Origin of the sequence: Microbacterium sp. NPDC089321 (genome assembly GCF_040684935.1) — a bacterium.
In the GTDB taxonomy this organism is placed as follows: domain Bacteria; phylum Actinomycetota; class Actinomycetes; order Actinomycetales; family Microbacteriaceae; genus Microbacterium.
In genome coordinates this window covers 1-112,136 of record NZ_JBFBGX010000001.1, presented here as the reverse complement: position 1 = coordinate 112,136, position 112,136 = coordinate 1, and the positions used below count along the sequence as shown (strand labels likewise).

Sequence of the window (112,136 nt, the reverse complement as noted above, 5' to 3'; positions counted from 1 at the left end):
CAAGATCGCCGACGCGTTCGCCGCGGTCGGCATCCTCGACATCACCCTTGACGCCGCGAACGCGCCGTCGCCCGACATGCAGGCGTTCCTGATGACGCAGCTGGGCCGGACGGACCAGACCGGGGAGCGGGTCGAAGCGGCTCGCCGGCGCCTCGACGAGATCGAGGACCAGGTGCGTCAGACGATCCGGATGAGCCGCGCATGAGCGCTGAGCTGCGACGGATTCTCTTCCTGTCCCACAGTCATGCCTTCCGCACGTTCCGCGTCGGCAGCCACCACTATGCCCGCGAGTTCGCTCGGCGCGGTGCGGAGGTCGTGCACCTCTCGACTCCCATCTCGCACGTGCACCGGCGGCTCGGCCGAGTCAGTCGCAGCGAAGCGTCGCGCGTGCCGCGCGGGCCGCACCGGGATCGCGATGGCGTCACGCACATCGTCCCGCGCACGACGATGCCGACCCCCTTCGGCAGGCTCACCGCGGGTCGCGAACTGCAGCACCACGGCATAGACACTCGCTTCGACGCCGTGCTGATCGATCAGCCCCTGCTCTGGGATGACTCCATCCGCGAGCTCACCGACCGGCTTGTGTACCGGCCCACCGATCTCTATCCGGCTGGTGTCAAAGCCCGCATGCAGAAGAGCATCATCGCTGCCGCCGACGGCGTGACCGCGACCTCGAGCGAAGTGCTGCGCGCGCTCGGACCTCTCCGTCAGCCGCACCTCGTGCTGGGCAACGGCGTCGACACCGCCCACTTCATCGCCTCGGCGGAACCAGAGCGTGCGGACGTATGCATCTACGTCGGAGCCCTCGACCGGCGCTTCGATTGGCAGCAGGTCTGCGCCTGGGCGCGGGCCCGCCCTCGTATGCGCTTCGTCGTCGTGGGCCCCTCACCTGCACCGCCCGTCATGCTGCCGGACAATGTCGAACTGTCGGGAGGCGTGCCGTACTCGACGCTGCCCACTCTCCTGCACAGCGCCCGAGTCGGGATGCTGCCACTGTCAGACGATCCGCTCAATGCAGGACGAAGCCCGATGAAGCTGTACGAATACCTCGCCGCCGGGCTCTCTGTGGTCGCTCGTGCGACGCCGGTGCTCGGCGCCGACGAGAGCGCAGGCCTGTTCACCTACTCCGACGAAAACAGTGCCCTCGCTGCGCTGGACGACGCGCTGTCACACGCGTCTCCCAACGTGGCAGGCGTCGAGCGAGCCCGGCAGCAGTCGTGGTCGGCGAAGACGGATCTCCTCGTCGACTTCGTGCTGAAGCTACCGCGACGCTGAATCCGCGCGGCGGCGCCTGCGCCGCACGAGTCTCCACCCGATCCACACCAGCACGACGATCGTCGCGATCACCCCGACGATCGCGAAGGCAGAGGTCGCGACATCCATCGTCATCACAGGCGTGCCGTCGGCGTTCGGCGACGGATCGTCGGCGTTCCTCTGATCGGGGGCGGGCATCGTGGTGGGGGACGCGGCGGGCGGCGTGGCCAGGTCGTGCGTGACCGCGTCCCAGGCGGTCACATTGCCGGCGTAGCCGCGGGCCGCGCCTTTGGCCGCGATGAAGTCCGCCACCGGATTGCTTCCGCGTTTCGGTGCCGGATAGCCGGGGATCGAGATGGCCGGCATCTGCACTCCCTTGCGGACGGTGTACGCGTTGTACACCGCGTGCACCGGCAGTTCGACCAGCGAGAGCGACGGGTCGAGGTCATCTGTGCCGCCGCAGAAGGATGCCGGCCACCCGCGCGTCTTGTGGTTCAGCGAGACCTGCACTGCATAGAGAACGCCGGTGGTGATGCGCGCCTGCTGCTCTGCATAGAGATCGTCGCCCTGGATCCATGCTGTCTCAGCAGTGTTGATGATCCCACCCAGACCCATCGCGGCGTGCCCGAAGTCGCGGCACGACTCCTGAACCTGCCCGTTCTGGAAGCGGACGCCCGGATCAGTGGGCGGATCGGTCTGGCAGTCTTTCGCCTTGCCGTCCAGCCACTGGCAGCGAAGCGCTGTCGGCGTCCGATAGAGGCCGGCATCACTGACCGGCGCCGTGGGCAGCTCTCCGTCCGTGGACAGGTAGACGTAGGCCTCGACCCGCTCGCGCCACATTTCCAGTGCGCGATCGTAGAGCTGGCGATCGTCGAGGAAGACGGCGATGCCGATCAGGCCCTCTGCGGCAGACAGCTTCCAGTTGCCGTTCGCGCGGCCGTAGTCGAAAGTCGTCAGAGTCGGAACGAACACCTTGCGGAGCATGGTGCCGAACGCCTTGGCGTCGAACTCGTGCTTCTTCGAGGTGGGCTTGTAGCTGTAGCGGATGAGCTCGGCCCCGCGCACCATCTGCCCGGCGGTCCATGCCGTCATCAACGGCCCGTTCGACCCTCGGCTTCCCTTGAAGCGCGCCGAGTAGGCGTTGAGGATGGCGACCGCGCGCTGCGCGTACCGCTCATCGCCGGTGTAGAAGTACGCGAGCGCCTGGGCGTACACCGCGCGCCCGTCTGCTTGCTGGTCCGCGCAGCCGACGCCGGGGTTCTCGTTGAATGAGCCGCAGACGCTGACGCACCCGCTGCGGTCTTGGGTGCCGCACTTCTTCGCCGTCGGATCAGATGCCGATGCGGAGCCGAAGCTCGTGAAGTCCGGTGCGTTGCGCTTCGCGTACGGCGACGAGGTGAGCTGCTTGAAGCTCTCAGCCCAGGGCGAGTCGCCCGCAGCGATACGCTTCTTCGTCGAAGCGAGGTTTTCGAGGCTGTTGAACACGCCAGGGTGGGTGAAGCCCGCAGACGAGACCACGGGCTGCAGTTCATCCAGCGTTGACGCCTGCTCAGCTCGTACCGCCGGGGCAACCGCGACGGAGATCATCAGCATCATGGCGAGCGTCAGCAGGGCGGCTGCGCGATGTACGCGGGTCAGGCCTGCCGCGTGCGACGCCGATCTGCTCAGCACGTTCGTCCCCTCACCAGTACCTACTCGCCACGATGTATCCACTCTGGCCGACGGCCGCTCTGCCACCAAACGGCGCTCAGCCCAGCCCGCGCTCCAGCACGTCCGAGACCACGCGGGCAGTCCGGTTCCAGTCGTGGGCGCTCGCGGGCGGTGACACGCGACGCGGCGAGGCCGCAGCGGCGGTCATAACGTCTGCCCATTCCTCGGCATCCGACCACGACTCGAGCGACCACCCGCGGTCGCCGACCACTTCGGCCACTGCCTCGCATCCGCGCCAGAAGATCACGGGCACCCCGCAGGCGACCGATTCGAGGGCGGGCAGGCCGAAGCCTTCTATCGTCGAAGGCATGACGGTGGCCGCGGCGCCTCGGTAGATGGCGGCGAGGCGTTCGTCGTCGATGCCGTGCAGCCACTCGACGCGCTTCTCGATGCCGAGCGCGGCGGCCTGCGCCGCCGCCTCAGCGATCTCGCGCTCGGGCACGACCGCTCGCAACCGCACGTCCGAGGTGAGTGCGAGCCCTCGAAGCACGACGTCGAGGTTCTTGTGCCCACGCATATTGCCGACGAACACGACATAGGGGTCAGCGGAAGCATCCGTCGCCCCCTCGGCCTGAAAAGCGTCCGAGCACCCGTTTCCGGCGTCGACGATCTCGACGGCGTCATCGCCGACCCACTCGCGGATCGCGCGTTCCGACGTCTGCGAGACCGTGAGAACGACCCCCGCCTTGCGAACCGCGTGACGGACGGGGCCGCGATAGTACGCCTCGAACTTCGCGCGCCCAGGCCAGGGCATCTGCAGGTGGATGAGATCGTGCACCGTGAGGATCTGTCTCGGTGCGCGCACCAGCGCGCCGTACCCGGGGGAGTACACCAGGGCATCGCCGCCCAGCTGCGGCAGCGAGCGAAAGGCGTCGAGCGGCGAATGCTGGTTGCCGTCGAGACCCAGCGGCCGCCAGTGCGGACGCAGTCGCGGAAGGACCTCGCTCGCGTACCGCCCGATGCCGTGCGCTCCGCGGTAGCGGTCATCGACGTAGAGCTCGGTCACCGCTCAACTCTCTCATGTCGCTCCACGCCCATCGGTTCGTTCGGATCCCTCGCAAAATGTGCCGCTTATTCTTGAGTCCATGTGTGGAATCGTCGGATACGTGGGCCCGCGGCCCAGCCAGGACATCCTTCTCGCGGGTCTCGCCCGTCTCGAGTACCGCGGCTACGACTCGGCGGGTATCGCCGTCATCGATGAGCAGGGCGACCTGGGCATGCGCAAGAAGGCCGGCAAGCTCGCCGTGCTGCGCGATTCGCTCACCGAGCATGCTCTCGGCGACGGCACCACTGGCATCGGGCACACGCGCTGGGCGACGCACGGCGGCCCGACCGACGTGAACGCGCACCCGCACCTCGCAGACGACGACAAGCTGGCCGTCATCCACAACGGCATCATCGAGAACTTCAGCGCCCTGCGCGACGAGCTCACCGCCGAGGGCGTCACCTTCCGCAGCGAGACCGACACCGAGGTCGCCGCAGCCCTGCTCGGCCGCGAGTACCGCCGGACGGGCGACCTGGCATCCGCCTTCCGCGCCGTCGTCAACCGCCTCGAGGGCGCCTTCACTCTTCTCGCCATGCACGAGGACCAGCCCGGCGTCGTCGTCGGCGCCCGTCGCAACTCGCCGCTGGTGATCGGCCTCGGCGAGGGCGAGAACTTCCTCGGCTCCGACGTCGCCGCCTTCGTCGAGCACACCCGCAAGGCGCTCGCCATCGGTCAGGACCAGATGGTCACGATCACCCCTGACGAGGTCGTCGTCACCGACTTCGACGGCAACCCCGTCGAGGCGCAGCCGTTCGACGTCTCGTGGGACGCCGCCGCCGCCGAGAAGGGCGGATGGCCGTCGTTCATGGCCAAGGAGGTCGCAGAGCAGCCCGAGGCCGTCGCGAACACGATCCGCGGCCGCGTGCAGGGCGACGAGGTCGTGATCCCCGAGCTCGACGGACTCGACGAGCTGTTCATCGGCATCGACCGCGTCATCATCACCGCCTGCGGCACCGCCTCGTACGCGGCGCTGGTCGGCAAGTACGCGATCGAGCAGTGGGCGCGCGTGCCGGTCGACGTCGAGCTCGCGCACGAGTTCCGCTACCGCGACCCGGTGATCGGCGACCGCACCCTGGTGATCTCGATCAGCCAGTCGGGCGAGACCATGGACACCCTGATGGCCGTGAAGTACGCCCGCGAGCGCGGGGCGCGCACGCTGTCGGTCTGCAACACGCAGGGCGCCACCATCCCTCGCGAATCGGATGCCGTCGTCTACACGCACGCCGGCCCCGAGGTCGCCGTCGCATCGACCAAGGCGTTCTCTGCGCAGATCACCGCGCTGCTGCTGCTCGGACTGCACATGGGCCGTGTGCGCGGCACCCTGGCATCCGGAGCCGCAGCCGACGTCGCCGAGCTGCAGGCCCTGCCCGAGAAGATCGCCCAGGTGCTGGCGAACGAGAAGGAGCACGTCTCGCAGCTGGCCGGCTGGATGGCCGACACCCGCTCGGTGCTGTTCCTCGGCCGCCACGTCGGTTACCCGATCGCTCTCGAGGGCGCGCTCAAGCTCAAGGAGATCTCGTACATCCACGCCGAGGGCTTCGCCGCAGGCGAGCTGAAGCACGGACCGATCGCCCTCATCGAGCCGGGTCAGCCCGTGTTCGTGCTCGTGCCGTCTCCGCGTCACTCGGCGCTCGTGCACTCGAAGGTCGTCTCGAACATCCAGGAGATCCGCGCCCGCGGTGCCAGGGTGATCGTCATCGCCGAAGAGGGGGATGCCGCCGTGCTGCCCTTCGCCGACGAGGTCATCCACATCCCGCTCGCCGGTGCCATGTTCGAGCCCGTGCTCGCCGTGGTGCCGCTGCAGATCTTCGCGATGGCCCTCGCCACCGCGAAGGGCCTCGACGTCGACCAGCCGCGCAACCTCGCGAAGTCCGTCACCGTCGAGTGAGCTGACCTTCCAGCCCTCACGTCTCAGGGGCCGGCACGCCGGATGTCAGACGGAATCACGCGTTCCGTCGAGCATCCGGGCGCCGGCCCCGTTTCGCGTGCCGGCAGCGGGTGGGGCCGGATGCCGCGGGCTAGGCTGAACGGGTGATCATCGGCACCGGCATCGACCTCGTCGACATCGCGCGGTTCGAGCGCTCGGTCGTGCGCACCCCAGGGCTGCTTCCGCGACTGTTCACCGACGCCGAGCAGCAGCTCAAGCTGCGATCGCTCGCCGCGCGGTACGCCGCGAAGGAGGCGCTGATCAAGGCGCTCGGCGGCAGCGACGGCGTGTACTGGACCGAGATCGAGATCGGCTCCGAGCCGTCGGGAAAGCCGCACTTCGTGCTCAGCGGCTCGACGGCGGCGGTCGTGGCTGAGCGCGGCATCACCGCGCTGCACCTGAGCATGTCTCATGACGCGGGCCTGGCCATCGCGTACGTCGTCGCCGAGGGGATACAGGCATGAGCCGGAGTGCTGCGTGCGCCTCCGCGGCGGAGGCCGGAAGCACGGACGAGAGAGGGACAGTATGAGCGTTGCGTTCCGCGAGGCGTCGATCGACCTCGGTGCCATCGCCCACAACGTGGCTCGCTTCCGCGCGCTCACCGGCGTGCAGGTCATCGGTGTCGTCAAGGCGAACGCCTACGGGCACGGTGCGCCCGAGGTGGCGACCGCCGCGCTCGCCGGAGGAGCGACCCGCCTCGGCACGGCGACCCTCGAGGAGTCGCTGGCGCTGCGCAAGGCGGGCATCACGGCTCCGCTGATGGCCTGGCTGCACCCGAACGACCGCCGCTTCGACGATGCCGTCGAGGCACGCATCGAGATCGGCGTCTCGTCATACGAGCAGCTGCTCTCGGCATCCGCGGTCGCCCAGCCGCCGGCATCCGTGCACCTCAAGGTCGACACCGGTCTCTCGCGCAACGGCATCGCGACCGACGACCTCGACCGCGTCTTCGCCGAGGCCGCCCGCCTCGAGCGCATCGGCCGCATCCGCGTGCTCAGCATCTTCAGTCACCTGTCGGGCGCCAGCGGCGACGACGACCGCGCCCAGCTGGCCCGATACCAGCAGATCGTCGCGCAGGCCGAGGCCCACGGCATCCACCCCGACTTCCGTCATCTCGCGGCGACCGCCGGCGCGATCGACATCCCCGAAGCGCGACTCGACGCCGTGCGCGTCGGCATCGGCATGTACGGGCTCTCGCCCTTCGCCGACCGCACCTCGGCCGAACTCGGCCTGCGCCCCGCGATGCGGCTGAGCGCCGCCGTCGCCGCCGTGCGGCGGGTACCCGCCGGCACCGGCGTCTCGTACGACTACGCCTACCGCTGCGAGAACGAGACGACGCTCGCGCTCGTGCCCCTCGGCTATGCAGACGGTGTTCCGCGCCAGGCATCCGACCGCGGCCCCGTCGTGATCAACGGGCGTCGCTACACCGTCTCAGGGCGCATCGCCATGGATCAGTTCGTCGTCGACGTCGGCGACGACGAGGTGCGCCCCGGTGACGAGGTGGTGCTGTTCGGCGACCCGGCGGATGCCCTGCCCAGCGCCACCGACTGGGCGGATGCGGCGGGCACGATCAACTACGAGATCGTCACGCGCATCGGCTCGCGCGTGCCGAGGAGGTCGCACTCGTGAGTGTCGATCCCGCCTTCCTCGGGCGTCTCGAGATCCGCACCGCGGATGCCATGGAGAACCTCGGCCTGCGCATCGGCGAGCAGCTGCAGCCGGGCGACCTGCTGATCCTCACCGGCCCGCTCGGCGCCGGCAAGACGACCTTCACGCGCGGCCTCGCCGAGGGGCTCGGGGTGCGCGGTCCCGTGCAGAGCCCGACCTTCGTCATCGCGCGCACGCATCCGTCGCTGATCGGGGGAGCACCGCTCGTGCACGTCGACGCGTATCGACTGGGTTCGGCGGCCGAGCTCGATGACCTCGACATCGACTTCGCGCGCTCGGTGGTGGTGATCGAGTGGGGCCGGCCGATGGCATCCGCCGTGGCCGACGCCTGGTGGGACATCGAGTTCGAGCGCCCGGTGGGCGGCGATGACGACCTCGACGACGAGGATCTGGATGCCGATGCGCCGCGCATCGTCACCATCGAGCGCGTAGAGAGCTGATCCGCCCGCCCTCGCGTGCGACGACGCGTCCTCAGGGGTTCGGGTCGTGACGGCGCGCGAGCGCCGCGACGATCGCGTCAGGACCGGATGCCGCGGCCGTGACGTTCTCGTCTTCGACGGCCCGCACGATCTCGGAGCGCTGGATGCGGGTCTCCCGGGGTGCCTTGATGCCGACGCGGATGCTGTCGCCCTTGACGTCGAGCAGAGTCACCTCGATCTCGTCGCCGATCAGCACGCTCTCGCCGATACGCCTCGTCAACACCAGCATCAGATCAGCCTATCGGCGTCGGGGGCACGGCGCCGCTGACGGCCGGCTGTGCCGTGTCTCGCACCACACCGACCGTCTCGATCGTGAAGGCGCCCGATGCCTCGGTGTACGACAGCACCGGGAGGCCGTCGGTCTGCGCCGACACCAGGCGCCGCACAGCGGCTCGCAGCGTCGGGGCGCACACGAGCACGGGTTCTCCGCCTGCGCCGGCCGCAGCGGCGGTCGCCGCGTGACGAACGGATTCGATCACCGCCTCCATGCGCTGCGGATCGAAGACGATCTGCGGGCCGTCGTCTCCCATGCGCAGGCTCTCGAGCATCGCCTGCTCGAGAAGGGGATTGATCATGATCACCCTCAGCACGCCGTCTTCGGCGAAACGCGCGGCGATCGCGGGGCCGAGCGCGCCACGCGCGGCCTCGATCAGCCCCTCCGGCTCGGTCGACGTCCTCGCACGCAGCGCCAGCGCCTCGTAGATGCGGCTGAGGTCGTTGATCGGTACGCGCTCGGCCAGCAGCCCCTGCAGCACGCGCTGCACCTCGGCGAGCGACAGCAGGGCCGGCGTCAGCTCTTCGACGGCCGCCGGAGACACCTGCTTCAGGGCGTCGGTCAGCTGCCGCACGTCCTCACGGCTGAGCAGCCGGGCGGCACCCGCATGGATCACGCTCGACAGGTGCGTGATGACGACGCTCGCCCGGTCGACCACCGTCGCCCCGGCGAACTCGGCGCTGTGCCGCATCTCGATCGGGATCCACTTGCCCTCGAGCCCGAAGACGGGGTCGTGCACGGCTGTTCCCGGCAGCGTGTCGAGCCCCGCCCCGAGGGCGAGCAGACGACCAGGGGGCACGATCCCGCGCCCCGCCTCGACGCCGGCGATGCGGATGACGTAGGTCGAGGGGGCCAGCTCGATGCTGTCCCGCGTGCGCACCGGCGGCACGACGAGGCCCAGATCCAGGGCGATGCGACGGCGCAGCGCCTTGACCCGCGCCAGCAGGTCGTCCGGCCCTCCGGTCACCAGGTCGACCACATCGGAGGCGAGCTGTATCTCGAGAGCGTGCACGCGCATCCGCTCCATCAGCTCCTCAGGACTGTCGGACGACACGGCCTCCACGGCCGGCTCGTCGGCTGCGGCGGCATCCGCCTGGGTCGCCTTGACGCGCTGGGCTGCGAGGATCAGCAGGGCGCCGACCACGAGGAACGGCAGCACCGGCATGCCGGGGATGAAGGCCATCACGATCGCCGCGCATCCGGCGATGTTGAGCGCGTTCACCGACTGCCCCAGCTGTGCGAACGCCGCGCTGCCCATCTCGGTCTCGGCGTTCGAGCGCGTCACGATCATGCCCGTCGAGACGGCCATCAGCAGCGCGGGGATCTGCGTGACCAGACCGTCGCCGATCGTGAGCAGGCTGTAGGTGCTGACCGCCTCGTCGATGGCCATGCCGTGCGAGACCATGCCGATCGCGATGCCGCCGACGATGTTGATGATGATGATCACGAGACCGGCGATCGCGTCGCCCTTGACGAACTTCGACGCGCCGTCCATCGCGCCGTAGAAGTCGGCCTCCGCAGCGACCTCGGCGCGGCGCTCGCGCGCCTGCGCGTCGGTGATCAGGCCGGCGTTGAGGTCGGCGTCGATGGCCATCTGCTTTCCGGGCATCGCGTCGAGCGTGAATCGCGCACCCACCTCGGCGACGCGCTCGGCGCCCTTGGTGACCACGACGAACTGGATGACGACGAGGATGAGGAACACCACGGCGCCGATGATGAGCGAGCCGCCGACGGCGATCGCGCCGAACGCCTCGATCACCTGCCCTGCATACGCCTCGCCGAGCACCAGACGCGTGGATGCGACGTTCAGTCCGAGCCGGAACAGCGTCGCCACGAGCAGCAGCGAGGGGAAGACCGAGAAGTCCAGCGGGCGCCGGATGAACATCGTCGTCAGCAGGATCACCAGCGCGAACAGGATGTTCAGGATGATCAGCAGATCCAGCAGCAGCGGTGGCACGGGCACGACCAGCAGCATGATGATGCCCACCACGGCGATGGGCACCGCGATCCTGTTCACCGTTCCCCGCATGCGTCACTCCTTCTCGTCATCAGGCAGACCTCGTCCTCACCCGGTCTTCACCGGCAGCGAGTGCACGCCGCGCGCAGAGCCGCGCTTGCGCAGCATGTCGACGAACACCAGCACCCTCGCCACCGCCGTGTACAGCTCTTCGGGGATCTCCTGCCCCAGCTCGCAGGCCGCATGGAGAGCGCGGGCGAGCGGCACGTCGCGCACCATCGGCACCCCCGTCTCGGCCGCCCGCTCGCGGATGCGCTCCGCCACGACGCCCTTGCCCTTGGCGACCACCTTGGGCGCCGATCGCCCGACCTCGTATCGCAGCGCCACGGCCACGTGCGTCGGGTTGACGAGCACCACGTCCGATCCGCCCACGGCGGCGATCATGCGGTTGCGGCTCATGGCCAGCTGACGGGACCGGCGTTGCTGGCGGATCAGCGGGTCGCCCTCCGAGCTCTTGTGCTCATCGGTCACCTCGCGCTTCGTCATGCGCGTGTGCTTGCGGTTGCGTCGCATCACGACGAACACGTCGATCGCGGCGAGCGCGAGGCCGACGGCCACCGCGACCTGGAGCAGAGCCGCGACGCCGCCGGCGGCGGTGCTGAGCAGGCGAGTGATCGAGTGCGCGCCGCTGACCGAGAGCACGGGGATGAGCGACGCGATCACTGCCCACAGCGCCACCGCGATGGCGGCGGTCTTGAGCAGGGCCTTGGCGCCCTCCCAGAGCGCCTGCATGCCGAAGAGGCGTTGCACGCCGGCCACGATGTTGAACTGCTCGTAGCGGCCCGACAGCTTGCGCATCCGCACCCCGCCCTGCACGACGGCGCCGATCAGGGTGACGACGGCGACGCTGGCGAGCAGCGTGCCGAGGGTGGGCAGCACCGACCCGAGGCCCAGGCCCAGCACACCCAGCGCCGCCTCGGCCGACGGCCTGTTCGCGATCGACGTCAGGGCGACGAGCTGCTCGGTTCCGGCGCTGGCACCCGCGGCCATGGCGGCGGGCATGGCGATCGCCGCGGCGGCTATGCCGAGCCACGCGGTGAGATCCTGGCTGCGCGAGAGCCGGCCCTTCTGACGGGCCTCGCGCAGATGCTTCTCGGTCGCCTTCTCGCTGCGCTCGCCGCTGTCGCTCACCTGCCCACCCCCTGCATCATGTGCAGCGCCTCGGAGACGAGGGCATTGACGATCCCCGGGAGCGCGACGAAGGTGAAGCCGGCGAGCACGAGCGTCAGGAGGATCTTGATCGGGAAGCCCATCGCGAACGCGTTCAGCGCGGGCGCCACGCGCGTGACGAGGCCCAGACCTGCATCCGCGAGGAAGAGCACGAGCAGCAGAGGACCGGCGATCTGCACCGCGCCCAGGAACATCTGCACCACGCCGTCGACGAGCAGCTCAGCGGGCGAAGCGAGGTCGAGCACGCCGTCGAGCGGCACCGCGTCGAAGCTGCGGGCCAGACCGCCGAGCACGATCTGGTAGCCGCCGGAGGCGAACAGCAGCGCGAAGGCGGTGACGTGGAAGAGACGGGTGAACTGGGCCCCGTTGACCAGCGAGTGCGGGTCGAACGCCTGCGCGAGCTGGAATCCGCCGAAGATGTCGATCAGTCCGCCCGCGGCCTGGACCGCCGAGAAGCAGACGAAGACGAGGAAGCCGAGCACGGCGCCGGTCAGCACCTGCAGGACGAGGGCGCCCAGGAACCCGGCGGTGTCGAGGGACTCGTATCCGGGCGCGACCACCGCCGACATGGCGAGTGCCAGTGCCATGGCGAGCATCGCCTTGACCCGCACGGGGAACGCGCCGTACGAGAACGGCGGCGCGATCATGATGAACGCGGTGATGCGCACGCCCGCGAGCATCGTCGCCTCCAGCCAGGCGAAGTCGATCGGGATCTGCACGTCAGCCGCCGCTCAGCAGCATCGGGATGCGGTCGAACATCGTCTCTGTGAACTGCACGATCTCGGAGATCATCCAGTTGCCTGCGATGAGCAGCGCGATGCCGACCGCGACGATCTTCGGCACGAACGACAGCGTGACCTCCTGCACCTGCGTGATCGACTGCAGCAGCGAGATCGCGAACCCGACGACGAGCGCGGTGATCAGCAGGGGAGCGGCGAGCTTGGCCGCGATGAGCAGGGCCTCGCTGCCGATGTCGAGCACGGCTTCAGGAGTCATCCGGCACCGCCATAGCTCTCGATCAGCGTGCGGATGATGAGTCCCCACCCGTCGACGAGGATGAACAGGAGGATCTTGAACGGCAGCGAGATCATCACCGGCGGGAGCATCATCATGCCCATCGACATCAGCGCGGCGGCGACGACCAGGTCGATGACGAGGAAGGGGATGAAGATGACGAAGCCGATGATGAACGCCGCGCGCAGCTCCGAGATCATGAACGCCGGGATCAGGGTGTAGAGCGGCACGCTCTGAGGGTCCTCGGGGTTCGGCATCCCCGCCACTCTCGTGAGCAGGGCGAGATCCTCTTCGCGGGTGTACCGCAGCATCCAGTCGCGCAGCGGGGGCTGGCCGAGCTCGACCGCCTGGGTGAACGTCAGCGACCCGTCGATGTACGGCTGGACGGCGACCGTGTTGATGTCGACGAGCACCGGCCACATGATGAACAGCGACAGGAACAGCGCGAGGCCGGCGAGCACCTGATTCGGCGGGATGGTCGGCAGGGAGAGCGCGTTGCGCGTCATGGCCAGCACGACGAAGATCTTCGTGAACGACGACATCATCAGCAGCAGCGCGGGTGCGATCGACAGCAGGGTGATGCCCAGCAGCGTGAGGATCGACGACGAGGGCGACCCGTCGGCGCCGTTGATGTCGATCGTGATGCCCTGCTCGTCGGATCCCGGCGCGGCGGGCGGGGTCGGAGAGACGGGATCTTCTGGTTCGTCGACGGTCGTGGACGACGCGACGGATGCCGGGGTCGCCGACGTCGCCTGCTCGACTCCGGCGTGCGCTGCGCCGCCGGTCCACAGCACGAACGCCGCGATCAGCGCCGCGCAGACCAGCATCAGCAGGGCGCCGCGCCGGACGCCTCCCACGGCAGCCCTCATCGCGCGCGTCGCAGGAACTCTGCGGTCTGCCGCCAGGTCTGCGGAGAGAGGATCGACCCGCTGAGCGGATCGGAAGAGCTCGGGCGGTGCGGGTCCCCTGCGGCGGGACGACGGTGGCGCCGGAGAGACGGCTGCGCGGATGCCCGCTCGGTCGCCAGCAGCTGATCGAACGAGTCGCCGCTTGCGCCCTGCTCAGCGCGCGCAGAGCTCTCGCCGAGGTGCACGACGGGGCGGGTGACATGGTCGGCGGCCGCGCGCTCGATCAGATTCACGCCGTGCTCGGTGACCCCCAGCACGTAGCGCGCGTCATCGGTCTCGACGATCACAAGCTGGGCCTTCCCGCCGAGGGCGCGACGCGCCACGACGGTGATCTCGACGCCCTCGCGTCGCTGCTGCATCTTCTTGCCGACCCGGCGCTGCAGGTACCAGAGCAGCCCGAGCACCGCCGCCAGTGACAGGGCGACGCGCAGCAGCAGGAGCAGCTCGTCCAGATCAGGCCTCGGCGTTCTCGAGGATGCGGGTGATGCGCACCGCGTAGTCCTGATCGACGACGACGATCTCGCCGTGTGCGATGACGCGGCCGTTGAGCAGCACATCCGCGGGAGCACCGGCGGAGCGATCGAGCTCCACGATGCGGCCCGGTTCGAGATCCAGCACGTCCCGCACGGCCATGCGGGTGCGACCCACCTCGACGGTGAGATCCATCTCGACGCCCGCGATGCGCTGCAGGCGGCGGGATGCCGCCGGCGCAGCCTGCGGTGCTCGAGTGAGGCGCACCGCGAGACGGCCGAGCACGCGACCCGCGTCATCCTGCAGGTCGAACACCCGGGCGGCGGGGTGAGCGAACACCGCAGAGGCATCTCCGAGGGACGCCGGGTCGAGCCGGCCGGCGCCGAGCACTCCGACCGCTGCTTCCAGGGGACCCTGCAGGCGCTCGGTGAGCGGCGCGTCTGCGAGACCGTCGATCAGGGCATCCGGCTCGAAGATCTGCACCGCGAGCTGCGCGCTGGCCTCGCCGACGTACGCGACGATCACCGCATCGCCGGTGTCGCCCGACGTGTGCGACGCGACGGCCGTCGCGGGCGCTGCCGTGGGCAGGCGCGCGGCGAGAGCGGCGGCGACGGCGGATTCGTAGGCGATGCTGCTGGTCACGAAGGCTCCTGAGCGGTGACGGACGTCGTCGCGGTGACGACGCAGGCGAGACGGGCGCCGCTGGCGCCCACGGCGGCCGTGGCCACGGGCTGATCTCCGACCATGAGGTCGAGGGGGCGGTCGGCGGCGTGCGGAAGCGTGAGGAGGTCGCCGACGGCGAGATCGAGTACCTCGTGCGGGCGCACCCTGCGAGGGGTGAGCCGCAGCGCGAGCTCGACCGGGGTCTGCTCGACCTGACGGTCGATGGCGCCGGGGGACATGGTCTCCGGCACACCGGTCGCGACGGCTGTCAAGGCGCGGAGGATCACCGAGGCCGGAAGCATCACGCTCGCGCCGAGCGCCCTGCCGCCCGAGCGGATCGAGAGCTGGGCGACGATCACCGGCTCATTCGCCGCGGCGACCTGGGTGAACTGCGAGCTGTGCTGGATGCCCGCGATCGTGATGCCGTCGGGCAGCAGTCCGTCGAGGGAGCGGGTGAGGTGCTCGATGGCATCCTTCATGACCGCGCCGACGAGCGCCTGCTCGATGTGGGTGAGAGGGCGCGCCTCGGCGGTGTCGACCGGCCGGCCGCCGACCATCTGCACGACCCAGGCGGTGGCCAGCGAAGCGGGGAACTGGATCACGGCTCGCGCATCCGTGCCGGGCATCGCGCACACGACGAGCGTCGTCGCCGGCGGAAGCGACCCGCCGTATTCGTCGTAGGTCTGCATCGCGACCGCCTCGACCGCCACATGCGAGCGTCCGTGCGTGCGGGCGGACAGCTGCGAGCCCCACTGCCGGGCGAACGTCTCGAACGCCATCTCGAGGACGCGGGCGTGCTCGCGCGAAAGGGTCGTCGAGCGCCCGAAGTCGTACAGCTCGACGCTGCGCTCCGCGCGCACGGCTGAGCGCGCGCTGTCCTCGATCACCACGCCCCCGACTATCGGGCGGTGATCTGAGCGCGTAAGCAGAACGAAGGATCAGCGGGAGGGCGCTGTCGCCTGCAGAGCCGGAAGCAGCTGTCGCACCTCCTCATCGGCATCCGAGAGCACGACGACGTCGACGCGCCTGTTCTTCGCGAGCGCCTCGGAGCTCGCGCCCTGCACCACGGGTCGCGCGTCACCGAAGCCGACAGACTGGATGACCGCGGGATCGATGCCGCCCGACTCGACGAGGTGACGCAGCACCTGGGTGGAGCGACCGGCTGACAGCTCCCAGTTCGTCTCGAAGGGGGCGACGGACTGCCTGCTGTCGGCATGCCCCTCGACGGAGATCTGATTCGGGATGGTGACGAGCACCGAGCCGAGGGCGTCGAGGATCTCGACGGCTGCGGGGGCGAGGACGGTGCTGTTCGTGGCGAAGAACGTCTCCGCGCTCACGAGGCTCACGGTCAGCCCGCGGGAGTCGATCGTGAAGGTGGCCGCGTCTGCCAGACCGCGCTGGGCGAGGGCATCGCGGATGCGGTCGCGCAGCGCCGACAGGTCGTCGAACTCCTTCTGCGCGGCCGACAGCTCCACGTCGGCGAAGCCCTCGCCCTTCTCGTCGAGCATGTCGGCCGGCACCACGACCCCCTGCGACGTGTCGACGTCGTCGGTCTTCTCCTGCCCGAATCCGGTGGCGAGGGACGCGCTCAGCGCTTCGAACTTCTCCTGGTCGACGGTCGACATGGCGAAGAGCACGATGAACATGCACATGAGCACGGTGATCATGTCGAGGTACGACGCCATCCACCGCTCGTCGGGGCCCGAGTGGCCTTCGGGCTCGACGCGCCGCCGCCGGCGGACGCTCACAAGCCGACCTCTGCGAACGGAGACACGCCCTCGCTCTCTTCGCGGCCCTTCTTCTCGGTCTTGCGCTTGTCGTTCCTGCCGCCCTTGCCGCTGCCGGAGTCGGAGACCAGCGCGCGGAGGCGTTCTTCGACATGAGCCGGAGCCGCGCCGGCCTGCACCGCCAGCATCCCCTCCATGAGCACGGTCATGCGCTCCAGCTCCAGCTCTCCGAGTCGCTGCAGGCGGCCGCCGATCGGCAGCCAGATGAAGTTGGCCGACAGCAGGCCCCACAGCGTGGCGACGAACGCGGCGGCGATCATGGGCCCGAGGGTGTCGGGCTCGTCGAGCTTCTCGAGCACGTGCGTGAGCGATACGACGGTGCCGATGATGCCGACGGTGGGGGCGAAGCCTCCGAGAGTCATGAAGAACCGCGAGGCGGTGCGGTTGCGGGCGGCCGCTGATGCGATCTCGTCTTCCAGCAGGATGCGAAGGTCTTCGGCGTCGGTGCCGTCGGCGATGCTCTGCAGCGCCTGGCGGAGGAACGGGTCCTTCTCGTCGGCGACCCCCTGCTCGAGAGAGAGCAGGCCCTCTGTGCGCGCCTTCTCGGCATGGCCGACCACCGTGCCGATGACGCCCTGTGCGGTGCGTCGCTCGCCGCGGAACGCGCGCGGCAGGGCCTTCAGCGCGTGCAGGAAGTCGCGCACCGTGCCGCTGGCGATGCCCACCGCGATGGTGCCGCCGAACACGAGAACCATCGGCGCCGGGAGCAGGAGGGCCGTGACCGAGGCGCCCTCCATGTTGATCATGGCGAGCAGCGAGCCGAAGGCGAGGAGCAGGCCGAGGATGAGTCCGATGTCCATCAGAGTCCCTCCGCCTGCCGCGCGGATGCGAGTCGGGATGCCTGCGCGAGGACGGATGCGCGGAACGCGGTGATCTGCGCGATCAGCTCGTCCATGGTCTCCCGCACGACGAAACGCGCACCGTCGACCATGACGATCGTGGTGTCAGGCGAGGCCTGCACCCGTTCGATCAGGTCGGGGTTGACCGCGAACCTGCTGAGGTTCAGGCGCGTGACGACGATCATGAGCTCCATCCTGGAAGATCGGCCCCGGCGCGGAGCCGGTGCGAAGACGGCCCATCCTGGTCCGTCGCCTGTCACTGTCGGCACTCGCCGGCATCGCGTTAGCGCAGTGCATCCTCCCGCACGCGCTCGCAGGCCCCGCGCTCCCGCCTCTTCCGGAGAAGGGCGGAGGCACGGGGCCTGCGATGACGGAGCGGACGCCGGTGCGCGGGTCAGCGCTTGAGGTTCGTGAGCTCCTGCAGCACCTCGTCGCTCGTGGTGATGATGCGAGCGTTCGCCTGGAATCCGCGCTGCGCCACGATGAGGTTCGTGAACTCCTGCGAGAGGTCGACGTTCGACATCTCGAGCGCGCCGCTGATGATCCCGCCGAGGCCGTCCTGGCCGGCCTGCCCGACCGTCACCTGGCCGGAGTTCGCGGTCGGGCGGAACTGCGACGAGCCCGCCTTCTCGAGTCCGCCCGGGTTCGTGAAGCCGGCGAGTGCGAGACGCGCGAGCACGCGCGTCTCGCCGTTGCTGAACGTGCCCATGAGGCTGCCGTCCTCGGTGAGGGCGTAGGAGGAGAGCGTGCCGGCTGGGCGTCCGTTCTGCTCGCTCAGCGCGACGGTGCTGACCTTGTCGAAGCCGGTGAGCTTCGACAGGTCGACGGTGACGCCGTTCGAGACCAGTTGCGTCGGGCCGCTGAGCTCGCCGTCTGCAAGAGTCAGCGACACGCTGCTGCCCCCGCTCGCGACGTCCCATCCGGTGCCGGTGCGGGTGAACGTCATCCGCAGCGTGGTCGAGGCGCCGCCGGCGTCGTAGACCTGGATGTCGCGGATGAGCTGCTCGCCCACGGCGGTCTCGGCCGGAAGGTTGCCGGTGGCGCCGGCGCGGGTGGTGGTGACCGCAGGCGCGACGGCGCCGACCGGCAGCGTGATGCTGCCCAGCGCCTGTCCGCCGGTGACCACGCCGTCCTGTGCGGTCCATCCCTGCACGAGCGCGCCGTCGGCACTGGTGAGGCGACCGGCCGCGTCGAACGAGAACCCTCCGTTGCGGGTGTAGAGCGTCTCGCCGCCCGAACGCAGCATGAAGAAGCCGTCGCCGGCGATCATCAGGTCGGTCGGCACGCCGGTCGGCTGCGGAGCGCCGGAGCTGAAGTTGGTGCGGATGCCGGCGAGCTGCACGCCGAGGCCGACCTGGGCCGGGTTCGACCCGCCGGCGTTCGCGCCGGGACCCATCGAGTTCTGCACGAGCTGGGACAGCGAGTCCTGGAACTGCGCGGCGGAGGACTTGAATCCGACCGTGTTGACGTTGGCGATGTTGTTTCCCGTGACGTCGAGCATGGTCTGGTGGGTGCGCAGGCCGGAGATGCCGGAGAAGAGCGAGCGGAGCATGATGTGCCTTTCAGGAGGAGAGCTGGGTCAGGCCCGAGATGGCGTCGAGCGGGACGTTCTTGTCGCCGATGGTGACGAGGGGAACAGGGCCGGCGAAGGACACCGAGGTGACGGTGCCGGACTGGGTGACGCCGTCGGCGTCGACGTACTGCGCCTCACGACCGATGAGCCCCGCCGCCGTCTGGCGCATGCTCAGCGCGAAGCTCTCGGACGTCATCGTCGTGAGCTGGGTGAGCTGCTCCATCGAGGCGAGCTGGGTGGTCTGCGCGATCATCTCGTTGGTGTTCATCGGCGAGCTCGGGTCCTGATTCGACAGCTGCGTGACGAGCAGCTTCAGGAACACCTCCGAGTCGAGCACCTTCTTCTGGGCTGCGGGTGGTGCAGTGCTGCCTGTGTGCAGGCCGCTGGTGGCTGTGATCGGTTCGACGGAGGGCATCGTGCTCCTTTCTGGTCAGGCGTACACGTCTATGCGTGATTGCGCGGATGAGTGCGCGGGAGTGGGCGGCTGGATGTCGGCGGCGGACGCCGGGTTCGCACCGGGTGCTGCGGCGGTCTCGCCTGGTCTGCGGCTCTGCTGGTCGCCGCGCGGCTGCGCCTCGCTGCGACCGGATGTCTCGAAGCGCCCCTGCGGATCGGATCGTCCCTGCGGATCGGGGGACGACCCGGACGCGGTGTCGCGCGAGGACACATCGACGGATGCTCCCGGTGCGGCGACGGAGAGGTCGCGGCGGAGATCGGCGAGGATGACACGCAGCGCCTCGCGTCCGGCATCCGAGGGGGAGTGCAGCTCGAGGCGGATGCTGCTGCCGGAGATGTGCGCGCGGACCGTGACGGGCCCGAGGTTCTCAGGCGCGACCGTGAGGGTGATGCTGTGCTGACCCTGCGGGTAGCGGGCGAGCGCGAGCACGGGTGACGCCACCTGCGGCAGCAGGGCAGGGCGCGTCGACGCCGTGGGCGCCGGCTCGGCGGCGCTCGCCGCCGCGGCGGGGGCAGCCGACGCGACGGGCTGCGACACGGCGACCAGGCTCTCGGCGGCGCGCGGGGCGTGCGGCGGCTCGTGGGTCGTGGGAGTGCTCGGCACGATCCGAGCACCGGTGCTCACGCCGGTACCGGGAGCGGCCTGCGCGTCCGGCGCCCTCTCCGCACCCGCGGCCGGCTGCGCACCGACCGGCGTCTGGCCGCTCGCGCTTCTCTGGGCATCGACGGGCGCAGCCGGTTGCGAAGCGGCGGTGCCGTCCGCGGCGCGGACTGCACCGGATGCGGCCCTGATCGGCTGATCGGCGACGGCCGCCTGAGCCGGGCGGGACGTCGCGCCCTCGGCTGCCGCCGCTGCCACCGCGGTGCCACCGGCGCTCGCCGGCGGGACAGCGGCTCGCTGGGGCTCCCCTGGTACCGACGCGTCCGCGGCCGCGTCCTGCGGAGCCTCGACGGCGCCGCTCGCACCGGGCAGCAGCCCGGCACGCCCGCGAGCGGCGAGGAGCCCCTGCTCCTCTGCGGACAGCCGAGCCTGCGTCAGCGGCTGAACGAGCCCGACGGCAGTGCCGTCCTCGGCGGTGGCGGAATCAGCGTGCGCCGGGTCGGCCGCAGCCACGGCACCATCTCGCACGCCGAGACGGGCGGGCGGCAGGTCCGTTCGCGCGCCGTCGAGCGCGTCCCCGACGGCGGACGGAGGCATGGCCGCGATCCCCGCGTCGGCCGTCGACGTGGCGGACTGCTCCCGGTCAGACGCGGGCTCCGGTCGCTCATGCGCATCCGGCGCGGCGTCACGGATCGCCGCGGCGAAGTCCTCGGCGGATCCGCCGACAGTGCCGGGGGATGCCGGGGTGCTGCGCGCAGGCGGTGACGCGGTGACGATCAGCGCGCTCATGCGCCGCCCTCCGCTCCGCGGCGCAGCGCGATCTCATCGAGCTCGTGCTGCTCGGCTCGGAGCGCGTCGGCCTGCGCGCGCGCCGCATGCGCGGCTGCGAGCCGGTCGAGTCCGCGCACCTCGCGACGCGCATCGCTGTGGGCCGACTGTGCGTCATCGACAGCCTGCCGCTGGGCCTGCGCCAGCGATTCGAGGTCTGCGAGCATGCTTCGACCGGCGACGCGCGCCGCGGCCATCGCCGCCAGAGAGCGCACGTCTACGGCATCCGAGTCCGTCGCGGCCAGCGCGGCGCGCAGGTGCCGCTCACGCGCGCGGGTCTGGTTCTCTTCGATGACGGCGCGCGACAGCTCCTGTGCGGCGGCGCGCTCCTGGATCGACCGCACGCGCAGCAGCCCGGCGAGCGAGAAGGAACGGGTCATGGCGCACCTCCCATGTCTGCGACGATTCGCTGCAGCCGCTCCCACGCCTCAGCCGGCGAGGAGACCTCGTCGAGCGGCTGAGTCAGGAAGTCGGAGATCGCGCGCTCATGCGCGATGGCGGCATCGACCCTGGCGTTGGCGCCGGGCTGGTATGCGCCGATGTCGATCAGATCGTTCGCCGAGCGACGCGCGGCGAGCACCGCGCGCAGGGTGCTCGTCATGGCTCGCTGCTCGGCGGAGGTGATCTTGCCCGCCACACGCGACACCGACGCCAGCACATCGATCGCGGGGTGGTGCCCCGAGAGCGCGAGAGAGCGGTCGAGCACCACGTGCCCGTCGAGGATCGAGCGCACGGCGTCGGCGATCGGCTCGTTGTGGTCGTCGCCGTCGACCAGCACGGTGTAGATGCCGGTCAGCGAGCCGCCGCTGTCGGTGCCCGCTCGCTCGAGCAGCCCGGCCAGGATCGAGAAGGTCGACGGCGGGTATCCGCGTGTGGCCGGCGGCTCCCCGGCGGACAGGCCGATCTCGCGCTGCGCCATCGCCACGCGGGTCAGGGAGTCCATCATGATGATCGCGTGGGCGCCGTCGTCGCGGAACCCTTCGGCGATGCGCGTCGCGGTGTACGCCGCCCGCAGCCGGGCCATGGCCGGCTGGTCCGATGTCGAGACGACGACGACCGACCGGGCGAGGCCCTCGGGTCCCAGGTCGTCCTCGAGGAACTCGCGCACCTCGCGGCCGCGCTCGCCCACGAGGGCGATCACCGTGGCATCCGCCTCCGTGCCGCGCGCGATCATCGACAGCAGAGACGACTTGCCGACGCCGGATCCCGCGAAGAGGCCGATGCGCTGACCGCGTCCGACCGCGATCAGCGTGTCGAGCGCGCGGACACCCAGCGGAAGCGGCGTCTCGATGCGGTCGCGTCCGAGGATCGACGGCGGCGCGTGATCGAGGTCGGCCATCCGCGCATCGAGCGGGCCCCTGCCGTCGATCGGACGCCCCATGCCGTCGAGCACGCGGCCGAGCAGGGCACGGCCGATGGGCACGCGAAGGCGACCGCCACGGCTGCGCACGGGCATCCCGAGAGTCAGCCCCGACACGGGGGCGAGGGGCATGCAGCTCAGCCCGTCGGGACCAGCGGCGACCACCTCGGCGTCGACGCCGTCGCCGAGCTCGACCAGATCGCCCACAGCGCCGTCGATGCCGCGCACGTCGACCCCGAGACCGCGCACCCGCGACACCCGGCCGACCCTCTCCGGGCGCGCGGCGTCGAGCACTGCTCCCCAGGCGCTCATGGCGACACCGCCTCGAGCGCGCGGCGCGCCCGCTCCAGCGCTGCGCCGATCCTGGCGTCGACGATGCCGTCCTGCAGCACGACCACGGCGTCGCCGGCGGTGAGCGCGTCGTCGACGGCGACGGAGACACCGGCGGGCACGGCGCCGTGGCCGCGAAGAACCCGCTCGTCGGCCGCGCTGAACCGCACCTCGACAGTGCGCTCGCCGTCACTCGCGGTCAGCGCCCGGCGCAGTGCGCTCAGCGCCGCGAACTCGCGGTCGATCAGCGCTTCGCCCACGATCGTCTGAGCGAGGTCGACGGCGCGCGCCGAGATCGTCTGCTCATCCGCGCGTGCGAGCTCGGCGACGCGGGCCGAGAGCGCAGCCGCTGCGGATTCGAGGGCGGCGAGAGCGGATGCGAGGGCGCGGGCGGCCTGCGCGTCCCGCTGCTCGCGCTCGGCGCGGGCCTGCGCGGCGGCGGTGGCGGCCTCGGCCGCCGCCGCACGGAAACCCTCGGCATGCCCTTCGGCGTACCCGAGCCGCCGCGCCCGCCGGCGCTCGCCGTCGGAGTCCGTGTCGCGCAAACGAGGGAAGACGGCAGGCGCGAAGGCGTCAGTAGACATACTCGTCCTCGTCGCTGCGCTGCACCGAGATCTCGCCCGCGGCCTCCATGCCCCGCAGCATGTGCACGATCTCCGCGCGGGCCTCCTCGACCTGCGAGATGCGGACAGGGCCGAGGCTGCGGCTCTCGAAGTCGAGGTTCTCGCGGTTGCGCTCGGAGACGTTGCGGCGGATCACCTCGGCGATGCCCTCGTTCGCGCCCTTGAGGGCGAGCGCGAGGGTGCGGATGTCGACGCCGCGCAGCACGCGCTGGGCATCTCGGTCGTCGAGACGCACGATGTCGGCGAACGTGAACATCCGCGACCGGATGTCGTCGGCGAGAGACCGGTCGCGGTTCTCGATGCTCTCGAGCAGCGCCTTCTCGATCGACGCGTCCGAGCGGTTGATGATCTCGACGAGCGGCTCGACTCCGCCCAGACGCTCGGGCGCGTCGCGGGTCGCGAGCAGACCGGTGCGCGCCTTCAGCGACTCGGCGACGATCGCGATCGCATCCTGCGTCGCGGTGCCCATCGTGGCGATCGCGTGCGCGACGTCGGTGCGGGCCGCCTCGGGCAGCGCGGCGAGCACCGCCGCCGCGCGATCGGTGGGCAGGTGCGCCAGCACCAGTGCGACGGTCTGCGGCAGCTCGCCGTCGAGCAGGCCGGCGACCTGTGCCGGGTCGGCCGCAGTGAGGAAGTCGAAGGCCGAGTTGCTCGAGCCGACCCGCCCGAGCAGGGCGGCGGCGCGCTCCGATCCGAACGACGCCTCGAGCAGGGTCGCGGCGATGTCCCTGCCGCCGCGACCAGGGGGCAGGTGGCCGGCGGCGATGCGCTGGAAGTCGCCGAGCGCCTGCGCGGTGGTGGTCGCATCCAGGCTGTGCAGGCCGATGATCTCGGCCGTGATCGCCTCGGCCTCCGCCTCGGAGAGGTGCTTCATGACCTCGATCGCGGCCGCCCGGTCGATGTTCATCAGCACGACGGCGGCCTTCTGACGTCCGCTCAGACTCTTCATACGCCCGCCCGGTCCGAGAGCATGGTGCGCAGCAGCTCGGCGGTGCGCTGAGGATCGCGGCGGCTGAGCGTCTCGATCTCACTGCGCCGGCGCTCGAGGCTCACCTGCGCCGGCTCGGCCTCGATCTCGAGCTCCGGGGGCACATCGCTCGGCAGCACGGCCGTGGGCTCGGGGGCCGTGAGGGGAAGCTGCACCGTGGGCTGCTGCTCGAGCGGCACGGCACCGGCGTACGCCGTCACAGACGCGGCGCGCTCTCCGAACATCAGATCGAACTCGTCGGGCTGCCGCGTCTTCCGGCGCGCGCGGATGATGAGGAAGACGACGACGGCCAGCAGAGGCGCCGCGATGGCGACGACCAGCAGTGCGGTGCCGAGCAGGGCCATGCGCTGCTCGTCCTCAGCCGCCTTCTTCGCGGCATCCAGCGCGGCCTGCGCGGCTTTCGCGTCCTGCTGGCTGAACGGCACCATCTCGACGCTCAGCTGGTCGCCGCGAGCGCGGTCGATCCCGGCTGCTGCGGCGACCAGGTCGCTGAGCTGACCGGCGCCGATCTTCTCTCCGACCTCCGCATCGACGGCGACCGAGATCGACTGCCGGGTGATCGAGCCCGCCGGCGTGCTCGTCGTCTGCGTGGCCTTGTTCACGTAGTTGTTGCGGGTCTCCTCGGTGACCTCGTAGCTGCCTTCGCCGTTCGAGGGCACGGCGATGTTGTCGGGACCGAGCACGCCTGCGCCGCCCTGGCCGCCGCTGCCGGTCTCGGTGCGCGTGTGCTCGGACGACGACGCACCGCCCTCGATCGGGGTGTACGTCTCCTCGAGCCGCTCGTTGACCGACCTGTCGATCTCGGCCGCGACGGTGACCGTCGCGTTGCCGGGACCGACCACCTTGTCCAGAAGCTCCTGCACGCTGGCGGCGACTCTGGCCTCGTAGTCACCTGCCTGGCGATCGACTCCGCCGGTCGCGCCGACGCCGACCGATGAGAGCGTGCGCCCGTTCTCGTCGACGACCGCGACGTTCTCCGGCTTCAGCCCGCTCACGGCAGCCGAGGTCAGGTGCACGATCGCCTCGATCTGGGTGGGCGACAGCGAGGTACGACCGGTCTCGATGAAGACCGACGCCGTCGGGTCGACGGTCTCGGAGACGAACACGCTCTCTTCGGGGATCGCGAGGCGCACGGATGCTGCCGAGATGCCCTTGAGCGACGAGATCGTGGCGGCCAGCTCGCCCTCGATCGCACGCTTGTATGCGACCGACTGCTGGAACTCCGAGGTGGTCACGCCGAGGTCGTCGAGCAGCGAGTACCCATCCGAGCTGTCGCTCGGCAGGCCCGACGCCGCTGCCGCGAGCCGCTGGTCGTAGACGTCGGATTCGGGTACCAGGACGGTCGCGCCGCCGTCGGTCAGCTCGTACGAGACGGATGCCGAGCGCAGCTGCTCGACGACGGCATTGGCGTCAGAGGCGCTCAGCCCGGTGAACAGCGGGGTCATCGTGGGCCGCGAGGCCCAGCTGAGCAGCGCGGCGATCCCCAGGGCGAGCACGGCCAGGCCGATGATCGCGATGGTGCGCTGCGCCATGGTGAAGCCGGCGACAGCGCGCCGGGCGCGCTGGAAGATGTTCGTGACGGCCGTGGGCATCAGGCCTGCATCCGCATGATCTCGTTGAACGCGTCGACGCCCTTGTTGCGCACGGCGGCGACGAGCTCGAGCGTCACGGCGGCGCGGGTCGAGGCGATCATCGCGGAGTGGATGTCGTCGAGGTCACCCGTGACGGCGGCGACCTTCAGCGCGTCGGACTGCGACTGCAGTCCGCGCAGCTCGTCGATCGCCCCGGTGATGCTCGTCGCGAACGCGGCGCCGCCACCCGCAGGCGCCGGCTCGGCGCGGAGCGAGGAGGGGAGCGCAGACGAGAGCGCGTCGATGCCGGAGACGGGATCCATCAGCTTCGTCCGATCTGCAGGGCGGCCTCATACGCGTTGCGGACGCGGTCGACGACGCCGGCGCTGGCCTGATAGCCGCGCTGCGCCATGATCAGCTGGCTCATCTGGTCGCCGAGGTCGATGTCGGGGTAGCGGACGTACCCGTCCGCATCGGCGAGCGGGTGATCGGGCTGGTGCACGAGGCGCCCCTCGGGGCTGCCCAGCTCGGTGCCGGCCACGTACACGCCGGGCGACGCGGCGCTGTTCTCGACGACGACGTACCGCTCCTGGAACGCCGGGGCGGCGGGCGTGACGGCGGTGTTGATGTTGGCGATGTTGTCGCTGAGCGCGTCGAGCCACTTGCGGTGCGCGGTCAGTCCGGTGCCGGCGATGCCGATCGCGTCGAACGTCATGAGGTCCTCATCGCCGCGCGCAGTGACGAGAACGACCCGTTGATCGCCTGCGTGGCGAACTGGTACCGGAGCATCGTGTCGATGCTCGAGAGCGTCTCGGTGTCGAGGTTGACGTTGTTTCCGTTGAGGCGGGTCGGCTCGAGCGACTCGCCGACCGTGGCGGATGCGCGACCGTGCCCGGCTTCGACCGCGTCAGCCAGAGCCTGTTCGAACTGCACGCGCTTGGCGTGATAGTCGGGGGTGTTGATGTTGGCGATGTTGTCGGCGATCGCGCGCTGGCGCAGAGACAGGCCGTCGAGAGCGCTCGAGAGCGCGGACATGGTCACAGAGTCGAACACGAACCGGCTTCCATCCGTCGGTGAGGTGAGGCCTATCCGTGGCCGATCCTTGCGAGCGCTCCCTGCTCGTCACCCTCTATCGGCTGCTTCCGGAGGTTCGTTAGGCGGTTCACCCCACGACGTCGAGATACGCGGAGGCTCCGGCGCCGGCATCCGGAACACGGCGCAGCGCGACGAGCTGATGCGCGATCGCGTCCTGCTGGCCGCGGATGTCGGCGATCCGCTCCTGCTGTCGCAGGAGCAGCGCCCTCGCACGGTCGGCCAGCTCCTCCGGCATCGACCCGGTCGGCGGGTGCCAGGGCTCGTCGAGCGGCTCGGCGTCGTCGAGCTCGCGTTCGAAGCGGTCGAGGAGGGCCGCCCACGCGGTCGCGCTCATGCCCGTGCGGCGCTCGTCGACTCTGCAGGGGTCATCGCCTCGGCCGCGCCGTGCCACGCCTCGCGCAGCGGGGCCACCAGCTCTGCGCAGACCCTCGTGCGCTCAGGGTCGCGGCCGATGTTGGCGCCGATGAGGGTCTGCGTGAGGAAGGTGTAGACCGCGCGCAGGCCTGCAGTGCCCTCCCACGAGTCGGTGAGCGACGAGTTCAGCTCGGCGACGATCGACTGCGCGTGCTGCAGCTGCGCGTTCGCCTCCGCCCAGTCCCCGGCGCGCTGCGCGGCCTCGCCGCGCTCGATGTCGAGCAGCAGGCGGTCGTACAGCATGGTCAGCAGTCGTTCGGGGCCCGCGGAGAGGATGGCCAGTTCCCGGTACCGCTGCTGCGCCTTGAGTGCGGCGTTCATGTCAGGATCCCTTCTGCGGCGGCGTCAGTGCCGCCAGCTGCGACGTCAGGTACGACGACTGCGACTGCATGCGCGACAGCTGCACCTCGAGCTGCGCATAGGTGCGTTCGAGCGACGCCTTGCGCTGGGCGAGGCGGACGTCCCATCGCTCGACCTGGTCGCCGAGCACGTCGACCTCGCTCTGCTGACCGGTGATGCGCGCGGTGAGCAGTCCGTCGTACTTGTCGGAGTAGGTGTCGGCGACGTCCTGCACGCGAGCGGCGAGTCCCGAGAAGACGGCCGCGACCTGCGCGGGGTCCGCGGCCACTGCCGCGGAGAAGCGCTCCTCGTCGAACGACAGCACTCCGTACCTGTCTATCGAGATGCCCATGGTCGAGGGGGAGATCCCGTCGACCGGATGCTGCACCGCATCCGCCAGCGAGCGCCGGAGCGAGCGCACCGTGCTGTCGCCGGTGAAGACGCCGAGCGTGGTGGCACCGCCGCCGGTGGGCACCGTCGCCGTGGACCCCTTGTCGATGCCGCTGAGGATCTTCGCGATCTGCGTGACGAAGGCCTCGTGAGCCTTCGCCTGCTCGGCGACGTCTGTGCTGACGGCGACGGTCACCGGCTGTGCCGACGCGGCGCTCACCGTCACGTCCACGCCGGGGAGGAGATTCGTGAAGGTGCCGTTCGCCGAGGTCACCACCTGCTCGGCGGCGGTGCCCGCCCACAGCCGCACCCGGGCATCCGTCCCGGTCGAGACCGTCGCCGCGTTCGGGTCCGCGAGGATGTCGGCGGCCGTGCCCGCCTCGACCGAGGCGATGTCGCCGCGGAGCACGGAGAACGAACCAGCCGCTCCCGCCTCCGCGGCGTTCAGCTGCAGTCGGTACAGGGGAGCGCCGTCCGCGTCCGATCCGGCCCGCACGGCCGCGGCCGTGACGCCGAACCCGGCACGGTTGATCGCCTGCGCCACATCCTGCATCGAGGTCGACGCGGCCGTGACCTCGACCCGTTCGCCCTTCGAGTTCTGAAGCGTGATGACCGGCGGGGTGTCCGGCCACGCGGCGTGAGGTGCGGAGACGATGGAGTGACGCTGGGCGACGCTGTCGACGACGATGTCGATGGAGCCGGCGGTGGCGTCCGCTCCGGCGGTGACGGTCACGGTGTTCGCTGAGGAGGTCGCGGTGAACTGCGCCATGGCGCCGGGCACGCTCGCACTCTTCGCCTTGAGGGCGAGATCCTGCAGCGAGGCGTTCAGCGACTGCAGGTTCGAGATCACGACGCCCTTGTCGGCGATCTTCGACTTCAGCAGGTTCTTCGGGATGGAGTGCACGTCCATCAGGGCCTTGATGAGCTCGGTCGTCTTCAGACCCGAGACGAGACCGTCGAGCGAGAGTGCCATGCCAGCCTTTCGGAGAGGGTGACTCCGGGTGAGCGTTCGGGTCGCTCACCCGGAGTCGATCGATCAGGATCAGCGCAGCAGCTGCAGCACGCCCTGGGTCGACTGGTTGGCCTGAGCCAGCATGGCCGTTCCTGCCTGCGACAGGATGTTCTTCGCCGTGAACTTGACCATCTCCGACGCCATGTCCGTCTCGCGGATGCGGCTCTCGGCTGCGCCGAGGTTCTCCGAGGCGACGTTGAGGCTGTTGATGGTCGACTCGAAGCGGTTCTGCTTCGCACCGAGGTCCGCACGAGCGGTCGACACGTTGGTGATGGCCGCGTCGATGAGCTCCACCCCGGCAGCGGCGGAAGCGGCGCTGCTGACGTCGACCGCGACGCTGCCCGCAGCGAGGTCCGCTCCGGTCGCCTCGAGGGTGGCGACACCGGAGACCGCGGTCGCGAGGTCGGCCAGGTTGACGGTGATGGTGTTCGAGAGGTCGGTGCCTGCGACGTTTCCGTTCGCGCCGACCTGGAACGACAGCGCAGCGCCGTCCATCAGGTTGATGCCGTTGAACTGCGTGTTGGCGCCGATCCGGTTGAGCTCGGAGGCGAGGCCGTTGATCTCTCCCTGGAGCGCGGTGCGGGAATCGGTGTTGTTCGAGTCGCTGCCCGCCTGCACCGCGAGGTCGCGCATGCGCTGCAGGATGGAGTGGACCTCGGTCAGGGCGCCTTCAGCGGTCTGGATGACCGAGATGCCGTCCTGAGCGTTGCGCGCGGCGACGTTCAGACCGCCGACCTGCGCGCGCAGGCCCTCGGAGATCGCGAGGCCGGCTGCGTCGTCGGCAGCACGGTTGATGCGGAATCCGCTCGAGAGCTTCTCGAGCGACTTCGACAGGTCGTTCTGCGTGTTCGACAGGTTGCGGTAGGCGTTGAGCGCCGACACGTTGGTGTTGATCTGCATACCCATGGTGTGTTCCTCCGTGATGGGATTCGTACGGAGCCCGTCCGTGGGCTCCACCCACACCTATCGGCGCACGCGCGCGGGTCGTAAGCCGTCAGGAGGTGACGGAGGCGGAGCCCGCGAGCGCCCGGGCGATACGCGACCCGCCGGTCTCGGCGATGCGGGCGAAGAAGCCCTCGCGCACCGATGCCGAGACGCGGGACGTCAGCGGGGCCTCCTCGCCGTCCCGGTAGAACCGCTCGAGCGCATCGCGGAGCAGGCGGATGGCCTCTGCCCGCTGCTGAGACACGGCCGAGTGCGACACCCCCAGCTCCTCGGCGATCTCCTTGACGGGGCGCTCGTCGATGTACACGGCGTGCACGATCATCCGCATCCGCTCGGGCAGCGCCCTGATCGCGTGATCGAGCACGGTGCGTCGCTCGGCGACCGCAGCCGCCTCATCGGGCAGGGGCGTGTACGAGGCGAGATCGGACTCGTGCACGTCGTCGAGCGTCGTGACGGAGCGGGTGGCGTCGGCGAGAGCCGCCAGCACCTCATCCTGGGAGACGCCCATCGCGGTCGCGATCTCTGCGGCGGTCGCCGGCCGGCCGAGGCCCGAAGAGAGGGTGTCCTGCACCGCGGTGGTCTCTTTGATGCGTCGGCGGATGCCCCGGGATGCCCAGTCCATCGACCGCATCTCGTCGGCGAAGGCGCCGAGGATGCGCCGACGCGCGTAGGCTCCGAACGGCACACCGAGCGACGGGTCGTACGCCTCCGCCGCCGTGACCAGGGCGAGGGCACCGGCGGATGCCAGCTCCTCGCGCGGCACGTGCGTCGCGCGCGCGTGCGTGTCTGAGGCGAGATAGCCCACCAATGGCAGGTTCTCCTCGATCAGGCGATTGCGCTCTTCACGCGTCGTCATGGCTGGTGGCCCCCTCGTAGAACACAGGAACGGACTGCTCCTGCATGGCGGGTCCCCTCCCATACCATGTCCTGAATGATAGTGGCATGGGGAGAACTACCCATGCCAGCGCGGATAACGATCTGCGCTCGCCGGTCGATAGATGCAGTCGACCGGTCGAACGACGCGTCACTCACTGGGGAAGAGAGTCAATGGGAGCCAACGAATTGTCCGCGCAGCTATGGCGAGAACGTGAGCTGCTCGAGCTGCTGCTGTTCAAGCTCGAGGAGCAGGAGCTTCTGCTCGCCGCCGGCCGCACACGCTGGATGCAGTTCGCCACGCGTGAGATCGAGCAGGTGCTCGACGGACTCCGCACGGCCGGGATCGCCCGTGTCGTCGAGGCCGAGACGGTCGCTGCCGAATGGGGTGCGCCCGAGGGCGCCAGCATCCGGCAGCTCATCGACAGCGCGCCGGAGGGGGCCTGGCGCGACGTCCTCACCGAGCACCTGAACGCGCTGACCAAGCTGACCGATGAGATCGGCCGCCTGCGCGACGCGAACTCGGAGCAGCTGCGCGCGGTCATGCGGGCCACGCAGGAGACGATCGCCGGTCTCGGTGACGACACCGGCGAGTACACCACCCACGGTGAGCGCGCGCGTGAGGACTCCGCGCGCATCATCGACACGGAGATGTGAGGAACATGTCGACATTCAGCGGGCTCGGCACCGCCGCCAGCGCCCTCGCCGCGGCTCGGCGGGGGATGGATGTGGTGGGGCAGAACATCGCCAACCAGGCGACCGACGGCTACACCCGTCAGCGGGTCACCACATCGGCGATCGCGGCGGTCGCCCAGTCGGGGCGTTTCAGCCTCGGAGCCCTTCCCGGGCACGGCGTCTCCGTCGACGGCGTCGCCCGCCTGGGCGACGTGCTCCTCGATGCGCGCGTGCGCGACACAGCAGGTGCCGCGGGCTTCTGGTCGGCGCGCGCGCTCGCCGCCACCACTGCCGAGACGGCTCTGGCGGAGCCGACCGAGCACGGTCTCTCAGCGCGTCTGTCGCAGTTCTGGAACGCGTGGCAGGACCTGGGGAACACGCCAGATCAGGGGGCGGCCGCGGCGACGGTGCTGCAGTCGGCGTCGGAGCTCGCCATCCGCATCGCCGGTGGATACCGCGCCGTGGCGACGCAGTGGACCGATGCGAGGCAGTCCGCCGAACGCACGGTCGCACAGCTCAACACCGCCGCGTCGCAGATCGCCCAGCTGAACACCGAGATCCGCGATGCGCTCGGCGCCGGCCGCTCGGCGAACGAGCTGATCGACCGGCGCGACGCTCTCGTGCAGACCACCGCGCGTCTCGCCGGCGCAAGAGGCACACTCGAGGCCGACGGCACCATGACCGTGCGCATCGACGGCAACGCGCTCGTCTCGGGCGGGGACGCCCGATCGCTGACCCTGTCGGGGCCGGCCGCCATCGAGCAGGGCGGAGCGCTGTCGGTGTCGTGGAGCGGCGCCGACGGCTTCGCGGTGTCGGTCGACGGCGGGGAGCTGGGCGGGCTGCTGAGCGTGCTCGCGCCGGCGGACGACGGCGGCACGCTGGCGGGCCTCGCCAGGTCGTACGACGAGGTGGCGAGAGCTCTCGCCTCCAGCGTCAACGAGCGGCACCGCGCGGGAGTGACGGCGACCGGTCAGGCCGGAGGCGACTTCTTCGCGCTGTCCGGGTCGGGCCCTGCCGCACTCGGGCTCTCCGTGGCGGTCGGGAGCGCATCGGACCTCGCCGTGGCCAAGCCGGGAGGCGGGCCGCTCGATTCGAGCAACGCGGATGCGATCTCCCAGATCGGGCGCAGCGCCGGCGGACCCGACTCCATCTGGGCGGATGTGGTCGCCGGCTTCGCCGTGGCCACCGCCGGCGACATCCAGCGGGCGACCCTGTCGGATGTCGCGTCGACGGCCGCGGTCGGCGCGCAGCGATCCGTGGCCGGAGTCGATGGAGACGAGGAGACGATCAGCCTGCTCACGTTCCAGACGGCGTACCAGGCGGCGGCCAGGGTTCTCACGGCCGTCGACGAGTCGCTCGACGTGCTCATCAACCGCACCGGCCTCGTGGGCCGCTAGGAGGAGGACGACCATGATCTCCCGGGTGACCGCGTCTTCCATGACGCACACGGCCATGCGCCAGCTGCAGGCCAATCTGTCGGAGCTGTCGCGACTGCAGGAGCAGGCGAACTCGCAGCGGGCGTTCCTCGCACCCTCCGACGACCCCCATGCCGCAGCGACCACGCTGCGCCTCCACTCCGAGCAGCGCCGCACCGAGCAGCACGCCCGCAACATCGACGACGGCATCGCATGGCTGGCGACCGCCGACTCGGCGATCACTGCGAGCACCGCCCTGCTCGCCCGCGTGAGGAACCTGACCGTGCAGGGAGCCAACGACGGAGCGATGGATGCGACGGCGAAAGAGGCTCTCGCGGTCGAGCTCGAAGGCATCCGCGATGAGCTGCTCGCGCAGGCGAACACCACCGTGCTGGGGCGCTCGGTCTTCGCAGGCACCTCCGACACAGCGGCTTTCGACCCGTCCGGCGCGTTCAGCGGACTCCCCGGAGCAGAGGTCGTCCGTCGTGTCTCCGACGAGGCATCCATCCGCGTCGACACCGACGGCGCCGCAGTCTTCGGCACAGGGGCGGGATCGGTGTTCTCCCTGATCACCGATATCGTGGCTGATCTGCGGGGTGGGCAGAATGTCGGTCCCCGCCTGACCGAGATCGATGAGCGCCGCGATGCGATGCTCAGCGTGCAGGGCTCTGTGGGCGCCAGGCAGTCGCAGCTGGAGCGAGCAAAGGAGGCGACAGTGCAGGACTCCGTGTCACTCGAGGCGCGACGAGCCGCCGTCGAGGACGTCGACTCCGTCGAGGTGCTCGTGAGGCTGCAGGCCCAGGAGCTCGTGTACCGCTCCGCGCTCGCCGTCACCGGCCGCGTTCTGCAGCCCACACTCCTGGAGTTCCTGCGATGACCGCGCTCCTCGACTTCGTCGACCCTCCGCTCGGACTCGCTCCGCACACGCGGTTCCGGCTCGACCCGATCGACGGGGCGGACGGGCTCTTCTCGCTCGGCGCGGTCGACGACGACGGTCTGCGGCTCTACCTCGTCGACCCGCAGACGGTCGTGTCGGGCTATGCGCCGACCCTCGCCGAGGAGCACGTCGACGCTCTCGGTCTGACGGCTGCAGACGATGCGCTGGTGCTCGTCGTGGCGAGCCACACCGGGGAGGGCGTGCACGTGAACCTGCTCGCCCCGATCGTCGCCAACAAGGTCACGGGAGCGACGGCCCAGGTGATCCTCGAGGGTCAGGACTACCCGCTGCGGGCACCGCTCGGCTGACCCGGCGGCGCGGACTAACCTGGAGGGGTGATCCTCGCCGTCGACACCTCTCTCGGAACGGCCGTCGCCGTCATCGACGCCGACGGGCGCACCGTCGCCGAGGCCGGCACTCCCGATCCGCTCGGCCACGCCGAGGTGATCGGAGACCTGCTGGCACAGGTCGCGGGTCATGAGATCACGCACGTCGTGGCCGGCATGGGCCCTGGCCCGTTCACAGGCCTGCGCATCGGCATCGCCGCCGCGCGGGCGTTCGCGCTCGGCCGCGGCATCCCGCTCATCCCGGTCCCCAGCCACTTCGCGATCGCCCTCGACCACGAGGCCGACGGTCCCTTCGCGGTGGTGACCGACGCACGTCGGCGAGAGATCGCGGTCAGCGTCTTCGACGGGACGGATGCCGACGGCATCCCGGATCTGACCCAGCCGACGCGCCTCGAGAAGCGAGGTGCCGAGATCGACGAGCCGGTGCACGAGGTGACCGAGCTGTCGGCCGCTGCACTCGCCCGCGTGGGGGCTCGCGCCGTCGCGAGCGGCCGCGTTCTGGCCGACGCCGAGCCGCTCTATCTGCGTTCGCCCGATGTGGTGCAGCCCGGTGCTCCGAAGCGGGTGGGCTCATGACCCTGCGCCCCGCGACCCTCGACGACCTGCCGGCGATCATGGACCTCGAGCAGCGCAGCTTCCCCACCGATGCGTGGAGCGAGCAGACGATGGGCACCGAGATCGCGAGCCTCCACAACGTCTACCTGGTCGATGTCGAGGGAGAGCGCGTCGTCGGCTACGGGGGAGTGCGGGCACTGCAGGGCTCGGCTGATTCCGACATCCAGACCATCGCTCTCGACGCCTCCCTTCGCGGGCAGGGACGAGGGCGGGCGCTGCTGCGCGCCCTGATCGCCACCGCACTCGAGCGCGGAGCGCGCGAGCTCTTCCTGGAGGTGCGGGACGACAACATCCCGGCTCAGACGCTCTATGCCTCGGAGGGCTTCGCCGAGATCGGCCGCAGGCCCGGCTACTACCAGCCCGACAACGTGGATGCGGTGATCATGCGCCTCGACCTGTGGTCGTGGGCGCGCAGTTCGGCCGATGCGGCAGAGGAGGCGAGCGCATGACCGGTCCCCTGGTGCTCGGAATCGAGACGAGCTGCGACGAGACCGGCATCGGGATCGTGCGCGGGCGGACGCTGCTGTCGAACACGATCGCGTCGAGCATGGACGAGCACGCACGCTACGGCGGGGTCGTGCCGGAAGTCGCCGCACGGGCCCACCTCGAGGCCCTGCAGCCGTCGATCGAACGCGCCCTCGCCGAGGCGCGGGTGACGCTCGACGAGCTCGATGCGATCGCCGTGACGAGCGGCCCCGGCCTCGCCGGCGCGCTGATGGTGGGCGTCGGTGCGGCGAAGGGCCTCGCCGTGAGTCTCGGCAAGCCGCTGTATGCGGTGAACCACCTCGTCGGGCACATCGCCGCCGACATCCTCACCTCCGACGACCGCGCCACGGCACCCCTCGAGTACCCGACCATCGCGCTGCTGGTCTCGGGCGGGCACACCTCGCTTCTGCACGTGCGCGACCTGACGACCGACGTCGAGCTGCTCGGCGAGACCGTCGACGATGCCGCAGGCGAGGCCTTCGACAAGGTCGCCAGGCTGCTGGGCCTGCCGTACCCGGGGGGACCGCAGATCGACAGGGCGGCGGCCGACGGCGACCCGAAGGCGATCCGCTTCCCGAGGGGGCTCTCGAAGGCGTCCGACATGGCGAAGCACCGCTACGACTTCTCGTTCTCGGGCCTGAAGACCGCGGTCGCGCGCTGGGTGGAGCGCGCCGAGGCGGCCGGTGAGGAGGTTCCGGTGGCCGACGTCGCCGCGAGCTTCCGTGAGGCCGTGATCGACGTGCTCGTCGCCAAGGCGCTCGCCGCCTGCGAAGACCGCGGCGTGCCTCGTCTGCTGCTCGGCGGCGGCGTGATCGCGAACAGGCGCCTGCGCGAGGTGGCCCTCGAGCGTGCGGCGGCGGCCGGTGTCGCCGTGCGCATTCCGCCGCTGTCGCTGTGCACCGACAACGGCGCCATGATCGCCGGCCTCGCAGCCGAGCTGATGGCCAGCGGACGCGGCGCCTCGACCCTCGCGTTCGGCGCCGATTCGACGCTGCCGGTGACCGAGATCCAGGTGAGCCCGGCATGAGCGACCCGCGCATCGAGCAGCCCACCCCCGAGGTCGAGAAGCCCGGTGGCGGGGCGGCGCTGCCCGGTGCGGCGAAGGGCTACGGCAAGCTGCCCACCGGTCCTGTGCCGGTCGGGCAGGTCGCCGCGCATCCGGATGCCGATGAGCAGCCGGCCATGGAATGGGCACCGAGCACGGGCGATCATCCCGTCGACGACGCACGGCTCGCGCCGTGGGCGCTCGTCGCGGCGATCGTCGCCCTGGCGACATCCATGTTCGTCGGGTGGGGCATCCCGGTCGCGATCATCGCCGTGATCGCGGCGATCATGTCTCTGCGACGGCCGATCGAGAACCGCGGCATCGCGGTGTGGGCGCTGGTGCTCGGATTGTGTGCCACGCTGTTCAGCGCAGGGTGGCTGCTCTGGGCCGCGATGCAGCTCGAGAGTCTGGGGTGACGCATGCTGGACGAGGCGAAGAGCTCACGACGACGTGAGCTGCAGCGCCGGGCGTATGCCGCCGGTGGGGCACTCACCGAGGCGGAGCACGCCGAACTGCGAGAGCTGGATGCCCTGACCGCGCACTCCGCGCCCGCTGTACCGCCTTCGGTGCCGGCTCCCGAGCGAGGGGAGGAGCGACCGGATCAGCATGGACCTCCCGACTCGGCAGCCCGGTCCGAACGCCCGTCGCCCCGCCCCGCAGGCTCAGAAGCCGACGAGACCCCGGCGCATGACGGGGTCCATCGCAAGCACGCGAGCGAGGCCGCCGACGCCGATGCGACGTCGGGACGGCGGCGGCCCGGCATCCCGATCCTCGTGCTGTCGACGCTGGTCGCGCTGCTGGTCGGATTCGGTGGCGGGTGGGTGCTGCTGAGCCGCTCCGACGCCCCCGCGATGAACGCCGCGCAGGCGAGCGCCCTGGCTGAGATCGAGAAGACCGGGCGGTTCGACCCCGGCTCGATCGTCTATCTCGGTGAGAAATACGATGCATCGGTGTGGCGCGCGACCAGTGAAGACGGCGCGAAGACCTGTCTGGCCATCAGCGTGGCCGATCAGAATCGGTTCGAATGCATGGTGCCGCCGGAGCCTGACGGCGAGGCGCCGTTCGCCCAGCCCATCGGCGTCTCGATCGATCACGCCGAGGGCGAGCACCACTGGTCGTACTGGGCCACCCTCATCGACGACGTCGCGGGCCGCGAGACGCTGCTCGTGCAGCGGCATGACATGTCTGCGGGCATGGACTGGACGTCGCAGTTCACCGACGAGGAGCGGGCGCAGATCGAGAAGATCGCGGAGCAGGGCGTCGACTCGCGGTACATCCAGATCGTCGGCTACGACGGAGAGGTGCCCGTGTTCATCTCCCAGGAGATGAAGACGTGCGTCTATGTCGTCGATCCCGAGGGCGGTGCCGTCATCGAGTCGTGCGAGCCCACCGACGAAGGCGTGTTCCTCCTCTCGCGGGGCAGCACGGTGTACGAGGTGCGCGAGACGCCGTCGCGGGGTCCGGTGCTCACCGTCGTGCGGAACGGCGGATGACGAGATGGCGGATGCGGGCAACGAGGCCAGACGTCGCGAGCTGCAGCGGCGCGCCTTCTCGCCGAACGGCGCACTGACCGATGCCGAGGCCGACGAGCTGCGTGAGCTGAGCACTCGGGTCGTGGCACCAACGCCCCGTCCGGTTCCCACGAGCGAGGAGACCGATTCCCCAGCTGCTCCGGACCCTCCGTCCGCCTCGGACGCCGTGCGGGCAGGCGCCGGCTCTGATCAGGAGCCCGCGGCTGAATCAGAGGCGGTGACGGGGCGTTCGCTGCCCGAGCAGCCAGACCGTGCGCGCCGCATGCCCAGCATCCCGATCCTCGTCCTCTCGGCCATCGTGGCCGTGCTGCTGGGAGTGGGCGTGGGCTGGCTCGCCTTCGGCCGAGGCGACGGCAGCCGCCCGATGACCGATGCGCAGCGCAGGACGCTGGTGCAGCTCGACGCGTCCGACGAGTTCGATCCGGGCTCTGTGGTGCTGACCGGTGCGAAGCACGGGGTCGAGGCCTGGTACGCGACCAAGACCGCCGACGACAGCGAATGCCTCGTGCTCATCGCAGCGCACGGGGCCGACGCCGCCAAAACATCGGAGGGCGCGGCGGATGTCGAGGGCCGGCAGACCGTCTGCCAGAAGACGGGTGAGCCCGACACGTACGGCCTGCAGGCGAACGTCGAGCTGACGATCGACGGAGAGCGGGCGATCGTCTGGGCGGTGCTGCTCGAGGACATCGACGGAGAGCGGGTGACGATCATCCAGCGCGAGGTGCTCGCCGATGACGGCACCTACGACTGGCGGGAGCAGTACTCGGGACGCGAGCTCGAGATCGCCGAGTTCCTCGACAGGTCCGGCTATGACGGAAGCGCACTCCAGCTCATCGGGTGGGACGACACCACGCCCGTGTGGATGACCTTCGACGGCACGCAGTTCTGCCTGCTGGTCGCCGAGCCGACCGCGCTGACAGCCGAGGGCTGCGCGGAGTTCGACCCATCGAGCGGCGGGCGCCTGGAGGTCGCGACCGATCGGGGCATCTATCAGCTGAACCTCACGCAGAACGTCGATCCGCGACTGACGATCATCCGCACTCCGGATTCGATCGTCTGCGACGTCGACTCGGGCTACTGCGGGGTCGACGACAAGACCGGCGAGACCGGCGGCTGATCAGACGCGATCGGCGAGGATCGCCACCCGGCCGGCCGGCGTGCGGGTGAGGATCAGCGTCGCCGCCGTCGATCCCTTGAGAGCGAGCTTCTTGCGGAACGCCGCCGGATCGATGTCCATGCCGCGCTTCTTGATCTCGAGACGGCCGATGTCGGCCCTGCGCAGCGCCTGATTGATCGACTTGACGTGCGCGGGCATGGTCTCGCGCACGCGGAACGACTGCACGAACGGCGATGTCAGAGCCGCATCGCCCGTGAGGTACGCGATCTGCTCGTCGACCATCCCGGCCTCGAGCGAGCGGGCGACCTCGCCGATGAGGCGCGCGCGGATGACGGCGCCGTCTGGTTCGTGCAGGAACGCGCCGAGCTCGCGCACCGGCTCGTCGTCGGCGTCCGCCGCGGCCGTGATCTCGTGCGTCTCGCCGCCCTGCGTCACGAGCGCCGAGCGCCGGATGCCGGGGCGGGCCAGCTCGCCGCTCCACAGCACCAGCTCGACCACGCTGCCGTCGGCGCTCACCCACTGCGCCTCGACGTCTTCGGGGATGAGGTCGCGGTCGAGCCCCGGCCCGAGCTTGATGCCGGTCGGATGCCGGCGCGCGACCTCGAAGCACCAGTCGAGCGACGGTGACCAGTCGGCAGGCGAGGTGCGGGTCGTCTCGCTGTGCCCCGCGGTGCGGCGGGCGGGGTCGAGCCAGACGGCGCCGTCGGTCGGCACGGAGGCCTCGGCGGTTCCGTGGTGCACGGTCGCGTCGGGGAAGGGGGCCAGGTTGTAGGCGGCGATCGCCGAGGTCACCTGATCGGCATCCACCGCGTCGACCGTCAGTCCGGCGCCGGCGAAGGCGAGGCTGTCGCCGCCGATGCCGCAGCCGAGGTCCGAGACGCGGGTGATGCCCGTGCGGCGCAGCCGCACGGCGTGCAGGGTGGCGACGTTCAGGCGCGTGGCCTGCTCGAGACCGGCACGGGTGAACAGCATCCGGTCGGCGAACTCGCCGAACTTCGCTCGCGCCTTCACCCGCAGACGCGCCTGTCCGACGACGGCCGAGACGAGGTCGGGGGAGTGGCCGGCTGCGCGCAGCCGCGACACCGAGCGCGCGACATCGGCGGACGACTCGACGGCGCCCACCTCGTCGAGCAGCGCGAGACCATCGCGCGTGAGCAGTGCGGTCAGCTCAGACATCTCCACAGGAAGAGCCTACGGTCCGCGATCGGGCTGGCACTCGCATTGCATGAGTGCCAACGCTCGGCATACACTGGAGTTAGCACCCTCACCACGAGAGTGCTAACAGTCTTCTGATCTCAAGCACGAAAGAAGAGGTACACCGTGTCGGTTTCCATCAAGCCGCTCGAGGACCGCATCGTCATCCAGCAGGTCGAGGCAGAGCAGACCACCGCAAGCGGTCTGGTCATCCCCGACACCGCGAAGGAGAAGCCCCAGGAGGGCCAGGTCGTGGCAGTGGGCCCCGGCCGCATCGACGACAACGGCAACCGCGTTCCGCTCGACGTCGCCGTGGGCGACCGCGTGCTCTACAGCAAGTACGGCGGCACCGAGGTGAAGTTCGGCGCTGACGAGTACCTGGTGCTCTCGGCTCGCGACGTGCTCGCCGTCGTCGTCCGCTGACGCAGGTCGACAACAGCTCCCAGAGGGCCCGGATGCCACGGCATCCGGGCCCTCTGCCGTACCCCCGCGACGCGTCTCGAGCGACGGCGTCGCCACTAGGCTGAATCGGTGAGCACGAGAAACGGCGGGATCGCCTACACGATCGGCGCCTACCTGATCTGGGGCGTGCTGCCGCTGTACTTCCTCGCGCTGGTCCCGACCGGGGCGTGGGAGGTCGTGGCCTGGCGCGTGCTGCTCTCGTTCGTGTTCTGCCTGCTGCTGGTCACGGTCATGCGCGGCTGGCCCGCCCTCATCGCGATCGTGCGTCAGCCCCGGCTGCTCGGCTGGACCGCCCTCGCCGGCGTGCTCATCTACGTCAACTGGCAGACCTTCCTCATCGGCACCCTGACCGGCCACGTGATCGAGACGAGCCTCGGGTACTTCATCAACCCGATCTTCACCGTTCTGCTCGGCGTCTTCGTGCTGCGCGAGCGCGTTCGGCGGATGCAGTGGGTGGCGATCGGCATCGCCATGCTGGCCGTGATCGTGATCATCGTGGCGTACGGGAAGTTCCCCTGGATCGCGCTCACCCTCACGGCGTCGTTCGGCATCTACGGTCTGGTCAAGAAGCAGATCGGGGCGGCGGTCGACGCCACCAGCGGCCTCACCCTCGAATCGTTCTGGCTCATCCCGATCGCGGTCGTGACGCTCATCATCGTCGGGCAGACCGACGGCATCACCTTCGGCCAGGTCTCGCCGCTGCACACCGTGCTCGTCGCCGGGGCCGGCATCGCCACCGCCGTGCCGCTGCTGCTGTTCGCCGCCGGCACCAGGCGGATCGACCTCAGCCTGGTCGGGCTGCTGCAGTTCATCACCCCGGTCATGCAGTTCATCGTGGGCTGGGCGCTTCTCGGAGAGCCCATGCCCTTCGAGCGCTGGATCGGCTTCATCCTCGTCTGGATCGCGATCGTCGTGTTCGTCGCCGACCTCATGCTGCACAGCAGGCGAGCGCACTCGGATTCGCCGATCACCGCACCCGTCGACCTGGTCTGACCGGCGCTTCTGCGCCCTGATCGGATCGTTAGGCGACCGAGATGGAAGCGATACCACGCGCGGCATATCACCCAATAGGGTGAGAGCACCCGAAGTGGAAATCCACGTTCAGTTACGCAAGGGAGCAACATGAACGCAATGAAGGGCTCGCGTCCCGCGAGGATCTTCGCGGCGGCTGCGATGGTCAGCGCCTCCGCACTCATCATCGCGGGCTGCAGCAGCACGCCCGCCGAGAAGCCCTCCGGTGACGGCGATGGCGGCAAGAAGCCCGCCGCCGACCTCACGCTCAAGCTGGGCTCGCTGCTGCCGCAGACCGGCGCACTCGCCTTCCTCGGCCCGCCCATGGAGTCGGGTGTCGGCCTCGCCGTCAAGGAGATCAACGAGGCAGACGCCGGCATCCAGATCGAGCTCACCGCAGAAGACGAGGGCGACACCGACACCAAGGCGTACGAGACCTCGATCACCAAGCTGCAGGGCGCGGGCGTCACCGCGATGATCGGTGCCGCGGCATCCGGTGTCTCGCGACTCATCCTCGACGGAAACGTCAACGCCGGTGTGCTGCAGATCTCGGCCTCGAACACCGGCCCCGACTTCACCGACTGGGACGACAAGGGCCTGTACTTCCGGACCGCTCCCAGCGACCTGCTGCAGGGCGAGGTCCTCGGCAACCTGATCGCCGAGGACAACCGCAAGACGCTCGGCATCATCTACCAGAACGACGCGTACGGCACGGGTCTCGACGCCGCCATCAAGGAGACGTTCGAGGCGGCCGGCGGCGAGGTCGTCGCCGAGGCGTCGTTCAACGTCGGCGACGCGCAGTTCGACGCCCAGGTCGAGACCATCAAGGCTGAGAACCCCGACGCCGTCGCGATCGTCTCGTTCGACCAGTTCAAGACCATCGGCCCGCTGCTGGTGAACGCCGGCATCTCGGCCGACAAGTTCTACATGGTCGACGGAAACCTGTCGGACTACGGTGACGAGATGCAGGTTCCGCTCGAGGGCGCGCAGGGCACCAAGGCCGGCCCGGTTCTCGAAGACGACTTCGTCGAGCGCCTGCAGGCGTACTGGACGGGCGAGGGCAACGCCGAGGTGAAGGACTTCACCTACGCCGGCGAGGCCTACGACGCCGCGATCCTCGTCGCACTCGCGTCGCTCGCCGCCGGCTCGACCGAGGGCGCCGACATCGCCTCGAAGATGCAGGAGGTCTCGGGCGGCTCGGGCGACGGTGAGAAGTGCACCTCGTTCAAGGAGTGCGCCAAGATCATCAACGACGGAGGCACCGCCGACTACGACGGCTACTCCGGCGAGGTGACCTTCGACGAGAACGGCGACCCGCAGGGCGCCACGATCGGCATCTACAAGTACAAGGCAGACAACACCATCGAGCGCACCAACTGACGTTCGGTCACAGAAGGCCCCGGATGCCGGCATCCGGGGCCTTCTGGCTGCCCGTGGCCGCGCATGGGTCGAACGGAGAACGGGGTGGATGCCGATCGGCATCCACCCCGTTCTGAATCAGTGCGTCAGGCGGCGTCCTGGCCCAGAGTGCCCAGGTACAGGCCGATGACCTTCGGGTCGTTCAGCAGGTCGCGGCCGGTGCCCTCGTAGGCGTCGCGGCCCTGGTCGAGCACGTAGCCGCGGTCGCAGATCTGCAGGCAGCGCCGGGCGTTCTGCTCGACCATGATCGTCGTCACGCCGGCCTGGTTGATGTCGGAGACGCGGATGAACGCGTCGTCCTGCCGCACCGGGGAGAGCCCGGCAGACGGCTCGTCGAGCAGCAGCACCGACGGGTCCATCATCAGGGCGCGCGACATCGCGACCATCTGGCGCTCACCGCCCGAGAGCGAACCCGCGCGCTGGTTCAGGCGCTTGCCGAGCTCGGCGAAGATGCTGCTGACGAACTCCAGCCTCTCGGCGTAGATCTTGGGGTTCTGATAGAGCCCCATCTGCAGGTTCTCGGCGATGGTCAGCGACGGGAAGACGTTGTTCGTCTGCGGAACGAAGGCCACACCGCGCTTGACGAGCTTGTCGGCCTTGAGCCCGACGATGCTCTCGCCGTTGACGGTGATGTCGCCCTCGCGCACGTTCACCATGCCGAAGATCGACTTCAGCAGCGTCGACTTGCCGGCGCCGTTCGGCCCGATGATGCCGATCAGCTCGCCCTTGCGGGCGACGAGGTTCGCGCCGTTGAGGATGTTCACGCCGGGCAGGTAGCCGGCGTGCACGTTGGTCAGCTCGACGACGACGTCGCGGGCGTCATCCGCGACGCCGCGCGCGGGGGAGGAGTTCTCGGCATCCATCACTTCTTCTCCTCTTCGGCTTCGGCCACGTCTTCGTCGGCCTCGAGCTCTGCCTCGGCCTCGGCCTCGATCTTCTCGCGGATGCGGGTGGCGGCGACCGCCCCGGCTGCATCGCCGGGCATCACGGGGATGCGGCCGGTCACGACTCCGAGATCGACGTCCTGGTGTGCGCCCAGATAGGCGTCGACGACAGCGGGGTCCTCCATGACGGTGTCGGGCGGGCCCTCGGCGACCACTCGGCCCTCGGCCATGACGATCACCCAGTCGGCGATGTGGCGCACCATGTGCATGTCGTGCTCGACGAAGAGCACGGTCATGCCCTGCTCCTTCAGATCGAGGATGTGGTCGAGCAGCGACTGCGTGAGGGCGGGGTTGACGCCTGCCATCGGCTCGTCGAGCATGACCAGCTGCGGATTGCTCATCAGCGCTCGTGCCATCTCGAGGAGCTTGCGCTGACCGCCCGACAGCGACGCGGCGAAGTCCTTCTCCTTCGCGTCGAGCTTGAACCTGCGCAGCAGCTCGCGGGCGCGCTCTTCGATCTCCGCCTCCTGTCGCCGCCAGAGGGCGGGGAACAGGCTGGCCCAGAAGCCCTCGCCCTTCTGCTTCGTGGCACCGAGCTTCATGTTCTCGAGCACCGTCAGCAGCGACAGCGACTTGGTGAGCTGGAAGGTGCGCACCTGGCCCATGCGGGCGACCTTGAACGACGGGATGCCCGACAGGTTCTTCCCGTCGAAGCTCCACGTGCCGCTGTTCGGCTTGTCGAAGCCGCACAGCAGGTTGAACAGGGTGGTCTTGCCGGCGCCGTTCGGCCCGATCAGCGCGGTGATCGCGCCTCTCGGCACCTCGACGTGCTCGACGTTGACCGCGGTCAGGCCGCCGAAGTGCCGCTCGACCGCATCGACCACGAGGATCGGGTCGACCTTCGCGACACCGGGGGCGGCGGGTCCCTTCGCGAGACCCGTCGTCTTCGGGCGCCTGATGCTGCCGGTCACCGGTGCGGGTTCCGCGCCGGGAACCTGCTCGGGGGTGTTCTCACTTGACAAAGGTCATCTCCCTCTTGTCTCCGAGGATGCCCTGCGGGCGGAAGATCACGAGCAGCATCAGCGCCACGCCCACGAAGATGAACACCAGGGTCGAGGCCTGGCTGTCGGACATGGGCAGGATGCCGTTGCGAGCCATGCTCGGCAGCAGGTTGGCGAGGAACGCGAACACGACCCAGAACAGGATCGCGCCGAGCGTGGGCCCGAAGACGGTCGCTGCGCCGCCGAGCAGCAGGATCGTCCACAGGAAGAAGGTCAGCGAGGTCGTGTAGCTGCCAGGCACGACGGCCGAGGGGAGCACGAAGACGATGCCGCCCGCGGCGCCGATCACGCCGCCGACGACGAGCGCCTGCATCTTGTAGGCGAAGACGTTCTTGCCGAGCGAGCGCACGGCGTCCTCGTCTTCGCGGATGCCCTTGAGCACGCGCCCCCATGGGCTGCGCATGAGCGCCCAGACGAGCAGCACGGCGACAGCCAGGAGGATCACGCCGAAGACGCGGTTCCACAGGTCGTTCGCCGTGTAGGTCCACGGGCCGAAGCCGTAGGTGCCGTCGGGGAACGGGTTGGCGTCACGGAATCCGCCGTTGTACTGCGCGAGACCGTCGGCCGAGTTGGTCCACTCGTCGAACAGCTGCGTCGTGAAGAGCAGACGCACGATCTCGCCCGCCGCGATCGTCGCGATGGCGAGGTAGTCGGCCCGCAGTCGCAGGGTCGGGATGCCGAGCAGCACGGCGAACAGGGCTCCGCCCAGCAGGCCGATGAGCATGCCCACCCACCACGGGAGCCCGAAGCTGAGCACCGAGATCGCGTAGCCGTAGCCTCCGATGGCCATGAACGCGGCCATGCCGAAGTTGAGCAGGCCGGCGTAGCCGAAGTGCACGGCGAGACCCGTCGCGGCCAGGGCGTACGCGATGGTGACCGGGCTGAACAGGTAGACGGCCGTGTTCGAGAAGATGCTTCCGAAGTCCATGGTCAGCCCAGCCTTTCCTTGCGTCCGAGCAGGCCCTGCGGCCTCACCAGCAGGATCACGATGAGCACGACCAGGGCGCTCGCGTACTTGAGGTCGGAGGGGATCCACAGCGTCGAGATCTCGACCGCGATGCCGACGATCAGCGAGCCGACCAGGGCGCCGAACGCGGTGCCGAGGCCGCCGAGGGTGATCGCGGCGAAGATCAGCAGCAGCATCTGCATGCCCATGTCCCACTTCACGCCGGGGCGGAAGTACGCCCACAGGATGCCCGAGATGGCCGCCAGCACACCCGACAGGATCCACACGTAGCGGATGACCCGGTCGACGTCGATGCCCGAAGCGGCGGCGAGCTGCGGGTTGTCGGAGATCGCCCTTGTGGCCTTTCCGATGCGGGTGCGGGTCAGGAACCACGCCACGGCCAGGATGACGACGATGCTGACGCCCATGGCGACCAGGTCGATGTACGACAGCGAGACCGGACCGAACTGGATGGGTGCGGGGCTCGCGCCGGGCAGCTGGCGCGTGCCGCCGCCGATCAGGTACTGGAACAGGTAGCGCAGTGCGAGCGAGAGCCCGATGCTGACGATCATCAGCTGCACCACGCCGAGGCCGCGGCGGCGCAGGGGGCGCCAGAGCGCGGCATCCATCGCCCAGCCGAAGAGACCGCCGGCGATGACGGCGGCGGTGATGCCCACCCAGAGGGGCGCCTGCCAGACCGTCGTCGTGACCAGGGCCACGAGGCCGCCCCACGTCACCATCTCCGCATGCGCGAAGTTCGACAGACGCGTGGTGCCGTAGATGAGCGCGGCGCCCATCGACGCGAGGGCGAGCAGCAGACCGAAGTTCAGACCGCCCACGAGGCGCGAGGCGAGCTGGTCGAGCAGCGAGACCGTGATGCGCTCTCCCTCGCCGAGGAAGAGGTTCACGATCTTCGTGCCGGTCAGGCCGAACTCCGCCTCGAACTCGCCGCTCGTGCCCGAGACCGGCTCGACGCCGTCCGGCAGGTTCTCCGCATCGACGATGACGCCGTCGGGGAGCGTGTCCTCGTCGACCGCGATCGTGTACTTGTCCTTCTCAGGCACGTACAGGCGCCATTTGCCCTCGGCGTCGGTCTTGGTCTCGCCCTCGAACCCGCCGCCCTTCACCGACAGCTCGACGCCCTCGATGGGCTCGTCGTCGTAGGTGATGTTGCCGGCGAAGTAGAAGTCGGTGACCTCCTGCCCGTCCGGTGTCGTCTCAGCGTGCGCGGCACCGGCCGGCACGCCGAAGACGAGGAAGGCGGCGAGCAGCGTCGCGAGCACCGCGACCACGCCGTTCCGGGGGCGCTGAAGCGCCATAGTTCTGAGTCCCACGCATCCTCCACATCGAGTGCATCCAGCGACTTCGGGTCGTCGCTCGGCTTGGACGTCGGACTGAGCGTATCCCGTCGCGGCGTGGGAGCGCACCCATCGTGGCCGGATCGGAATATCGGGAGTGTCACACCGGGCGGTTCTCGGCGTTCTCGGAATAACAGGCCGCGCGTGGCGCTTAGAATCTATACACCCGCGGGCCTTGCCCCGTCAGGCCGCAGACGTCCCCGCGCACTCGCCATTCGATCGCGCCTCCGGCGCAGAGGAGCAAGCTTCCATGCAGCAGCACGACCCGTTCGGTTTCGTCGGACTCACCTACGATGACGTGCTCCTGCTTCCCGGGCACACCGACGTCATCCCGAGCGAGGCCGACACCTCCTCGCGGATCACGCGCCGCATCTCGGTCGCGACCCCTCTGCTCTCCAGCGCGATGGACACCGTGACCGAGGCCCGCATGGCCATCGCCATGGCTCGCGAGGGCGGCATCGGCATCCTGCACCGCAACCTGTCGATCGCCGACCAGGCCGCGCAGGTCGACCGCGTCAAGCGCAGCGAGTCGGGCATGATCACCGACCCGATCACCACGACCGCCGACGCGACCGTCGAAGAGGTCGACAACCTGTGCGCCAAGTACCGTATCTCGGGTCTGCCCGTGGTCGACGACCAGGGCACGCTCGTGGGCATCGTCACCAACCGCGACATGCGCTTCGTCTCCGGCTTCGAGCGCCAGACGACCCTGGTGAAAGACGTCATGACCCGCGAGAACCTCGTCACCGCCAAGGTCGGCGTCGCCGCGGGAGAGGTCATCTCGCTGTTCGCGAAGCACCGCGTCGAGAAGCTGCCGCTCATCGACGAAGACGGCAAGCTCGCCGGCCTCATCACGATCAAGGACTTCGACAAGAGCGAGAAGTACCCCCTCGCCACCAAGGACGACCAGGGCCGTCTGCGCGTCGGCGCGGCGATCGGCTTCTTCGGCGACGCTTGGGAGCGCGCAGAGGCGCTGCGCGACGCGGGCGTCGACATCCTCGTCGTCGACACGGCCAATGGCCAGTCGCAGGGCGTCATCGAGCTCGTCAAGCGACTCAAGGCCGACGAGTCGTTCGCGCACATCGACATCATCGGCGGCAACGTCGCGACCCGCGAGGGCGCCCAGGCGCTGGTCGACGCCGGCGTCGACGCCGTCAAGGTCGGCGTCGGTCCTGGCTCGATCTGCACCACGCGCGTCGTCGCGGGTGTCGGAGTGCCGCAGGTCACCGCGGTCTATGAGGCGTCGCTCGCCGCCGGTCCCGCCGGTGTGCCGGTGATCGCCGACGGCGGTCTGCAGTACTCGGGCGACATCGCGAAGGCTCTGGTCGCCGGTGCCGACGCCGTCATGCTCGGATCGCTGCTCGCAGGCACCGACGAGTCGCCGGGCGAGATCGTCTTCCAGTCCGGCAAGCAGTTCAAGCAGTACCGCGGCATGGGCTCGCTCGGCGCCATGCAGACCCGAGGCAAGCAGACCTCGTACTCGAAGGACCGCTACTTCCAGGCCGATGTGCCCAGCGACGACAAGCTGATCCCCGAGGGCATCGAGGGTCAGGTGCCGTATCGCGGGCCGGTCTCGGCCGTCGCGTACCAGCTGATCGGCGGGCTTCGCCAGTCGATGTTCTACGTCGGCGCGCGCACCATCGAAGAGCTCAAGAGCCGCGGCCGCTTCGTGCGCATCACCGCCGCCGGCCTCAAGGAGTCGCACCCGCACGACGTGCAGATCGTGGTCGAGGCGCCCAACTACAAGAAGTGAGTCGGCGTGCGGAAGGGGCGGATGCTGCGGCATCCGCCCCTTCCGCACGCTCGGGAGCGGGCGTACCGTGAACGGCATGTGCCGCAGCATCCACACCCTCCACAACTTCGAGCCGGCCGCGACCTCGGACGAGGTGCATGCCGCCGCCCTGCAGTACGTGCGCAAGATCGCCGGCACGACGAGGCCGTCGAAAGCCAATCAGGAGGTGTTCGACCGCGCCGTCGCCGAGATCGCGCACGTCACCCAGCACCTGCTCGACGACCTCGTGGCCACCCGCCCGCCGAAGAACCGCGAGGAGGAGGCGGCGAAGGCACGGGCCAAGGCCGTCGCCTCCGGCCGCTACGCGGCCTGAGCGTTACACCCCGTGACCGCGTGTTGCGGGCGATGACGAGGCGGGTGGCCGGGTATCCGGATGCGCGATTACGGTCGCGGCATGACTCTTCTCAGCGACCAGACCACCGCAGCCCTCCCCGACATCACCGCCGACGAGCGCGCCGCGCGCCTGACCGACGCGGGTTCCGCGTGGAACGAGCGCATCGCCCGGGACGCCGCGAACGCCGCGCTCACCTACAGGGTGACGGGTCGCGGGGTCGGTGCGGTCGGCACCGAGATCACCTCGGGCAGGCATCGCTTCCTGGTCGACGAGCCGGCTGGTCTCGCCGGCGACGACGCGGCGCCGAGCCCGGTCGAGTACGCACTCGGCGCGCTCGTGTCATGTCAGGTGGTGGTGTTCCGCCTCTACGCGCAGGCGCTCGGGCTGACGATCGACGACATCGAGATCACCGCGGAGGGCGATCTCGACGTGCGCAAGCTCTTCGGCATCGACGAGTCGGGCCGCGCGGGCTTCCATGACGTGAGGGTGCGGGTCGAGATCACCGGCCCGAACAGCGCGGACGACTACGACCGGCTGCGCGCCGTCGTCGACGAGCACTGCCCCGTGCTCGACCTGTTCGCGAACCCCGTTCCGGTGTCGGGGGCGCTCGTCTGACGGCATCCGGGCGCGGCCCTCTCACCCGACGCAGGAGATTCACCCGGCGCAGGAGCGGCAACCGCTCTCCGGTCCTGACCTCGCGTGTTCTCCTGCGGTGGATGCCGTGCCGGTGCGGCCCGCGGGGCGTTCCGGGCCGCCACTAGAGTGAGCCCCATGGGCTCAGCGTCGAATCCGCTCTCCAGGGGACAGATCACCCGCTACGCGATCGGATCGCTCGGCACGGGCGGATTCGCCACGCTTCCCGGACTGGTCCTCGTCTACTACCTCACCGATTCGCTGGGGGTGACCGCGCTCGCCGCAGGCGCCATCGTCACCGGCGCCAAGGTGTGGGACGTGCTGATCGACCCCGTGATCGGTGGCCTCAGCGACACCGCCCTCGCGCGCTCCGGTTCCCGGCGGGGTCTCATGCTCCTGGGCTCCATCGGGCTGCCGATCGCGTTCGTGCTCACCTTCGCCGTGCCGGGAGGGATCGGCCCGACCGCATCGGCCGTCTGGGTGCTGATCGCATTCATGCTCGCAGCGACATGCTTCAGCCTGTTCCAGGTGCCGTACATCGCGCTGCCGGCCGAACTGACCGACGACTACCGGGAGCGGACGCGCCTGCTCACCTGGCGCGTCGTCATGCTCACCGTGGCGATCCTGGTCTTCGGCGCCGGCGGGCCCGAGATCCGAGGCATGTTCCCCGACGACCCGCTGCTCGGGTACCTGGTGATGGCGGCCGTCGCCGCCGTGCTGCTCGGCGTCGGACTCTTCGTCGCATCGACCGTCGCGCCGAGCCGGCCCCCGCTTCCCGTTCGCCCCGGTGCGTCGATCGCGGCCCACTACCGCGAGGGCGTCGTCGCGCTGCGCGAGAGCCAGCCCTTTCGAGTGCTGCTCGGCGCATTCATGCTGCAGGGGCTCGCTACGGGGCTCATGCTCGCCGCCGCGCAGTTCGTGGCGCGCTGGGTGCTGGGCGATGAGGGGGCGGTGACCCCGCTGTTCGTGGCCCTGATCGCGCCGGCGCTGCTGATGGCACCGGTGTGGAAGCTCGTCGCCGACCGTGTCGGCAAAGAGCGGGGATTCCGGATCGCCAGTGCGGTCTTCCTCGTCGCGACGGTCGTTCTCGGACTGATGGTGTGGATGCCGGGGTGGTGGATCCTCGCGCCCGTGGCACTCGCCGGCGCGGCGTACGCGGGCATGCAGACCCTCCCCATGGCGATGCTGCCCGACGTCATCGCGCACGACCGCTCATCCGTCGGAAGCGCCAACAGGTCAGGTGTGTTCAGCGGAGTGTGGACGGCCGGCGAGACGACCGGCATGGCCCTCGGCGCCACGGTGCTCTCGATCGTGCTCGCGGTGACGGGGTACATCGAGACGACCGCGGAGGTCGAGGCCGTGCAGCCCGATGCCGCAGTCGCGGGCATCGCGGTGGCGTTCAGCCTGCTGCCGGCCGTTCTCATGCTGCTCAGCCTGATCGTGCTCGCGCGCTACCGGCTGCGTGAGCACGACATCGTGGGCACGTCGGCATGAGCGACGTGCTCGAGCGTCTGCGCCGCATGCGCGCAGGCGATGCCCCGACGCACGGCGGGCGGGTGCTGTCGTACGTCTACGATTCCGGCCTCGACGAGCTCGATGAGCTGGCGGATGCCGCCGCTCGCCTCGCGCGGCCGCTGAACGGGCTCGACCCCACGGTGTTCCCGTCGATCGCGGCGATGGAGCGGGACGTGATCGGCTTCGCCCGCCGGATGCTGCACGGCGGCGCATCGGTCGTCGGCACGGTCACCAGCGGCGGAACCGAGAGCTGCCTGCTCGCGGTGAAGACCGCGCGGGATCTGTGGCGCCGGTCGCACTCGTCGCCGGGGGCGATCGCGCGTCCGCGCCTGGTCGCGCCGGCCACCGCGCACGCCGCGTTCATCAAGGCCGCCCAGCTGCTCGACCTCGACTTCGATCCCGTGCCCTGCTCGGCCGATGGCGTGGTGGCGGCAGCCGATGTGATCTCGCGGATGGGCGACGACGTCGCGCTCGTCGTGGTGTCCGCGCCGAACTATCCCACCGGAGCGCTCGACCCGATCGCCGAGATCGCGGCGGCGGCATCCGCCCGAGGCATCTCGTGCCACGTCGACTCCTGCTTCGGCGGATTCGTGCTGCCCTGGTGGCCCGGGCTCGCGGCCTGGGACTTCCGCGTGTCAGGCGTGACGAGCATCTCGGCCGACCTGCACAAGTTCGGCTACGCGCCCAAGGGGGTGTCGGTGCTGCTGCAGCGCGGCCGACGACGGCACCGGGCGCAGTTCTTCGCCACGAGCGCGTGGGCGGGGTACCCGGTCGTGAACCCCACCCTGCTCGGGTCGCGATCGGCGTCGCCTCTGGCGGCCGCATGGGCGATCACGCAGCATCTCGGTTCGGACGGATACCGCGCGCTGACCGGGTCGATCCACCACGTCGCGCGCGAGGTGCGGGCGGCTGTCGAGCGCATCCCGGGTCTGCGGGTGATCGGCGACCCGACCGGACCGGCGATCGCCCTCGGAGCCGATCACGGTGTGCCGGCCTCGCAGCGTGTCGACCCGCACCATCTCGCCGACGCGCTGGTCAGGTACGGCTGGAAGATCCAGCACCAACCAGGTCTGAGGCAGAGCGACGGCGTTCGCATCGCCCACAGCGCGCACCTGACCCTGACCCCCGTGCTCGAGAAGCGGGTGACGGAGTTCGTCGACGCGCTCGCCGCAGCGTCCGGCGACGTGCGAGGCCGTGCACCGGCTGACCCGCGGGCGCTGCTCGCGGCGCTGCGTGTTCTCGGCTACGGCGAGGGCGGCCGCATACCCGGCCCCGCTGCCGCCTGGCGTCTGCTTCGGCTCGCCGGGGCCGGTTCGGTCTCGGCAGAGCAGCCGATGGCAATGCTCATGGCGCTGATCGAGCAGCTGCCGAGACCGGTCGCCGAGGCACTGCTGACCGAGCTGCTCGCCCGCATGTCGGAGCCCTGATCCGGCGTTCGCCGTGCCGTCGGCGGCCGAGTGCCTGCCGCCGGAACAGGCGGGTTGTGCAGCGCAGGACGGATGCCGGCAGTCCGACCTGTTCTCGCGAACCGGCCTGTTCTCGGTGAGTGATGCGCCGTGGCGCCGCCGACTGATAGCCTGGTCGGCTCGCTGCTCGACAGGGCGGGCGGAAGGAGCCCACGGTGGGCCACATCGATGTCAGCGCGGTCGCGCTGACCCTCCCTGACGGACGTCCGCTGCTCGACGAGGTGACGTTCCGTGTCAGCGCCGGTTCCACCAGCGCTCTGATCGGCCCGAACGGGGCAGGCAAGTCGACCATGCTGCGGATCATCCGCGGCGAGCTCTCACCGGATGCCGGGGTCGTGACGATCGACGGCTCCCTCGGCGTTATGGATCAGTTCATCGGTCACGGCGAGGCGGGGACGACCGTGCACGACCTGCTGATCCGTGTCGCGCCGGCTCGCATCCGTGCCGCGGCCGAAGCGCTCGACGCGGCCGAGAACGCGCTCATCGACGACGACACCGAGCGCACGCAGATGCGTTACGCGACCGCGATCGCCGACTACGCGGACGCGGGCGGATACGAGCACGAGACCGTGTGGGATCAGTGCACGATGTCGGCCCTGGGCATCCCGTTCGAGCGGGCGCGATTCCGCGACCTCGGAACGCTCTCGGGCGGTGAGCAGAAGCGGCTCGCGCTGGAGGCGCTGCTGCGCGGACCCGACGACGTGCTGCTGCTCGACGAACCCGACAACTACCTCGACGTGCCAGGCAAGCGCTGGCTCGAGCAGCGCCTGCGCGAGACGCCGAAGACCGTGCTGCTCGTATCCCACGACCGTGAGCTGCTCGCCCGCGCCGCCGACCGCATCGTGACGCTCGAGGTAGGGGGAGCGGGCGCCGTGGCATGGGTGCACGGCGGCGGATTCCGCACGTATCACAGGGCACGGGATGAGCGCATGGAGCGGCTCGACGAGCTGCGCCGGCGCTGGGACGAGCAGCACGAGAAGCTGAGGAAGCTGGTCGCGACGCTGAAGGTGAAGGCGACCGCGAACGACGGGTTCGCGTCGCGGTACAGGGCGGCGCAGACCCGCCTGAAATGGTTCGAAGAGGCCGGGCCGCCCGAAGAGCGTCCGCCCGCGCAGGACTTCGACATGCGGCTGCGCGGTGCGCGCACGGGCAAGCGCGCCATCGTGTGCTCCGGCCTCGAACTGACCGGATTGATGAAGCCGTTCGACGCCGAGATCTGGTTCGGCGACCGGGTAGCGGTGCTCGGCTCGAACGGATCGGGCAAGTCCCACTTCCTCCGACTGCTCGCGGGCGGAGGCAGCGATCCCGACCCGACGCGAGGGCATCTGACCGATGCCGCGCAGGCGCTCGACCCGGTCGCGCACACCGGGGCTGCGACTCTCGGTGCGCGGGTGGTGCCTGGGCTGTTCGCCCAGACCCACGCTCATCCGGAGTTCATGGGTCGCACCCTGCTCGACATCCTGCACCGGGGTGACGACCGGCGGGCGGGGATGCCGCGCGACGCCGCGAGCTCGGCGCTCGATCGATACGGACTGGTGCGTCAGGCGCAGCAGGCGTTCGACCAGCTGTCCGGCGGCCAGCAGGCGCGGTTCCAGGTGCTGCTGCTCGAGCTGAGCGGCGCGACGCTGCTGCTGCTCGACGAGCCGACCGACAATCTCGATCTCGAGTCGGCCGAGGCGCTCGAGCAGGCCATCGCCCGCTTCGAGGGCACGGTCGTCGCCGTGACGCACGATCGATGGTTCGCGCGCTCCTTCGACCGCTTCCTCGTCTTCGGGCAGGACGGCGAGGTGTACGAGTCGGAGCAGCCGGTCTGGGACGAGCGCCGGGTGGTGCGCGCCCGCTGAGCGGGCTGCTCGTCTGTCACTGAGTACAGGACGGCTGCCCAGGACAGGACGGATGCCCGGAATGCGACCTGTTCTGAGTATTCGGCCTGTTCTCAGATCGCCGAGGTGCCGGGTCAACGCCGGCGTGCAAGATGCAGTCCCTGAGCGACGGCGTTGACGATGGTCTGCTGCACATACCCGGCGTCGTACATCACCTGCTGGTAGTCGAAGCGAAGCACCGTGTATCCGAGCAGCGCGAGCCGAGCATCCTGCCGCAGATCACGGCGACGATCCTTTGCGGCGCTGTGGAACTCGAACCCGTCGAGCTGTACGACGAGCCGCTCGCCGATGAGAGCGTCGACCCGATGCCCGTCGATGAGAACCTGCTGCCGCACGTCGACGCCGCACGTCCGGCATATCCGCAGGAAGGTCGTCTCGACCCCGGAGTCCGAGAGCGTGCCGACCATCTCGATCACCGTGTTCACGGCGGTGCTGTGCCACACGGTGCGACGCAGCTGCGGGAGCGTGACCAGGCTCCTGTGCAGCGCCGACTCCCAGATCGCCGTCGCGTCTGCGGGTTCCAGGCAGCGCGCTACGTGGTAGAGCACGTTCAGGATCGGCTCGTTCACGGCGAATCGCGCGACCGGGGCTGGTCCCGATGCCCAGTGCATGACGCGATCCGGCGCGTTGACCCGGGATGACGTCGATGGCACGGCGATGTGGATCCTCGTGTCGGGAACTGACCACAGATCCAGTTCCGAGGCAGCGGTGACGCAGGTCACCCGACCGCTCACGTGAGCCGCCGCACGTCGTGTACGCGAGCACTGTGCGGAGACCAGCCATGAACGCCGGATCCGCTCGAGCTGCCCAGCTTGCACGGCCCGGCGGATCTCGTGCGGGGTGTAGCCGGCCGCGCGCAGCCGGCTGCTGTGCGCGATTCCGCCGTGCTGCTGCATCCACGTCATGATCGGAGCCCTCATCCTTCGACGATGCCCGTCGCCACCCTGGTTGAGAGGGGCGATTCCCGCGATATGGGGACGAGTCGCTCTCGTGAAGGGATGTGCAGGACGAGTTGCTGCGCACGAGAACAGGACGGTTGCCGACGGCAGGACGGATGCCCGGAATGCGACCTGTTCTGAGCAATCGGCCTGTCCTGGGTGACCGAGCAGCGGGCCCGAGGAGCCAGGGCAGGGCGCCCGGGGCACCACGGGTAGGCTGGAGGGGTGAGCATGGACATCGAGATCGGCCGAGGCAAGCGCGCGCGCCGCGCGTACACGTTCGACGACATCGCGGTGGTCCCATCGCGACGAACCCGCAATCCGTCCGACGTCTCGACGGCGTGGACGATCGACGCGTTCCAGTTCGACATCCCGGTGCTCGGCGCACCGATGGACTCGGTCGTCAGCCCTGCAACGGCCATCAAGCTGGGCAGGCTCGGCGGACTGGGAGTGCTCGACCTCGAGGGCCTGTGGACCCGCTACGACGACCCGCAGCCGATGCTCGACGAGATCGCCGCGCTGCCCGCCGAGAGCGCGACCGTGCGCATGCAGCAGCTGTACTCCGAGCCGATCAAGCCCGAGCTGGTCAAGCAGCGTCTGGCCGAGATCCGCGAGGCGGGCGTCACGGTCGCCGGCTCGCTGACGCCGCAGCGCACGCAGGAGCTGTACGAGACCGTCGTCGCCGCCGGCGTCGACCTGTTCGTGATCCGCGGCACGACCGTGTCGGCCGAGCACGTCTCGAGCGCCATCGAGCCGCTCAACCTGAAGAAGTTCATCTACGACCTCGACGTTCCCGTCATCGTCGGCGGCGCCTCGACCTACACCGCAGCCCTGCACCTCATGCGCACGGGGGCGGCGGGCGTGCTCGTCGGCTTCGGCGGGGGAGCGGCGTCGACCACGCGTGTGACCCTCGGCATCCATGCCCCGATGGCGACCGCCGTGTCGGACGTCGCCGCGGCTCGCCGCGACTACCTCGACGAGTCGGGCGGGCGCTACGTGCACGTGATCGCCGATGGCGGCGTCGGCACGTCGGGCGACATGGTGAAGGCTCTCGCGATGGGAGCGGATGCCGTGATGCTGGGCGTCGCGCTGTCGCGGGCGACCGATGCCCCCGGTCAGGGCTTCCACTGGGGTGCTGAAGCGCACCACTCCGAGCTGCCCCGCGGGCGCCGCGTAGAGGTCGAGCGTGTCGCCGACCTCGAGCAGATCCTCTTCGGCCCGGCGCCCGTCGCCGACGGCACGGCGAACCTCATCGGCGCGCTGCGCAAGTCGATGGCGACCACCGGATACTCCGACCTGAAGGAGTTCCAGCGGGTCGAGGTCGTGCTCGCCCCCTACGAGCTGGGATGACCGAGTCTCAGCCGGTCACGCCGCAGGAGTTCCCGCCGACGCTGCGTGAAGTCATGCTGCGGGGGCGCTGGATCGGCGTGCTCCTGCTGTGCCTCGTCGTCGCGGGCGTCTTCGCGTGGCTCGGACAGTGGCAGCTCGCCCGCGCGATCGACACCGACCCGCCGGCCCCGGGGGCGACCGAGCAGGTGCGTCCGATCGACGACGTGATCGAGCCGGGGCAGTACCTCCCCGAGCCGCTCGGGGGTCAGAAGGTCACGACGAGCGGCGAATGGATCGCCGAGGACTTCATCGTGATCTCCTCGCGTTTCAACGAGGGCGAAGAGGGGTACTGGGTCACGGGTCAGCTGCGGGTCGCCGATCGCGCGTCGATCGCGGTCGCGCTCGGCTGGGCTCCGACCCGAGAGCGGGCGGATGCCGCGGCTGCGGCGCTCGCGCGACAGGACGCCTCCGAGGTCGAGCTGACGGGCCGGCTCATCGACGACGAGGGCGTCGAGCTGCCGCCGGCCGACGACATCTTCGCTCTGACCCGGATGTCGCCCGCGGCCCTGCTCGGGCAGTGGCACGACGTCGAGCGGCTCGACGTGTACCGCCCCTATCTCGCATCCCTCACGGCCCCCGAGGGCCTGGTCGACATCCACTCGCCTGCACCGGCTGAGAAGTCGCCGATCAACTGGCTGAACATCTTCTACGCCGCGGAATGGGCGATTTTCGCGGGCTTCGCCTTCTACCTCTGGTACCGCCTGGCGAAGGACGCGTGGGAGCGCGAGGTCGAGGAATTCGAGGATGCCCGAGCCTGAGGCGTCCACTCGGTGACCATCCGGTGACCGGTCGGGGAAACTGCTTGCCCGATGTCCGGAGTCGGGCCTATGGTCGCATTCATGCGCGTGCGCGACCTCGTGCACGCGAAGACGGATCCACGAGCTCCGTCGACCTTCCCCGAACGAGGAGACCGCATACATGATGCCCGACCCCGCTGACCGGAACCGCGCGGTTCCCGTCGCATCACAGAGAAAGCGGGGGCGCATCGCGGCGCTCGCGCTGACCACGGCGTTCACGATGAGCCTGGGAACGCTCATCGCCGCTCCGGCCATGGCGAACGTCGCCGGCACGGGCGTCGTGATCAACGAGGCCTACCTGTCCGGCGGCAGCTCCGGCGCCGCCTTCAAGAACAAGTTCGTCGAGCTGTACAACCCGACCGACAAGGATGTCGTCCTCGACGGGATGTCGCTGCAGTACCGCTCATCGACCGGCACCGGCGCCTCGAACGGCGTGGTCGCGCTCAAGGGCACGATCAAGGCCGGCGGCTACTTCCTCGTGCAGGCGAACAGCAACGGCACCGCCGGCGCCGACCTGCCTGCGCCCGACCAGACCAGCACCCTGACCCCCAGCGGAACCACGGGCACGATCGCGCTGGTGCAGAGCACCACCGCTGTGACGCTGCCCGTCGGCGACGCCGCGGGAGCCGCGAACGTCGTAGACCTGCTCGGCTACGGCACCTCGAACACGTTCGAGGGCGCGGTCGCCGTCGCGCCGGCCGGCAACAGCGACGTCAAATCGCTGAACCGCGCCGACGGCAAGGACACCGACAGCAACAAGACCGACTTCTCGCTCTCGGCATCCATCACGCCCACCAACTCCGGCGGCACCGGCGGAGGCACTGACCCCGGCACCGACCCCGAGCCCGGCGAGAAGGTCAGCATCGCCGAGGTGCAGGGCACCACCGACGTCTCGCCGATGAAGGGGAAGACGGTCACCGTCGAGGGCGTCATCACGGCAGATCACCGCACCGGCGGCTACGCGGGCATCGTGATCCAGACCGCCGGATCCGGCGGCGCCGACGACAAGACCCCCGGAGCGTCCGACGGCGTCTTCGTGTACCTCAACGGCAAGAGCGTCCCGGGTGCGATCGGCGACCTCGTCTCGGTGACGGGCGTCGTCGACGAGTACTTCGGCCAGACGCAGATCACTCCGGCGGGGGCATCCGGGGTCTCCCTCGTCACGGCGGGGGTCGGCGTGCCTGCACTCACCCCGCTGCCGACCAGCGTCGTCGGCACCGCGCGCGAGGCGTACGAGAACATGCTCGTGCTGCCCACCGGCGACTACCTGGTCGCGTCGAGCCACCAGCTGTTCAACTTCGGCGCGCTGTGGCTCAATCCCGGTGAGCTGAACGTCAAGAGCACCGAGGTGAAGCGCCCCGGCGCCGAGGCGGATGCGATCGCCGCGGCGAACCGCGCCGACCGCATCCTGCTCGACGACGGATTCAACATCCAGGTGACCAACAGCGGCCACCCGAACGACCAGCCCTACTTCACGAAGGATGCGGTCGTGCGCAACGGCGACGCCGTCGACTTCGGCGGCAAGGGGCTCGTGCTGCAGTACGGCTTCGACGACTGGCGCCTGCAGCCGGTGAAGCCGCTCGACAGCGCCTCCCCTGCGGCCGAGAAGTTCGGGTTCACCACCAAGAACCCGCGCCCCGAGGTTCCCGCTGTCGGCGGCGACGTGAAGATCGCGTCGTTCAACGTCTACAACTACTTCACGACCCTCGTGAGCGAGAACGCGAACGCGCGCGGTGCCAAGACCGCAGCGGAGTTCGCCATCCAGAAGTCGAAGATCGTCTCGGCCATCAACAAGATGGATGCCGATGTCGTGTCGCTCATGGAGATCGAGAACTCGGTCAAGCTCGGAAAGCCCGCCGACACGGCGCTCGCCGACCTCGTCGACGGCCTGAACGCCGCCGCCGGAAGCGACGTCTGGGACTACGTGCCGACGCCCGAGTCGCTGCAGAACGCGTCGACCACCGACTTCATCACCAACGCGATCATCTACAAGCCCACCGAGGTGACGCCGCGCGGCGACGCGCAGACGATCGACGATGAGACGGTCTGGGGCAACGCCCGCGAGCCGATCGCCCAGGCGTTCGACGCCGACGGTCGCACCGTGACGGTCGTCGCCAACCACTTCAAGTCGAAGTCGGGCAGCGGAACTCAGCCGGCCGACGGGCAGGGCTTCTTCAACGCCGACCGCGTGAAGCAGGCCGAATCGCTGCTCGCCTTCACCGACCGCCTGGCGGCCGACCACGGCAGCGACATGCTGCTGATCGGCGACTTCAACGCCTATGGTCATGAGGACCCGATCGACGTGTTCACGTCGAAGGGCTGGGTCGACACGGTTGCCGCGCACTCGCCGGGAACCTACACGTACACGTTCGACGGCGAGCTCGGCTCGCTCGACCACGTGATCGCGTCGCCGTCGCTGGCCGCGTCGATCACGGGCGCGAACGCGTGGACCATCAACTCACCCGAGTGGAGCGACCGCGGCTACGCCTACGGCGCCACCGAGACCGGCACGCCGTACCGCTCGAGCGACCACGACCCGATCCTCGTCGGCGTCTCGTCGACCCTCCCTCCGATCAGCATCGACATCGCCACGATCAACGACTTCCACGGTCGTGTCGAGGCTGACGGCAAGGCGGCCGGCGCCGCCGTGCTGGCGGGCGCGGTGAAGTCGCTGCGGGAGGCGAACCCCAACACGGTCTTCGCCGCCGCCGGCGACCTGATCGGCGCATCGACGTTCACCTCGTTCATCCAGGACGACAACCCGACCATCGACGCGCTCAACGCGGCAGGTCTCGATGTCAGCGCCGCGGGCAACCACGAGTTCGACCAGGGCTGGGCAGACCTGCGCGACCGTGTGCAGGACCGCGCCGACTGGGAGTACATCTCGTCGAACGTGTTCCTCAAGGGCACCGACAAGACCGCTCTCGCCCCGTCGTGGGTGAAGGACTTCGACGGCGTCAGCGTCGGATTCGTGGGCGCCGTGACCGAAGAGCTCGACTCGCTCGTCTCGCCGGCCGGCATCGCCGACCTCGAGGTGCGCGGCATCGTCGACTCGGTCAACAACGCCGCCGCCGCCCTGCGCGACGGAGACGAGGCGAACGGCGAGGCCGATGTGATCGTGCTTCTCGTCCACGAGGGCGCGACGACCGTCTCGGTCGACAGCATCACCCCCGAGTCGGCACTGGGCCAGATCGTCTACGGCGTGGGCGACGACGTGAACGCGATCGTCTCGGCGCACACCCACCTCGCCTACAACCACGTCATCGACGGTCGTCCCGTCGTCTCGGCCGGCCAGTACGGCGAGAACATGGGCGTGATGAACGTCAAGGTCGATCCGAAGAAGAAGGAGATCATCTCGATCACCAATGAGATCCGACCGCTCGCCGGCAACTACCAGCCGGTCGCCGAGGTGCAGGCCATCGTCGACGCCGCCAAGAAGGAGGCCGACGTGCTCGGCGCCGTCAAGGTGGGCGACATCACCGCGAACCTCAACCGCGCACGTCAGGCCGACGGCACCGAGAACCGCGGTGGCGAGTCGACCATCGGCAACTTCGTCGCCGACGTGCAGAAGTGGGCCACCGGCGCCGACGTCGCCCTGATGAACCCGGGCGGCCTCCGCGCCAACCTCACCTACGCCTCGTCGAACCCGAGCGACCCCGACGGCAACGTCACCTACCGTGAGGCGGCGACTGTGCAGCCGTTCGCCAACACGCTGGTCACCACCCAGCTCACCGGTGCGCAGCTCGAGGCCGTGCTCGAGGAGCAGTGGCAGCCCGCGGGGGCGAGCCGTCCGTTCCTGAAGCTCGGTGTGTCGGAGGGGCTTTCGTACACGTACGACCCCACCGCGGCACAGGGCCAGCGCATCACCTCGGTCATGCTGAACGGCAAGGCGATCGATCCCGCCGCCTCGTACACGGTCGCGGCGAACTCGTTCCTCGCGTCCGGTGGAGACAACTTCTTCACCCTCGCAAAGGGCACGAGCCCGAAGGACACCGGCAAGATCGACCTGCAGTCGATGGTCGACTGGTTCGCCGCCAACAAGACGGCGAGTCCCGACCTCGAGCAGCGTGCAGTCGGCGCGGCCATCACCCCCGCCGCGGGAGCGGAGGGCTACCAGGCGGGCGATGTGGTCACCGTGGCGCTCTCGTCGCTGGCGTTCAGCGCCGGCGAGAAGGTGCCGACCAGCGTCGAGCTGTCACTCGGCGGAGCAGTCGTCGGCACGGCGAACGTCGACGCGTCTGTCGTGAGCACGACCGACGAGGTCGGGCGTGCGAGCATCCAGTTCACGGTTCCCGCGGGGGCCGCGGGCAAGGCGCTCGTCGCGACGCCGAACGTGGGCGCTGCGGTGACGCTGCCGTTCACGGTCGCCGAAGATGCTCCCGAGCCGGTCGACCCGACGTTCTCGGCCGGTGCCGATTCGGTGCGGGCGGGCGACGCGGTCGATGTGACCGCTGCCGGCCTGAACCCGGGCGAGGTCGTCACGATCGAGCTTCGCGCCACCAAGGGCAAGGCCGAGGTGCACACCCTGACCACGCTCACCGCCGATGAGAACGGCGAGATCGACTCGTCGGTCTCCATCCCGGTCGCAGCCAAGCCGCACGTGCACGACCTCGTGCTCGTGCGCGCCGACGGCACCGAGATGACCGACTCCGTGTCGATCTTCAAGGGCAACGGCAAGGGCAACGGCAAGGGCAACGGAAACGGCAAGGGGCCCCAGGCCTCCGCAGGCTGATCCGGGCTCTCTGAGCACACGCGGTGCCCGTCATCCCGAGAGGGGTGGCGGGCACCGCTGCATGAACGGCGGACGACCCGGGCCTTCTGGCCGTCGCGTGATGCGCGCGGTATCCGGCGGCTAGAATGGAGGGCATGCCCGAGCCCAGAGTCGCCAGCTTTCCGGCGATCCGCGGAGCGCTGAAGTTCTACCAGGTCGCATCGATCATCACCGGCGTCATGCTGCTGCTGCTCTGTGCGGAGATGGTGCTGAAGTACACGCCGATCCACCTCGAACTCTTCATCGGAGGATCCGGCGGACCGCTCTGGTTCGCCGAGGTCGTCGAGACCGCCAACGGGCTGGAGTCGACCGGTGACGGATTCAACGTGTCGCAGGGCATCCTCGTCGCCCACGGCTGGTTCTACGTCGTCTACCTGTTCGCCTGCTTCCGCATGTGGAGCATGATGCGCTGGCCGTTCGTGCGCTTCGTCCTCCTCGCGCTCGGCGGCGTCATCCCCCTGCTGTCCTTCTTCATGGAGACGCGCGTCGCGCGCGACGTGAAGGCCTATCTCGCCCAGCGCGAGGCCGCCGAGCAGTCTTCGGCCCCCGCGACCACCACCCCGGAAGGTGCCCGTTGACCGAGCAGACCGAGACCCAGCAGCGCCCCGCGCTGGTCGTCGACTTCGGAGCGCAGTATGCGCAGCTGATCGCCCGCCGCGTCCGCGAAGCGGGCGTCTACAGCGAGATCGTGCCGCACACCGCGACCGCTGAGGAGATCGCGGCGAAGAACCCCGTCGCGCTCATCCTCTCCGGCGGGCCGTCGTCGGTGTACGAAGACGGCGCGCCCCAGCTCGACCCGGCCGTGTTCGACCTCGGTGTGCCCACGCTCGGCATCTGCTACGGCTTCCAGTACATGGCGCAGACGCTCGGCGGAGAGGTGGCCCACACCGGCCTGCGCGAGTACGGCGCGACCGACGCGCACATCCCCGCCACGTCGAGCACGCTGCTCGCCGGCCAGCCTGCCGAGCAGAACGTGTGGATGAGCCACGGCGACCAGGTCTCTCGTGCCCCCGAGGGCTTCGATGTGCTCGCCACCACCGACGCCACGAAGGTCGCCGCCTTCGCCAACGAGGACCGCAAGCTCTACGGTGTGCAGTGGCACCCCGAGGTCAAGCACTCCGACCACGGCCAGGCGATCATCGAGAACTTCCTGCACCGCGGCGCTGGTCTTCCCGCCGACTGGAACAGCGACAACGTCATCGCCGAGCAGATCGAGCGCATCCGCGAGCAGGTCGGCGACGCACGCGTCATCTCGGCTCTCTCCGGAGGCGTCGACTCCGCCGTCTCGACCGCTCTCGTGCACAAGGCCATCGGCGACCAGCTGACCGCCGTGTTCGTCGACCACGGTCTGCTGCGCAAGGGCGAGCGCGAGCAGGTCGAGAAGGACTACGTCGAGTCCACCGGTGTGCGCCTGATCACGGTCGACGCCGTCGACACCTTCCTCGGTCACCTCGAGGGCGTCACCGACCCCGAGACCAAGCGCAAGATCATCGGCCGCGAGTTCATCCGTGCGTTCGAGCAGGTGCAGCGCGACCTCGTCGAAGAGGCCAAGGCCACCGGCGGTGCTCCCGTGAAGTTCCTCGTGCAGGGCACTCTGTACCCCGACGTCGTCGAGTCCGGCGGGGGAGCGGGCACCGCGAACATCAAGTCGCACCACAACGTGGGCGGTCTGCCCGACGACCTCGACTTCGAGCTCGTCGAGCCGCTGCGCGCCCTCTTCAAGGACGAGGTCCGCGCGATCGGCCGCGAGCTCGGCATCCCCGAGGCGATCGTCGGCCGACAGCCGTTCCCCGGTCCCGGCCTCGGCATCCGTATCATCGGCGAGGTGACCCGCGAGCGCCTCGAGATCCTGCGTGAGGCCGACGCGATCGCTCGCGAGGAGCTCACCAAGGCGGGCCTCGACCAGACCATCTGGCAGTGCCCCGTCGTGCTGCTCGCCGACGTGCGTTCGGTGGGCGTGCAGGGCGACGGCCGCACCTACGGCCACCCGGTCGTGCTGCGCCCGGTGTCTTCGGAAGATGCGATGACCGCCGACTGGACGCGCCTGCCCTACGACGTGCTCGCGAAGATCTCGAACCGCATCACCAATGAGGTGCGCGAGATCAACCGCGTCGTGCTCGACGTCACGTCGAAGCCGCCGGCAACCATCGAGTGGGAGTGAGAGAAGGGGTCGCGTGAGCGGCCCCTTCTCTGTCTCGGCGCGGCGAGTTCAGCCGAGATTCTTCAGCGCCTCGCGTCGTGACAGCGGCGACAGCTCCGGATGCTGTGACACGAACGTCCGCACCCAGTCAGGGTCGTGCTTGCCGTACTCGCGCAACGCCCAGCCGATGGCTTTGCGGAGGAAGAACTCAGGGTCGTCGATGCTCGCGAGGATGGCGTACTCGAGCACGTCGAGGTCGGTGTCACCCCGGCGTCCGAGCTGGGAGATGATCGCCGCGCGACGCACCCACAGGTCGTCGTCGTCGGCCCAGACGCGCATCTCGACGGCCATCAGCTCGTGGTCGACGTCGAAGATCTCGCGAAGCCGGTGCGCGGCTTCGTCGACGAGATCCCACCAGGCGCCGGTGCGGATCATCTCCTCATGCACCGGCAGCAGCGTCGCATCGCCGCGCAACGGCTTCAGGGCGACGAGAGCGAGTGCCGCGTAGCGCTCTTCGCGGAAGGCCGCCTCGCGCCACAGCGCGAGCGCCGCATCGCGCAGCACGGGCGCGTCCATGGCATCCCGCGTCCCCTCCCGTACCAGTGCGCGCACGGCGGGGACCCGTACCCCGAGGAACGGCATGGCCGACTTCATGTACTCCTGCTGGCCCGCAGCGATCGTCGGGTCGGCTGCCTGACGAAGCGCGCTCCGGATGCCCGTGACGAGACTCATCATGAAGAACGATCCCATAGAACCGCGCCCAGGTCGCGGTTCTTCGCGCTGCGACCCGAGCGGTGCTCCATCCGGAATCCACGGCCCTCACACGCAGTCGCGGCCGCTGCCAAGGCGAAGGCAGCGGCCGCGAGTCGCGGGCCTGGATCAGGCGAGCGATGGTGTCAGACGCGGCGGCTTCCGCGACCGACGACGAGGCCGTAGATCAGCAGAACGATGATCGAACCGCCGATGGCGAGCAGCCAGGTCTGCAGGCTCCAGAACTCCTCGAGAGGAGCGTTGAAGAGCACGCTGCCCAGCCAGCCGCCGAGCAGAGCGCCGACCACGCCAAGCAGGAGGGTGACGATCCAGCCGCCGCCCTGCTTGCCCGGAAGGATCAGCTTCGCGATGGCGCCGGCGATGAGTCCGAGGAGGAGAAAGGCGAGGAAGCCCATGAGAGTCTCCGATCTGTGAGTGATACCCGGGGTTTTCCCGGATGCCTCAACCCTGCCCGATCCCCGCGAAAGTGCGTCATACCCTTGTGCCGACGGTCGCGATGCGCTAAAAGCGTCCCGAATGCGGAACGGGCCGCCCTCCGAAGAGGGCGGCCCGTTCTGAAATGCTTCGTGATCAGTCGTTTCCGCGAAGAATCGCGAGGATGCGCAGGATCTCGACGTACAGCCACACGACGGTGACCATGATGCCGAAGGCACCGAGCCAGCCGTACTTGCGGGGAGCGCCGTTGCGCACGCCCTGCTGGATCTGGTCGAAGTCCATCACCAGCGAGTAGGCGGCCATGAAGACCACGAGGACACCGATGATGAGCCCGAGCGGGATGCCGGCGATCTCGGCGCTGTACAGGCCGAACGCCTGGTCGCCGGGGAGCACGCCGGTCCACATCAGGATGAGGTTCAGCACCGAGAAGGCCAGGTAGCCGAACATCGCGATCATGACGATCTTGGTCATCTTGGCGCTCGCGCGCACCTTGCCGCTGGCGAAGAGGGCGAGGGTCACGCCGACGACGGCGATGGTCGCGAGGGTCGCCTGGATGACGACACCGGGCCAGACGATCTCGAAGAACGCCGAGATGGCTCCGACGAAGAGGCCTTCGAACGCCGCGTAGGTCCAGATCAGGGCCGGGCGCACCTTCTTGCGCGAGGTGAAGGTGATGACCATGGCGAGCACGAAGCCGCCGAGCGCGCCCACGATCCACGGGGTCATGTCGGCACGGCCGGAGTTCATGAAGCTCGAGGCGGTCCACACCCAGCCGAGGACGGCGGTGACGAGGAGGATGCCGAAGAGTCCGGCGGTCTTCCAGATCGTGTCCTCGACCGTCATGCGGTCGGTCTCGATCGCGCCGGCCGGGGGAGCGGTGTACATGCCCTCCAGCTGCGCGTTGGCGGCGGCATCCATGCCCGCGTGCTGGAACGACGCGGTTCCGGCCGCGGCACCCGGCGCGGGCGGCGGGGCGTACGTGCCCTGCGACGAACCGGGGTAGGTCGCGACGTTGCGCGGATCCTGCTGCTGGAACGCCGGGTTGTTGAATGCGAAGTTGCTCATGGTGGCCTCTACTCCCGAGGGATCGGTCAACTCTTTCCTCAAAGATACCCGCGAGAACCTATGCAATGGGTGCTTTACGCTGTGAGCGTGCCCAGGAGAACACCGCTCGTCATCGGACACCGCGGAGCCCCCGGCTACCGGCCCGAACACAGCCGTTCGTCGTACGAGCTCGCGCTCGCGATGGGGGTGGATGCCGTCGAGCCGGACATCGTCGCGACCAGGGACGGCGTACTCGTGCTGCGGCACGAGAACGAGATCTCCGGAACCACCGATGTCGCCGCCCACCCGGAGTTCGCCGACCGTCGCACGACGAAGCGCATCGACGGCGTCTCGCTGACCGGATGGTTCACCGAGGACTTCACGTGGGACGAGCTGTCGACCCTTCGCACCCGCGAGCGGCTGCCGAAGATCCGTCTCTCCAGCGCCACGTTCGATGACGGACAGCCGATCCTGCGACTGCCCGACCTGCTCGACCTCGTGCGCGCCGGCTCCGAGGAGCACGGCCGCGAGATCGGCATCGTGCTCGAGATCAAGCACGCGACCTATTTCGAGAGCATCGGCCTCGACCTCGCTCCGCTCATCGAGCGCGACCTGCGCGCGGGCGGCTGGGCGGACGGTGAGCTGCCGCTGATCATCGAGGCGTTCGAGTCGACCATCCTGCACAGGCTGCAGAAGACGGGCATCGCGGCTTCGTTCGTGTACCTGATCGAGTCGACCGGCAAGCCGTTCGATCTGGTCACCTCCCTCGGTCGCGATGCGCCGGACTACGCGTCGGCCGTCACTCCCGAGGGCCTCGACCGGCTCGCCGGCACGATCGACGGCATCAGCGTGAGCAAGAAGATGCTGCTGACGCCGGGCAGCACGATCGTTGCCGACGCGCACGCTCGGGGCCTGCGGGTGTTCACCTGGACGTGCCGGCCCGAGAACGGCTTCCTCGACTCGCGCTTCCGCGCGGGCGGCGGCAAGGCCGCGTTCGGCGACTACGAGTCGGAATGGCGCGAGATCGCCGACACCGGCGTCGACGGGGTCTTCGTCGACCACCCTGATCTGGGCGTGTCGTTCTTCGGCGAGTGATCAGGCCATTCAGGCCGTGAACGCCCCGCCGCGGCTCGGAACGATCTCTTTGCCGAGCGGCATGAGCGAGACGGGCACCAGCTTGAAGTCGGCGATGCCCATCGGGATGCCGATGATCGTGATGCACAGGGCGATGCCCGAGAAGATGTGCCCGAGCGCGAGCCACCAGCCGGCGAGGATGACCCACACGATGTTGCCGAGGGCCGACCCGAGGCCGGCGGTCGACCTGTCGACGACCTGGCGACCGAACGGCCACAGCGAGTATCCCGCGATGCGGAACGACGCGATCGCCCAGGGGATCGTGATGATCGGGATGCACAGCACGATGCCCGCGATGACATATCCGATGAACAGCCAGAATCCGGCGAAGATGACCCAGATGATGTTGAGGATCGTGCGCATGGCCCGATTCTGTCATCTCCGCCCCATGTTCAGGTCATGAGTAGGCTCAGGGCATGAGCGGAGTGGTCGCACAGGGGGTCAAGCGGTCGTTCGGGTCGGTGGATGCGGTGGTCGACGCCACGTTCCACGCGATGCCGGGCCGGATCACGGGCCTGGTGGGCCCGAACGGGGCGGGTAAGACGACGCTGCTGCTGATGCTGGCGTCGCTGCTCGCGCCGGATGCCGGGCGCATCAGCATCGAGGGAGTCGATCCTGTCGAGGATCCGGCCGCGGTGCGGCGGATGCTGGGCTGGATGCCCGACGCCCTGGGCGCGTGGCCGTCTCTGACGGCTCGCGAGAGCATCGTGACGACCGCCAGGCTGCACGACATGTCGGTGACGGATGCCCGTACGCGAGCCGACGAGCTGCTGGCACTCGTGGGGCTGGGCGACCACGCCGCATCACCCGCGCGGGTGCTGTCACGCGGGCAGAAGCAGAAGCTGGGCCTCGCCCGCGCGCTGGTGCACCGGCCGCGCGTGCTGCTGCTCGACGAACCCGCGTCGGGGCTCGATCCCGAGGCGCGGGTGCAGTTGCGCATCCTGCTGCGCGAACTCGCCGCCCAGGGAACGACCATCCTCATCTCCAGCCATGTGCTGTCGGAGCTCGAAGAGGTCGTCGACGACACGGTGTTCCTCGTCGCGGGCTCGGTCGTCGCGGGCGCCACAGCCCCGGTCACCCGCACCTACCGTGTGCGGCTCGCCGCGCCTGACGCTCCGGCCGCGGTGGCCGACGCCCTCGGCATGTCGCGCGAGCTGGTCGGAGTCGATCGGGGCGACGCGCTGCTGGTGGTGGCCGATGACGCGGCCGCCGTGGGGGCGCTGCGCACCCTCGTGAACGCCGGACTTCCCGTGCTCGAGTTCGCGCCGGCGCAGAGCGCGCTCGAGGCGTCGTTCCTGGCGCTCAGGCATCCGGATCCGTCTCTCGGGAGACCGGCGCCACCTGCGCCGCCCGCCGCACCTCAGGAAGGAGGTGCGGCATGAGCGGCGCGCGCATCCTCACCATCGCACGGCTCGAGCTGACGCAGCGGCTGCGCAGCGTGGGCTGGTACGTGCTGCTCGGCATCTTCATGGTGCTGCTGCTGGGCATCACGGCGCTGTCGTTCCTCGTGTTCTCGAGCAACGATCTGCCCGGCGCCGGCGTGTTCTCGATCATCGTCAACTTCGTGCTGCTGCTGGTCGTGCTCGTATCGCCGACGCTGAGCGGAAACGCGATCAACGGCGACCGCGACGCCGCCACCCTCGCTCCGATCCAGGTGACCGCGGCGACCACCGGTGACATCATGCTCGGCAAGCTGCTCGCCGCGGTCGCGACCGGCTGCGCGTTCCTGCTGATCGCCGTGCCGTTCCTCGCCGTGGGCGTCTTCGGCGGGGGAGTGACTCCGGGGATGTTCCTCGTCTCGCTGCTCGTTCTGCTGCTCGAGATCATCATCGTCGCCGCGATGGGCGTCGGGCTGAGCGGGCTCATCGCCAGGCCGCTGTTCTCGATCGCCGCCACCTACCTCGTGGTCGCGGCGCTGGTGATCGGCACGCTGATCGCGTTCGGGCTCGGGGGAGCGGCCGTCCGCACCCAGGTCACCCATTACGAGCGCGGATGGGACGAATCGGGCGAGCCCGTGTGCGACAGGTGGGAGGAGTACACCTACGAGCAGCCTCGGTACGACTACGTGTGGGGTTTCCTCGCCGCCAACCCGTTCGTGGTCATGGCCGACGCGACACCGACCGAGTTCGACGCGGACGGCTACCCGCGCGACATGTTCGGTCAGATCAAGTACGGCGTGCGGATGGCGCAGAAGGCGCCCGGCTCGGAGCGCTGGGACATCTGCGACGGCGGGTACGACGTGCAGCCGTCGCCCGAGGAGCAGATGCGCGACACCGTGCCGAGCTGGTTCGTCGGCCTCGGCATCCAGCTCGTGATCGCCGGCGGCCTGTTCGCCGGCGGCTGGTCTCGCACGCGGACTCCGGCGCGGCGCCTGCCGCCCGGCACCCGCATCGCCTGAGTCGGGATCAGACGGACGCGACGGCTCTCAGCGCGGCCGCCGCACGCGGCGTCCGGAGATCGTCGTCGGCGTCAGGCGCAGCAGCAGCGATCGGTCGCCCTCCGCCCACGGCAGACGGCTCGACGCCCCCGGCAGCGAGGCGAGGTGGTCTTCGGAGACCGTGTCGACGCCGCCGTTCAGCAGCACGCTCCAGCCCGAGGCCGCGAGATTGTCGTGATGGTCGATCTCGAACGCCACGAGCACCGGGCTCGACGCCAGGGTGCTCAGCGGACCGTCGGGCGCGGTGCGAATCACGATGCTGCGTCCGTCGAGAAGGAAGTTGACCGGGATCACGAGCACCCGGTCGTCATGCACGAACCCGATCCGGCCCACGGTCGTCGTGCGCAGGAGTTCGAGGCACTCCTGCTCGTCAAGCTGCGTGATCATGTCGACACCCACCCTTCCGGTAGCTATGAGAGTACCTCCCGGGCGGATGCCGGGCACCCGCCCGATGGATGTAACGTGTATCGGCGGCTGCACACCGGCCGTTCTCTTCAGCGTCGAAAGGACCGCCCATGGATGCGGTGCGCATGCACGCCGCCTCGCCGGAGTCGAGGGCCATCGTCGACTCCGTGCTGGATTACTCGCGCCGCCGGATGCTGTCGGACGACGTTCCGCTCGACAAGCCGCAGTCACCCGCCGAGCTGCGTCGCCTGGCAGGACGCACCATCACCGACGAGGGCCTCGGCGCGCAGCGCGCGCTGAGCGTGTTCGAGCACATCCTCGCTCCCGCCTGCCTCACCACGAGCCACCCGCTCTACCTGTCGTTCATCCCCACCGCTCCGACCATCGCGGCCATGGCCTTCGACCTGGTCGTCTCGGCATCCGGCCTGTACGGCGGCAGCTGGCTCGAGGGCGCAGGGGCGGTGCACGCCGAGAACGAGGTGCTCTCCTTCCTCGCCGGCGAGTTCGGTCTGCCGGACACCGCAGGTGGCGTGTTCGTCCAGGGCGGCACGATCGGCAATCTCTCGGCGCTCGTCGCCGCGCGTGAGACCGCGCGCGAGAAGCTCGCCGCAGCCGGACGCCCGGCGCCCGCCCGCTGGAAGATCGTCTGCAGCATCGAGGCGCACTCGTCGAACAAGTCGGCGGCGAAGGTGATGGACGCGGAGGTGGTGGCGGTCCCCGCCGGAACCGACGGCGTGCTGCGTGCGGATGCCGTGCGAGCAGCGCTCGAGGAGCACGGCGACGCCGTGTGCGCGGTGGTGGCGACAGCCGGATCGACGAACTTCGGCATCGTGGACGACATCGCGGGGATCGCCGCTCTGAAAGACGAGTTCGACTTCTGGCTGCACATCGACGGCGCGTATGGGCTCACCGCAGCGCTGGCTCCGGAGGCGAAGCCGATCTTCGCGGGCATCGAGCGCGCCGACTCGCTGATCGTCGACCCGCACAAGTGGCTCTTCGCACCTTTCGACTGCTGCGCTCTGATCTATCGCGACCCCGACGGAGGACGCCGCGCGCACACGCAGCACGCCGAGTATCTCGACACCCTCACCGACACCGAGGACTTCAGCCCGTCCGACTACTCGATCCAGCTCACGCGACGCCCCCGAGGACTGCCGCTGTGGTTCTCGCTGGCCACCTACGGCGTCGAGGCGTACCGGCAGGCGGTGTCGGCGACGATAGCGCTGACTCATCGCATCGCCGAGGAGATCGATCGCCGCGACGGATTCACCCTCGTGCGCGAGCCGCAGCTCTCGGTCGTCGTCTTCGAACGCGACGGATGGAGCCGCGCCGACTACGACCGCTGGTCCGCCGACCTGCTCGACGCGCAGCACGCCTTCGTCGTGCCGAGCTCGCACGCCGGGCGCCCGAACACCCGCTTCGCGATCCTCAATCCGCTGACGACGTTCGATGAGCTGATCGCCATCCTCGACACCATGGAGTGACGCCCCTGCTTATCCCGGACCGGAGGCCGGTGTCGGTCGTCGCGCCTAGACTCGAAGGGCCATGACCGACGCCCCTCTCATCGTCCCCGCACCCTCCGGCCCCCGTTCCTCCGACGGGCGCGACGAGCTGCTCGCCGGCCTCAACCCGCAGCAGCTCGAGGCCGTCACGCACCGCGGCAGTGCGCTGCTCATCGTCGCCGGCGCAGGCTCGGGCAAGACCAGCGTGCTCACCCGCCGGATCGCTCTTCTGCTGCGCCAGCGCGAGGCGTGGCCCAGCCAGATCCTCGCGATCACGTTCACGAACAAAGCAGCGGCCGAGATGCGCGAGCGCGTCGCGGGGCTCGTCGGCGACGTGTCGCGCGGCATGTGGATCTCGACCTTCCATTCCGCGTGCGTGCGCATCCTGCGGCGCGAGGCCGAGCAGTTCGGGTTCACGAAGTCGTTCACGATCTACGACTCGGGCGATTCCCGCGCGCTGCTCAAGCGGCTGGTGAAGGATCATGAGGCAGACGCCTTCGGCCTCACCCCTGGCTCGGTGCAGTCGCGCATCTCGAAGCTGAAGAACGAGCTGACGGATGCCGAGGGCTTCGCGCGCCAGGCCAACCTCAGCGACCCCGCCGAGCGCAAGTTCGCCGACATCTTCACCGACTACCAGCGGGCGCTGCAGAAGGCGAACGCCTTCGACTTCGACGATCTCATCGGACAGACCGTCTACCTGTTCCGCGCGTTCCCGCACGTCGCCGACGTCTACCGCCGCCGCTTCCGGCACATCCTCGTCGACGAGTACCAGGACACCAACCATGCGCAGTACGCGCTCATCCACGAGCTGACGCGGCCGGTCTCGGGAGCCGCGCCCCAGGGCGATGCCTTCGAGATGAACGGCATGATGATCTTCGAGCCCGACCCGGCGCCGGCATCCGACGCCGGTCTCGAGGGAGCGTCGCTGACGGTGGTCGGCGACTCCGACCAGTCGATCTACGCGTTCCGCGGTGCCGACATCCGCAACATCAGCGAGTTCGAGCGCGACTTCCCCGGGGCGAAGGTGGTGCTGCTGGAGCAGAACTACCGCTCCACCCAGAACATCCTCTCGGCGGCGAACGCCGTGATCGGCAACAATTTCGACCGCAAGGCGAAGAACCTGTGGAGCGACCGCGGCGCGGGCGACAAGATCGTCGGCTTCACCGGCTACTCGCAGCACGACGAGGCGCAGTTCGTCGCAGACGAGGTCGAGGCGCTGCGCCGCACCGGCATCCCGTACTCCGAGATGGCCGTCTTCTACCGCACCAACTCGCAGTCCCGCGCGCTCGAGGAGATCTTCATCCGCGCGGCGGTGCCCTACAAGATCATGGGCGGCACGAAGTTCTACGAGCGCGCCGAGATCAAGGATGCACTCGCCTACCTCGTCGCCGTGGCCAACCCGGCCGACGAGATGGCGGTGCGCCGCATCCTGAACAAGCCGCGCCGCGGCATCGGAGATGTGACCGAGACGTCGATCGCGCGCTTCGCGGAAGAGAACGGGCTGAGCTTCCGCGATGCGCTCCGCAACGCGCCGCTGCTGGGGGTGGGCCCGAAGATCCAGGCCGCGATCACCCAGCTCGACGCGGTGCTGAACGAGGCGGCTGAGATCCTCACGCCGTCATCGGGCGAAGTGCCCCCGGCGACCTCGGTCGCAGAGGGGCTCACCGTGCTGCTCAACAAGAGCGGCTACTTCGACATGCTGCGAGCCAGCCGCGACCCGCAGGACGAGGCGCGGCTCGAGAACCTCGACGAGTTCGTCGCCGTCGCGCGCGACTTCGCGCGCAACAACCCCGACGGGGCGATCGCCGACTTCCTCACCGAGGTCGCGCTGGTGTCGGACGCCGATGACCTCGACGACGAGTCGGGGTCGGTGTCGATGATGACCATGCACACGGCGAAGGGCCTCGAGTACGACGCGGTGTTCGTGACGGGCGTCGAGGAGGACCTCATCCCGCACCGCATCTCGGCGGGCGAGCCGGGCGGTCCGCAGGAGGAGCGCCGGCTCTTCTACGTCGGCATCACCAGGGCGCGCAAGCGCCTGCATCTGTCGCTCGCCATGACCCGGGCGCAGTTCGGCGAGGTCTCGGTCGCGATGCCCAGCCGGTTCCTGCAGGAGATCCCCGGCGACCTCATCGACTGGCGGCAGTCTCCGGGAGACGTGAATTCGCGCGGTGGCATGCAGTCGCGCGCGCTCAACGCCCGCCGAGCCGGGGGATGGGGCGGGGGGTCCGGCGGCTCAGGCCAGGGGCGCGACCGCTTCAGTCCCCAGCCGCTGGGCCGCAGCGAGTCGCTCAAGCCGCTGTCCACCGCGATGGACCGCTTCCCGAACAAGGTCACCGGAAAGGTGCGCGACAACGGCGACCTCGAGCTCGCCGCGGGCGACCGCATCCGCCATGACGACTTCGGCGAAGGGCGCGTCGAGGCGGTCACGGGCGAGGGCGCGAAGCGCATCGCGCATGTGCGCTTCGACTCCGCGGGGCAGAAGAAGCTGCTGATCAAGATCGCGCCGATCACGAAGCTCTGACGACGCGCCCGCCGGTGCCGCGGGATCGACTCGTCCGAGTGCCGTGCGGTTAGGCTGACTGATATGGCCCTGTTCTCACGCCGTAAGAAGTCCGTCGACCAGCCGGTCGCCGAAGACGCATCCGCCGCAGAGACCGAATCCGTCACCGCCGACGAATCCGCGACTCCGGAAGAAGCGGTGACCGAGACCGCGGCCGAGTCTGTACCCGATGTGAGCATCTCTGTGCAGGCGTTCCGCGGCGTGGGCGCCGAAGCGGGCCCCGAGGTGAGCCTGCCCGCCGAGGGCGCGACACCCGCCACCCGCCCGGCACCGCCGTCCAGGCCGCTGTCTCCTTCGGCGCAGGGTCTGCCGGGCGAGCAGCAGGCCACGCCCGCCGAGCCGCAGCCCGTGCCCCGTCTGCCCCTGGCTCCCGCCATGCCGCCGGAGCAGACGCACAGCGTCAACGGACTCAACGACAACATCCTGCTGCGCGAAGCTCTGGCCGAGCTGCAGGAGGGCGCCACGAACGAGCAGCTGCTGGGCGTGCTGCGTCAGTCGCTGCAGGGGCATCTCTACCTGCGGGTGCACGGCGACGCGCGCGAGCAGATCAGCTCGGGCAAGCCGCTGTCCGTCGGCGTGATCCGCGACGGCGACCGCTCGTTCATGCTGGCCTACAGCTCGGGCCGCGCGCTGCAGAACTCGCTCCAGGGCGCTGAGGACGCCGCGGCGATGTCGGCCATCGCGCAGCCGACGACCTCGGTCTACCAGCAGGTGATCGCGGGCGGCTTCAACGGCATCATCCTCGACAACGGCTCGGCGCCGCATCGTGCCGTGTTCCCGACCGAGCTGCTGCAGAAGGCGATCGAGCAGGCCGATGAGCACATGGCGATCAAGACGGCGCTCGCGGCGCCCCGCGACGACCAGAGTGCCGTGCGCGTCGCCGAGGCACTGGCCAAGACGCGCTGCTGGGTGGCGGTCAACGACGGCTCGAACGGACAGCCGGTCGGCATCGCCGAGGCGCACGCCACCGATGGCCGCCGGTTCCTGCAGGTCTTCTCGCACCCCCTGGAGGTCGTCGCCCTCGGTCGCAAGGACTCGCCTGTGCCGTTCGAGCCCGAGCAGCTCGCGAGGATCCTCGGCGAGCACTCCGAGATCGCTGGAGTGCTGGTCGACATCGCGGGCCCGTCGATCGCGATCGAGCGCGATGCGCTGAGCGCGGTGCTGGTGCTGGGGATCGAGATCGGCGACGAGTGACGCGTCACGGCGGCGTGGCTGCTGGAGCTCTCGGATCGAATGCGCCACGACCGGCGTGCCGCTGACATACACGCCGCGGGGCGCGCGTTCGGTCTGAGGCTTCCGACAGACCCGGTCGCAAGCCCCTGTGCGGGGCGCACCGCACGGCCTAGGGTCGGAGCATGGCCTCTCAACGAGTGAAGCTGACCGTGCAGGACCCCGACGGTGAACGCGTCGTCGATCTCTCGAGTCCGAACAAGGTGGTCTGGCCCACCGATGACGGCAAGGGGATCACCAAGGCGGAGTACGCCGACTACGTGCAGCAGGTGTCGGGTGCGTTCCTGACCTCCACCGGCCATCGGCCCGTCTCGCTCGAGCGCTTCCGCGACGGCATCGAGGGCGAGCAGTTCTTCTCGAAGAATCCGCCCAAGGGAACCCCCGACTACGTCGAGTCCGTCATGTGCACCTACAACAGCGGGCGCCGCCACCCGCAGATCGTGCTCACCCGCCCGAGCGCGATCGTCTGGGCCGTGCAGATGAACACCGTGGTGTTCCACCCCTGGGCATCCCTCGCCTCCGACACCGACAACCCGGTCGAGCTGCGCATCGACCTGGATCCGCAGCCGGGCACCGGCATCGAGCAGGCCGTTCCGGCTGCGATCGAGCTGCGCGAGGTGCTGCGTGAGGCGGGCCTCGATCCGTTCATCAAGACCAGCGGCAACCGCGGACTGCACGTCTTCAGCCCGATCGTGCCGGAGTGGGAGTTCCTCACCGTTCGTCACGCAGTGATCGCCGCAGGACGCGAGCTCGAGCGGCGGATGCCGGACCGGGTGACCACGAACTGGTGGAAGGAGGAACGAGGAGAGCGGATCTTCGTCGACTTCAACCAGGCCAACCGCGACCGCACGATCGCCGGTGCGTACAGTCCGCGTGCGAAGCCGAACGCGCCGGTCTCGACGCCCATCCATTGGGACGAGCTCGACGACATCGATCCGACCCGGTTCACGGTGCGGACCGTGCCGACCCGACTCGCCGAGGTCGGCGACCCGTGGGCGACCATGCAGGACTCGCCAGGTCGCATCGACACGCTGCTCGAGTGGTGGGACCGTGACGTCGAGAACGGTCTGGGTGAGCTGCCGTTCCCGCCGGAGTTCCCCAAGATGCCCGGTGAGCCGCCGCGCGTGCAGCCGAGCAAGAAGGTGGCCGGCAACTGGGATGAGAACGGCGAGCGGATCGACGACTGACCGCGCGGCCTACCGGGTCACTGCAGCACGTCGGCCAGGTCGTACCCCGCGACGGTCTCGAGCTGGTCGTAGGTGCACGATCGGGCATCGCGATCCGGCCGCCAGCGGTCGAACTGCACGGTGTGCCGGAAGCGGTCTCCCTCGAGCTGGTCGTAGCGCACCTCGAGAACCCGCTCGGGGCGCAGCCGAACGAAGGTCATGTCCTTCGAGCCGGCGAAGCGAGACCTCTCGCTCTCGCCGGTCACGGCGTCGCCCGCCTCGTCGCGCACGACCAGCGGCGCGAGATCGTCGACCAGCTTTCGGCGCATGGCGTCGGTCCACGCGGCCACACCGCCCACCTGTCGCAGGTTGCCCGCGTCGTCGTAGAGACCGACCAGCAGCGACCCGACGCCCGAGCCGCTCTTGTGCACCCGATAGCCGAGCGCGACCACGTCGGCGCTGCGGGCGTGCTTGATCTTGATCAGCGTGCGCTTGCCCGGCGCATACGGGTCGTCGAGCGGCTTCGCGACGACCCCGTCGAGGCCGGCGCCCTCGAACTCCGAAAGCCAGCGCCGCGCGAGCTCGGGATCGTCGGTCGTGCGGGTGAGGTGCAGCGGATGAGGGGCATCGCCCAGCATCCGCTCGAGCCGAGCCCTGCGCTGGCGGAACGGATGCTGCTGCAGATCCTCATCGCCGTCGGCGAGGAGGTCGAAGGCGATGAACATCGCCGGGGTCTCGGCCGCGAGCTTCGCGACCCTGGAGGCCGCCGGATGGATGCGCTGGCTCAGCGCCTCCCAGTCGAGTCGCTGCGACCCGGCGGGCCCGGTGGCGACCACGATCTCACCGTCGAGCAGACAGGGACCCGGCAGGATCGCGGAGAGCTGCTCGACCAGCTCGGGGAAGTAGCGGGTGAGCGGCTTCGCTCCGCGTGAGCCGATCTCGAGCGTCTCGCCGTCCCAGGCGACGAGTCCGCGGAAGCCGTCCCACTTCGGCTCGTAGAGCATCGGCCTCTTGGACGGGTCGGGGACGGATGCCGCCGCCTTGGCGAGCATGGGGGCCGGGATCTCGTACATGTGCGCGGGTCCTCTCGGTTCGCGTCAGAAGAGGTCGTCGAGGGTGTGCAGAAGACGAGCGTCGCGGAGCGCGGTGCGGGCGGCGTGCCAGCCAGCCATGCCGTTCACCCCTGGCCCGGGCGGAGTGGCGGCGGATGCCAGGTACACCCCGCGCATGGGCGTGCGCCACGGTGCGCGGGAGAGCACGGGACGCTTCGCGGCCTGCAGCATCGTGAACGCCCCGCCGAACACGTCGCCGCCGATCTCGCTCGCATTGAGCATCTCGCGTGCCGACGCCGGCACCGAATGGCTGGCGAGCACGAGGTCGCGGAAACCGGGGGCGAAGCGCTCGACCTGGCGGGTGATGAGCTCGGTGGCGTCGATCTGCGACCCCGCGGGCACGTGGATGTACGTCCACAGCACGGCCTTGCCCGCGGGCGCGCGGGTGTCGTCCAGCACCGAGGGCTGCACGGCGAGCACATACGGATGCTCGCTGACCGTGCCGCGGGCGACCGCGTTCTCGCTGGCCCACACCTCGTCGCGGGTGCCTCCGATGTGCACGGTGGGTGACTGCGCGACCACCGGGTTCGCCCACGGGATCGGCCCGTCGAGCGCGAAGTCGACCTTCGCCGCGGCGGCGCCGTAGCGGTAGCCGCGCACCGCACGTGCGTAGCCCGCGGGCACGTCGGGAAGGGTGAGAGCGAGCCTGGGAGAGGTGTTGAGCACGAGCAGGTCGCCGCGCGCCGGGTCGCCCCAGTCGAGGCTGCTCAGGTCGTCGATCCGCTCGCCCGACCGGATGCTGCCGCCGTGCGCCTCGATGTCGGCGATCATGGCGTCGGCGATGCGCTGCGCACCGCCGCGGGGGTACATCCACCCGCCCGCGTGACCGTGCGCGACGAGCAGCAGGCCGGCGGCGGCGGAGCTCAGGGAGGGCATCCGGCTGTTCGCGTGCGCCATCACGCCGGCCAGCAGCGCCGCGCCCTCCTCGGTGCGCAGGGTGAGGCGGGCGAACGGCGTGCCCTGCTCGAGCATCCGCAGCGCGTAGCGCGCGGCGATGACCGGGTGCCCTGGCATCCGGAACAGCTCGTCGCCTGTGAAATCCACGACGCCGTCGATGCCCTCCGCGAGCGGGCGTGCGAGCGCGAGCCAGGCGCGCTCGTCGGCCCCCAGCTCGCGGGCCGTGCGGTCGATGTCGCGCCAGGCGATGGCCGCGCGCCCGTCGTCGAGCGGGTGCGCGTAGGAGATCTCGGGCGTGATCCAGTCCACCCGCTCGGCGAGGCGGAATGCGCGGAAGAACGGTGAGCTGAGCGCGGCGGGATGAACGGCCGAGCAGACGTCGGAGATGAATCCCGGCAGAGGGCCGGGCACGGTGCGCACCCCGCCGCCGACCGTGTCGGCTCCCTCCACGACCTCGACCCGGTAGCCCGCCCGCGCCAGGGAGACCGCCGCGACGAGCCCGTTCGGTCCGCTGCCGATCACCGTCGCCCGTGCCATGCGCCCCAGTCTCGCACGCACCGGGACGTCAGACAGGGGGCCTTGCGGATGAGAGAATGGATGTGATGAACGAAGTACAGGGTCCGACCCCCGCAGGAACCTCCCGACCGTATCGATCGCTGGCTGAAGCGCTGCGTGCGCACCGCATCCCCGCCGAGAATCACGAGTTCATCGGAGCGGTGACCGACGCCGTGGGCATCAGCAGCTACATCGACCGGGGCCGGTACATCGAGGCCATCCGCCGCACGCCCGAGGCACCGTTGCACATCGGTCGCACGTACATCAACGGCTTCGCAGAAGACGAGCAGATCACCGTCGGCGGTCGCGTGCTGCCGCTGCTGCCCAGCGAGGGGCGCGCGCCGTACTTCTACGTCAACCAGCCAAGCGGCCTGCCGAGCGTCTCGGCGGCGAAGCGCCCGGCGGCGGGTGCCCGCAAGCCCGCGGCATCCCGGCCCGCTCCCGAACCGCGCGGGCCGAAGGCCACCAACCTCGCCGAGCGCGACTACGGCGTGTGCGACGTGTGCTTCATGGTGAAGAACGCGTCGGGCAAGTGCGGCTGCGACGAGTGATCGCCGCGCGGGCTCAGGAGAGCTGAGCCTGCACCCGGCGTGAGATCTCGGCGATCGGCATCGACCGCGGGAACACCGCCACCACCACGTCGTCCGCCGCGGCCTGCGCCGAATCCGGAAGGACTCCGTAGCGGCGGCGCACATCGTCGAGCGCGCTCTGCAGAACGCTCAGCTGCACCTTGTGCCCTCGCAGCAGCTGTCGCAGCACGTGGTTGTGCACGGCGGTGATCAGCGCAGAGAAGCCGACCGCGTCGATGGGGGCGAGCCCTGGCAGCGAGTCGCGCAGGTACTGGTCGAACAGTCGCTCGTAGCGGAACACCGTCACGATCTCGCGATCACGCAGCACGGGGACGTCGCGGACGATCTCGTATCTTCTGCGGGCGAGCTCGGGGTCACGGGCGAAGTGCGTGAACACGCGCTCGGATGCCTCGCAGACGGCGGCCCACGGGTCGTCGTGCGGCTCGGCGAGGAACGTGCGCAGCTCGTCGAGCAGCGCCTCGTGGTCGGTGAAGACGACATCCTCCTTGCCGCCGAACTGGCGGAAGAAGGTCGACCGCGATACACCTGCGGCTTTTGCGATCTGCTCGACCGATGTCGCCTCGAACCCCTGTTCGGCGAACAGATCGATCGCGGCGGCGACGACGCCGGTGCGGAGCTCAGTCGGATGCTGCATAGGGGAGAGCCTAGACCCGCGGTCCGGGGCAGGTCGTGCACGGTAGTAGGCTTTGCAATCGGGTCGAATGATAATCGACACCCGACAGAACTGTCGCGTCCCACCCGCCGCAACCAGCGAAGGACTGCACTGTGGATCTCTACGAGTACCAGGCACGAGACCTTTTCGAATCCTACGGAGTGCCGGTTCTCGCCGGCATCGTCGCCGACACCCCTGAGGAGGTGAAGGCAGCGGCCGAGAAGCTCGGTGGAGTGGTGGTCGTCAAGGCACAGGTCAAGACCGGTGGCCGCGGCAAGGCCGGCGGCGTCAAGGTCGCCAAGAACCCCGAAGAGGCGTACGAGGCCGCGAAGGCGATCCTCGGGCTCGACATCAAGGGCCACATCGTCAAGCGCGTCATGGTCGCGGCAGGCGCCCGCATCGCCGAGGAGTTCTACTTCTCGGTGCTGCTCGACCGCGCCAACCGCTCGTACCTCTCGCTGTGCAGCGTCGAGGGCGGAATGGAGATCGAGCAGCTCGCGGTCGAGAAGCCCGAGGCGCTCGCCCGCATCGAGGTCAACCCGCTGACCGGCATCGACAAGGCGAAGGCCGTCGAGATCGCCAAGGCCGCGAACTTCCCCGAGGACCTCGTCGAGAAGGTCTCCGACGTCTTCGTGAAGCTGTACGAGGTCTACAAGGGCGAGGACGCCACACTCGTCGAGGTGAACCCGCTCGTCCGCACCGAGGACGGCGAGATCATCGCCCTCGACGGCAAGGTCACCCTCGACGAGAACGCATCCGAGATCCGTCACCCGGGTCACGAGGCCCTCGCAGACAAGGACTCCGAGAACCCCCTCGAGGCCAAGGCCAAGGCATCCGGCCTCAACTACGTCAAGCTCGACGGCCAGGTCGGCATCATCGGCAACGGCGCGGGTCTGGTGATGTCGACCCTCGACGTCGTCGCCTACGCCGGTGAGAAGCACGGCGGTGTCAAGCCGGCCAACTTCCTCGACATCGGCGGTGGTGCATCGGCCACCGTCATGGCTGCCGGCCTCGACGTCATCCTCGGCGACGAGCAGGTGAAGAGCGTGTTCGTGAACGTCTTCGGCGGCATCACGTCGTGCGTCGCCGTCGCCGACGGCATCGTGAAGGCCCTCGAGATCCTCGGCGACGCGGCCACCAAGCCGCTCGTCGTGCGTCTCGACGGCAACCAGGTCGAGGAGGGTCGCGAGATCCTCGCCGCAGCCAACCACCCGCTCGTCACCCTCGCCGCCACCATGGACGAGGGCGCCGACAAGGCCGCCGAGCTGGCGAACGCCTGACGCGAAGGAATCAACGACATGTCGATCTTCATCAACAAGGACTCCAAGGTCATCGTCCAGGGCATCACCGGCGGTGAGGGCACCAAGCACACCGCCCTGATGCTCAAGGCGGGCACCAACATCGTCGGCGGTGTGAACGCGCGCAAGGCCGGCACCACCGTCGCCCACACCGACAAGGACGGCAATGCCGTCGAGCTCCCCGTCTTCGGCTCGGTCGCCGAGGCCATGGAGAAGACCGGTGCCGACGTCTCGATCGCCTTCGTGCCCGGCGCCTTCACCAAGGACGCCATGGTCGAGGCCATCGACGCCGAGATCCCGCTGCTCGTCGTCATCACCGAGGGCGTGCCCGTCGGCGACAGCGCCGAGGCCTGGGCGTACGCCACCGAGAAGGGCAACAAGACCCGCATCATCGGGCCGAACTGCCCCGGAATCATCACGCCGGATGAGGCGCTCGTCGGCATCACGCCGGCGAACATCACCGGCAAGGGGCCGATCGGCCTCGTGTCGAAGTCGGGAACCCTGACCTACCAGATGATGTTCGAGCTGCGCGACCTGGGCTTCTCGACCGCCATCGGCATCGGCGGCGACCCGGTCATCGGCACCACGCACATCGACGCGCTCGCCGCGTTCGAGGCCGACCCCGAGACCAAGGCCATCGTCATGATCGGCGAGATCGGCGGCGACGCCGAAGAGCGTGCGGCCGACTACATCAAGGCGAACGTCACCAAGCCGGTCGTCGGCTACGTGGCCGGCTTCACCGCTCCCGAGGGCAAGACCATGGGCCACGCCGGCGCCATCGTCTCGGGCTCGGCCGGTACCGCTCAGGCCAAGAAGGAGGCCCTCGAGGCCGCCGGCGTCAAGGTGGGCAAGACGCCCAGCGAGACCGCTGAGCTGATGCGCGCCATCGTCGAGGCTCTCTGATCTGATCCGGCTCTGATCTGAGCTAGACTCGTACACGAAGGCCCCGGGCTCCACCCCGGGGCCTTCGTCATGCCCGGGCGAGCGACCGGGTCATCTTGAGCGACGACCGCATCTCCGAAGGATGCCGTGCGCCACAGAGTCCTTCCAGAGGTCCTTCAGCTGCCGCTTGCCTGGGCACAGCAGAAAGGACGACCGCGATCGGGAAGGAAGAACCCGATTCGGGCATCCTTCACGATCGCGATCGTCCTTCAGAAGTGACGATCAGGGTCAGCTGAGCAGCATCTCCACGGGACCGCGGGCGAAGTAGATCAGGAAGCCGGCGGTGACGATCCACAGCAGCGGGCTGATCTCCTTCGCCTTGCCCGAGAACGCGCGTGCGGCGACCCAGCCGATGAAGCCCGCGCCGATGCCGTTCGCGATCGAGTAGGTCATAGGCATGACCGACACGGTGAGGAAGACGCCGAACAGGGCCGAGAAGTCGGTCAGATCGATGAAGCGGATCTGGCTCATCATCAGCGCGCCGACGATCACGAGCGCAGCCGCCGCGACCTCGGTGGGCACGATCGAGACGAGCGGCGTGAAGAACATGGCGATGAGGAAGAGACCGCCCGTCACCATGTTCGCGAAACCGGTGCGAGCTCCCTCGCCGATTCCGGCGCCCGACTCGATGAACACGGTGTTCGACGAGGCGGAGGTCGCGCCGCCCGCGACGGCGCCGACGCCCTCGACGATCAGCGCCGACTTCAGGCGCGGGAAGTTGCCGCGCTCGTCGGCGAGATCCGCTTCCTTCGCGAGGCCGGTCATGGTGCCCATCGCGTCGAAGAAGTTCGTGAACACCAGCGTGAAGACGAGCATGAGCGCCGCCAGTGCGCCGATGCGCCCGAACGCGCCGAACAGATCGAACTGGCCGACCAGCGAGAGATCGGGGAGGCTGACGAGCTGAGCGGGCAGGGCGGGAACCGACAGGCCCCATCCGCCGGGGTTGTCATCGCCCTTGGCGCCGATGTGCCAGATCGCCTCGACGATGACCGCCAGCACGGTTCCGGTGACCAGACCGATGAGGATGCCGCCCTTCACGCGGCGCGCGACGAGCACGCCCGTGACGAGCAGGGTGACGACGAAGATGAGCGTGGGGACGGTGGCGACCGAGCCGCCGACTCCGAGTGCGACGGGCGGCGACGTGGCCGCCGTCACGAAGCCCGCGTTGACGAAGCCGATGAACGCGATGAACAGGCCGATGCCGACCGTGATGGCGATCTTCAGCTGCATGGGCACGGCGTCGAAGATCATGCGTCGAAGCCCGGTCGCGCTCAGCAGCACGATGATCAGGCCGTTGATGACCACGAGCCCCATGGCCTCGGGCCAGGTGACCTCGCCGACCACCGAGAACGCCAGGAAGGCGTTGATGCCGAGACCGGCGGCGAACCCGAAGGGCAGACGGGCGACGAGACCGAACAGGATCGTCATCACGGCGGCGGTGAGCCCGGTGACAGCGCTCAGCTGAACGAAGTCGAGCTGCGAGCCGTCTATGTCGGTGCCGCTCGAGAGGATGATCGGGTTGAGGATGACGATGTACGCCATCGTCACGAATGTGACCACACCTCCGCGGATCTCCGCGGCGAAGGTGGAACCTCGTCGGGTGATCTCGAAGAAGCGGTCGATTGCGCCGCGGGGTTCGGCGTCGGTGCGTGCAGGGGCATCAGTCATCGGGGGGACCTCCGCAGAGAATCTATCGGGTTCCGGCGAGCGTGCGTGCCCCGGGGGTCGGAAGGCGATGCACGACGTAGGCTCGATCCGTCATGCAACGCCTCATCGTCGCGCTCCTCGCCTCCCTCGATGCCGCCATCGCGGCGGCCGTCGGGCTCGCCCTCGTGCTCGCGCCGTTCACCCTGCTCTGGGTTCTCGCGTTCGGGATCGACGCCGACTGGGGTGCACTCTGGCCCGTGACGGGCTCTCTCTGGCAGCTCGGTCACGGCGTGCCCCTCGAGGTCGTGCTTCCGGATGCCCTGATGTCGAGCCTCGGCATCTCGAAGGAGGCGGCCCGCTTCGCCCTCTCGGTGCCGCCCCTCGCCCTGCTGATCTTCACCCTGCTGTTCGCGGCGCGCTCGGGACGCCGCGCCGCCGTTGCGGGCCGCTGGGTGGCGGGCGCCGCCGGGGGAGCGATCGCGTTCTCGGTGCTGAGCGCCGGCGTCGCCCTGACCGCCTCTTCCGACGTGCTCCGGGCTCCGCTGACCGCGGCGATCATCATCCCCGCAGCGGTGTACGCGGCCGGCATCCTGGCCGGCGGAATCACCCACGCCTGGTCGGAAGGCGACGACGGGCCGATCGACCGGCTGCGCGACGTGGTCGACGGATGGGGCGAGTGGGCTTCGGTGCCGGGCGAGGCGGTTCGCGGCGCGGCCGTCGTCGTGGTCGCACTGACCGGGGCGTCCGCAGTCGGCATCGCGATCATGACGGTGCTGCGCGGCGGCGAGGTCGTCGCGCTGTACGAGGCCGCGCACGTCGACGTGCTGGGCGCCGTCATGCTCACGATCGGGCACCTGGCCTACCTGCCGACGCTGATCGTGTGGGCCGCGAGCTGGCTGGCCGGCCCCGGTTTCGCGCTCGGAACGGGCACATCGGTGTCGCCGGCGGGCACGGAGCTCGGCGTCATCCCCGGCATCCCCGTGCTCGGCCTGGTGCCGGCGCACGCGTCCATCTGGATGCTGGTGAGCGTGCTCGTTCCCATCGCCTGCGGCGCTGTCGCCGGGTGGATGGTGCGCTCGCGCCTGGTCTGGGAGCGCACGGCTGATGGTCACGCCCCGCGGGCGGCGATCGCCGTGGGCATCGCCGCGTTGTCGGCAGGCGCCGCTGCGCTCGCAGCGGTGCTCGCCTCCGGCTCGATCGGTCCCGGTCGCCTCGCCGAGGTGGGACCGGCGGTCGGCCCCTTCGCGCTCGCGATCGGCATCGAGGTGCTCATCGGCGCCGGCATCCTGCTGCTCGCGCCCCGGCACCGCGACGAGCTCGCGGAGGAGCGCACCGACCGCTGGAACGAGGAGATGGCGGGGCTCACGGCCCCGATAGACTGACCTGGTGCTGACGCTCGCCGTTCTCATCTCCGGTACGGGCTCGAACCTCCGAGCCCTGCTCGAGGCCGCGAGCCACCCCGACTTCCCCGCGCGGGTCATCGCCGTCGGCGCCGACCGCGATGCCACAGGCCTCGCGCACGCCGAGGAGTTCGGCGTCCCGACCTTCACCGTGCCCTACACCGCTTACGCCAGTCGTGAGGAGTGGGGGCAGGAGCTGGCCGCGCAGCTGGATGCCTGGCAGCCCGACCTCATCGTGCTCAGCGGCCTCATGCGCCTGCTGCCCCCGGCCGTCGTCGAGCGCTACGCCCCGAACATCATCAACACCCACCCCGCGTACCTGCCCGAGTTTCCCGGCGCGCACGGTGTGCGCGATGCGCTCGCCGCCGGGGTGGCCGAGACCGGGGCGAGCGTCATCGTCGTCGACGACGGCATCGACAGCGGCCCGATCCTCGCGCAGGAACGCGTGCCGGTGCTTCCCGGCGACACCGAATCGACCCTGCACGACCGCATCAAACCCGTCGAACGACGACTGCTCATCGACGCAGTGCAGCGCATCGCCACCGGCGAGCTGCCCCTCTCCCGCTGACACACCCCCTCGCCCGAACGAAGGAGCACCCTCATGGCCGGCCCCCGCCTCGACCTCTCGCTGTACCGTGACCGCGATCTCGTGCCCGTCAAGCGCGCGCTGGTCTCGGTGAGCGACAAGTCCGGACTGCTCGAGCTCGCCAAAGCGCTGACGAACGCCGGCGTCGAGATCGTGTCGACGGGCTCGACGGCGCAGACGATCCGGGATGCCGGTCACGAGGTCACCGACGTCGCCGCCGTGACGGGCGTCGCCGAGATGCTCGACGGACGGGTGAAGACCCTGCACCCGAAGGTGCACGGCGGTCTGCTGGCCGACCTTCGTCTCGAGGATCACGAGCGCCAGCTCGCCGACCTCGGCATCGAGCCGTTCGAGCTCGTCGTGGTCAACCTCTACCCGTTCGTCGAGACGGTGGCATCCGGTGCCGAGCCCGACGCCATCGTCGAGCAGATCGACATCGGCGGCCCCGCGATGGTGCGTGCCGCCGCGAAGAACCACGCCAACGTGGCGATCGTCGTCTCGCCCGAGTCGTACCCGGCCATCATCGAGGCGGTCGAAGAGGGCGGCACGACCCTGGTGCATCGCCGTGAGCTCGCCGCGCGCGCTTTCGCGCACACCGCGAACTACGACTCGGCCGTCGCACAGTGGTTCTCAGAGGGCACGCTGCTCGAGGGCGGCGACCTGCCGGCGCACCTCACGGTGAAGGCTGAGCGCCTCGCGACGCTGCGCTACGGCGAGAACTCGCACCAGCGCGGTGCCATCTACACCCGCGCCGGCGGCCACGGCATCGCCCAGGCCACGCAGCTGCAGGGCAAGGAGATGTCGTACAACAACTATGTCGACGCCGACGCCGCGCTGCGCGCCGCCTACGACATGGTGCAGCCGGCTGTCGCCATCATCAAGCACGCCAACCCGTGCGGTATCGCGACCACCGCGCCCAGCGCCCTCGATCCGATCGCGAGCGCGCACCTGCGCGCCCACGAGTGCGACCCGGTGTCGGCATACGGCGGAGTGATCGCCGCCAACGGCACCGTCACGCTCAAGATGGCCGAGAACCTGAAGGACATCTTCACCGAGGTGATCGTGGCGCCCTCGTTCGAGCCCGCCGCGCTCGAGGTCTTCAAGGCGAAGAAGAACCTGCGCCTGCTGCAGCTCCCCGCCGACTGGCGTCAGGAGCGCATGGATGTGCGGCTTGTCTCCGGCGGCCTTCTGCTGCAGGACGCAGACCGCTTCCCCGACGACATCGTCTCGGTCGCGAAGAACTGGGAGCTCGTCTCGGGCGAGCGTCCGAACGACGCCGAGACGGAGAATCTCATCTTCGCCTGGAAGGCCTGCCGGGCGGTCAAGTCGAACGCGATCGTGCTCGCGAAGGACAACGCGACCGTCGGCGTCGGCATGGGCCAGGTCAATCGCGTCGACTCGTGCCGCCTCGCGGTCGAGCGGGCGGGCGATCGCGCGGCCGGCTCGGTCGCCTCATCCGACGCGTTCTTCCCCTTCGCCGACGGCCCGCAGGTGCTCATCGACGCCGGCATCAAGGCGATCGTGCAGCCGGGCGGATCTGTGCGCGACGACGAGGTGATCGACGCCGCTCGCAAGGCCGGCGTGACGATGTTCTTCACCGGGGAGCGCCACTTCTTCCACTGACGCGGAGCGCCAGCGACGCGGAAGGGGAAGAAGTGGCCGCATAAGCGGCGCAGCGAAGCGGAGCCGCAGACCGATCGTCGAGCGAAGGCGGCGGAGCCGCAAGAGTCGAGACGCGGTGACCCGGCCTCTGAACGCAGCCGGCCTCTGACGCAGCCGGCGAAGCCGCTGCCGGTAATCGTACGCAGCCGGCGAAGCCGCTGCCCGTGCTCTGAACGCAGCCGGCGAAGCCGCTGCCCGGTCTCTGAACGCAGCCGGCGAAGCCGCTGCCGGTAATCGTACGCAGCCGGCGAAGCCGCTGCCCCCGACCGTCACACGGCGGCCGTCACACGGTCGCGGACGACAGCAGGATGCTCGTCTCGCTGTCGCGGATGCCCTCGATGCCGCGGATGGTTCCCAGGGTCTCGTCGAACGACGCCAGGCTGTCGCAGCTGATCTCGGCGACGAGGTCCCACCGGCCGTTCGTCGTGTGCAGCGCCGCGATCTGCGGCACGCCGCGCAGGCTGCGGATCACCTCACGGGTGTTGCGACCCTCGACGGCGATCAGCATGATGGCGCGCACAACCGAGGCTGCCGCGGAATCGCGCACGCGCACCGAGAACCCGACGATCACGCCGCTCTCGACGAGCCGGCGCAGGCGCGTGTCGACGGTGGCGCGTGTCACTCCGAGCCGGCGGGCGAGGTTGACGACGGATTCCCTGCTGTTCGCACGCAGCAGCGACAGCAGTCGGCGGTCGAGGTCGTCGAGGGTGCTCATAGTCAGAACTTACATCGCTCCTGCACAGAATGCGCATTCGATCACGTAAATGACCATTCCTGCTGATTGAAAGTGCCAGTGCGCGCTCGTAGATTTGAACTTCAGAGTGAAGGGATGGGCGATGGTCCGTTTTGTCGATGTTCCGAACATGCGCCGCTGGCTGATCGATACCGGGATCGAGCGTGCCATCGAAGGCATCGCCGACACGATCGCCGAGGACTTCCGGCGCTGGGAGCAGTTCGACAAGACCGCCCGCGTGGCCAGCCACTCCGACGTCGGCGTGATCGAGCTGATGCCGACGAGCGACGGCGTCCAGTACGGCTTCAAGTACGTCAACGGGCACCCAGCCAACCCCTCGCGTGGTCTGCAGACCGTGACCGCCTTCGGCGTGCTCGCCGACGTCGAGAGCGGCTATCCGACGCTGTGGACCGAGATGACCATCCTCACCGCCCTGCGCACCGCGGCCACCTCGGCGACGGTGGCGCGTCTGCTCGCTCCCGAGGGGGCGACCACCATGGCGATGATCGGCACCGGCAGCCAGGCGGAGTTCCAGGCGCTCGCGTTCCGCGCGCTGCTGGGTATCCGCAGCCTGCGGGTGTGGGACACCGACCCCGCGGCCCTCGACGTGTTCGAGGCCAACATGCGTCCGCTCGGCTTCGACATCGTCCGTGCCGGGAGCGCGGCCGAGGCCGTCAGCGGCGCGCAGATCATCACCACCTGCACCGCCGACAAGGCGAACGCCACCGTGCTGACCGACGACATGGTCGTGCCCGGCGTGCACATCAACGCGATCGGCGGCGACTGCCCCGGCAAGACCGAGCTCGACGCGCGCATCCTGCATCGCGGCGAGATCTTCGTCGAGTATCCGCCCCAGACCCGCGTCGAGGGCGAGATCCAGCAGCTGGACGCCGAGCACCCCGTCACCGAGCTGTGGCGCGTCATGCGCGGCGAGGCGTCGGGCCGCACGACCGCCGATCAGATCACGATCTTCGACTCGGTCGGCTTCGCGATCGAGGACTTCTCCGCGCTGCGCTACCTCGCCGAGGCGATCGACGGAACCGACTACTTCACGGACGTCGACATCATCGCCGAGCCGGCAGACCCGAAGAACCTGTTCGCGCTCGTCGCCGAGGGTGCCGCCGCGCCCGCCCTGGCGTGAGGGCGGCGTCGGCGCAGGCGCCGAACGCCGTGGTGCTGATCCGTCCGCACCATTTCAGGCCGAATCCGCAGACGGCGGCCGACAACACCTTCCAGCGCGAGACGGATCACGACGTGTCGCGCGCGGCCTTCGACGCGTCGACCCGGGTCGCCGAGGTGCTGCGCGGCGAAGGCGTTCGCGTGCATCTGTTCGAGGACGCCGGAGAGTCGCATCCCGACAGCGTGTTCCCCAACAACTGGTTCTCGACCCACGCCGGCGGACGCGTCGCCATCTATCCGATGTACGCGCCGAACCGCAGAGGTGAGCGACGGGCCGACATCGTCGAGATGCTCAAGCGCGAGTACCGCGTGCAGGAGGTCATCGACTACTCGGGCCTCGAGCTCGACGGTCTCTTCCTCGAGGGCACGGGCGCTATGGTGCTCGATCACGTGTCGCGCATCGCCTACGCGGTGCGCTCGCATCGCTGCGACCCGGTGCTCGTCGAGCGCTTCTGCACGGTGTTCGGCTACGAGCCGGTGGTGTTCGACGCCGCTGATCCCGACGGCGTTCCGGTCTATCACACCAACGTCATGATGTGCATCGGCACCGACATCGCCCTGATCGGCCTCGACGCGATCGTCGGCGACGCGCGCCGGGCCGAGATCGCGCGGCGCATCCGTGACACCGGCCGCGTGCTCGTCGACCTGAGTGCGGAACAGGTCGCGTCGTTCGCGGGCAACGCGATCGAGCTTCGGGATGCCGATGGCGAGCGCATCCTCGTGCTCTCCGAGACAGCGCATCGCAGCCTCTCGGATGAGCAGCTGGCGACTCTGTCGGCGTCGTGCCGCGTGCTGCCGATCGACGTCTCGCCGATCGAGCTCGCCGGCGGCTCCGTGCGCTGCATGATCGCGGGCATCCACCTCGACCCGCGCTGACTAGCGCGGCCGAGGTCCGGCGGGTCAGCTCTGGGGGAGCTGCTCCGAGCGCTCGATGATGTTCAGCGCGGCGTCTCTCGCGGCCTCTCCGTCACCCGCGCGGATCGCCTGGAAGAGCGCCTCGTGCTGGTCGTCCGGAGACTCGGCCAGCGCCATGGACCCCACGCGTCGCTGGGTGATGGAGTTGCGCAGAGACGTGACGAAGCTCGCGTAGATCCCCCCGAGCAGAGCAGCGGAAGGCCCGAGGGCTGTCGCTGCTGTTCATCACGCACGATCTCGAGCTCGCCGCCGCGTGCTGCGACCGGATCGCCGTGATGTACGCCGGCGAGATCGTCGAGCAGGGCGCTCACGTGTACGAGGCACCAAGGCATCCGTACACGATCGAGCTGCTCGGCGCGAGGCCGAGCATCGAGGAGCGGGTGGACCGACTGCCCGTCCTCACCTACAACCGAGAGATCCACGAGCAGCTGAAGGCGGGCGCATGAGCGCAGCAGGTGACGCGATCATCGTCGCGCGCAATCTCAGGAAGGTGTTCCCGGCGCCCCGCGGCAGCGGCGGCGAGCCGATCGTCGCCGTCGACGACGTGTCGTTCGAGCTCTTCGAGGACGAGTGCCTGGCGATCGTCGGCGAGTCCGGTTCGGGAACGACGACGGTCGCTCGGATGCTGGTGGGCCTGGAGTCCGTGACGGGTGGCGAGCTCATGGTGCGCGGGGAGTCGCGCGCCGGGGGAGTGCGGCGCCTGGCCGACAGGCGGCGCTGGGCGCGAGAGGTGCAGTACGTGTTCCAGGACCCGTACTCGTCGCTGAACGGCCGGCAGCGCATCATCGACATCATCGCGTCGTCGGTGTCGCTGCACGGTCAGGGCAGTGCCACGCCCGCCTCGGTGCGTGCCGGCGCACAGGGCATCCTCGACAGCGTCGGTCTGGGCGAGCGCTTCTGGCAGAAGTTCCCGCATCAGCTGTCGGGCGGGCAGCGTCAGCGAGTGGCGATCGCCCGCGCGCTCGCCGCCGACCCGGGCGTGATCGTGCTCGACGAGGCGGTCGCCGCGCTCGACGTCTCGATCCAGGCGCAGATCCTCAACCTGCTCAGCGACATCAAGGCCGAGCGTCGGGTGAGCTACCTGTTCATCTCTCACGACCTCGCGGTCGTGAATCAGATCTCCGACCGGATGATCGTGATGGAGCAGGGAAGGGTCGTCGACGCCGGCGTGACATCCGAGATCCTCGCCGATCCGGTGCAGCCGTACACGCGGGCGCTGCGCGCCGCAGTCCCGCGTGCCGGCTGGAAGCCGGTCAGACGCGAGCGCCTCGCGGTCTGAGGAGGTCCGATGCGCACGCTGCTCACCGCCGATCACGTCCTCGCCTGCGAGGACGGGCAGTTCATCGAGATCCGCTCCGGGGCGGTGCTCGTCGACGGCGAGAGGATCGACTGGGTCGGACCTGCCCGCGAGGCGCCGAGCGAGGCCGTTGACGAGCGGATCGACCTCGGTCAATCGCTTCTGATGCCCGGGCTCATCGATCTCGAGGGGCTCGCCGACATCGATCATCTGCAGCTCGACTCGTGGCGCGACGATGACGGCTGGGCTGAGCTGCGCTGGTCGCGCGCGTACGCCGAGAGCGATCCCGGCGGGGCACTGACCCCGGCGGATCGCCGGCTGATGCGGCGGTACGCGGTGGCGCAGCTCGCGCTGCACGGCATCACCACGTTCATGCCGATCGCCTCCGAGGTGCACACGCCCTGGGCCGAGACGCATGACGACCTCGTCGACGTGGCTCGGGCCGCACAGGAGTTCGGCCTTCGGGCCTGGCTGGGGCCGTCGTACCGCTCGGGCGTGCCGGTGACCGAGGCCGACGGGTCGCCCGGTGTCGCGTGGGATGAAGCGCGGGGCGAGCGCGGTCTCGCCGACGCCGTGCGCTTTCTCGACACCCTCGACGACTGGGCCGACCCGCTGCTGACCGGGGTGCTGGCCCCGTGCCGCATAGAGCATGTCACCGAGGAGGTGCTGCGCGAGACGGCGCGAGTGTCGGCCGAGCGCGATGTGCTCGTTCGCGTGCACGCCCTGCAGGAGCTGGGCGAGCGCGAGCACTTCGATCGGGTCGCGGGCACCACCCAGCTCGGACTGCTCGAGCGCGCCGGCCTGCTGGGACCCCGGCTCATCGTGGCGCACGGCGTCTACCTCGACGTGCATCCCGACGTGCACGGCGAGGACAGGGGCGAGCTCGCAGCCCTCGCCGCGGCGGGTGCGTCGGTCGTGCACTGCCCGCTCACCAACGCCCGCTATGCCTTCCTGCTCGAGGATCTCTCGCAGTACCTCGATGCCGGGGTGAACATCGCGATGGGCACCGACTCGTTCCCGCCCGATCTGATCCGCGCCATCGATCACGGCGTGCAGCTGTCGAAGGCGCAGCACGGCGACCTGTCGCGCGGAATGCTCGCCGAGTACGTCCAGGCGGCGACGCAGGGCGGTGCGAGGGCGTATGCCGATCGCAGTGCGCGTGAGGCGACGCCGGACGAGATCTTCCCGTCGGTCTTCCCCGTTCGTCGCTGAGAGACCGGACGCGAACGAGAACTGCGATGTCCGATTTCCGCCAGCCGAGCGTCCGCGGCCGTGACAGCATGGAGGCATGAGCACCACCGAGCACGACGAGCGCTACCGCGCGATCAGCGCGAAGGACACCCGCTTCGACGGGCAGTTTGTCACCGCCGTGCGCTCGACCCGCATCTACTGCCGGCCCAGCTGCCCGGCCCGTACTCCGAAGCCCGAGAACGTCACGTTCTACCCCACGAGTGCGGCCGCCCACGAGGCCGGCTATCGCGCCTGCAAGCGCTGCCTGCCCGAGGCTGCACCGGGGTCGCCCGCGTGGAATCTGCGCGGGGACGCCGCAGCGCGCGCCATGCGCCTGATCGCCGCAGGGGTCGTCGAGCAGGAGGGCGTGCCCGGTCTCGCCCGCCGCCTCGGCTACTCGCCGCGGCACCTCACGCGCCTGCTCACCCACGAGCTGGGCGCCGGCCCGCTCGCCCTCGCCCGCGCGCACCGCGCGCACACCGCCCGCATGCTGCTGGTGGGCACCGACCTGCCCATCTCGGAGGTCGCGTTCTCGGCCGGCTTCACGAGCATCCGCCAGTGCAACGACACCATCCGCGAGGTGTTCGAGATGACACCGGGTGAGCTGCGCGCCAAGCGCAGGGCGGGAGCGCAGGCCGTGCACGACGGGATGCAGGGCGCGATCGACCTGCTGCTGCCGCACCGCACGCCGATGGACGCGGCCGGCGTGTTCGCCTGGATGGACGCGAGGGCGCTGCCCGGCGTCGAGACGGCGACGCCCCGGTCTTTCGCCCGGCATCTTCGAATGCCCGGCGGTCCGGCGCATTTCGAGATCAGGCAGACCGAGGAAGGGCAGCTGCGCCTGCGCGCGAACGTCACCCGTCTCGGCGACCTCGCACCACTGGTGTCGACCGCGCGACGGCTGTTCGACCTCGACTCCGACCCGCAGGCGGTCGACGAGGCGCTCTCCGCGCATCCCGAGCTGGCTCCGCTCGTGACCGCGATGCCGGGCATCCGGGTGCCGGGCGCCGCCGACCCGCACGAGATGCTCATCCGCGCCATGGTCGGACAGCAGATCACCGTCGCCGCGGCCCGCACCGCGCTGACGTCGCTCGCCGAGCAGCTGGGGGAGCGGCTGCCGGACGGAGGGCTGCTCTTCCCGACCATGGCGGCGATCGCCGAGCACGGCGCCGAGGTGCTGCGCGGGCCTGCAGCCCGCATCCGCGCGATCACCGGCGCCGCGGCAGCGCTCGCCGACGGCTCCCTGACCCTCACCGTCGGCGATGACGCCGCCACGCAGCGTGCAGCGCTGCTCGCGATGCCGGGAATAGGCCCGTGGACCGCAGACTACGTGCGCATGAGGGTCATCGGCGACCCCGACGTGTTCCTGCCGGGCGACGTCGCCGTCCGCGCCGGCGCCGCAGCATCCGGGCTGCCCGCAGACCCGGCGTCCCTCACCGCCTGGGCGGCGCGCATCGCGCCCTGGCGCAGCTACCTGACCGCACACCTGTGGCGCGCAGCACCGGCACGGCCGGTCAGGCGCGCACGCACCGCATCGAAGGAGTCGTCATGACCGCACTCATCCAGACCATCCAGACCCCGGATGGCCCGCTCACGATCCTGACCGATGACGCGCAGCAGGTGCTCGCCTCCGGCTGGAGCGACGACCAGGCGGCGATCGTCGCGCGCGTGCACCCGTCGCTGCGGCCGAGCGCGATCGGCGAGGGCGAGACGGATGCCGCCGACGCGGCGCGCGCGTACTACCGGGGCGATCTGCACGCGATCGACTCCGTGCGGGTGCGCCAGCGCGGGACCGCGCTGCAGGCAGCCGGGTGGGAGGCGCTGCGCCGCATCGAACCGGGCCGCCCCCTGAGCTACAGCGAGTTCGCCGTCGAACTCGGCAGCCCGCAGGCCGTGCGCGCCGCTGCATCCATCTGCGCCCGCAACGCCCCGGCGCTGTTCGTGCCCTGTCACCGCGTGCTGCGCAGCGACGGCTCGCTCGGCGGCTTCGCCTGGGGACTGCCGGTGAAGCAGAGCCTGCTCGCCCGCGAGAGCGGCGCGCTCTGACGGCGGCTGCCCGACTCTCCCCGGACTCTTGCGCAGAAAGCGCCTTCCCCCATAGGCTCGAAGGCTGTCGCGCCGACCGGGCGATGAAGCCGAGCCCCAGGAGGAAGCCATGATCACGACGACTGTCACCACACTCCTCGGCTCGCGCGCACTCCGCCTGCGCGACTGATCGCGCGGCCGGCGACCTGGAGTCGCCCCGAGCCGCGCCCGCACCGGATGCCCTGGCATCCGCATCCGTCTTCGTCACCCACTCGTCACGCAACCGAGAGTCATGTCTGCCACCTCCTCTTCGTCGTCATCCCTGTCCACGTTCGCCGCCCTCTGGCGCCTCAAGCCCTTCGTCCAGCCGATCATCGGCCGTCTCATCGGCGGCGCGCTCAGCGCGCTCGCCGCCGCCGTCATCGCCCTGATGATCCCGATCGTGCTCGAGCAGGTCGTGAAGAACTTCGACCTCGGGTCCGGCGCGAACAGCGCTGTCGGATTCGTGTTCGCCGGCGCGTTCGGCGTGCTCGCGCTCGCCTTCGGCGAGGCGGCGATGGTCTGGCTGCGCCGCTGGTTCATCCTGACCCCTGCGACCGAGGTCGAGTTCCAGATGCGCGCCGAGCTGTACTCGCGGCTGCAGAACCTGCCGGTCGCGTTCCACGACCGCTGGCAGTCGGGCCAGCTGCTCAGCCGGATGATGCAGGACATCGGCCTCATCCGGCGCTGGATCGCCTTCGGGCTCATCCTGCTTGTGGTCAACGTGCTGACGATCATCATCGGCGCCGTGCTGCTGTTCCGCTGGCACTGGCTGCTCGGAGTCATCTTCCTCGTCACGGGCGTGCCGATGTGGATCCAGGGATACCTGTTCGAGAAGCGCTACGGCACCCTCGCCCGGCGCAGCCAGGACCAGGCAGGCGACCTCGCCACCAGCGTCGAGGAGAGCGTGCACGGCATCCGGGTGCTCAAGGCGTTCGGCCGCGGCAAGCACGCGCTCTCGCGCTTCAGCCGCCAGGCCGAGACCCTGCGCGAGACCGAGCTGAGCAAGGCGCGCGCGATCGCCGAGATCTGGTTCTGGCTCGACCTCATGCCGCAGATCGCGTTCGGACTCAGCCTCATCTCGGGGATCTGGCTGATCGCCCAGGGGCAGATCGACGTCCCGCAGCTGTTCGCGTTCTTCGCCATGGCGGCCGTGCTGCGGTGGCCGATCGAGTCGATCGGCTTCCTGTTCTCGTTCATGCTGGATGCCCGCACCGCGACCGACCGCGTGTTCGACATCTACCAGGAGACCAACACCATCACCGACCCCGAGAAGCCCGTGCGGCTCGGGCAGGCGCGCGGCGAGCTCGCGTTCGAGGGCGCCCACTTCCGCTACCAGGACGCCGGCCCCAGCGAACGCGACCTGCTCGACGGCATCGACCTCGTGCTGCGGCCGGGCGAGACGATGGCGCTGGTCGGCCTGACCGGGTCGGGCAAGACCACCCTGACCACGCTGCCTGCTCGTCTCTACGACGTGACGGCGGGGCGGGTGACCCTCGACGGCATCGACGTGCGCGATCTCGAGCTCGCCGAGCTGCGTCGTCACGTGGCGATGGCCTTCGAGGACGCGACGCTCTTCTCGGCATCCGTCCGCGAGAACGTGCTTCTGGGCCGAGCCGATCTCGACATCCACGGAGAAGAGGCCGAGCGCGTGCTGCGCGAGGCTCTCGACGTCGCGCAGGCCGGGTTCGTCGACACGCTCCCGGACGGCGTCGAGACGATCATCGGCGAGGAGGGGCTGAGCCTCTCCGGCGGCCAGCGCCAGCGTCTCGCGCTGGCGCGCGCGGTCGCCGCCGACCCGAAGGTGCTCGTGCTCGACGATCCGCTCTCGGCGCTCGACGTCGACACCGAGGCGCTGGTCGAAGAGGCGCTTCGGCACGTTCTCGCAGAGACGACCGCGCTGATCGTCGCGCACCGGCCGTCGACCGTCGCGCTCGCCGACCGGGTGGCGCTGCTCGAACGCGGCCGCATCACTGCGGTGGGCACGCACTCCGAGCTGCTGCGCACGAGCTCGCACTACCGCCACGTCATCTCGAGCCTCGAAGCCGAGGAGGCGGCGCGCACCGGCGCGATCGACATCATCACCGACGCGAGCATCGACGCGTCGACGAACGAAGAGGAGGTGCAGGCATGAGCATCGCAGGCACCCAGGGCGAGGACCGCTCCAACTACACCAAGGCCGAGAGCCGGGCCATCCGGCAGCGATCGCTGCGCCTGCTCGGTTCGCTCGTCGAACCGCTGAGACTGCGCATCGTGATCGCCGCGCTCGTGCTCGTCGTCTCCACGGCGCTGCAGGTCGCGGGGCCGATCCTCATCGGCGTCGCTCTCGACCGTGCGCTGCCGCATCTGCTCGAGACGGCCGACTGGATGCCCGCGATCACCGTCACGATCGTGTACCTGGTCGCCGGCATCACCGCCTCGGCGCTGATCGGTCTGTACGTCGTGCTCGCCGCGCGCATCACCCAGGCGGTGCTGCTCGACCTGCGCAAGCGCATCTTCCTGCACACCCAGCGGCTCAGCCTCGAGTTCCACGAGTCGTACACGTCGGGCCGGATCATCTCGCGCCAGACCAGCGACCTCGACTCGATCCGCGAGCTGCTCGACGGGGGACTCAACAACCTCGTCTCCGGCGTGCTGTTCGGCCTGTTCACCTTCATCGCGCTGGTGATCGCCGACTGGCAGTCCGGTGCGATCCTGCTCATCGCGGGCATCCCGCTCCTGCTGCTGATGCGCTGGTTCTACAGCCGCTCGCAGGTCGTCTACCGCGAGTCGCGCGTGATCAGTGCCAAGGTGATCGTGCAGTTCGTCGAGACGATGACCGGCATCCGGGCCGTGAAGTCGTTCCGCAAGGAGCCCCGCAACGACGAGACCTTCCGCAAGGTGGCCGGCGACTACCGCGACATCAACCGCCGGTCGATGGTGCTGTACGGCACCTTCGAACCGGGGCTGATGGCCATCGCGGCGCTGACCCTGGCGGGCGTGGTTCTCTGGGGCGGTCTGCGGGTGGCCGACGGAGCGCTGGGGGTCGGTGTGCTGCTGGCCACCGTGCTGTACGTGCGCAACTTCTTCGCGCCCATGCAGGAGATCGCGATGTTCCTCAACTCGTACCAGTCGGCGACGGCCGCGCTCGAGAAGGTGTCGGGCGTGCTCGAAGAGCAGCCGACCGTGCCCGATCCCGAGAAGCCGATCGATCTGTGGGAGTCGCGCGGCGCGCTGCGCTTCGAGGGCGTGCGGTTCGCCTACAGCAACGACAAGACGATCCTGCCCGACTTCACCCTCGACATCCCGGCCGGGCAGACGATCGCTCTCGTGGGCACCACGGGTGCCGGCAAGTCGACCCTCGCCAAGCTCGTCTCGCGCTTCTACGACCCGACCGAGGGCCGGGTCACGCTCGACGGCGTCGACCTGCGGATGCTGCATCCGAAGGACCTCCGTCGCGCCATCGTGATGGTCACGCAGGAGGCCTATCTGTTCAGCGGGACCGTCGCCGACAACATCGCGCTCGGCAAGCCGGACGCGACGCTCGACGAGATCCGTGCGGCCGCTCGTGCGGTGGGGGCCGACGAGTTCATCTCCGCGCTGCCCGACGGGTACGGCACCGACGTCAACAAGCGAGGCGGCCGGGTGTCCGCCGGGCAGCGTCAGCTGATCTCGTTCGCGCGGGCGTTCCTCGCCGACCCCGCGGTGCTCATCCTCGACGAGGCGACGGCCTCCCTCGACATCCCGTCGGAGCGGCTCATCCAGCAAGCGCTGCAGACCCTGCTCGCCGACCGCACGGCGATCATCATCGCGCACCGCCTGTCGACGGTCGCGATCGCCGATCGCGTGCTGGTGATGGAGCATGGCCGCATCATCGAGGACGACACCCCTGCGGCTCTGATCGGCGGCACCGGCAAGTTCGCTCAGCTGCACGCGGCCTGGCAGGAGACGCTGGTCTGAGATTAGGTTGAAGAGGTGGAACCGATCCTGCTCCTGGCCGCCGAGCTGTGGTGGGTCGCACCTGCGGCGGCCGGAGCAGGAGCCACCGGTTATGCGATCGTGCGAAGGCGGGGGACGGTGAACGGCAGAAGACTGGGCTATGACGCGGCGCGATTCGAGCTGCGCCGGGCGCAGCTCGACGCCCGCGCCGCCGCGGATGCGGCCCGGGTCGCGCGGGCCGACGCCGCGAGGGTGGCCGCCGAGAGGGCCGCGGCCCGCGCAGACGCCGCGGCGCTGGCATCCGCGCGCCGTGCGCTGCGCGAGGCGCAGCTCGCGTCTCGTGCCGCTGTCGCCCGCGTCAAGGTGAGTCGAGTGCGGGTCTCGACCGAGCGGTCGGCGATGACAGCCGGCGGGATGCTTCCGCTGGAGCGCCTCCGCGCGCGGCATGATGCCCTGCTCGCGCGGTGGATGGAGTACGAGACCGACGCCGCACGGGCGATCGCGTTCCCCGGAATGAGCGACGGGCGTCAGCCCGCGACCGCCGCCTTCCTCGCGGCGCTCGAGCGGGCACGCGACGCTCGACCGCGGCCGGAGACCAGGGTGACGGCGGAGGAGTTCGCCGCCTACCGCGCCGCCGTCGACGATCTGGAGCGCACGTTCGACGTGGCGGAGCGAGCGGCACGCGGCGAGCAGGTGCACCCCGAGCTGCCGGATGCCCTGTGGGACGCGGCTCGGACCTTCGCGATCCGCACGTCCGACTCGGTCATCGCCTGGACGCGCAAGCGTCGTCCCTAGTCGCCGCCGAAGGACCTCAGCAGTTCTGAAGGATCTCCAGGCCGACGGAATCCCGGCCTCGACGCACGGCGGGCGGGAGCGCTCTCAGAGGAGCGGCGACGAGGTCTCGATGGGGGAGGGGATTCGAGACCCCGCCGCCGGTTCAATCCGTGACGCGGATCTGGGCGACGACCTCGCCGTACTCGGTCTCGTCGACCGGTTCGAAGCCGACACGGCGGAAGAACGCCTCGGGGCCGCCCTCGCCGGCCTCGTAGATCACGTTCACGTGATCGACGCCGCGCGAGCGCGCCTCGTCGATCAGAGCCTCCACGGCGAATCGGCCGACGCCGCGCCGCTGGTCGTCGGCGTCGACGTTGATCCGCCACAGCACGCTGCGGAAGTGCTCTTCGGGTGTGTCGGCGTCGAAGCTCGCGCTCACGAAGCCGACCACCTCGTCGCCGTCGAGCACGACCCGCTGCCACGACGTCTGCGGGTTCACGACTGTCGCGGCGATGCCGTACGACACAGGAGCGAGGAACTGCTCCTGTCCGGGACGCAGCGACAGATTGTTCACTGCGACGATCGTCGCAGCGGAGAGTTCTTCCACGCGCAGTTCCGACATGCCCCCAGGCTAGCGCGTCGTCGGCGCTCCGTGTATTAAGACGACGTGAACCGGCGGGGCCCGCCGGAGAGACTCGGGTATCTTGGTATCGAGATAAATCTTGCCCTCGCGAACGGAGATCCCGGTGACCGACGACGCCATCATCTACACCTACACAGACGAGGCGCCGGCTCTGGCCACCGCTTCCTTCCTGCCGATCATCAAGGCCTACACCGGCCAGGCGGGCATCGAGGTGGAGACCCGCGACATCTCGCTGGCGGGTCGCATCCTCGCGGCCTTCCCGCAGAAGCTCAGCCCCGAGCAGCAGGTCGGCGACGCGCTCGCCGAACTCGGCGGGCTCGCCACGCTGCCCGAGGCGAACATCATCAAGCTGCCGAACATCTCGGCATCCATCCCGCAGCTCAAGGCCGCCATCGCCGAGCTGCAGGAGAAGGGCTTCGACGTCCCCGACTATCCCGACGAGCCGCAGTCGCTCGACGAGAAGGACGTGCGCGCCCGCTACGACAGGATCAAGGGCTCGGCCGTCAACCCGGTGCTCCGCGAGGGCAACAGCGACCGTCGCGCCCCGCTCGCGGTGAAGAACTACGCCAAGAAGCACCCGCACCGCAACAAGCCCTTCGCCGAGGGCTCGAAGACCCGCGTCGCCACCATGGGCCACGACGACTTCAAGAGCAACGAGCGCTCATGGGTGGCAGCTCACGACGACGTGCTGAGCTTCCAGCACGTGGCCGCCGACGGCACCATCACGGTGCTCAAGGAGGGTCTCAAGGTCCTGCCGCGCGAGATCATCGACGCCACCTTCCTCTCCGCGAAGGAACTCGACGCCTTCCTCGCCGAGACCCTCGAGCAGGCCAAGGCCGACGACGTGCTCTACTCGGTGCACCTCAAGGCGACCATGATGAAGGTCAGCGACCCGATCATCTTCGGACACGTCGTGAAGGCCTTCTTCGCAGACGTCTTCGCCCAGTACGGCGACAGGCTCGCCGAGGCCGGACTGAGCGCCAACGACGGACTCGGCTCGATCCTCGCCGGGCTGTCCGAGGTCGCAGGCGGCGACGAGATCGCGGCCGCGTTCGACAAGGCGATCGACAGCGGTCCCCGCCTGTCGTACGTCAACTCCGACAAGGGGATCACCAACCTGCACGTGCCCAGCGACGTGATCGTCGACGCCTCGATGCCCGCGCTCGTGCGCAACGGGGGCAAGCTGTGGGGCAAGGACGGCGGCGAGGCCGACACCATCGCGGTGATCCCCGACTCGTCGTACGCCAGCGTCTACCAGGCGGTGCTCGACGACGTGATCGCCAACGGTCCGCTCGACCCCGCCACCATCGGCACCGTGCCGAACGTCGGCCTGATGGCTCAGGCGGCAGAGGAGTACGGCAGCCACGACAAGACCTTCGAGATCGCGTCGGACGGCATCGTGCAGGTGCTCGACAGCGAGGGAACCGTGCTCATCGAGCACACGGTCGGCACCGGCGACATCTGGCGCGCCACGCAGACCAAGCACATCCCCGTCATGGACTGGGTCAAGCTCGCGGTCACCCGCGCCCGCGCGACCGGCGCTCCCGCCGTGTTCTGGCTCGACGCGAACCGCTCGCACGACGCGCAGATCATCGCCAAGGTGCACCAGGGCCTCGCCACCCTCGACACGAAGGGCCTGACGATCACGATCCTCGCCCCTGAGGAGGCGACGCGCTACACGCTCGCACGCATGCGTCACGGCCTCGACACCATCTCGGTCACGGGCAACGTGCTGCGCGACTACCTCACCGACCTGTTCCCGATCCTCGAGGTCGGCACGAGCGCCAAGATGCTCAGCATCGTGCCGCTGCTCGCCGGCGGTGGTCTGTTCGAGACCGGTGCGGGCGGCTCGGCTCCGAAGCACGTGCAGCAGCTGGTCAGCGAGAACTACCTGCGCTGGGACTCGCTGGGCGAGTTCTTCGCGCTCGCCGCCTCGCTCGAGCACTTCGCCGACCGCACGGGCAACGAGAAGGCACGCGTTCTCGCCGAGACGCTGGATGCCGCGACCGGAACCTTCCTCGAAGAGGACCGCTCGCCGGGTCGCGCGCTGGGCACGATCGACAACCGCGGCAGCCACTTCTACCTCGGCCTGTACTGGGCTCAGGAGCTCGCGAAGCAGACGAAGGACGCCGAGCTCGCCGCCGCCTTCGCGCCGATCGCCGAGACGCTGGCGGCCAACGAGCAGAAGATCGTCGACGAGCTGAACGCCGTGCAGGGTCAGCCCATCGACATCGGCGGCTACTACCGCCCCGACACCGAGAAGGTCGATGCCGCGATGCGTCCGTCGGCGACGCTGAACGGCGTGATCGACGCGCTGTGAGCTGAGAAGCAGAAGAGGCCGGATGCTGAGCATCCGGCCTCTTTCTTGTCTCGGCGCCTGCGATCTGCAGTCGCCCGCAGATCAGTCGTGCACCCAGACCTCGGTGCCCTTGGTGGTCCACTCCCACACGAACTTCGCGGCGTCGATGGGCATGTTCACGCAGCCGTGGCTCATGGGAGTGCCGAAGTTGGAGTGCCAGTACGTGCCGTGCAGGGCCTCGTCGCCGTTGTAGTAGGTGACGTAGGGCACGTTCGGCGTGTAGTAGAACGGCTTGACCGTGGTGTCTTCGCGACCCATGTTCTGCGAGCGCAGCTGCGCGTACACGCGGAAGCGGCCCTTGTCGGTGGGCGTGGCGCCCTTGCCCGACGAGATCGACCACGACTTCACGAGCTTCTCGTTCTCGTAGAGGTAGGTGCGCTGCTCGCTGAGGTCGACCTCGACCCGGCGGAACAGGTTGGTCGACTCGAACGGCGTCGAGGTCACCGGCAGCGCGAAGGCGGAGTCGCCGCCGCCGAGCTTCTCGGCGAAGTCGGACGCGGTGCTCGACGTGTCGCCCAGCACCCGGCCCTCCTTGCCCTCTGTGATCGCCTTGAGCACCTTGCCGTCGGAGTCGACGATGTTGCGGGCGTTGACGACCTCGCGATCGACCTTGGCGGGCAGGGTGTCGACAACGGCCTGGATCTTCGCCGGGTCTGCGGTGATCTCGAGCTCGCCCTCGACCGCACCGACGGTGATCCACGACGCGGCCACCTCGGGCGCGATCGGCACGGTGCGCTCGTCGCCGACATAGAAGCCGGCCTTGGCCAGCATCCCGTTGAGCTTGTCGACCGTTGCTGCGGCCTTCTCATCGGTGATCAGCGGTGCGACCTCGGTGGGGTCGCCGGAGTAGGTGAACGAGGACTTGCCCGCGGCGAGGGCTGCGGTGAACTCGGCGGTCAGGTCGTCGACCGAGATGCCCACTCCGGGTTCGGCCGGCGTGGCCGCGTACTTCTTCGCGGCCGCGTCGAACGCGACCGTCGCGTCGGTCGCCGGGGTGTAGCTGGCGGGAACGGCGGCGCGAAGCGCGCTGTCGGCGACCTCGGGGTCCAGCGTCACCTCGGCTGCGATGGGCTCGCCCATCCAGGCGCCGAGATTCCACATCGGCCGATCCGCGAAGGCCTGGTCGGCGAGCCGGGTCGCGTCGACGCCGGCGCCGAGGTCGGCTCCGTCGACACGGGCGCCGTCGCCCGCCCCGGTGAGCTGCACCTCGGTGGATGCCAGGTGGGAGCTGACGGCCTCGGCTGCCATGCCGGGGGTCATGAACCCGACCGGTACGCCTCCGATGGTCGTTCCGGGGGCGATGAGCAGAAGCGAAGCACCCGCTGCGGCGATGGCGAGGGCGCCGGTGCCCAGGCCGATCCACAGGCCGAGACGCCGCTTCTTCGGCGCGGGCTCCATGGGGGCCCATTCGACCGGCTGGGAACCGTCGATCGGCGGCTGCACGGACGTCTCGTCATCCGCCGGGACGGCGTTCGACTGGCCAGTGCCCGGTCCGGAGATCAGGTCGGTCACGGACTCACCCCCCTAGATGCTGCGTGACGTGTCTTTTCATGGTACGGGACAGGGGGTAACAGGGAGGCAACGTCTGCCGTGGTGTGAGGTGACGGGGGTAACGTTTCGGTAAAGCGGTGCTTCGACCGCGGGCCGCTCTTGCGCTCGCGGAGTTCGTAAGGTGTACTAACAAATGTGGAACTTCCTACCGAGCAGCGCACCGCAGCAACGGCGCAGAGTGTTCTGACCAGCTCTTTCGGCGGGGGGAGGGGCTTGCGCACGACGGGCAAGGTGCTGCCTGAGCAAGCGCGTTCGCACAACCGCTCGCTGGTGCTGCAGACCCTGTACCACCGCGGCGAGATGAGTCGCGCCGACCTGTCGCGCGAGACCGGACTGACGCGCGTCACCATCTCCGATCTGGTCGCGGAGTGCATCGCCGACGGCATCGTGCGCGAGATCGGAGTGCGCGAGGTCGCCGGCCCCGGCAAGCCGCCGATCGTGATCGACATCGACCGCGACGGCCATCAGATCATCGGCGTGGACCTCTCGGGCACCGCAGCGTTCCAGGGTGCCGTGCTGAACCTCGACGGGCACATGCTACACCGCCGCACCGTCTCGCTGCCCGTCGACGCCGACCCCGATGAGGCGTACGCGGCTGTCGTCGAGCTCGTGCGCGAACTCATCGCCGCGGCCGATCGCCCGGTCCTCGGCATCGGGGTCGGCAGCCCGGGCATCGTGCGCCCGGACGGCACGGTGCTCAGCGCCCCCAATCTCAGCTGGAGCGATCTTCCGCTCGAGCAGCGACTGCACGACGAGTTCGCCATGCCCGTGCTCGTCCGCAACGACGCGAACGCCGCCGTGCTCGCCGAGTACACCTTCGGGGCGGCGCGGTCCGACATCATGCTGGTGCGCATCGGGCGGGGAGTCGGCGCGGGTCTCATCGCCGGGGGACAGGCCGTGATCGGCGGCCGCTTCGCCGCCGGTGAGATCGGCCACGTCGTCACCGGCACGGACGACGGCCCACTCTGCGCGTGCGGCAACCGCGGATGCCTCGAGGCATGGGTCAATGCTCCGCATCTGCTGGCGCTGATCGAAGCGGACCCGGCGCGCCGGGGCGAGATCCTCGCCCAGGCCGGCAGGCGCCTCGGCATCGCGATCGCGCCCATCGTCGCAGCCCTCGACCTGTCGCAGGTCGTTCTCGCAGGCGCACCCGAGCTGCTCGGGGGCGAGTTCGTCGAAGCGGCCACGAAGACGCTGCACACGCGAACGCTGGACGGCGTCTTCGAGGACGTCGAGATCGTTCTGACCGCGCAGCGCGACATCGTCCTCAGAGGAGCAGCGGTGATGGTGCTCTCGGCGCAGCTGGGCGTGTCGTGACCCCGGTGCTCGACGGCGGCGTGCGCATCGGTCTCGACGTCGGCGGCACGAAGATCGCGGGGATCGCTCTCGCAGAAGACGGCACGCCGCTCGCCGGCGTCCGCAGGCCCACCGGCTGGGGAGACGCCGGGGTGCTCGACGGCACGGTGGCCGCAGTGCTCGAGCTGATCGGACAGCTGGGGGTGCCGATCCACCGCATCCGCTCTGTCGGGATCGGCATCCCCGGTCTCGTCGACGCCGCGGACGGCCTCGTGCTGCACGCGGTCAACCTGGGCGTCGCGTCGCTGGCTCTCGCGTCTCACATCCGGGATGCCCTGGGCATTCCGTGCTTCGTCGAGAACGACGTCAAGGCTGCCGCGCTGGGGGCCGCGTCCCTGCGCCAGAACGCGGATACGATGGCCTATCTCAACCTCGGCACCGGGGTCGCCGCTGGCCTGATCATCGGCGGTCGCATCTGGCGCGGCGCCCGCGGCACGGCGGGTGAGGTGGGACATCTCGTCGTCGACCCGCAGGGCCGCCTGTGCGGCTGCGGTCAGCGCGGCTGCATCGAGACCCTGTGCGGCGGCGGTGCGCTCGCGCGGGCGTGGGGCAGGGGAGGTGACCTGCCGGTCAGAGACATCCTGGATGCCGTCGACGCCGGCGACACGTCGGCCATGGTCCTGCGCGACGACCTGTTCCGCGGTGCGGCGGCCGCCGTCCGCGCGCTCGTGCTCTCCGCCGATGTCGAGACCGTCGTCATCGGCGGAGGGCTCACCGCCCTCGCGCCGAGGATCGAAGCAGGCATCCGCGGACGGCTGCGCGACGACGCCGCCCATTCGCCGTTCCTGCAGTCGCTGCGTCTCGATGAGAGAATCGAGCTGCTGTCGCCCGAATCCCCGGTCGCTGCGATCGGCGCTGCGCTGCTGGGCCCTGTGATCTCAGGTCCCCACCCCCTCGAGAAGGAGATGCCCGCTCATGGCTGAAGTCGTGATCCTCGACAGCAGGGACGCCGCCGGCGCCCTCGTCGCCGACGAGATCGTCCGCCTCATCGACGATGTGAAGAGCCCTGTGCTCGGTCTCGCCACGGGATCGACTCCGCTGCCCGTGTATGAGGCGCTCCGCGAGCGCCTGGCAGGTCACGACGTCTCGCACGTGCGCGGCTTCGCACTCGACGAGTACGTCGGACTCGACGTCTCGCACCCCGAGAGCTACCGCTCGGTCATCACCCGCGAGGTCATCGAACCACTGGGCCTCGACCCCGACCTGATCCGCGTGCCCAACGGCGACCTCGAGACGATCCGGCACGCCGGCGACGACTACGAGCGCGACATCATCGAGGCCGGCGGTGTCGACCTGCAGCTGCTGGGCATCGGCACCGACGGCCATATCGGCTTCAACGAGCCGGGCTCGTCGTTCGCCTCCACCACCCGCCTGAAGACCCTCACCGAGCAGACGCGCGAAGACAACGCCCGCTTCTTCGACTCGCTCGACGAGGTTCCGCGGCACTGCATCACCCAGGGCCTCGGCACGATCCTGCGCGCCCGTCACCTGGTGCTGCTCGCCTTCGGCGCAGCGAAGGCTGATGCCGTCGCCGCCGCGCTCGAGGGGCCCGTCAGCGCCATGATGCCCGCCTCGGCGGTGCAGCTGCACCCGCACGTCACGGTCGTCCTCGACGAGGACGCCGCGTCGAAGCTCGCGCTCGCCGACTACTACCGCTACAGCTACGACAACAAGCCGTCCTGGCAGGGCATCTGACCCACGGCGACCCTGCTGCCGACCGCCGCGCTCAGGCCCACGCGATCGGCAGCAGGTGCTCGCTGCTCAGCGGCGCGAGCGGAACGCTCGTCCAGTCGCCCGGCTCCAGCCATCGGAGCTCTGCGAGCTCGGCCTGCACGACGACATCCGTCGGCTGCGCCCGCAGTGCGAACGCATCGGCGACCACGCGGTGGTCTGGTTCGTTCGCCGCGGCCGACACGAAGGTCCCGAGCGGCGTGAGGTCGGCCTCGTCGACCCGCAGCGCCAGCTCCTCCTCCAGCTCGCGGATGAGGGTCGCGGCTGCGCTCTCGCCCGCCTCCGGCTTGCCGCCTGGCTGCATGAAGCGCGTCGTGCCGTGCTTGCGCACCACAAGGGCGTGACCGCGGTCATCGACGATGACCGCGGCGCTGACGTGGATGTCAGGCATCGGGGAACACCTTTCCCGGATTCAGGATGCCCTGCGGGTCGAATACCCGCAGGATCTGCTGCTGGATGTGCCACTGGTCGTCGCCGAGCTCTTCGGCGAGCCAGCGGCTCTTGAGCAGGCCGACACCGTGCTCGCCGGTGAGCGTGCCGCCCAGTCGGATCGCGGCGCGGAACAGCTCGTCGGCAGCGGCCCAGATGTGCGGTGGCACAGTCTCGCCTTCGAAGACGAAGTTCGGATGCAGGTTGCCGTCGCCGGCGTGGGCCACGGTCGGGATGCGCACCCCGAACTCGCGCTCGATCCGCCCGATCTCATCGAACATCGCCGCCATCGCGCTGCGCGGCACAGCGACGTCCTCGATCAGAGTCGTTCCGAGAGCCGCCATCGCAGGGTGCATGGAGCGGCGGACGGCGAGAAGCCGCTCACCCTCGACCGGGTCGTCCGACAGAGTGACGGCGCCGCCCGCGGACTCGAGAACGGCGGCGATGCGCTCGGCCTCCTCGCGCGCTGCGGGTCCGTCGGTCTGAACGGTCAGCTGGGAAGTGCCAGCCGTCGGGGCCGGGAGGTTCAGCAGCGTGTGCACCGCCGCAAGGGATGCGGCATCCATCAGCTCCATGATGGCCGGCTGAACTCCCGCGGCCGTGACCGCGGCAGACCCCGCGGCTGCGGCGCGGACGGTCGGGAACGACGCGACGATCGTGCACACGGCTCCCTCGACGAGCCGGCGCAGCTTGAGCGTCGCGCCCACGATGATGCCCAGTCGGCCCTCCGAGCCGATCACGAGCGAGGTGAGATCCAGGCCGGTGACGCCCTTGACCGTGCGGTGGCCGAGTCGCAGCATCCGGCCGTCGGCGAGCACGATGTCGACGCCGAGCACCGCATCGCGCACCACGCCGTACTTCGCGCAGAGAAGCCCCCCGGCGCCCGTCGCGATGTTGCCGCCCACGGTGGAGATCTCGCGGCTGGCGGGGTCGGGGGCCCACCACAGTCCGTGAGCGGCGAGCTGGGCGTTGAGATCGGCGTTCAGGATGCCGGGTTCGACCACGGCGAGCAGGTCATCGGCGCGTACCTCGAGAACCCGGTTCATCCGTGCGGTCGACAGCACGATCTCGCCTGGGCCCGCGTTCGCCGCGCCGGCGAGGCCCGTGCCCGCGCCGCGTGCGACCACCGGAGTGCCGGTCGCCGAGGCGATGCGCATGACGTTCTGCACATCGTCGACCGAGCGCGCGTGCACGACCGCGAGGGGAGCGCCGGGGGACCGATGGCCGCTGCGGTCTGCGCGGGCCGCCTCGAGCGCCGGTGGCGAGGTGTCGACGATGTCGCCGAGTTCTCGCACGAGGCGCTCGAGAACGGTCATGAGAGGTGTTCGCGACCGGAGGGATCAGCCGAGGGCGCGACGCCCGGCGATGACTCCCGAGGCGACGGCGACGACGGCGAACGCGATGCCGGCCCAGGCCTGGCCGATCGACCACCAGGCAAGCGTCACGCCGACATAGATGAGGACCTCGACCAGAGCGCGCAGGAACGGATGCAGCCGCAGCACCGGACGCGGTGAGAGGAACAGCGCCCAGATCAGGAGCGTGAGCAGCGGCGCGCCGATGCCGACCACGATGTTCCACGGCGTGGCCCACTCGCCGAATCCCCACAGTGCCAGCGTGACCAGGGCTGCGAGCAGCACGAGCACGCGGACGATGTCGAGAGGGGTGACGGCGGGACGCTGCACGCCCGGTTCGGCGACGGTGTGGGACATGCTCCCAGTCTATTCCGCCGTGACTGAGGAGAACGGCGGGAGGTCGGTGAGCAGCGAGAACAGATCGATGAGCGTCGTGTCGGTGGTCACGCCGTCGACGAGCTGCAGGAAGGTGAGCTCGGCGTTCTTGCTCAGCTCGGCCTGATTCGGCTGAATCAGCAGCGAGCCGTCGCCGTCTTCATCGAGGACCGTCTCGGATTCGGGGCGGCCCTCAGCCCGCATCCACACCTGGGCTACGGCCCCGGGGGTGCCGCTGACGGGAACCCTGTACAGGTTCTCGCCGCCGGAGATGGGCGCGTAGACCGTGAATCCGGTCGGCTTCGGTTCGGGGGATGGAGTCTCTGTCGGCGTCGGCGGCGTCGGCTTCGGGGTCTCGGTCGGCGGCGGGCTCGTCGTGGAGCCAGGACCCGGAGAGATCGTCGGAGTCGGCGTGGGCGACGGGCTCTCACTCGGTTCCGGAGAGAGGGACTCGGACGGATCCGGCGTCTCGTCTGCCGTCGGCAGGGGAGACGGAGTCGCGAGCGCCGGGCGCGGTGCCTCCGCCGCTGCGTCATCGACGGGGGTGTCGGGGGCCACGGGAGCCTTCGGTGCGGGAGCGGTCTGACGCTCGTCGTCGACCTCGACCATCACCGGCTCGCCTGCCTTCATCGAATCGTCCGGAGCGACCTCGGATGCGATCGACGACGAGTCGGGGTCGGAGGCGCTGGGGCGCGAGGTGGCCGGGGTGGCCGACATCATCGCGGGCACGACTGCTGCAGCGGCGACGACTCCGGCGACGATGAGGGCGGCCGATCCGGCACCGACGAGAGCGCCGATGCCGGAGACGGAGCCCGACGACGAACCAGCGCTCGCAGCCGCGCCGGCGGACGCGTCTGCACCCGCCGGTGCACCCGCGCCTGCGGAGGTGACGGCCGCGCCGCTCGTGCCGGTGACGACGACGGCGCCCTCGACGACGCTGCTCGGCATCGCGGCGAGTGCGGCGACCGGGGTCGATCCGGTCTGCAGCGAGGCGAGGTAGGCGCTTGCGCCGCTGACGCCGAGCACGAGGGGAAGCAGCACCAGGGCGAGACGATTCGACACGTCCTGCGCCTCGGCTGCGACGATCATGCAGCGTGCGCAGGACTCGAGGTGGCGGTCGACCCGCTGCTGAGCGCGCGACCCGAGGTTGCCCCGCGAATGCGCGCCGAGGTTCTCGATGGTCCAGTGGCATTCGGAGTCTTCGCCGGCGTTGCGGAGGTGTGCTTGGATCCAGGCTTCGCGGAGGCCTTCGCGGGCGCGGAAGCTGAGTTGGGAGACGGCGCCGGTGCTCATGCCGAGCAGGGGGGCGATCTCGGCGGGTTTCATCTGCTCGATCTCGGAGTACCAGAGCACTTCCTGCCAGCGGGAGGGCAGGGAGCGGAATGCCTGAGCGGTGAGTCCGCGGTCGAGGGCTTC

At 69.7% G+C, this 112,136-nt stretch carries 110 protein-coding genes (1 of these 110 running past the window's edge); 57 read left to right on the top strand and 53 right to left on the bottom strand.

What is annotated here, in order from left to right; all coding sequences use genetic code 11:
* Positions 1-205: the final stretch of a polysaccharide pyruvyl transferase family protein gene (locus AB0N59_RS00550; RefSeq protein WP_363477237.1), read on the top strand. Its footprint begins 896 nt before the window's first position; only the last 205 of its 1,101 coding nucleotides appear in the window; its start codon lies beyond the left edge, outside the window; its stop codon occupies positions 203-205.
* Positions 202-1,275 (top strand): glycosyltransferase, encoded by a 1,074-nt coding sequence (locus tag AB0N59_RS00545; protein WP_363477234.1) that lies wholly within the window; start codon positions 202-204, stop codon positions 1,273-1,275. The genes AB0N59_RS00550 and AB0N59_RS00545 overlap by 4 nt, the downstream gene beginning before the upstream one ends.
* Here AB0N59_RS00545 and AB0N59_RS00540 read toward each other — a convergent pair.
* Complete coding sequence (locus AB0N59_RS00540) at positions 1,261-2,925, bottom strand: alginate lyase family protein (RefSeq protein ID WP_363477231.1); 1,665 nt, start codon at positions 2,923-2,925, stop codon at positions 1,261-1,263. The two genes, AB0N59_RS00545 and AB0N59_RS00540, sit on opposite strands and share 15 nt — an antisense overlap.
* A gap of 76 nt (positions 2,926-3,001) precedes the next feature.
* Complete coding sequence (locus tag AB0N59_RS00535; RefSeq protein WP_363477228.1) at positions 3,002-3,970, bottom strand: glycosyltransferase family 1 protein; 969 nt, start codon at positions 3,968-3,970, stop codon at positions 3,002-3,004.
* Positions 3,971-4,049: 79 nt separating this feature from the next.
* Between AB0N59_RS00535 and glmS the strand changes: the two genes are divergently transcribed.
* The 4 genes from glmS (at position 4,050) to tsaE (ending at position 8,044) form a co-directional block, all read left to right on the top strand.
* Entirely contained in the window at positions 4,050-5,897 is a 1,848-nt protein-coding gene (glmS, locus tag AB0N59_RS00530; protein ID WP_363477225.1) for a glutamine--fructose-6-phosphate transaminase (isomerizing), read from the top strand.
* Positions 5,898-6,040: 143 nt separating this feature from the next.
* Positions 6,041-6,400 carry a holo-ACP synthase gene (locus AB0N59_RS00525; RefSeq protein ID WP_363477222.1) on the top strand — a complete coding sequence of 120 codons (360 nt, stop codon included), beginning with the start codon at positions 6,041-6,043 and terminating at the stop codon, positions 6,398-6,400.
* Positions 6,401-6,461: 61 nt separating this feature from the next.
* The gene (gene alr, locus AB0N59_RS00520; protein WP_363477219.1) at positions 6,462-7,565 is read left to right on the top strand and encodes an alanine racemase; all 1,104 of its coding nucleotides are present in this window, start codon (positions 6,462-6,464) and stop codon (positions 7,563-7,565) included.
* Between the two features lie 50 nt (positions 7,566-7,615).
* Complete coding sequence (gene tsaE / locus AB0N59_RS00515) at positions 7,616-8,044, top strand: tRNA (adenosine(37)-N6)-threonylcarbamoyltransferase complex ATPase subunit type 1 TsaE (RefSeq protein ID WP_363481147.1); 429 nt, start codon at positions 7,616-7,618, stop codon at positions 8,042-8,044.
* Between the two features lie 31 nt (positions 8,045-8,075).
* Here the strand turns inward: tsaE and csrA are convergent, their stop codons facing one another.
* The 28 genes from csrA to AB0N59_RS00375 all read right to left on the bottom strand — a co-directional run bounded on the left by csrA (position 8,076) and on the right by AB0N59_RS00375 (position 30,607).
* A complete protein-coding gene (csrA, locus tag AB0N59_RS00510; protein ID WP_363477216.1) occupies positions 8,076-8,312 on the bottom strand; it encodes a carbon storage regulator CsrA in 237 nt (78 codons plus the stop codon).
* A gap of 4 nt (positions 8,313-8,316) precedes the next feature.
* Positions 8,317-10,386, bottom strand: a complete 2,070-nt coding sequence (locus AB0N59_RS00505) for a flagellar biosynthesis protein FlhA (RefSeq protein WP_363477213.1) — start codon at positions 10,384-10,386, stop codon at positions 8,317-8,319.
* A gap of 36 nt (positions 10,387-10,422) precedes the next feature.
* A complete protein-coding gene (locus AB0N59_RS00500) occupies positions 10,423-11,505 on the bottom strand; it encodes an EscU/YscU/HrcU family type III secretion system export apparatus switch protein (RefSeq protein WP_363477210.1) in 1,083 nt (360 codons plus the stop codon).
* A complete protein-coding gene (locus AB0N59_RS00495; RefSeq protein ID WP_363477207.1) occupies positions 11,502-12,263 on the bottom strand; it encodes a flagellar biosynthetic protein FliR in 762 nt (253 codons plus the stop codon). The genes AB0N59_RS00500 and AB0N59_RS00495 overlap by 4 nt, the downstream gene beginning before the upstream one ends.
* 1 nt (position 12,264) lies before the next feature.
* A complete protein-coding gene (gene fliQ, locus AB0N59_RS00490) occupies positions 12,265-12,540 on the bottom strand; it encodes a flagellar biosynthesis protein FliQ (protein WP_204975779.1) in 276 nt (91 codons plus the stop codon).
* Positions 12,537-13,427, bottom strand: coding sequence for a flagellar type III secretion system pore protein FliP (gene fliP / locus AB0N59_RS00485; protein WP_363477204.1), 891 nt, complete (start codon positions 13,425-13,427; stop codon positions 12,537-12,539). The genes fliQ and fliP overlap by 4 nt, the downstream gene beginning before the upstream one ends.
* The gene (locus tag AB0N59_RS00480) at positions 13,424-13,870 is read right to left on the bottom strand and encodes a flagellar biosynthetic protein FliO (protein ID WP_363477201.1); all 447 of its coding nucleotides are present in this window, start codon (positions 13,868-13,870) and stop codon (positions 13,424-13,426) included. Before AB0N59_RS00480 ends, fliP begins: the two co-directional genes overlap by 4 nt.
* Before the next feature lie 49 nt (positions 13,871-13,919).
* Positions 13,920-14,579, bottom strand: coding sequence for a flagellar motor switch protein FliN (gene fliN, locus AB0N59_RS00475; protein WP_363477198.1), 660 nt, complete (start codon positions 14,577-14,579; stop codon positions 13,920-13,922).
* On the bottom strand, positions 14,576-15,490 hold the full coding sequence (locus tag AB0N59_RS00470; RefSeq protein ID WP_363477195.1) for a flagellar motor switch protein FliM: 915 nt from the start codon (positions 15,488-15,490) through the stop codon (positions 14,576-14,578). Before AB0N59_RS00470 ends, fliN begins: the two co-directional genes overlap by 4 nt.
* A gap of 48 nt (positions 15,491-15,538) precedes the next feature.
* Positions 15,539-16,348, bottom strand: a complete 810-nt coding sequence (locus AB0N59_RS00465) for a flagellar motor protein MotB (protein ID WP_363477192.1) — start codon at positions 16,346-16,348, stop codon at positions 15,539-15,541.
* Entirely contained in the window at positions 16,345-17,187 is an 843-nt protein-coding gene (locus AB0N59_RS00460; protein WP_363477189.1) for a MotA/TolQ/ExbB proton channel family protein, read from the bottom strand. Before AB0N59_RS00460 ends, AB0N59_RS00465 begins: the two co-directional genes overlap by 4 nt.
* Positions 17,187-17,411 (bottom strand): flagellar FlbD family protein, encoded by a 225-nt coding sequence (locus AB0N59_RS00455; RefSeq protein WP_363477186.1) that lies wholly within the window; start codon positions 17,409-17,411, stop codon positions 17,187-17,189. Before AB0N59_RS00455 ends, AB0N59_RS00460 begins: the two co-directional genes overlap by 1 nt.
* A gap of 209 nt (positions 17,412-17,620) precedes the next feature.
* The gene (locus AB0N59_RS00450) at positions 17,621-18,778 is read right to left on the bottom strand and encodes a flagellar hook protein FlgE (RefSeq protein ID WP_363477183.1); all 1,158 of its coding nucleotides are present in this window, start codon (positions 18,776-18,778) and stop codon (positions 17,621-17,623) included.
* Between the two features lie 10 nt (positions 18,779-18,788).
* On the bottom strand, positions 18,789-19,214 hold the full coding sequence (locus AB0N59_RS00445; protein WP_363477180.1) for a flagellar hook capping FlgD N-terminal domain-containing protein: 426 nt from the start codon (positions 19,212-19,214) through the stop codon (positions 18,789-18,791).
* Between the two features lie 15 nt (positions 19,215-19,229).
* Positions 19,230-20,645 carry a flagellar hook-length control protein FliK gene (locus AB0N59_RS00440; protein WP_363477177.1) on the bottom strand — a complete coding sequence of 472 codons (1,416 nt, stop codon included), beginning with the start codon at positions 20,643-20,645 and terminating at the stop codon, positions 19,230-19,232.
* Positions 20,642-21,064: a hypothetical protein gene (locus AB0N59_RS00435; RefSeq protein WP_363477174.1), complete on the bottom strand. Its 423-nt coding sequence runs from the start codon at positions 21,062-21,064 to the stop codon at positions 20,642-20,644. The genes AB0N59_RS00440 and AB0N59_RS00435 overlap by 4 nt, the downstream gene beginning before the upstream one ends.
* Positions 21,061-22,356: a FliI/YscN family ATPase gene (locus AB0N59_RS00430; RefSeq protein WP_363477171.1), complete on the bottom strand. Its 1,296-nt coding sequence runs from the start codon at positions 22,354-22,356 to the stop codon at positions 21,061-21,063. Before AB0N59_RS00430 ends, AB0N59_RS00435 begins: the two co-directional genes overlap by 4 nt.
* A complete protein-coding gene (locus AB0N59_RS00425; RefSeq protein WP_363477168.1) occupies positions 22,353-22,958 on the bottom strand; it encodes a FliH/SctL family protein in 606 nt (201 codons plus the stop codon). The genes AB0N59_RS00430 and AB0N59_RS00425 overlap by 4 nt, the downstream gene beginning before the upstream one ends.
* Positions 22,948-23,946 (bottom strand): flagellar motor switch protein FliG, encoded by a 999-nt coding sequence (gene fliG / locus AB0N59_RS00420; RefSeq protein ID WP_363477165.1) that lies wholly within the window; start codon positions 23,944-23,946, stop codon positions 22,948-22,950. Before fliG ends, AB0N59_RS00425 begins: the two co-directional genes overlap by 11 nt.
* A complete protein-coding gene (gene fliF / locus AB0N59_RS00415; RefSeq protein WP_363477162.1) occupies positions 23,943-25,577 on the bottom strand; it encodes a flagellar basal-body MS-ring/collar protein FliF in 1,635 nt (544 codons plus the stop codon). The genes fliG and fliF overlap by 4 nt, the downstream gene beginning before the upstream one ends.
* Positions 25,577-25,879, bottom strand: a complete 303-nt coding sequence (gene fliE, locus AB0N59_RS00410; RefSeq protein WP_363477159.1) for a flagellar hook-basal body complex protein FliE — start codon at positions 25,877-25,879, stop codon at positions 25,577-25,579. Before fliE ends, fliF begins: the two co-directional genes overlap by 1 nt.
* Entirely contained in the window at positions 25,879-26,271 is a 393-nt protein-coding gene (locus AB0N59_RS00405) for a flagellar basal body rod C-terminal domain-containing protein (protein ID WP_363477156.1), read from the bottom strand. Before AB0N59_RS00405 ends, fliE begins: the two co-directional genes overlap by 1 nt.
* On the bottom strand, positions 26,268-26,609 hold the full coding sequence (locus AB0N59_RS00400; protein WP_363477153.1) for a flagellar basal body protein: 342 nt from the start codon (positions 26,607-26,609) through the stop codon (positions 26,268-26,270). The genes AB0N59_RS00405 and AB0N59_RS00400 overlap by 4 nt, the downstream gene beginning before the upstream one ends.
* A 109-nt stretch (positions 26,610-26,718) precedes the next feature.
* On the bottom strand, positions 26,719-26,985 hold the full coding sequence (locus tag AB0N59_RS00395; RefSeq protein WP_363477150.1) for a hypothetical protein: 267 nt from the start codon (positions 26,983-26,985) through the stop codon (positions 26,719-26,721).
* Entirely contained in the window at positions 26,982-27,386 is a 405-nt protein-coding gene (gene fliS, locus AB0N59_RS00390) for a flagellar export chaperone FliS (RefSeq protein WP_363477147.1), read from the bottom strand. The genes AB0N59_RS00395 and fliS overlap by 4 nt, the downstream gene beginning before the upstream one ends.
* A gap of 1 nt (position 27,387) precedes the next feature.
* On the bottom strand, positions 27,388-28,767 hold the full coding sequence (gene fliD / locus AB0N59_RS00385) for a flagellar filament capping protein FliD (protein WP_363477144.1): 1,380 nt from the start codon (positions 28,765-28,767) through the stop codon (positions 27,388-27,390).
* 69 nt (positions 28,768-28,836) lie between these two features.
* A complete protein-coding gene (locus AB0N59_RS00380) occupies positions 28,837-29,712 on the bottom strand; it encodes a flagellin (protein WP_363477141.1) in 876 nt (291 codons plus the stop codon).
* A gap of 88 nt (positions 29,713-29,800) precedes the next feature.
* Complete coding sequence (locus AB0N59_RS00375) at positions 29,801-30,607, bottom strand: sigma-70 family RNA polymerase sigma factor (RefSeq protein WP_363477138.1); 807 nt, start codon at positions 30,605-30,607, stop codon at positions 29,801-29,803.
* Positions 30,608-30,798: 191 nt separating this feature from the next.
* On the opposite strand from AB0N59_RS00375, the gene flgN reads away from it, so the two are divergent.
* Genes flgN through AB0N59_RS00325 form a run of 10 tightly spaced genes read left to right on the top strand, consistent with a single transcriptional unit; the run spans position 30,799 to position 38,793 of the window.
* A complete protein-coding gene (gene flgN / locus AB0N59_RS00370) occupies positions 30,799-31,281 on the top strand; it encodes a flagellar export chaperone FlgN (protein WP_363477135.1) in 483 nt (160 codons plus the stop codon).
* 5 nt (positions 31,282-31,286) lie between these two features.
* A complete protein-coding gene (gene flgK / locus AB0N59_RS00365; protein WP_363477132.1) occupies positions 31,287-32,696 on the top strand; it encodes a flagellar hook-associated protein FlgK in 1,410 nt (469 codons plus the stop codon).
* A gap of 13 nt (positions 32,697-32,709) precedes the next feature.
* Complete coding sequence (gene flgL, locus AB0N59_RS00360) at positions 32,710-33,591, top strand: flagellar hook-associated protein FlgL (RefSeq protein ID WP_363477129.1); 882 nt, start codon at positions 32,710-32,712, stop codon at positions 33,589-33,591.
* Positions 33,588-33,959 carry a flagellar assembly protein FliW gene (locus tag AB0N59_RS00355; RefSeq protein WP_363477126.1) on the top strand — a complete coding sequence of 124 codons (372 nt, stop codon included), beginning with the start codon at positions 33,588-33,590 and terminating at the stop codon, positions 33,957-33,959. Before flgL ends, AB0N59_RS00355 begins: the two co-directional genes overlap by 4 nt.
* Before the next feature lie 27 nt (positions 33,960-33,986).
* Positions 33,987-34,574 carry a tRNA (adenosine(37)-N6)-threonylcarbamoyltransferase complex dimerization subunit type 1 TsaB gene (tsaB, locus tag AB0N59_RS00350; protein WP_363477123.1) on the top strand — a complete coding sequence of 196 codons (588 nt, stop codon included), beginning with the start codon at positions 33,987-33,989 and terminating at the stop codon, positions 34,572-34,574.
* A complete protein-coding gene (gene rimI, locus AB0N59_RS00345; protein WP_363477120.1) occupies positions 34,571-35,062 on the top strand; it encodes a ribosomal protein S18-alanine N-acetyltransferase in 492 nt (163 codons plus the stop codon). Before tsaB ends, rimI begins: the two co-directional genes overlap by 4 nt.
* The gene (tsaD, locus tag AB0N59_RS00340) at positions 35,059-36,126 is read left to right on the top strand and encodes a tRNA (adenosine(37)-N6)-threonylcarbamoyltransferase complex transferase subunit TsaD (RefSeq protein WP_363477117.1); all 1,068 of its coding nucleotides are present in this window, start codon (positions 35,059-35,061) and stop codon (positions 36,124-36,126) included. Before rimI ends, tsaD begins: the two co-directional genes overlap by 4 nt.
* Positions 36,123-36,560 (top strand): hypothetical protein, encoded by a 438-nt coding sequence (locus AB0N59_RS00335; RefSeq protein ID WP_363477115.1) that lies wholly within the window; start codon positions 36,123-36,125, stop codon positions 36,558-36,560. Before tsaD ends, AB0N59_RS00335 begins: the two co-directional genes overlap by 4 nt.
* 3 nt (positions 36,561-36,563) lie before the next feature.
* Positions 36,564-37,637, top strand: a complete 1,074-nt coding sequence (locus tag AB0N59_RS00330; RefSeq protein ID WP_363477112.1) for a hypothetical protein — start codon at positions 36,564-36,566, stop codon at positions 37,635-37,637.
* Positions 37,638-37,641: 4 nt separating this feature from the next.
* Positions 37,642-38,793, top strand: a complete 1,152-nt coding sequence (locus AB0N59_RS00325; protein ID WP_363477109.1) for a hypothetical protein — start codon at positions 37,642-37,644, stop codon at positions 38,791-38,793.
* Here AB0N59_RS00325 and AB0N59_RS00320 read toward each other — a convergent pair whose 3' ends face one another.
* Complete coding sequence (locus AB0N59_RS00320) at positions 38,794-39,975, bottom strand: SAM-dependent methyltransferase (RefSeq protein ID WP_363477106.1); 1,182 nt, start codon at positions 39,973-39,975, stop codon at positions 38,794-38,796.
* 138 nt (positions 39,976-40,113) lie between these two features.
* On the opposite strand from AB0N59_RS00320, the gene groES reads away from it, so the two are divergent.
* From groES to AB0N59_RS00305, 3 genes are all read left to right on the top strand, one after another.
* On the top strand, positions 40,114-40,410 hold the full coding sequence (gene groES / locus AB0N59_RS00315; protein ID WP_099196502.1) for a co-chaperone GroES: 297 nt from the start codon (positions 40,114-40,116) through the stop codon (positions 40,408-40,410).
* A gap of 108 nt (positions 40,411-40,518) precedes the next feature.
* A complete protein-coding gene (rarD, locus tag AB0N59_RS00310) occupies positions 40,519-41,442 on the top strand; it encodes an EamA family transporter RarD (RefSeq protein ID WP_363477103.1) in 924 nt (307 codons plus the stop codon).
* A gap of 129 nt (positions 41,443-41,571) precedes the next feature.
* A complete protein-coding gene (locus AB0N59_RS00305) occupies positions 41,572-42,840 on the top strand; it encodes an ABC transporter substrate-binding protein (RefSeq protein WP_204975813.1) in 1,269 nt (422 codons plus the stop codon).
* Between the two features lie 125 nt (positions 42,841-42,965).
* On the opposite strand, the gene AB0N59_RS00300 is transcribed toward AB0N59_RS00305, so the two are convergent.
* Genes AB0N59_RS00300 through AB0N59_RS00285 form a run of 4 tightly spaced genes read right to left on the bottom strand, consistent with a single transcriptional unit; the run spans position 42,966 to position 47,089 of the window.
* Positions 42,966-43,742, bottom strand: a complete 777-nt coding sequence (locus AB0N59_RS00300; protein ID WP_363481144.1) for an ABC transporter ATP-binding protein — start codon at positions 43,740-43,742, stop codon at positions 42,966-42,968.
* Positions 43,742-44,734, bottom strand: a complete 993-nt coding sequence (locus AB0N59_RS00295; RefSeq protein ID WP_363481141.1) for an ABC transporter ATP-binding protein — start codon at positions 44,732-44,734, stop codon at positions 43,742-43,744. Before AB0N59_RS00295 ends, AB0N59_RS00300 begins: the two co-directional genes overlap by 1 nt.
* Before the next feature lie 40 nt (positions 44,735-44,774).
* Positions 44,775-45,752: a branched-chain amino acid ABC transporter permease gene (locus AB0N59_RS00290; protein ID WP_204975816.1), complete on the bottom strand. Its 978-nt coding sequence runs from the start codon at positions 45,750-45,752 to the stop codon at positions 44,775-44,777.
* A gap of 2 nt (positions 45,753-45,754) precedes the next feature.
* The gene (locus AB0N59_RS00285) at positions 45,755-47,089 is read right to left on the bottom strand and encodes a branched-chain amino acid ABC transporter permease (protein WP_363481138.1); all 1,335 of its coding nucleotides are present in this window, start codon (positions 47,087-47,089) and stop codon (positions 45,755-45,757) included.
* A gap of 289 nt (positions 47,090-47,378) precedes the next feature.
* Between AB0N59_RS00285 and guaB the strand changes: the two genes are divergently transcribed.
* From guaB to AB0N59_RS00255, 6 genes are all read left to right on the top strand, one after another.
* The gene (guaB, locus tag AB0N59_RS00280; RefSeq protein WP_363477098.1) at positions 47,379-48,881 is read left to right on the top strand and encodes an IMP dehydrogenase; all 1,503 of its coding nucleotides are present in this window, start codon (positions 47,379-47,381) and stop codon (positions 48,879-48,881) included.
* A 76-nt stretch (positions 48,882-48,957) separates the two neighbouring features.
* A complete protein-coding gene (locus tag AB0N59_RS00275) occupies positions 48,958-49,233 on the top strand; it encodes a DUF2277 domain-containing protein (protein ID WP_363477095.1) in 276 nt (91 codons plus the stop codon).
* An 81-nt stretch (positions 49,234-49,314) separates the two neighbouring features.
* Positions 49,315-49,869: an OsmC family protein gene (locus AB0N59_RS00270; RefSeq protein WP_363477092.1), complete on the top strand. Its 555-nt coding sequence runs from the start codon at positions 49,315-49,317 to the stop codon at positions 49,867-49,869.
* Positions 49,870-50,025: 156 nt separating this feature from the next.
* Entirely contained in the window at positions 50,026-51,381 is a 1,356-nt protein-coding gene (locus tag AB0N59_RS00265) for an MFS transporter (RefSeq protein WP_363477089.1), read from the top strand.
* Positions 51,378-52,829 (top strand): aminotransferase class V-fold PLP-dependent enzyme, encoded by a 1,452-nt coding sequence (locus AB0N59_RS00260; RefSeq protein WP_363477086.1) that lies wholly within the window; start codon positions 51,378-51,380, stop codon positions 52,827-52,829. Before AB0N59_RS00265 ends, AB0N59_RS00260 begins: the two co-directional genes overlap by 4 nt.
* Positions 52,830-53,023: 194 nt before the next feature.
* Complete coding sequence (locus tag AB0N59_RS00255) at positions 53,024-54,712, top strand: ATP-binding cassette domain-containing protein (RefSeq protein WP_363477083.1); 1,689 nt, start codon at positions 53,024-53,026, stop codon at positions 54,710-54,712.
* A 113-nt stretch (positions 54,713-54,825) separates the two neighbouring features.
* On the opposite strand, the gene AB0N59_RS00250 is transcribed toward AB0N59_RS00255, so the two are convergent.
* Complete coding sequence (locus AB0N59_RS00250) at positions 54,826-55,671, bottom strand: DUF559 domain-containing protein (protein ID WP_363477080.1); 846 nt, start codon at positions 55,669-55,671, stop codon at positions 54,826-54,828.
* A gap of 249 nt (positions 55,672-55,920) precedes the next feature.
* Here AB0N59_RS00250 and AB0N59_RS00245 point away from each other — a divergent pair, with 249 nt between their 5' ends.
* The 5 genes from AB0N59_RS00245 (at position 55,921) to guaA (ending at position 64,807) form a co-directional block, all read left to right on the top strand.
* Entirely contained in the window at positions 55,921-57,039 is a 1,119-nt protein-coding gene (locus AB0N59_RS00245) for a GuaB3 family IMP dehydrogenase-related protein (RefSeq protein WP_363481135.1), read from the top strand.
* Positions 57,036-57,836: an SURF1 family cytochrome oxidase biogenesis protein gene (locus AB0N59_RS00240; protein WP_363477077.1), complete on the top strand. Its 801-nt coding sequence runs from the start codon at positions 57,036-57,038 to the stop codon at positions 57,834-57,836. Before AB0N59_RS00245 ends, AB0N59_RS00240 begins: the two co-directional genes overlap by 4 nt.
* 160 nt (positions 57,837-57,996) lie before the next feature.
* A complete protein-coding gene (locus AB0N59_RS00235) occupies positions 57,997-62,607 on the top strand; it encodes an ExeM/NucH family extracellular endonuclease (protein WP_363477074.1) in 4,611 nt (1,536 codons plus the stop codon).
* Positions 62,608-62,741: 134 nt separating this feature from the next.
* The gene (locus AB0N59_RS00230) at positions 62,742-63,224 is read left to right on the top strand and encodes a DUF3817 domain-containing protein (RefSeq protein WP_363477071.1); all 483 of its coding nucleotides are present in this window, start codon (positions 62,742-62,744) and stop codon (positions 63,222-63,224) included.
* Positions 63,221-64,807, top strand: coding sequence for a glutamine-hydrolyzing GMP synthase (guaA, locus tag AB0N59_RS00225; protein ID WP_363477068.1), 1,587 nt, complete (start codon positions 63,221-63,223; stop codon positions 64,805-64,807). The genes AB0N59_RS00230 and guaA overlap by 4 nt, the downstream gene beginning before the upstream one ends.
* Before the next feature lie 48 nt (positions 64,808-64,855).
* Here guaA and AB0N59_RS00220 read toward each other — a convergent pair whose 3' ends face one another.
* The 3 genes from AB0N59_RS00220 to AB0N59_RS00210 form a co-directional block, all read right to left on the bottom strand.
* Complete coding sequence (locus AB0N59_RS00220; RefSeq protein ID WP_363477065.1) at positions 64,856-65,521, bottom strand: DNA alkylation repair protein; 666 nt, start codon at positions 65,519-65,521, stop codon at positions 64,856-64,858.
* A gap of 161 nt (positions 65,522-65,682) precedes the next feature.
* A complete protein-coding gene (locus tag AB0N59_RS00215) occupies positions 65,683-65,952 on the bottom strand; it encodes a GlsB/YeaQ/YmgE family stress response membrane protein (protein WP_363477062.1) in 270 nt (89 codons plus the stop codon).
* A 175-nt stretch (positions 65,953-66,127) separates the two neighbouring features.
* On the bottom strand, positions 66,128-67,057 hold the full coding sequence (locus AB0N59_RS00210; protein WP_363477059.1) for a Bax inhibitor-1/YccA family protein: 930 nt from the start codon (positions 67,055-67,057) through the stop codon (positions 66,128-66,130).
* 87 nt (positions 67,058-67,144) lie between these two features.
* Between AB0N59_RS00210 and AB0N59_RS00205 the strand changes: the two genes are divergently transcribed.
* Positions 67,145-68,131, top strand: a complete 987-nt coding sequence (locus AB0N59_RS00205; protein ID WP_363477056.1) for a glycerophosphodiester phosphodiesterase family protein — start codon at positions 67,145-67,147, stop codon at positions 68,129-68,131.
* Positions 68,132-68,140: 9 nt separating this feature from the next.
* On the opposite strand, the gene AB0N59_RS00200 is transcribed toward AB0N59_RS00205, so the two are convergent.
* Positions 68,141-68,533 carry a YccF domain-containing protein gene (locus AB0N59_RS00200; protein ID WP_363477053.1) on the bottom strand — a complete coding sequence of 131 codons (393 nt, stop codon included), beginning with the start codon at positions 68,531-68,533 and terminating at the stop codon, positions 68,141-68,143.
* 53 nt (positions 68,534-68,586) lie between these two features.
* Here AB0N59_RS00200 and AB0N59_RS00195 point away from each other — a divergent pair, with 53 nt between their 5' ends.
* Positions 68,587-69,552 (top strand): ABC transporter ATP-binding protein, encoded by a 966-nt coding sequence (locus AB0N59_RS00195; RefSeq protein ID WP_363477050.1) that lies wholly within the window; start codon positions 68,587-68,589, stop codon positions 69,550-69,552.
* Positions 69,549-70,568 (top strand): ABC transporter permease, encoded by a 1,020-nt coding sequence (locus AB0N59_RS00190; protein WP_363477047.1) that lies wholly within the window; start codon positions 69,549-69,551, stop codon positions 70,566-70,568. Before AB0N59_RS00195 ends, AB0N59_RS00190 begins: the two co-directional genes overlap by 4 nt.
* Positions 70,569-70,595: 27 nt before the next feature.
* On the opposite strand, the gene AB0N59_RS00185 is transcribed toward AB0N59_RS00190, so the two are convergent.
* The gene (locus tag AB0N59_RS00185) at positions 70,596-70,994 is read right to left on the bottom strand and encodes a pyridoxamine 5'-phosphate oxidase family protein (protein WP_363477044.1); all 399 of its coding nucleotides are present in this window, start codon (positions 70,992-70,994) and stop codon (positions 70,596-70,598) included.
* A 128-nt stretch (positions 70,995-71,122) separates the two neighbouring features.
* On the opposite strand from AB0N59_RS00185, the gene AB0N59_RS00180 reads away from it, so the two are divergent.
* The 4 genes from AB0N59_RS00180 to ligD all read left to right on the top strand — a co-directional run bounded on the left by AB0N59_RS00180 (position 71,123) and on the right by ligD (position 77,494).
* On the top strand, positions 71,123-72,496 hold the full coding sequence (locus AB0N59_RS00180; protein ID WP_363477041.1) for a pyridoxal-dependent decarboxylase: 1,374 nt from the start codon (positions 71,123-71,125) through the stop codon (positions 72,494-72,496).
* Positions 72,497-72,557: 61 nt separating this feature from the next.
* Positions 72,558-75,038 carry a UvrD-helicase domain-containing protein gene (locus AB0N59_RS00175; protein WP_363477038.1) on the top strand — a complete coding sequence of 827 codons (2,481 nt, stop codon included), beginning with the start codon at positions 72,558-72,560 and terminating at the stop codon, positions 75,036-75,038.
* 63 nt (positions 75,039-75,101) lie between these two features.
* Positions 75,102-76,271 (top strand): SseB family protein, encoded by a 1,170-nt coding sequence (locus tag AB0N59_RS00170; RefSeq protein ID WP_363477035.1) that lies wholly within the window; start codon positions 75,102-75,104, stop codon positions 76,269-76,271.
* Between the two features lie 161 nt (positions 76,272-76,432).
* Positions 76,433-77,494 carry a non-homologous end-joining DNA ligase gene (ligD, locus tag AB0N59_RS00165; RefSeq protein WP_363477032.1) on the top strand — a complete coding sequence of 354 codons (1,062 nt, stop codon included), beginning with the start codon at positions 76,433-76,435 and terminating at the stop codon, positions 77,492-77,494.
* A 17-nt stretch (positions 77,495-77,511) separates the two neighbouring features.
* Here ligD and AB0N59_RS00160 read toward each other — a convergent pair whose 3' ends face one another.
* Positions 77,512-78,546, bottom strand: coding sequence for an ATP-dependent DNA ligase (locus AB0N59_RS00160; protein WP_363477029.1), 1,035 nt, complete (start codon positions 78,544-78,546; stop codon positions 77,512-77,514).
* 24 nt (positions 78,547-78,570) lie between these two features.
* Complete coding sequence (locus AB0N59_RS00155; RefSeq protein WP_363477026.1) at positions 78,571-80,019, bottom strand: NAD(P)/FAD-dependent oxidoreductase; 1,449 nt, start codon at positions 80,017-80,019, stop codon at positions 78,571-78,573.
* Positions 80,020-80,084: 65 nt separating this feature from the next.
* On the opposite strand from AB0N59_RS00155, the gene AB0N59_RS00150 reads away from it, so the two are divergent.
* Positions 80,085-80,588: a hypothetical protein gene (locus AB0N59_RS00150; RefSeq protein WP_363477023.1), complete on the top strand. Its 504-nt coding sequence runs from the start codon at positions 80,085-80,087 to the stop codon at positions 80,586-80,588.
* A gap of 13 nt (positions 80,589-80,601) precedes the next feature.
* On the opposite strand, the gene AB0N59_RS00145 is transcribed toward AB0N59_RS00150, so the two are convergent.
* Positions 80,602-81,261, bottom strand: a complete 660-nt coding sequence (locus AB0N59_RS00145; protein ID WP_363477020.1) for a helix-turn-helix domain-containing protein — start codon at positions 81,259-81,261, stop codon at positions 80,602-80,604.
* Positions 81,262-81,392: 131 nt separating this feature from the next.
* Here AB0N59_RS00145 and sucC point away from each other — a divergent pair, with 131 nt between their 5' ends.
* Both sucC and sucD read left to right on the top strand, forming a co-directional pair.
* Positions 81,393-82,559, top strand: a complete 1,167-nt coding sequence (sucC, locus tag AB0N59_RS00140) for an ADP-forming succinate--CoA ligase subunit beta (RefSeq protein ID WP_204975843.1) — start codon at positions 81,393-81,395, stop codon at positions 82,557-82,559.
* An 18-nt stretch (positions 82,560-82,577) separates the two neighbouring features.
* A complete protein-coding gene (gene sucD / locus AB0N59_RS00135; RefSeq protein ID WP_363477016.1) occupies positions 82,578-83,480 on the top strand; it encodes a succinate--CoA ligase subunit alpha in 903 nt (300 codons plus the stop codon).
* A gap of 267 nt (positions 83,481-83,747) precedes the next feature.
* Here the strand turns inward: sucD and AB0N59_RS00130 are convergent, their stop codons facing one another.
* A complete protein-coding gene (locus AB0N59_RS00130) occupies positions 83,748-85,187 on the bottom strand; it encodes an NCS2 family permease (protein ID WP_363477013.1) in 1,440 nt (479 codons plus the stop codon).
* 92 nt (positions 85,188-85,279) lie between these two features.
* Between AB0N59_RS00130 and AB0N59_RS00125 the strand changes: the two genes are divergently transcribed.
* The 3 genes from AB0N59_RS00125 to purH are packed head-to-tail and all read left to right on the top strand — an operon-like array spanning position 85,280 to position 88,775.
* Entirely contained in the window at positions 85,280-86,548 is a 1,269-nt protein-coding gene (locus AB0N59_RS00125) for a DUF6350 family protein (RefSeq protein ID WP_363477010.1), read from the top strand.
* Between the two features lie 4 nt (positions 86,549-86,552).
* On the top strand, positions 86,553-87,134 hold the full coding sequence (purN, locus tag AB0N59_RS00120; protein ID WP_363477007.1) for a phosphoribosylglycinamide formyltransferase: 582 nt from the start codon (positions 86,553-86,555) through the stop codon (positions 87,132-87,134).
* Between the two features lie 33 nt (positions 87,135-87,167).
* Positions 87,168-88,775: a bifunctional phosphoribosylaminoimidazolecarboxamide formyltransferase/IMP cyclohydrolase gene (gene purH, locus AB0N59_RS00115; protein ID WP_363477004.1), complete on the top strand. Its 1,608-nt coding sequence runs from the start codon at positions 87,168-87,170 to the stop codon at positions 88,773-88,775.
* Positions 88,776-89,097: 322 nt separating this feature from the next.
* Here purH and AB0N59_RS00110 read toward each other — a convergent pair whose 3' ends face one another.
* Positions 89,098-89,529: an Lrp/AsnC family transcriptional regulator gene (locus AB0N59_RS00110; protein WP_363477001.1), complete on the bottom strand. Its 432-nt coding sequence runs from the start codon at positions 89,527-89,529 to the stop codon at positions 89,098-89,100.
* A 121-nt stretch (positions 89,530-89,650) separates the two neighbouring features.
* Between AB0N59_RS00110 and AB0N59_RS00105 the strand changes: the two genes are divergently transcribed.
* Positions 89,651-90,688 carry an ornithine cyclodeaminase gene (locus AB0N59_RS00105; RefSeq protein ID WP_363476998.1) on the top strand — a complete coding sequence of 346 codons (1,038 nt, stop codon included), beginning with the start codon at positions 89,651-89,653 and terminating at the stop codon, positions 90,686-90,688.
* Positions 90,689-90,717: 29 nt separating this feature from the next.
* Complete coding sequence (gene ctlX / locus AB0N59_RS00100) at positions 90,718-91,602, top strand: citrulline utilization hydrolase CtlX (protein WP_363476995.1); 885 nt, start codon at positions 90,718-90,720, stop codon at positions 91,600-91,602.
* 24 nt (positions 91,603-91,626) lie between these two features.
* On the opposite strand, the gene AB0N59_RS00095 is transcribed toward ctlX, so the two are convergent.
* Positions 91,627-91,758 (bottom strand): FCD domain-containing protein, encoded by a 132-nt coding sequence (locus AB0N59_RS00095; protein ID WP_363476992.1) that lies wholly within the window; start codon positions 91,756-91,758, stop codon positions 91,627-91,629.
* 155 nt (positions 91,759-91,913) lie between these two features.
* Here AB0N59_RS00095 and AB0N59_RS00090 point away from each other — a divergent pair, with 155 nt between their 5' ends.
* The 8 genes from AB0N59_RS00090 to AB0N59_RS00055 all read left to right on the top strand — a co-directional run bounded on the left by AB0N59_RS00090 (position 91,914) and on the right by AB0N59_RS00055 (position 100,945).
* Positions 91,914-92,087, top strand: coding sequence for a hypothetical protein (locus tag AB0N59_RS00090; RefSeq protein WP_363476989.1), 174 nt, complete (start codon positions 91,914-91,916; stop codon positions 92,085-92,087).
* The gene (locus AB0N59_RS00085; RefSeq protein ID WP_363476986.1) at positions 92,084-92,920 is read left to right on the top strand and encodes an ATP-binding cassette domain-containing protein; all 837 of its coding nucleotides are present in this window, start codon (positions 92,084-92,086) and stop codon (positions 92,918-92,920) included. Before AB0N59_RS00090 ends, AB0N59_RS00085 begins: the two co-directional genes overlap by 4 nt.
* Before the next feature lie 9 nt (positions 92,921-92,929).
* Positions 92,930-94,150 (top strand): amidohydrolase family protein, encoded by a 1,221-nt coding sequence (locus AB0N59_RS00080; protein ID WP_363476983.1) that lies wholly within the window; start codon positions 92,930-92,932, stop codon positions 94,148-94,150.
* Positions 94,151-94,226: 76 nt separating this feature from the next.
* Positions 94,227-95,720 (top strand): Ada metal-binding domain-containing protein, encoded by a 1,494-nt coding sequence (locus AB0N59_RS00075; protein ID WP_363476980.1) that lies wholly within the window; start codon positions 94,227-94,229, stop codon positions 95,718-95,720.
* Positions 95,717-96,214 carry a methylated-DNA--[protein]-cysteine S-methyltransferase gene (locus AB0N59_RS00070; protein ID WP_363476977.1) on the top strand — a complete coding sequence of 166 codons (498 nt, stop codon included), beginning with the start codon at positions 95,717-95,719 and terminating at the stop codon, positions 96,212-96,214. Before AB0N59_RS00075 ends, AB0N59_RS00070 begins: the two co-directional genes overlap by 4 nt.
* A gap of 271 nt (positions 96,215-96,485) precedes the next feature.
* Positions 96,486-98,366: an ABC transporter ATP-binding protein gene (locus tag AB0N59_RS00065; protein WP_363476974.1), complete on the top strand. Its 1,881-nt coding sequence runs from the start codon at positions 96,486-96,488 to the stop codon at positions 98,364-98,366.
* Positions 98,363-100,171, top strand: a complete 1,809-nt coding sequence (locus AB0N59_RS00060; protein ID WP_363476971.1) for an ABC transporter ATP-binding protein — start codon at positions 98,363-98,365, stop codon at positions 100,169-100,171. The genes AB0N59_RS00065 and AB0N59_RS00060 overlap by 4 nt, the downstream gene beginning before the upstream one ends.
* Positions 100,172-100,186: 15 nt before the next feature.
* Positions 100,187-100,945, top strand: a complete 759-nt coding sequence (locus AB0N59_RS00055) for a hypothetical protein (RefSeq protein ID WP_363476968.1) — start codon at positions 100,187-100,189, stop codon at positions 100,943-100,945.
* Positions 100,946-101,087: 142 nt separating this feature from the next.
* Here AB0N59_RS00055 and AB0N59_RS00050 read toward each other — a convergent pair whose 3' ends face one another.
* Complete coding sequence (locus AB0N59_RS00050) at positions 101,088-101,546, bottom strand: GNAT family N-acetyltransferase (RefSeq protein WP_363476965.1); 459 nt, start codon at positions 101,544-101,546, stop codon at positions 101,088-101,090.
* 124 nt (positions 101,547-101,670) lie between these two features.
* Here AB0N59_RS00050 and AB0N59_RS00045 point away from each other — a divergent pair, with 124 nt between their 5' ends.
* Positions 101,671-103,887 carry an NADP-dependent isocitrate dehydrogenase gene (locus tag AB0N59_RS00045; RefSeq protein ID WP_363476962.1) on the top strand — a complete coding sequence of 739 codons (2,217 nt, stop codon included), beginning with the start codon at positions 101,671-101,673 and terminating at the stop codon, positions 103,885-103,887.
* An 81-nt stretch (positions 103,888-103,968) separates the two neighbouring features.
* Here AB0N59_RS00045 and AB0N59_RS00040 read toward each other — a convergent pair whose 3' ends face one another.
* The gene (locus AB0N59_RS00040) at positions 103,969-105,438 is read right to left on the bottom strand and encodes a L,D-transpeptidase family protein (protein WP_363476959.1); all 1,470 of its coding nucleotides are present in this window, start codon (positions 105,436-105,438) and stop codon (positions 103,969-103,971) included.
* Positions 105,439-105,690: 252 nt separating this feature from the next.
* Between AB0N59_RS00040 and AB0N59_RS00035 the strand changes: the two genes are divergently transcribed.
* Genes AB0N59_RS00035 through AB0N59_RS00025 form a run of 3 tightly spaced genes read left to right on the top strand, consistent with a single transcriptional unit; the run spans position 105,691 to position 108,528 of the window.
* Positions 105,691-106,794, top strand: a complete 1,104-nt coding sequence (locus tag AB0N59_RS00035) for an ROK family transcriptional regulator (RefSeq protein WP_363476956.1) — start codon at positions 105,691-105,693, stop codon at positions 106,792-106,794.
* Entirely contained in the window at positions 106,791-107,756 is a 966-nt protein-coding gene (locus AB0N59_RS00030) for an ROK family protein (protein ID WP_363476953.1), read from the top strand. Before AB0N59_RS00035 ends, AB0N59_RS00030 begins: the two co-directional genes overlap by 4 nt.
* Positions 107,749-108,528, top strand: coding sequence for a glucosamine-6-phosphate deaminase (locus AB0N59_RS00025; RefSeq protein ID WP_363476950.1), 780 nt, complete (start codon positions 107,749-107,751; stop codon positions 108,526-108,528). Before AB0N59_RS00030 ends, AB0N59_RS00025 begins: the two co-directional genes overlap by 8 nt.
* A gap of 31 nt (positions 108,529-108,559) precedes the next feature.
* Here the strand turns inward: AB0N59_RS00025 and AB0N59_RS00020 are convergent, their stop codons facing one another.
* From AB0N59_RS00020 to AB0N59_RS00005, 4 genes are all read right to left on the bottom strand, one after another.
* The gene (locus AB0N59_RS00020) at positions 108,560-108,955 is read right to left on the bottom strand and encodes an NUDIX domain-containing protein (protein WP_204975871.1); all 396 of its coding nucleotides are present in this window, start codon (positions 108,953-108,955) and stop codon (positions 108,560-108,562) included.
* Positions 108,948-110,309 (bottom strand): FAD-linked oxidase C-terminal domain-containing protein, encoded by a 1,362-nt coding sequence (locus tag AB0N59_RS00015; protein ID WP_363476946.1) that lies wholly within the window; start codon positions 110,307-110,309, stop codon positions 108,948-108,950. The genes AB0N59_RS00020 and AB0N59_RS00015 overlap by 8 nt, the downstream gene beginning before the upstream one ends.
* A 24-nt stretch (positions 110,310-110,333) precedes the next feature.
* Entirely contained in the window at positions 110,334-110,702 is a 369-nt protein-coding gene (locus AB0N59_RS00010; protein WP_363476943.1) for a YrdB family protein, read from the bottom strand.
* Between the two features lie 9 nt (positions 110,703-110,711).
* On the bottom strand, positions 110,712-112,136 hold a 1,425-nt coding region (locus AB0N59_RS00005; protein WP_363476940.1), incomplete at its 5' end, for a sigma-70 family RNA polymerase sigma factor.

What these genes read in the sequence shown, in the direction of transcription:
- AB0N59_RS00545 (WP_363477234.1), top strand. Translation starts at nt 202, where the DNA reads ATGAGCGCTGAGCTGCGACGGATTCTCTTCCTGTCCCACAGTCATGCC.
- glmS (WP_363477225.1), top strand. Translation starts at nt 4,050, where the DNA reads ATGTGTGGAATCGTCGGATACGTGGGCCCGCGGCCCAGCCAGGACATC.
- alr (WP_363477219.1), top strand. Translation starts at nt 6,462, where the DNA reads ATGAGCGTTGCGTTCCGCGAGGCGTCGATCGACCTCGGTGCCATCGCC.
- tsaE (WP_363481147.1), top strand. Translation starts at nt 7,616, where the DNA reads ATGGAGAACCTCGGCCTGCGCATCGGCGAGCAGCTGCAGCCGGGCGAC.
- csrA (WP_363477216.1), bottom strand. Translation starts at nt 8,312, where the DNA reads ATGCTGGTGTTGACGAGGCGTATCGGCGAGAGCGTGCTGATCGGCGAC.
- AB0N59_RS00505 (WP_363477213.1), bottom strand. Translation starts at nt 10,386, where the DNA reads ATGCGGGGAACGGTGAACAGGATCGCGGTGCCCATCGCCGTGGTGGGC.
- fliQ (WP_204975779.1), bottom strand. Translation starts at nt 12,540, where the DNA reads ATGACTCCTGAAGCCGTGCTCGACATCGGCAGCGAGGCCCTGCTCATC.
- fliP (WP_363477204.1), bottom strand. Translation starts at nt 13,427, where the DNA reads ATGAGGGCTGCCGTGGGAGGCGTCCGGCGCGGCGCCCTGCTGATGCTG.
- AB0N59_RS00460 (WP_363477189.1), bottom strand. Translation starts at nt 17,187, where the DNA reads ATGGACATCGGACTCATCCTCGGCCTGCTCCTCGCCTTCGGCTCGCTG.
- AB0N59_RS00455 (WP_363477186.1), bottom strand. Translation starts at nt 17,411, where the DNA reads ATGATCGTCGTCACGCGCCTGAACCTCAGCAGGTTCGCGGTCAACCCC.
- AB0N59_RS00450 (WP_363477183.1), bottom strand. Translation starts at nt 18,778, where the DNA reads ATGCTCCGCTCGCTCTTCTCCGGCATCTCCGGCCTGCGCACCCACCAG.
- AB0N59_RS00445 (WP_363477180.1), bottom strand. Translation starts at nt 19,214, where the DNA reads ATGCCCTCCGTCGAACCGATCACAGCCACCAGCGGCCTGCACACAGGC.
- AB0N59_RS00440 (WP_363477177.1), bottom strand. Translation starts at nt 20,645, where the DNA reads ATGAGCGCGCTGATCGTCACCGCGTCACCGCCTGCGCGCAGCACCCCG.
- AB0N59_RS00435 (WP_363477174.1), bottom strand. Translation starts at nt 21,064, where the DNA reads ATGACCCGTTCCTTCTCGCTCGCCGGGCTGCTGCGCGTGCGGTCGATC.
- AB0N59_RS00430 (WP_363477171.1), bottom strand. Translation starts at nt 22,356, where the DNA reads ATGAGCGCCTGGGGAGCAGTGCTCGACGCCGCGCGCCCGGAGAGGGTC.
- AB0N59_RS00425 (WP_363477168.1), bottom strand. Translation starts at nt 22,958, where the DNA reads ATGTCTACTGACGCCTTCGCGCCTGCCGTCTTCCCTCGTTTGCGCGAC.
- fliG (WP_363477165.1), bottom strand. Translation starts at nt 23,946, where the DNA reads ATGAAGAGTCTGAGCGGACGTCAGAAGGCCGCCGTCGTGCTGATGAAC.
- fliF (WP_363477162.1), bottom strand. Translation starts at nt 25,577, where the DNA reads ATGCCCACGGCCGTCACGAACATCTTCCAGCGCGCCCGGCGCGCTGTC.
- fliE (WP_363477159.1), bottom strand. Translation starts at nt 25,879, where the DNA reads ATGGATCCCGTCTCCGGCATCGACGCGCTCTCGTCTGCGCTCCCCTCC.
- AB0N59_RS00405 (WP_363477156.1), bottom strand. Translation starts at nt 26,271, where the DNA reads ATGACGTTCGACGCGATCGGCATCGCCGGCACCGGACTGACCGCGCAC.
- AB0N59_RS00395 (WP_363477150.1), bottom strand. Translation starts at nt 26,985, where the DNA reads ATGAGCGCGACCGCGTGGGCGGCCCTCCTCGACCGCTTCGAACGCGAG.
- fliS (WP_363477147.1), bottom strand. Translation starts at nt 27,386, where the DNA reads ATGAACGCCGCACTCAAGGCGCAGCAGCGGTACCGGGAACTGGCCATC.
- fliD (WP_363477144.1), bottom strand. Translation starts at nt 28,767, where the DNA reads ATGGCACTCTCGCTCGACGGTCTCGTCTCGGGTCTGAAGACGACCGAG.
- AB0N59_RS00380 (WP_363477141.1), bottom strand. Translation starts at nt 29,712, where the DNA reads ATGGGTATGCAGATCAACACCAACGTGTCGGCGCTCAACGCCTACCGC.
- AB0N59_RS00375 (WP_363477138.1), bottom strand. Translation starts at nt 30,607, where the DNA reads ATGACGACGCGTGAAGAGCGCAATCGCCTGATCGAGGAGAACCTGCCA.
- flgN (WP_363477135.1), top strand. Translation starts at nt 30,799, where the DNA reads ATGGGAGCCAACGAATTGTCCGCGCAGCTATGGCGAGAACGTGAGCTG.
- flgK (WP_363477132.1), top strand. Translation starts at nt 31,287, where the DNA reads ATGTCGACATTCAGCGGGCTCGGCACCGCCGCCAGCGCCCTCGCCGCG.
- flgL (WP_363477129.1), top strand. Translation starts at nt 32,710, where the DNA reads ATGATCTCCCGGGTGACCGCGTCTTCCATGACGCACACGGCCATGCGC.
- AB0N59_RS00355 (WP_363477126.1), top strand. Translation starts at nt 33,588, where the DNA reads ATGACCGCGCTCCTCGACTTCGTCGACCCTCCGCTCGGACTCGCTCCG.
- rimI (WP_363477120.1), top strand. Translation starts at nt 34,571, where the DNA reads ATGACCCTGCGCCCCGCGACCCTCGACGACCTGCCGGCGATCATGGAC.
- tsaD (WP_363477117.1), top strand. Translation starts at nt 35,059, where the DNA reads ATGACCGGTCCCCTGGTGCTCGGAATCGAGACGAGCTGCGACGAGACC.
- AB0N59_RS00335 (WP_363477115.1), top strand. Translation starts at nt 36,123, where the DNA reads ATGAGCGACCCGCGCATCGAGCAGCCCACCCCCGAGGTCGAGAAGCCC.
- AB0N59_RS00330 (WP_363477112.1), top strand. Translation starts at nt 36,564, where the DNA reads ATGCTGGACGAGGCGAAGAGCTCACGACGACGTGAGCTGCAGCGCCGG.
- AB0N59_RS00325 (WP_363477109.1), top strand. Translation starts at nt 37,642, where the DNA reads ATGGCGGATGCGGGCAACGAGGCCAGACGTCGCGAGCTGCAGCGGCGC.
- AB0N59_RS00305 (WP_204975813.1), top strand. Translation starts at nt 41,572, where the DNA reads ATGAACGCAATGAAGGGCTCGCGTCCCGCGAGGATCTTCGCGGCGGCT.
- AB0N59_RS00300 (WP_363481144.1), bottom strand. Translation starts at nt 43,742, where the DNA reads ATGGATGCCGAGAACTCCTCCCCCGCGCGCGGCGTCGCGGATGACGCC.
- AB0N59_RS00290 (WP_204975816.1), bottom strand. Translation starts at nt 45,752, where the DNA reads ATGGACTTCGGAAGCATCTTCTCGAACACGGCCGTCTACCTGTTCAGC.
- AB0N59_RS00285 (WP_363481138.1), bottom strand. Translation starts at nt 47,089, where the DNA reads ATGGCGCTTCAGCGCCCCCGGAACGGCGTGGTCGCGGTGCTCGCGACG.
- guaB (WP_363477098.1), top strand. Translation starts at nt 47,379, where the DNA reads ATGCAGCAGCACGACCCGTTCGGTTTCGTCGGACTCACCTACGATGAC.
- AB0N59_RS00275 (WP_363477095.1), top strand. Translation starts at nt 48,958, where the DNA reads ATGTGCCGCAGCATCCACACCCTCCACAACTTCGAGCCGGCCGCGACC.
- AB0N59_RS00270 (WP_363477092.1), top strand. Translation starts at nt 49,315, where the DNA reads ATGACTCTTCTCAGCGACCAGACCACCGCAGCCCTCCCCGACATCACC.
- AB0N59_RS00265 (WP_363477089.1), top strand. Translation starts at nt 50,026, where the DNA reads ATGGGCTCAGCGTCGAATCCGCTCTCCAGGGGACAGATCACCCGCTAC.
- AB0N59_RS00260 (WP_363477086.1), top strand. Translation starts at nt 51,378, where the DNA reads ATGAGCGACGTGCTCGAGCGTCTGCGCCGCATGCGCGCAGGCGATGCC.
- AB0N59_RS00250 (WP_363477080.1), bottom strand. Translation starts at nt 55,671, where the DNA reads ATGAGGGCTCCGATCATGACGTGGATGCAGCAGCACGGCGGAATCGCG.
- AB0N59_RS00245 (WP_363481135.1), top strand. Translation starts at nt 55,921, where the DNA reads ATGGACATCGAGATCGGCCGAGGCAAGCGCGCGCGCCGCGCGTACACG.
- AB0N59_RS00240 (WP_363477077.1), top strand. Translation starts at nt 57,036, where the DNA reads ATGACCGAGTCTCAGCCGGTCACGCCGCAGGAGTTCCCGCCGACGCTG.
- AB0N59_RS00235 (WP_363477074.1), top strand. Translation starts at nt 57,997, where the DNA reads ATGATGCCCGACCCCGCTGACCGGAACCGCGCGGTTCCCGTCGCATCA.
- AB0N59_RS00230 (WP_363477071.1), top strand. Translation starts at nt 62,742, where the DNA reads ATGCCCGAGCCCAGAGTCGCCAGCTTTCCGGCGATCCGCGGAGCGCTG.
- AB0N59_RS00220 (WP_363477065.1), bottom strand. Translation starts at nt 65,521, where the DNA reads ATGATGAGTCTCGTCACGGGCATCCGGAGCGCGCTTCGTCAGGCAGCC.
- AB0N59_RS00215 (WP_363477062.1), bottom strand. Translation starts at nt 65,952, where the DNA reads ATGGGCTTCCTCGCCTTTCTCCTCCTCGGACTCATCGCCGGCGCCATC.
- AB0N59_RS00210 (WP_363477059.1), bottom strand. Translation starts at nt 67,057, where the DNA reads ATGAGCAACTTCGCATTCAACAACCCGGCGTTCCAGCAGCAGGATCCG.
- AB0N59_RS00200 (WP_363477053.1), bottom strand. Translation starts at nt 68,533, where the DNA reads ATGCGCACGATCCTCAACATCATCTGGGTCATCTTCGCCGGATTCTGG.
- AB0N59_RS00195 (WP_363477050.1), top strand. Translation starts at nt 68,587, where the DNA reads ATGAGCGGAGTGGTCGCACAGGGGGTCAAGCGGTCGTTCGGGTCGGTG.
- AB0N59_RS00190 (WP_363477047.1), top strand. Translation starts at nt 69,549, where the DNA reads ATGAGCGGCGCGCGCATCCTCACCATCGCACGGCTCGAGCTGACGCAG.
- AB0N59_RS00185 (WP_363477044.1), bottom strand. Translation starts at nt 70,994, where the DNA reads ATGATCACGCAGCTTGACGAGCAGGAGTGCCTCGAACTCCTGCGCACG.
- AB0N59_RS00180 (WP_363477041.1), top strand. Translation starts at nt 71,123, where the DNA reads ATGGATGCGGTGCGCATGCACGCCGCCTCGCCGGAGTCGAGGGCCATC.
- AB0N59_RS00175 (WP_363477038.1), top strand. Translation starts at nt 72,558, where the DNA reads ATGACCGACGCCCCTCTCATCGTCCCCGCACCCTCCGGCCCCCGTTCC.
- AB0N59_RS00170 (WP_363477035.1), top strand. Translation starts at nt 75,102, where the DNA reads ATGGCCCTGTTCTCACGCCGTAAGAAGTCCGTCGACCAGCCGGTCGCC.
- ligD (WP_363477032.1), top strand. Translation starts at nt 76,433, where the DNA reads ATGGCCTCTCAACGAGTGAAGCTGACCGTGCAGGACCCCGACGGTGAA.
- AB0N59_RS00160 (WP_363477029.1), bottom strand. Translation starts at nt 78,546, where the DNA reads ATGTACGAGATCCCGGCCCCCATGCTCGCCAAGGCGGCGGCATCCGTC.
- AB0N59_RS00155 (WP_363477026.1), bottom strand. Translation starts at nt 80,019, where the DNA reads ATGGCACGGGCGACGGTGATCGGCAGCGGACCGAACGGGCTCGTCGCG.
- AB0N59_RS00150 (WP_363477023.1), top strand. Translation starts at nt 80,085, where the DNA reads ATGAACGAAGTACAGGGTCCGACCCCCGCAGGAACCTCCCGACCGTAT.
- AB0N59_RS00145 (WP_363477020.1), bottom strand. Translation starts at nt 81,261, where the DNA reads ATGCAGCATCCGACTGAGCTCCGCACCGGCGTCGTCGCCGCCGCGATC.
- sucD (WP_363477016.1), top strand. Translation starts at nt 82,578, where the DNA reads ATGTCGATCTTCATCAACAAGGACTCCAAGGTCATCGTCCAGGGCATC.
- AB0N59_RS00130 (WP_363477013.1), bottom strand. Translation starts at nt 85,187, where the DNA reads ATGACTGATGCCCCTGCACGCACCGACGCCGAACCCCGCGGCGCAATC.
- AB0N59_RS00125 (WP_363477010.1), top strand. Translation starts at nt 85,280, where the DNA reads ATGCAACGCCTCATCGTCGCGCTCCTCGCCTCCCTCGATGCCGCCATC.
- purH (WP_363477004.1), top strand. Translation starts at nt 87,168, where the DNA reads ATGGCCGGCCCCCGCCTCGACCTCTCGCTGTACCGTGACCGCGATCTC.
- AB0N59_RS00110 (WP_363477001.1), bottom strand. Translation starts at nt 89,529, where the DNA reads ATGAGCACCCTCGACGACCTCGACCGCCGACTGCTGTCGCTGCTGCGT.
- AB0N59_RS00105 (WP_363476998.1), top strand. Translation starts at nt 89,651, where the DNA reads ATGGTCCGTTTTGTCGATGTTCCGAACATGCGCCGCTGGCTGATCGAT.
- AB0N59_RS00095 (WP_363476992.1), bottom strand. Translation starts at nt 91,758, where the DNA reads ATGGCGCTGGCCGAGTCTCCGGACGACCAGCACGAGGCGCTCTTCCAG.
- AB0N59_RS00085 (WP_363476986.1), top strand. Translation starts at nt 92,084, where the DNA reads ATGAGCGCAGCAGGTGACGCGATCATCGTCGCGCGCAATCTCAGGAAG.
- AB0N59_RS00080 (WP_363476983.1), top strand. Translation starts at nt 92,930, where the DNA reads ATGCGCACGCTGCTCACCGCCGATCACGTCCTCGCCTGCGAGGACGGG.
- AB0N59_RS00075 (WP_363476980.1), top strand. Translation starts at nt 94,227, where the DNA reads ATGAGCACCACCGAGCACGACGAGCGCTACCGCGCGATCAGCGCGAAG.
- AB0N59_RS00070 (WP_363476977.1), top strand. Translation starts at nt 95,717, where the DNA reads ATGACCGCACTCATCCAGACCATCCAGACCCCGGATGGCCCGCTCACG.
- AB0N59_RS00065 (WP_363476974.1), top strand. Translation starts at nt 96,486, where the DNA reads ATGTCTGCCACCTCCTCTTCGTCGTCATCCCTGTCCACGTTCGCCGCC.
- AB0N59_RS00060 (WP_363476971.1), top strand. Translation starts at nt 98,363, where the DNA reads ATGAGCATCGCAGGCACCCAGGGCGAGGACCGCTCCAACTACACCAAG.
- AB0N59_RS00050 (WP_363476965.1), bottom strand. Translation starts at nt 101,546, where the DNA reads ATGTCGGAACTGCGCGTGGAAGAACTCTCCGCTGCGACGATCGTCGCA.
- AB0N59_RS00025 (WP_363476950.1), top strand. Translation starts at nt 107,749, where the DNA reads ATGGCTGAAGTCGTGATCCTCGACAGCAGGGACGCCGCCGGCGCCCTC.
- AB0N59_RS00020 (WP_204975871.1), bottom strand. Translation starts at nt 108,955, where the DNA reads ATGCCTGACATCCACGTCAGCGCCGCGGTCATCGTCGATGACCGCGGT.
- AB0N59_RS00015 (WP_363476946.1), bottom strand. Translation starts at nt 110,309, where the DNA reads ATGACCGTTCTCGAGCGCCTCGTGCGAGAACTCGGCGACATCGTCGAC.
- AB0N59_RS00010 (WP_363476943.1), bottom strand. Translation starts at nt 110,702, where the DNA reads ATGTCCCACACCGTCGCCGAACCGGGCGTGCAGCGTCCCGCCGTCACC.